Raw genomic sequence first — 112,128 nt, forward strand, 5'->3', positions numbered from 1 at the left:
AGACCTGGTGGTCGGTGAAGCCGTCGGCCTGCGGATGGACGCCGAGGTTCTCGTCGTACGGGATGAACATCGCGGCGGCGGCGTCCCGCCAGGCGGCGGTCTCCTCGGTGTCGACGCCGAGCAGCGCGGCCTCCCGCGGGTGCCGGGCGGCGGACTCGGCGGCGGCGCGCAGGTTCGACTGCGCCATGAGGTTGGTGTAGACGTTGTTGTCCGCGACGGCGCTGTACTCGTCCGGACCGGTGACGCCCTCGATGCGGAACCGGCCGGTGGCGTCGTGGTGCCCCAGCGAGCGCCACATCCGGGCGGTCTCGACCAGCAGCTCCAGGCCGTACTCGCGCTCGAACTCGGCGTCCCCGGTGGCCCGGACGTAGCGGGCGGCGGCGGCCGCGATGTCCGCGCCGATGTGGAAGGCGGCGGTGCCGGCCGGCCAGTAGCCGGAGCACTCCTCGCCGCGGATCGTGCGCCAGGGGAACACCGCGCCGGCCAGGCCGAGTTGGACCGCCCGGTCGCGGGCCAGCGGGAGGGTGGTGTGCCGCCAGCGCAGCGCCTGGTTGACGGCGGCCGGCAGGCAGTAGGTGAGCACCGGCAGCACGAAGGTCTCGGTGTCCCAGAAGCTGTGCCCGTCGTAGCCGGGTCCGGTCAACCCCTTGGCGGGGATGGCGCGTTCCTCGCTGCGGGCGCCCGCCTGGAGCACGTGGAAGACGGCGAACCGGACGGCCTGCTGGAGTTCGACGTCGCCCTCGATCTCGATGTCGCTGGTCTCCCAGAACTCCTTGAGGAAGTCCAGCTGTTCGGCGATCAGGCCGTCCCAGCCGGTGTACCGGGCGGCGGTCAGCGCGGCCTCCACCTGGTCCCGGACGGCCGGCAGCGAGCGGGTCGCCGACCAGCCGTAGGCGATGAACTTCACCAGCCGCAGCCGCTCGCCGGGGTGCAGCACCGTGGTGACGGTGATCCGGCAGTGGTCGGCCTCCGACTCGGCGACGGTGTCCAGCCGCTCCGGGCCCTCGATCACGTGGTCCATCCCGGCCGCGACCCGGATGCCGCTGTAGCGGGTGCGGTGGACCAGCACGCCCTTCGTCCCGCCCGCGTGGTGCGCCTCGGCGAGCAGCGGGGCCTCCAGCACGGCGGCGGCCCGCGGGTCGCCCTCGGGGCCGCCGGGCAGCTGCTCGTTGGCGACCAGCTCGCTCTGCAGCACGATCCGTACCGGGCCGTCCACCGCCTCGACGGTGTACTCGACGGCGGCGACGGCCCGTTGGGTGAGCGAGACCAGCCGGGTGGAGTCGACCTTGATGGTCCGCCCGGCCGGGGAGGTCCACTCGGCGGAGCGCCGCAGCAGGCCCTCGCGGAAGTCCAGCCAGCGGCGGTGGCCGATCAGTTCGCCGTAGCGCAGGTCGAAGGGCTCGTCGTCCACCAGCAGCCGGATGATCTTGCCGTTGGTCACGTTGATGACGCTCTGGCTGGACTCCGGGTAGCCGTAGCCGCCCTCGCCGTAGGGCAGCGGGCGCAGTTCGAAGACGCCGTTGAGGTAGGTGCCGGGCAGGCCGTGCGGCTCGCCCTCGTCGAGGTTGGCGCGCAGGCCGATGTGGCCGTTGGAGAGCGCGAAGACGGACTCGGCGCGGGCCATCGAGGTGAGGTCCAGGCCGTTCTCGGCGACCTGCCACGGGTCGACGACGAAGGGCTGTTCCTGGCCGGTCATGCCGACGCCTCCTCGGGCCGGTCGGGGTGATCGGGGTGGTCGGGGATCAGCTCGGCGAGGTCGCGGACGACCACGGTGGCCCCGTCGCGGCGCAGTTCGGCCCCCTGGCCGGTGCGGTCCACGCCGACCACCGCGCCGAAGCCGCCCGCCCGGCCGGAGGCGACCCCGGCCAGCGCGTCCTCGAACACGGCCGCGTGCGCGGGCTCGACGCCCAGCGCCCGGGCGGCGGCCAGGTAGGTGTCCGGCGCCGGCTTGCCCGGCAGCCCCTCGCGCTTGGCCACCACGCCGTCCACGATCACGTCGAAGAAGCCCTCGATGCCCGCCGCGCGCAGCACGTCCCGGCAGTTGGCGCTGGACGAGACGACGGCGGTGGGCAGGCCGAGCGCCCGCAGCCGGCGCACGTAGGCGACCGAGCCGTCGTACGGGGCGACGCCCTGCTCGCGGATCATCCGCAGCACGGTGTCGTTCTTGGCGCGGCTGACGCCGTGCACGGTGCGGGCGCCCGGCGGGTCGGCGTCGGTGCCCTCGGGCAGGTCGATGCCCCGGCTGTGCAGGAAGGCGCGGGTGCCGTCGAGTCTCGGCCGCCCGTCCACGTGGGCGTCGTAGTCGGCGACGGCGTCGAACGGGGTGAACGGCCCGCCGGTGCGGGCGGCTTCGGCCCGCAGGAAGGCGTCGAAGGTGTCCTTCCAGGCCGCGGCGTGCACCGTGGCGGTCTGGGTGAGCACCCCGTCGAGGTCGAAGAGGAAAGCGCGGATGTCGTCCGGTAGCCCCAGCATGGGTGCAGTCTCTCCCCTCCGCGCGCGCCGTGCCGCCCATTCCCGGCGGCGCGTCGCGGGAACGGGCGGCTCGTCGCGGGAGGACGGACCCTACGGGGAGTCCGGGGTGGAGGTGACCGCGAAGACCGCGCCCTGCGGGTCGCGCACCACCGCCATCCGCCCGGCCTGCATGTCGAACGGCGGCTGGATCACCGAGCCGCCCGCCTTGACCAGGGCGTCCACGGTGGAGTCGGTGTCGTCGACGGAGAAGTAGGCCATCCAGTGCGAGGGCGTGCCGGGCGCCAGGTACTCGGCGACCGGCTGCATGCCGCCCACCGTGTGGTCGCCGACGTTGAGCGAGTAGAACCCGTCCATGCCCTGGATGGTCCCCGGGCGCAGGCCGAAGGCCTGCTGGTAGAACCGGCCGGCCGCGGCGGTGTCGGTGGTGTTGAGCTCGTTCCAGACCAGCGCGCCGGGCTCGTTGACGATGCCCGCGCCGTTGAAGTCCAGCTTCTGCCAGACGCCGAACACCGCGCCGGTCGGGTCCGCGGCGACCAGCATCCGGCCGGTCTGCCCGACCTCCATCACCGGGTAGACGATCGTGCCGCCGGCATCGGTGACGGCCCGCGCGGAGGCGTCGGCGTCGTCCGTGGCGAGGTAGGTGGTCCAGGTGACCGGGGGCAGCGGCTGCCCACCCGGGGCGGAGCGTGCCATGATCCCGGCGACCGGCTTGCCGTTCAGCGAGCACACGGCGTAGCCGCCGAACTCGGGCGGGCCGACCTCGCCCTGCCAGCCGAACAGGTCGCGGTAGAAGTCGAGCGCGGCCTGCTGGTCGCTCGCCATCAGGTCCACCCAGCAGGGCGTGCCGGGCTTGTACGGTGCGGTGACTACGGGCATTTCCTGGGCCTCCAAGCGATGGTCCTCCGCCGGGTGGGCGGCCGGGTGCGCGGACCGTCCGGCGCGCGGCCGACGGCCGTACACCTCCACCGCCCACGATCGCCGCGCCCCCGCGATCCCGCCACCGGACGGCGTCCCGGCGGGTCGCCGTCCGCCGGGCGGTCACCGGCCGCCGCGCGGGCGGTCACGGCGCGTGGTGGTGGCCGCCCCGGGTGAAGAGCGGCTGCGCCTTGCCGCTCTGCGCGTAGTCCTTGAGCCGGACGAGCAGCTGCGCCCAGGTGCCGGCCACCAGCGGCACCCCCTCCTCGCTGCCGGGCTGCCAGCCGCCGTGCCGCAGCAGCAGCCGGGTGCGGTGGCCGGGCCCGGCGTGGTCCTCGGGCGGGTCGGCGAGGTCCCAGCTGATCCAGGTGCCGGCCCAGTGCGGGGGGAAGGCCCCGGCGTTCGTCCACACCACCCGGTCCGGGCCGGCGGAGCCGGGCCGCAGCCGGTACGGCTCGGGGGCGCCGGGGACGTCGAACAGCAGCACGTCGTCCTCCCGTTCCACCCCGGTGGTCCACCAGGAGGTCAGCCCGTCGTGGGTGGTCAGCGCGGCCAGCACGACGGCGCGCGGGGCGGCGATGTCGAGCTCCAGGGCGATCTCGGCCATGGTTCCGCCTTTCGGGCCTGCCCCCCGGGCTGTCCGACAGGCCCACCATGGCACGGGCCCGGGAGCGGCGCGCCCCGGGAAGCCCGGCCCTCAGCCCCCGGAACCGTAGGTGGTGTTGTCGCAGATGTTGTCGTCGGCCGAACGGGCGTCGGCGGTGACCGTGGTGGGCAGCGGGGCGGGCGTGGCCGGGGTGGACGGGGCCGCCGAGGCGCTGCCGGCGGCGCCCGCCGCGCCGTTGGCCGCCGCGAAGTCCTTGCCGACGATCACCGTGACGCCCGGCGAGGTGCCGGGCTCGACGATCGCGCCGGGGAACACCGCGGCGACCTTCTCGGCGTTCGCCTTCTGCCCCGAGCCGTACTGGACCATCGTGGTCGTGTACTTGGTGTTGTCCGCCCGGCCCACCGCGGTGGCGGTGAACTTGGCCGCCTTGAGCTGCTCGGCCGCCTTGCCGGCCATGCCGACAGCCGTGGTGCCGGTGTAGACGGACACCCTGATGCTCTTGTTGGCGGTGTCGGTCGCGAACGGGGAGGCGGGCGTCGTCGCGGCGGTGGTGGTGGCCGGCGCGGCCGGACCGGTCGGCGCGGCGGTCTCCGGGGGCTGCTCACCGGTGGCGTTCTGGCCGTCGATGGTGCGATCGGCCTTGAGGGTGTCGAAGAGCTTCTGGGCGTCTGCCTGGACGATGTCGAGGTCCTTGTCCTGGGTGCGGAAACGCCAGGGCAGGGTGATGAACTTGAGGTCGTGCAGGTCGATGTTGCGCAGCGACAGGCCGAAGGACATCAGCTTGTCGGCGCTGTCGAGGCCGGGGTCGACGGTCAGCGACTTGGTCGCGGCATCGGCCAGCGGCAGCAGGTTGGTCGGGCTGAGGCCCTGCTTCTTGATCTTGGAGGCCAGCGAGCTGATGAAGGCCTGCTGGCGCTTCATCCGTCCGATGTCGGAGCCGTCGCCGATGCCGTGCCGCAGCCGGACGTAGTCCAGCGCCTGCTGGCCCTGCACCTTCTGCGGGCCCTTCTTCAGCACCACCGCGCCCTTCGCGGGCAGCTTGTCGTTGAGGTCCTTCTCGTGGATGTCCTCCGGCAGGCAGATGTCGACGCCGTCGACCGCCTTGGTCATCGCCGCGAAGCCCTGGAAGTCGATCACGATGGTGTGGTCGACCCGGATGCCGGTGAGCTTCTCCACGGTGTTCTGGGTGCAGGCGGGGTTGCCGTCATCGCTCCCGCCGGTGGAGAAGGCCGCGTTGAAGAGCTGACTGGCCTCCCCCTTGGTCCACTTGCCGCTGGGCAGCTTGCACGGCGGGATGGCCACCTTCGCGTTGCGCGGGATGGAGATGCCGACGGCGTGCTTGTGGTCGGCGTAGACGTGCAGCAGGATCGTGGTGTCCGAGCGGGCGCCGCCGTCCTCGCCACCGCCGAGGTCGGAGTTGTTCTTGCCCCGGCTGTCGGAGCCGATCAGCAGCACGTTGACCGGCTTGTTGCCGTCCGCGTCGGCCTGCGCCTCCGGCGGGCGGTCGGTGGCTATCGCGTCCGGGTCGAAGGACTTGATGTTGCCGTTCAGCTTGTAGTAGATAAGCCCGCCGGTACCCGCCAGCAGGACCAGCACACCGGCGGCGGACCAGGCGACGATCTTCTTGGCGCCCCACTTGGGCTTGCGCGCCGCCGCCCTGGCCGCGGCCCGGCCGACGGGCGCCGCCGGGGGCGGCGGGCCCTGGGTACCGCCCGCCCTGCCCTGGGCGGCCCGGCGGGCCTCGGCCCGGCCGCCCGGCCGCGGTGGGGGCACCGCGGCGGTGTTCGCGCCGTCGGCCGCGGGCGCACCGGGCGCGTCGTCACCGCGGGACGGACCCTCGCTCCGCCGCTGACCTGACATGCGTGTACCTTTCACCGCCGGACCCCGCGCCCCCCTACGTCCGGACGCGTTGCACACAGAGAGACGGCCGAGGCCTGCCCGGGGTTGCACGTACGACGGTCGCAATAACCGACGAACGCCCCCGGAACACCCTCCCCCACGGCCCTCGCAGTGGACCCGTCGTCCCCCAACAGATCCGCTTCGGATCATACAAACCGATGATCCAGCTGAATCGTTCCGCGCCGAACGGGCGTTCCGGGAACGGCGAAGGCCCGGGGCGGAGGTGGTCCGGCCCGGGCCTTCGTGTCGGTGGGGCGCCAGGGGCTCGAACCCTGAACCTACGGATTAAAAGTCCGCTGCTCTACCCATTGAGCTAGCACCCCGACACCGTGGACATCATGCCAGACCGGGCCGTCCGGTGCGGCCGAATACGGACCGGCGGACAAGGCCGCGGACGGGCCGGCGGGCCGGTTCGCGGGGCGCCGCGGGCGGGTGTGACCCGGGCCACTTTTCCGGGGGGCTTGGCCCGCCGCCGGACACGTGTCACTATTCCTGCACGCCCACCCTGCCCAAAACCCGTTCCGGGAGCGGGGGTTGAGTGTCGAAGCCGCCGGTCCGCGCAGGTCGGACCAGGTCCGCGGCCGACACGCGTACCGGTTCCCCCTTCGGTAGCCCGTCACCCGCCCGAGCCGCGGCGTGCACGGGGGAACGACCGCGCACGCGCCGCGCCCCGCACATCCGCTCCCGCGCACGACCCGCGACGCGCCGCGCCATCCGCACACGCACGCCACGACCGGACAGCTGGAGGAAGAATGTCGGAGAACGCCTTCCTGGAGAAGTTCTACGCGGCCATCGAGGGCACCGCCCGCGTGGTGGACGTGCCCTTCGAACGCGGGACGGTCCAGCCGGTCCTGACCGCCTACCAGGACGTGCTGGAGGAGGCGGTGATCTCCTTCCGGGTGCAGAACAGCCCGCGCGGCGCCGATGACCTCGACTGCCGCTTCACCATGCTCCCCCGGGGCCTCGACCCGTACGCCGTCGCGCTGGCGAACGGCCTGACCGAGCCGACCGACCACCCCGTCGGCCGGCTGCTGGCCGAGGTGCACGGCGAGCTGCCGATCGACAGCTGCGGCGTGGACTTCGGGGTCCGCGCCGGGTTCACCAAGGCCTGGTCCTTCCCCACCGTCGAGCGGCTGCTGACGGTCCGCGAGGTGATGGCGCTGCCCTCCGCGCCGCCGAGCATCGCCGCCCACCTCGACGTCTTCGACCGCTACGGACTGTCCGGCATCGTCAGCACGGTCGGCATCGACTACGGCAGCCGGACGGTCAACCTCTACTTCGGCGGCGGCGCCTCCGGCCGGGTGCCGCGGGAGACCTTCGCTCCCGAGGGCGTGCGCGCGATGCTCGGCGACCTCGGCCTGCCCGCGCCCAGCGACGAGCTGCTGGCCTTCAACGAGAAGGCGTTCGTCATGTACGCCACCCTGAGCTGGGACGCCCCGGAGGTCTCCCGGATCACCTACTCGGTGATGACGCCCGAGCCGCTGACGCTGCCGGTCACCGTCGCCCCGCAGATCGTGCGGCTGGTGAAGGACGCCCCGTACAGCACCGAGGGCCGCAACTTCGTCTACGGCGTCACGGTCACGCCCAAGGGCGAGTACCACAAGATCCAGTCGTACTACCAGTGGCGCCGGCCGGTCGAGAAGATGCTGGTCGCCGAGAAGTAGGACGCGCCGGCGGTGGCGGGCCCGCGCCGGGACGGCGAAGGGCCCGCCACCGGACCCCTTCCTTCCGCGAACCCTGGATGAGCGATCTCCATGCAGAAACGACACGGGGAGCTGAGTTCGTTGTCCCCACCCGCCGCAGCCGGGGGGCTGCCGGAGCGGCGCGGCAGCCGGCCGGTCGGCACCGGCCGGGCCCGGGCCAAGGCCATCGTGCTGGGCGAGCACGCGGTGGTCTACGGGGCCCCGGCGCTCGCCCTCCCGCTCCCGCAGCTGACCGTCACGGCCACCGCCGGGTTCTCCGCGCGGTCGCCCGCCGGCCCCGACGGCTTCTCCCTCACCGTCACCGGCGACGGGGAACGGCCGAAGGCCGCCCGGGCCTCCGACGGACTGCGCCGGCTGACCGCCGGGTTCCGGGCCGTCATGGGCCTGCCCGACACCCCGCGCCTCGACGTGATCATCGACTGCGCGATCCCGCTCGGCCGCGGGCTCGGCTCCAGCGCGGCCTGCGCGCGGGCCGTGGTCCACGCGCTGGCCGACCTCTTCGGGCGCGAGGTGACGCCGCAGCTGGCCTTCGACCTGGTGCAGACGGCCGAGAAGGTGGCACACGGACGGGCCAGCGGCGTCGACGCGGCGGCCGTCGGCGCGACGGCCCCGCTGCTGTTCCGGGCCGGCCGGGCCGAGGAGCCGGCGATCGGCTGCGAGGGCCTGTTCATCGTCGCGGACAGCGGCGTCGCGGGCCGCACCAGGGACGCCGTCGAGCTGCTGCGCCGCGGCTTCGAGGAGCGCCCGGGCAGCCGGGAGGCCTTCGTGTCCCGGGCCACCGAACTGACCGGCACGGCCCGGCTGGCGCTCGCCGAGGGCCGGCCGGAGGAGCTCGGCGCGCAGCTCACCGAGTACCACGGACTGCTGCGCGCGGGCGGCCTGAGCACCGACCGGATCGACGCGATGGTCGGGGCCGCGCTCGCCGGCGGCGCCCTCGGCGCCAAGATCACCGGCGGCGGGATGGGCGGCTGCGTGATCGCGCTGGCCCGCGCGGAGCGGGCGGCCGGGGTCACCGCCCGGCTGCTGGCGGCCGGCGCCGTGCGGACCTGGTCCGTGCCGCTGGGGAAGCAGGCCGGCCATGGACGCTGAGCAGCCGGTCACCGTGCCCGGCCACCCGCCCGCCGCCGGGGACGCCACCGCCGTCGCGCACCCGAACATCGCGCTGGTCAAGTACTGGGGCAAGCGGGACGAGCGGCTGGTGCTGCCGTGGACCGACAGCCTCTCGCTGACCCTGGACGTCTTCCCGACCACCACCCGGGTCCGGCTCGCCCCCGACGCCGGGCAGGACACGGTCACCCTCGACGGGGTGCCCCTGACGGGCGAGCCGCGGCGCCGGGTGACCGCCTTCCTGGACCTGGTCCGCGAGCGCGCCGCGCTGCCGCTGCGGGCCGTCGTGGAGACCAGGAACACCGTGCCCACCGGCGCCGGACTGGCCTCCTCCGCCAGCGGGTTCGCCGCGCTGGCCACCGCCGCCGGCGCCGCGTACGGGCTGGGCCTGGACGCCACCGGGCTGTCCCGGCTGGCCCGGCGCGGCTCCGGCTCGGCCGCGCGGTCGGTCTTCGGCGGCTTCGCGCTCTGGTACGCGGGGCGGCCCGGCCACGGCCCGGACCCCGACCTCGGCTCCTACGCCGAGCCGCTGCCGGTACCGGTGCGCGCGCTGGACCCGGCGCTGGTGGTGGCGGTGGTCGACGCCGGGCCCAAGGCGGTGTCCAGCCGGGAGGCGATGCGCCGCACCGTCGAGACCTCGCCGCTGTACCGGCCCTGGGCCGCCTCCAGCCAGGCCGACCTGACCGAGATGCGGGAGGCGCTGCGCCGGGCCGACCTCGACGCGGTGGGCGAGATCGCCGAGCGCAACGCGCTCGGGATGCACGCCACGATGCTGGCGGCCCGGCCCGCGGTGCGCTACCTGTCGGCGGCCACGCTGACCGTGCTGGACGCCGTACTGGAGCTGCGCCGCGCCGGGGTGACGGCGTACGCGACGATGGACGCCGGGCCGAACGTCAAGGTGCTCTGCCGGGGCGCGGACGCCGGGCGGGTGGCCGCGCTGGTGCGCGGGGCGGTCGGCACCGGCGCGGTGCACGTCGCCGGCCCGGGGCCGGGCGCCCGGCTGCTGGGCCCGGACGCGCGCACGGGCACCGGCACCTGGCCGGACGCATGACCGGCGGCCGCCCGCCGGTGGTGCGCAGCGCGCCGGGCAAGCTGTTCGTCGCGGGCGAGTACGCGGTGGTGGAGCCGGGCGGCCCGGCGATCCTGGTCGCGGTGGACCGCCGGCTCACCGTCACCGTCACCGAACCCGCCGCCGGCCCCGAGGTGGTGCTCTCCTCCGACCTCACCGCCGCACCGGTGCGCTGGCGGTGGCGCGGCGGCCGGCTCGACCCGGTCGGCGCGGCGGACCCGGCGCGGGCCCGCCGCGAGCTGGCCCGTGTCGTCGCCGCGGTCGAGACGGTCGCCCGGCTGCTGGCCGAACACGGCCGCCCGGCCCCCGAGGTGGACGTCTCGGTCGGCAGCCGGCTGCACGAGAACGGCGTCAAGCTCGGCCTCGGGTCGAGCGGCGCGGTGACCGTGGCCACCGTCGCCGCGGTGGCCGCGTACGCCGGCCTGTCGCTCCCGGCCGAACAGCGGTACCGGCTGGCCCTGTTGGCCTCGGCCGGGCTCGACCCCGGGGGCTCCGGCGGCGACCTCGCCGCGGCCACCTGGGGCGGCTGGATCGCCTACCGGTCGCCCGACCGGACCGCCGTGCTCGAACTCGCCCGCCGCCGAGGCGTGGCCGAGGCGCTGGCGGCGCCCTGGCCGGGCTTCGCGGTGCGCCGGCTGCCGCCGGTCCCCGGCCTGGCCCTGGAGGTCGGCTGGACCGGCACCCCGGCCTCCACCGCCGACCTGGTGGCCGGGCTGCGGCGGCGCGGCCCTCACGGCACCCCCGCCCACCGGCGGTACTCGGCCGCCGCCGGGGAGTGCGTCCGGGCCGCCGCCGAGGCGATCGAACACGGCGACCGGCCGGGCCTGCTGGAGCAGATCCGGCGCGCCCGGCGGGAGCTGGCCCGGCTCGACGACGCGCTCGGGCTCGGCGTCTTCACCCCCGCCCTGACGGCCCTGTGCGACGCCGCCGAGGCCGTGGGCGGCGCGGCCAAGCCCTCGGGCGCGGGCGGCGGCGACTGCGGCATCGCCCTGTTGGACACCGCGGGCCACGGGCCCGCCTCGGCACCGCCGTCCATCGACCAGCTACGGGAGCGGTGGGCCGCGGCCGGGGTGCGACCCCTGGGCCTGCGACCCGCCCCGGAAGGGAACGAGGAATGATCTCTCAGCGCAAGGACGACCACGTCCGGCTCGCGGTCGAGCAGCAGCACGGCCACATCGGGCGCAACCAGTTCGACGAGGTGACGTTCGTCCACCACGCCCTGGCCGGGATCGACCGGCCCCAGGTGTCCCTGGCCACCGGCTTCGCCGGCCTCTCCTGGCCGGTCCCGCTGTACGTCAACGCGATGACCGGCGGCAGCGAGATGACCGGCCGGATCAACCGCGACCTCGCGATCGCGGCCCGGCAGACCGGCGTGCCGATCGCCTCCGGCTCGATGAGCGCGTACTTCAAGGACGAGTCCTGCGCCGGCACCTTCAGCGTGCTGCGCGAGGAGAACCCGGACGGCTTCGTGCTGGCCAACATCAACGCCACCGCCTCGGTGGAGAACGCCCGGCGCGCCGTCGACCTGCTGCGGGCCGACGCCCTGCAGATCCACGTCAACACCGTCCAGGAGACGGTCATGCCGGAGGGCGACCGCTCGTTCTCCGCCTGGGTGCCGCGGATCGGCGAGATCGCGGCCGGCGTGGACGTCCCGGTCATCGTCAAGGAGGTCGGCTTCGGACTCAGCCGGGAGAGCGTCCTGACGCTGCGCGAGCTGGGCGTGCGGGTGGCCGACCTCGGCGGCCGCGGCGGCACCGACTTCGCCCGGATCGAGAACGGCCGGCGCGACCTGCGCGACTACACCTTCCTGGAGGGCTGGGGCCTGTCCACCGCCGCCTGCCTGCTGGACGCGCAGGGCGTGGACCTGCCCGTGCTGGCCTCCGGCGGCGTGCGCCACCCGCTCGACGTGGCCCGCGCGCTGGCGCTCGGCGCCCGGGCCGTCGGGGCGTCCGGCACCTTCCTGCGCACCCTGATGGACGAGGGCGTGGACGCGCTGATCGCCCGGATCGCCACCTGGCTCGACCAGTTGGCGGCGCTGATGACCATGCTCGGCGCGGCCACGCCGGCCGACCTCACCCGCCGCGACCTGCTGATCCAGGGCTCCCTGCGCGAGTTCTGCGCCGACCGCGGCATCGACACCGCGCGGTTCGCCCGGCGCTCCGCCGCCACGGCCGACGACCTCACCGGAGGCACCCGATGACCGACCAGCACGCCGTCGCCGGCGTCCCGATGCGCTGGGTGGGACCGGTGCGCATCTCGGGCAACGTCGCCACCACCGAGACGCACGTCCCGCTGGCCACCTACGAGTCCCCGCTGTGGCCCTCGGTGGGCCGGGGCGCGAAGGTCTCCATGCTCGCCGAGCGCGGCATCGTCGCGACCCTGGTGGACGAGCGGATGACCCGCTCGGTGCTGGTCGAGGCGACCGACGCGCAGACCGCGCTGGCCGCCGCCCGCAGCATCGGGGCACGCTTCGAGGAGCTGAAGGAGGTGGTGCGCGGCTGCAGCCGGTTCGCCGAACTCGTCGGCGTGCGGCACGAGATCAACGCCGACCTGCTGTTCGTCCGGTTCGAGTTCACCACCGGCGACGCCTCCGGGCACAACATGGCGACGCTCGCCTCCGACGCGCTGCTGCAGCACCTGCTGCGGACCGTCCCGGGGATCTCCTACGGCTCGATCTCGGGCAACTACTGCACGGACAAGAAGGCGACCGCCGTCAACGGCATCCTGGGGCGCGGCAAGAACGTCGTCACCGAGCTGCTGGTGCCGCGCGAGGTGGTCACCGGGGTGCTGCGCACCACGGCGGCGCGGGTGGCCCGGCTGAACGTCCGCAAGAACCTGCTGGGCACCCTGCTGGCCGGCGGCATCCGCTCGGCCAACGCCCACTTCGCGAACATGCTGCTCGGCTTCTACCTGGCCACCGGCCAGGACGCGGCCAACATCGTCGAGGGCTCGCAGGGCGTGGTGATGGCCGAGGACCGCGACGGGGACCTGTACTTCGCCTGCACCCTGCCGAACCTGATCGTCGGCACGGTGGGCAACGGCAAGGGGCTCGCCTTCGTGGAGAGCAACCTGGAGCGGCTCGGCTGCCGGGCCGAGCGCGAACCCGGCGAGAACGCCCGCCGGCTGGCCGTCATCGCGGCGGCGACCGTGCTGTGCGGCGAGCTCTCGCTGCTCGCGGCGCAGACCAACCCGGGCGAGCTGATGCGCGCCCACGTCCACCTGGAACGCGGCGACGCGACGGAGAAGGTCGGGGTCTAGTCTCCGCACGGAGCACCCGCGGATCCGTTGACGGGCGGTGTTGCCGCCCGCCCGGCAGCGGATCCGCGGGGTCGTCGGTCAGCGGCCGGCGGCCGCCTCAGGCCTGCCGGCGCAGGGCGATCGCGGTGAGTTCCTCGATGTCGAACTCCGAGCGGCCCGGCGTGCCGTAGCGGGTGATCTTCCCCCGGCTGACCCACTTGCGGATGGTCGCCTCCGAGACGCCCGCGGCAAGCGCGGCGACGTTCGTCGGCACCAGCCGGTGGCGGGGCGGGCGGCTCAGACCGCCGCCCTGCGCCGCTGGTCCATGAGATGCCGGAGCGTGAGCCATTCGCGTATCCCCCATGAGTGTCCGGACGAGCAGCCGATACTGGTCCGTCCTCCGGTGTGGTGCTGCGGTGAGGCGTCGATCGTGCCCGGGCAGCCGTCCACCACGCAGTCCCGGGCGGGTGCGGGGCGGACGGCCTCCTCGGGGTCGATCGCGTCGAGCAGTCCGACCCGCAGGTCCTCGATCTCGTCGGCGAACTCGGCGGCCGGCGGCTGCGCGGCGAGCCAGTCCAGGTGGCGGCCGAGGAACCTCGCCAGGTGCGGCACGGAGCGAACCACCGCGGCGGTGCCGAGCCGTTCGGCGGCGAAGCGCGACCAGGACTCCAGGATCGCCACGATGTCGTTGCGGGCGTCGATCGCCGCCGGGTTCAGCCGGTCCCGGCGGCGGCTGCCCGACACCTTGGTCGGGTTGCGCCGCCGGGGCTGCGACTGGATGTGGTGCAGGCACTCCCGGTGCAGCTCCGGAAGCGCCCGCAGGGTGCGTTCCAGCTGTCCGATGCACGGGGCGCAGAGGACGGAACCGGCGGCGGCGGGGACCGCCCCTGCGTGGTTCCGGGGACACGGGTGGAACTCCATCGAATCTCCTTGGTGCGTGCGTGCGACACCCGGATTCCCTTGGCCGGCCGGTCAGTCGGTGGGAATCCAGTCCCGCCGGATGTGCGGGGTCTCGATGCCGAGCGACTTCATGTGCTCGATCGGGTTGGTGTACTCGCGGCTGGCGGCGATGAGGCCGTCGCGCAGTGTGAAGCCGTGGATGAAGTGGTTGCGGTAGCGGCCCTCGGGATAGCCGGGGAAGCGGATGGTGCCCTCGCCGTCGCACTCGACCATGATCAGGTCCGGGTCCTGGGTCTCGTAGAGGCGGACGCCGGACCACTGCCAGTCGGGCAGGACCTGGAGCGAGAGCTCGTTGTGGCGCTTCAGCTTCTCGCGGCCGGTGACCACGATGGGCCGGCCGATGTCGGTGTAGAAGAGGGCGGCGGTGCCGTCCTCGGTGTAGAGGGTGTAGCGGCGCAGCCGGGCCTGCGGTCCGGTCTCCAGGTACCGCTCGACGGCCCGGCGGTTGCGGGCGCGCAGGTCGTGGTGGTCGGTGAAGATCTGTGGCGAGGTCATGACATCTCCGGGAGCGTGGGGCGGGTCGGCGCGGCCGGCGGCCGCGCGGGGATCAGGGCTGGAGCCGGCTGATCGCCCAGCCGTCGGCGGTGCGGTCGTAGCACAGCCGCTCGTGCAGCCGGTCGGTGCCGTCGGCCCAGAACTCCAGGACGTCCGGCACCAGTTCGAAGGCGGTGTAGGAGGCGGGCCGGGGCAGCGGCTGCCCCGGGCGGCCGAGCTCCAGGGCCTTGGCGCGGATCTCCTCGAAGTGGTCGAGGTCCTCCACCGGCGCGCTCTGCCGGGAGACCGTGGTCATCGGGTGGGTGAACACCGCCCGGGCGGCCCACAGCTCCTCGGCGGTGGCGTCCGGCAGCCGCCGCACCGGCCCGGCCAGGACGATCTGCTGGCTGGTCTCCCGCCAGTACAGGACGCCGGACGCCCAGGGGTTCTCCGCCAGCTCCCGGCCCTTGCGGCTGCCGGCGTGGGTGGCGAAGACGATCCCCCGCTCGGTGATCCGGTTGATCACCAGGATCCGGGACGAACTGCGGCCCCGGGCGTCGGCGGTGGCGAGGGCGAGCGCGCGCGGCTCCCGCACCCCGTGCCCGGCCGCGGCGGCCAGCCAGGAGTTCAGCAGGCCCATCGGCTCGGCCGGCGGGGTGCGGAACTCCGGGAAGTCGATCGCGACCGTCCCGGTCAGCGACTCGGAACGCCTCGGCCGGTCAGACATGCAGGACTCCTTCGATGGTGACGACCCCGTGGCCCGAGACCTCGACGCTGTCGACGCGGTCGCCCTCGCCGTGCACCAGGGCGCCCATCGGCGAGGGACGGCCGATCTCGACGCCCTGGGTGATCTCGATGCGCTGCCCGTAGGCACCGAGACCGTGGCGGGCCACGTGGATGGCGATCGGGCCGGCGGCGGAGCCGGTCGCGGCGTCCTCCACCACCCCGTAGGCGGGCGAGAACATCCGGTTGCGCCAGACCGTCCCGGAACCGGCGATGCAGTTGGTCGCCATGTCCGGGAACCGGGCCAGCGCGCGGTGGTCCGGGTCCACCTTGGACAGCGCCTCGACGCTCTCGAAGCCGACCAGGACGTGCCGCGGACCGTTGCGGTAGATCTCCACCGGGAGCGTGGACCCGCTGACGCCCAGCGCCCACAGCAGCTCCTCGGTCCGGTCGAAGGGCTCCCAGACCGGCACCGGCTGGCGCATGCTGGTCGCGACGGTCCGCCCGCCCTCCCGCTCCAGCTCGAACGGGATGACGCCCATCGCGGTCTCGATCCGCAGCGCGGCGGCCTCGGTGCGCTCGCCCAGGGCGATCGCCGTGCCGAGCAACGGGTGCCCCGCGAAGGGCAGTTCGTTCACCGGGGTGAAGATCCGCACAAGGTGGTCCCCGCCCTGCCGGGGGGTGAGGACGAAGGTGGTCTCCGAGAGGTTCATCTCCCGGGCGATGCGCTGCATCTGGTCGGCCGACAGGTCGTCGGCCCCGAAGAAAACCGCCACCGGGTTGCCGGTGAGCGGCCGGCGCGCGAAGGCGTCGACGACGACGTACTGGTGCATGGGTCCTCCCACTCGTCGTTGGGAATGCGGGTGCGGCGCCGCGCCGGCCGGGCACGGCACGGCGCGCGGCGGGCAGGGGGGAGCCGGGCCGGCGCGTACGGGGGGGGGAAGCGCCGGCCCGGCGGTCTCGCGGGCGGGTCAGGCCGGGTCGGGGACCCGCGCCGGGCCGAGCAGTCCGGACAGGGCGGTGGCCACGATCCGCGGCCCCTCCCGGGTCAGGACCGACTCGGGGTGGAACTGGAGCGAGGCGAAGCCGGGCCCGCGCAGCGCGTGCACCTCGCCGGTGGCCGCCTCCCGGCTGACCCGGACCGGCCCGAGGCCGTCCGCGGCGAACTCGTCCGCCGGGCTCACCAGGGCGAAGGTGTTGTAGAAGCCGACCCGTTCGGGCGAGCCGAAGAGGTCGATCTCCTTCTGCACGCCCTGGTTGGGCACCGTCCGGCGGCGGATCGGCAGCCCGAGCCGCAGCCCGAGCACCTGGTGGCTGAGGCAGACCGCGAGGAACGGCCGGCGCTCCGCCAGCAGCGTGTCGACCGCGCCGCGCAGGTGGCGCATCCTGGGGTGCGCGGCCTCCCGCGGGTCGCCCGGCCCGGGGCCCAGCACCACCAGGTCGTGGCCCTCGAAGGCGTACTCCTCGTCGAACCGGCGGACCGTGACGCGCAGGCCCAGGGAGCGCAGTTCCTGGTCGATCATCGAGGTGAAGGTGTCCTCCGCGTCGACCACCAGGACGCTGCGCCCGGCGAGTCCGGGCGGGGCCGAGGCACGGGCCTCGGTGTCGGCGAGCCAGAAGCCGGCGATCGAGTCGTTGCGCGACTCCAGGGCGCGGAGCACGCTCGGATGGTCGGCGAAACGATTCCGTACGTCCCCGTCGAGTGCGGCGACCAGCCCGGCCGCCTTGGCCCTGGTCTCGGCCGCCTCCGAGGCCGGGTCGGAGTGCCGCACGATGGTGGCGCCCACCCCGATGCCGATCCGCCCCCGCGGGGTGATGTCCGCGGTGCGGATGAGGATCGCGGAGTCCATCACCCGCTCCCCCGCCGCGTCCCGGCCGATCAGCGCGGCGACGCCGCTGTAGTAGCCGCGGCCGCCCGGCTCGTACCGGTGGATGATCCGGCAGGCGCTCTCCACCGGGCTGCCCGTCACGGTGGGGGCGAACATCGTCTCCCGCAGGATGTCCCGCACGTCGCGGTCGGTGCGGCCCTCGATGAGGTACTCGGTGTGCGCGACCCGGGCCATCTCCTTGAGGTACGGGCCGACCACCCGGCCGCCCGTCCCGCAGATCCGGCCCATCATCTTGAGCTCCTCGTCGAGCACCATGTACAGCTCGTCGGTCTCCTTGCGGTCGCCGAGGAACTCCAGCACCCCCGACAGGGTCGGCCCGGACGGCGGGTAGCGGTAGGTGCCGCTGATCGGGTTCATCACCGCCGTGCCGCCCCGGAGGCTGACGTGCCGTTCCGGCGAGGCGCCGACCAGGGTGCGGCCGCCGGTGTGGACCAGGAAGGTCCAGTAGGCGCCGGTCTCCCGCTCCAGCAGCCGGCGGAACAGCGCGGGCGCGCTGAGCGGCCCGTAGTCGGTGATGTCGGCGACGAAGGTGCGGCGGATGACGAAGTTCGCCCCCTCGCCGGTGCCGATCGTCTCCTCGACGATCCGGCGCACCACCTCGCCGTACGCCTCGTCGCCGACGTCGAACGCGCCGCCGGCCAGCGGCGTCGGCACGTCCGGCAGCCGGACCAGCGCCTGGGCGAGCGGCACCCGCTGCTGGCCGGTGACGGTCATCGCCACCAGCGGCGTCCCGTCGTCGGCGGCCTCGAAACCGCGCTCGGCGAGCTGCCGGTAGGGCACCACCACGAGCACCTCGTGCCGCTCTCCGCTGCCCGGCCGCGGGGCCGGGGGCAGCGGGATGTCCGCCAGCGCGGCGGGCAGGGCGACCGAGCCGGTCAGCACCTCCACCACCGGGCCGCCGCCGTCGGCGCCGGCGGCAGCGGTGCCCGGCCGGTGCAGCAGGGCGAAGGCCTCCGCACGGCCCGCCAGCACCTCGTGGAGCAGGTCGGGGCCGCTCTCGTGACCGGGGGCCCCGGACAGGCCGACCGTCATGCGAACAGCCCCTCGACGGTGGTGACCCGGGCGCAGCGCTCGGCGGCGTAGGTGAGCGCCGAGCGGTGGTACTCCGGCGAGAAGTCGGCGGTGGCGTCCGCGACGAAGAACACCTGGATGTCGTTGGTGAAGGCCTCGACGGCGGTGGCCAGCACGCCCACGTGGGCGTAGACGCCGCAGAGCACGAGCTGGTCGCGGCCGGCGTCGCGCATCCGCCGCAGCAGGTCGGTGCGGAAGAACGCGCTGTAGCGCCACTTGGTGAGCAGCCAGTCCTGCTCGGCGGGCGCCAGGGCGTCCACCACCTGGCGGTCCTCCGGGGCGGGGCGCATGCCCGGGCCCCAGAAGTCCTTGAGGAGCCCGCGCTGTTCGTCGGTCATGCCGCCCGGCTGGGCGGTGTAGGCGACCGGGATGCCCCGGGCGGCGCAGCGGTCGCGCAGCCGCGCCGCGTTGCGCACCAGCTGGTCGCGGGTGCTCTCCGGGATCGGGGCGAGGAAGTAGCGCTGCATGTCGTGGACGAGCAGGACCGCGCGGTGCGGCTCGGCGGTCCAGGACACGACGGCCGGCGGCAGGTCGCCCTCGGCCGGTAACGGGTACGACGGGATGGGGGGTATGCCGGTCATGGCTCCGGTTCTCTGCCTGGTGCGAGGGTGGGTGTGGGGCGCGGAGCGGGGCGGCGTGGTGCCGCGGTGATGGGGGGCCGTGGTGCGGCGGACCGGGTCAGGCGGTCCAGGAGGACACCACGGCGACGGCCTGGCCCGGGTTGAGGCGGGGGTCGCAGCGGGAGGTGTAGCGCTCGCCGACGGAGCCGAGGTCGGCCTCGGTGGACGCGCACTCGGTGACGTCGTCCGGGGTGGTCTCCAGGTGCAGTCCGCCGGCCACGCCGCCGGCGCCGCGCACCGCCTCGACGAACCGGGCGACCTCCAGCGCGACGGTCTCCACCAGGCGGGTCTTGAGTCCCCCGGGGGCCGCGAAGGTGTTGCCGTGCACGGGGTCGCTGAGCCAGACCACGGGGTGGCCGGCGCCGCGGACGGCGTCGACGAGTTTCGGCAGGCGGTCCGCGACGGCCTCGGCGCCCATCCGGGCGATCAGGGTGAGGCGGCCGGGGTCGCGCCAGGGGTCGAGCTTCTCACAGAGGGCGAGCAGCTCGTCCGGTTCCACGGTGGGGCCGACCTTGCAGGCCACCGGGTTGGCGACCTGGGCGAGCAGGGCCACGTGGGCGCCCTCGACCTGGCGGGTGCGCTCGCCGATCCACGGCCAGTGGGTCGAGCCGAGGAACAGCCGGCCCTTGTCGTCGACGCGCAGCATCGGCGTCTCGTAGTCGAGCAGCAGCGCCTCGTGGCTGGTCCACACCAGGGGCTCGACCACGTCGCGGCCGGCCGCGCGGTCGCGCCAGCCGAGGTGCTCGACGATGTCACCGGCCGCCATGTAGCCGGTGAGGATGCGCAGCGGGTCGGGCCGGCGGGCCTCCGGGTCCGGCTCCGGCCCGTTCACCATGTGCCCCCGGAAGACCGGGAGTTCGATCCCGTCGACGACTTCGGTGGGCCTGGAGCGGGGCTTGGCGAACTGTCCCGCGATACGGCCCGCGCGGATGACGGGCTGACCGGTTCGCAGACCGAGCGTCCCGGCGAGCAGGTCGAGCAGCGCGGTCTTTCGCGCCACATGTTGACGTGTACATTCCTGAGGATCCTCGGCACAGTCCCCCGACTGGAGCACCAGCGCTTCGCCGGCCGCCACTTTTCCCAGCAGGGTGCGCAAGGTCGCCAGCTCGTCCGGCTGGACCAGGGCGGGACGCGAGGCCAGCGCCTCGCCCACCCGGCTGACCTGGAGGAGGTCGCTCCATTCGGGTTGATGCAAAGCCCCGCGGATGCGAATCTCCCGTATGACGTCTTCCACGACGCACTCCGATCCGGCGGTGGTTCTCTGGAATTGTCAGGTGGGTATTCCGGTGCGCTTGATCTCCGGCACCGGAATCCCGAGCGCGCGCAGCTGCCGGAACGGGTTCATGAACTCCCGCTGCAGCTTTATCAGCCCGTTCTCCATTTCGAAGGAATGGATGAAGTGGTTCTCGTACCAACCGTCCGGGTAGTCGCCGAAGAGGATCTTCCCGCGGCCGTCGCACTCCACCCAGAAACGGTTCGGGTCCTGGGTCTCGAAGATCTCGATGTTGTACCACTCCCAGTCCGGGAAGCACTTCAGCGACCAGACGGCGTGCTCGCCCAGGCGGTCCCGGCCGCGGGTGGCCACCGGGGAGCCGGTGTCGGTGGTCCACAGGCCGCCGACGCCGTCCTCGGTGAACAGCTCGTGCCGGCGCAGCCGGTCCTGGCCGAGGGTGTGCATGTACCGCTCGACGGTGGCCCGGTTGAGGCGGCGCAGCGCGGCCTCGCCGGTGAATCCCTGCGGGCTGGCGGATTCGGGCACGGTGGTATCCCCTGTTTGTTATTCGGGTGAGTGAATGAGCAAGCAAGCGATCTTGTTGAATCCTGCCTCACCGGCAGATGCTTCCGCAACAGCCACCTATGAACTAACTGTGAAGGTTCGATCGCCGGAACACCGGCCCGGGGGTGGCCGAAAACCGTCCGGCATTAAATGACGTTTGTTCTTCTGCTTCACCTTTGAAAGGCGTGGGGCCGGTGGTGTTCGGAATCCGGTATTCCCGTTGTCCGGCGCCCGCCCCGCGGTGCGGCGGGGCGGGCGCCGGCCTGCGGGCAAGGTCCTGGCCGGTCAGCCCACCGGTACCTCGGTGCCGCCGCGGTGGCTCGCCAGGTGGCCGCGGAGGGTGAAACCGGGGGCGGTGGCATCGACCGGATCCAGCACCACGCCTCGGTCAAGGAGCCGCCGGGCCGCCAGGTGGTCGGCCGGCCGGTTCACCGACTCCACCGCCTGCAGTTCACCGGCGCGGAACAGCAGCACCGAGAAGGCGTCCGGGTCGTCGCCGAGCACCACCTCGGTGTCGTGGCCCTCGTTCAGGCCGGCGATCTGCACGGTGGTGGCGAACTGGTCGCTCCAGAACCACGGCAGTTCGCGGTAGCCGCCGGCCGTGCCGGTCAGCCGGGCGGCCACCGCCTCGGCGTGGCCGACGGCGTTCTGCACCGACTCCAGCCGCAGCAGGTTGCCCGAGCGCACCTGGGGGAACGCCGCGCAGTCGCCGATCGCCGAGATGTGCGGGTCACCGGTCAGCAGCCGGGAGTCGACGACGATGCCGCCGCTCACCCGCAGCCCGGCCTCGGCCGCGAGACCGGTGCGCGGGACCACGCCGATGCCGGCCAGCACCAGGTCGGCCTCCAGGCTGTCGCCGTCGGCCAGTTCCACCACCGCGACCCGGCCGTACTCGTCGCCGTGCAGGGCGGCGACCCTCCGGCCGAACAGCAGCCGGGTGCCCTCACGGCGGTGCAGCCGGGTGAAGTGCTCGGCGGTACGGGCCGAGACCGCCCGGGCGAGCGGGCGGTCCAGGGCCTCGACCACCGTCACCTCGCAGCCGGCCCGCCGCGCGGCGGCGGCGAACTCCAGGCCGATGAACCCGGCGCCCACCACCACCGCGTGCCGGGCGGCGCCGAGCGAGGACCGCAGGGCGGCGGCGTCCCGGGCGGTGCGCAGCGTGTGCACGCCGTCCAGCCCGGCCCCCGGCACGGCGAGCGTGCGCGGGGTGGCCCCGGTGGCCAGCACCAGGTGGTCGTAGCCGTACACCGAGCCGTCGGCGAGCCGGACCGTGCGGGCGTCCGGGTCGAGCGCCGTCACCGAGCCCGCGACCAGCTCGATCGACCGGCGCGCGTAGTAGCTCACCGGCCGCAGCCACAGCTGGGTCTCGTCCGCCTCCCCGTGCAGGTAGGCCTTGGACAACGGAGGTCTCTCGTAGGGGAGTTCGTCCTCGTCGTCGATCAGCACCAGCCTTCCCCGGTAGCCGCGTTCGCGCAGCGAGGCGGCCGTCTGGTAGCCGCCCTGGCCGGCTCCGACGACGACCACCGACGCGGGGTGGCCGGGCCCGGGACGCTCCGACGCGGGGCCGGTGGCGTAGGCCATCACCTCTGCCGCTCGGGGAGGTGGACGATCAGGCCGTCCAGGGCCTCGGTCACCGTGAGCTGGCAGCTGAGCCGGCTGTTGGGCCGGCGCTCGCAGGCGGTGAAGTCCAGCATGTCGTCCTCGTCCTCCCGGATCGGCTCCGGCTTGTCGAGCGTCGACTCGTCGACGTAGACGTGGCAGGTGGCGCACTGGAGGTTGCCGCCGCACTGGGCGACGATGCCGTCCACGTCGTTGAAGACGGCACCGCGCATGACGCTGGTGCCGACCGGGACGTCGATGGTGCGCTCCGTCGTGTCGACGGCGACGTAGGTGATCTTGGGCATGACGGGACTCCTCGATGGTGCCCGGGCGTGCGCGAGGCGCGCCGGAAACGCGGGCACCGGTCACGTGACGAAGGGGTGGCAGGACGGCTGCCGGTGGGTGGCTCAGAGGGCGTCTCCCCCGCCAACCCGCCTTCTCCTACCGACCGTTCGGACACGCGACGCCCTCGGTCGGGAACACGGCAGCGCGTTCGAGCGTAGCAAAGGACCCAGGGGCGCGCCAGGATCGATCATCCGCGCCCCGGGCACGCTCAGGCCCGCCCGCGGAACACCCTGGGATCAGGCCGACGGTGCGTCATCAGCGGCCTGCTGATGGTGAATTCCCGGAACCGGCGGGCCGCCTCGGAGTGGTAGGAGGCCCGGTTCCAGACCAGGGTGAGCACCCGGTAGCAGTTCGCGGCCTCCACGTGCACCCAGGCCACCGGGACATGGGTGTCGGTGCCGGCCAGCCGGGACATCGCCGGGATGAGGCCGATACCGAGCCCGCTGCTGATCATGTCCTGACTGGCGCCCGGCTCGTCCCCCTCGCAGGACAGCCGCGGGGTGAGCCCCTCGGTCGCGAACAGCCGGTCCAGCAGGGCGCGTTGCCAGTGGCCGCGGCGGGTGGTGACGAACGGTTCGTCGGCGATCTCGGCGATGGTCACGCTCTCCCGGCCGTCCAGCCAGTGCCCGCGCGGCACGGCCAGCAGCACCTCCTCGCGGAGCAGTTCGACGGCCTCCAGGTCCGGTCCGGCCAGCGGCTGCGAGGCGACGCAGAAGTCGACCTCCCCGGCGCGCAGCTGGCGGTCCATCTCCTCGACGTTGGACTGGAACAGCCGCACCTCGGCGCCCGGGAAGGCGGTCCGGAAGCCGCCCATCAGATGGGTGACGGTCAGCAGCGTCTCGGAGGCCACGCCGACCCGGCCGAGGCCGGTCTCCCGGGCCTCCCGCAGCGCCCGTCGCCCGTCGTCGAGCTCGCTCAGCGCGCGGTCGACGTGGCGCAGGAACACCGCGCCGTACTGGTTGAGCCGGATCCGCCGGCCCAGCCGGTCGAAGAGCGGGGTGCCCAGCTCGGCCTCCAGCCGGGCGATGGTGCGGCTGAGCGAGGGCTGGGCGACGTTCAGCTCCTCGGCGGCGCGGCTGATGTGCTCGAAACGGGCGACGGCCTGGAAGTGGCGCAGTTGCAGCAAATCCACGGTTCACCTCTGCTGATGCCTGACGGGTTATCCGCACATAGCAAAACCGGTCTTGGAACGCATAAGCAATCCTCGCCTAACGTCCTCGGTGGGGTTCGTCGCCGCGGGTGGCGGGCAGCGCCGCTGCCCGCCACCCGCACACGCGAGGCGGGGACCCCCGTCCCCCTCCTCCGCTTCCCGTCCTCCTCATCCGTCCGCCGACCCGGAGGCCCACCGCCCCCCAGGAAGGTCGCATCATGAGCGCTGCGGATCTGGCCCGACTCCAGTTCGCGGCCACCACCAGCGTGCACTGGCTCTTCGTCATCCTCACCATGGGGCTGGTCCCCCTGGTCGCGTTCATGCACACCCGGGCCGCGTACACCCGGGACCCGGCCACCCGGGCGGTGCGCGAGCGGATGACCCGCTTCTGGGGCCAGCTCTACGTCATCAACTACGCGGTCGGCATCGTCACCGGCCTCGTCATGGAGTTCCAGTTCGGCCTCAGCTGGAGCGGACTGAGCAAGTTCGCCGGCAACGTCTTCGGCGCCCCGCTGGCGCTGGAGACCCTGATCGCCTTCTTCGCCGAGTCCACCTTCCTCGGCATGTGGATCTTCGGCTGGGGCCGGATGCGCCGCGGCGTGCACGTCGCGCTGATCTGGCTGGTCGCGCTCACCGCGTACGCCTCGGCGTTCTGGATCCTGATCGCCAACGGCTTCCTCCAGCACCCGGTCGGCTACGAGGTGCGCGACGGCGCCGCCTACCTGACCGACTTCGGCGCGCTGCTGACCAACGCCAACGCCCTGGTGGCCCTCGGCCACGTCGCGCTGGCCGCGCTCACCACCGGCGGCATCTTCGTCGCCGGCATCAGCGCCTGGCACTTCGCCAAGGGCACCCGGGAGACCGCGCTGTTCCGCGGCTCGCTGCGGCTGGGCGTCTGGGTGAGCATGCTGTCCTCGTTCTTCGTCATCATCGTCGGCAACCTGCAGGTCCCGGTGATCGAGCGGACCCAGCCGATGAAGGCCGCCCTCCTCGACGGCGGCGGCGTCGCCGAGGAGCAGGCGCGGCTGGTCGCCCAGTACGGGCCCGGGGACTACGTGCCCTGGCAGGGCTGGGTGAAGAACTCGATGGACCTGATGACGATCCTCGGCAACACCGTCTCGACCATCACGTTCATCGCCGTCTTCCTGCTGCTGAAGGACCTGCTGGTGCGCCGGCGCTGGCTCGCCTACCTGATGACCGCGATCATCCCGCTGCCCTTCATCGCCTCCGTCGGCGGCTGGGTGGTGCGCGAGATCGGCCGCCAGCCGTGGCTGGTCTACGGCGAGCTGACCGTCGACGACGCGCTCTCCCACGTCGGCCGGGGATCCCTGGCGGTGTCCTGCGCGGTGTTCACCGCCGTCTTCGTCGCCCTCGCGGTGACCAACTGGACGCTGATCACCCGCTTCGCCCGGCGCGGCCCGGACGGCGCCCAACTCGGCGCCGGCGATCCGCTCGGCGACGACCTGCCCGGTGCGGGCGGCGCCGACGAGAAGCAGCCGGTCCCGGTCTTCTGAGCCCGGCGACGGATCCCGTACCGAGATGAACTCCCCTGATGTGACGGAAGGTTGGGCGACATGAGCCTGGAGACCCTCTGGCTGGCCCTGCTCGGCCTGCTGCTCGCCGGCTACTTCGTGCTCGGCGGCTACGACTACGGCGCGCAGATGCTCTCCCCGTTCCTCGGCTCCACCGCCCCGGCACCGGAACAGGACCGGGGCCCGGGAGGGCGCAACGCCGCGCTGGACGCGATCGCCCCGTTCTTCCTCGGCAACGAGGTGTGGCTGGTCGCCTTCGCCGGCGTGATGTTCGGCGCCTTCCCGCATCTGGAGGGCAGCCTGCTCTCCGGCCTCTACCCGCTGATCGTGGCGATCCTGGCCGGCCTGGTGGTCGGCAACGCCGCGGTCCAGCTGCGCGGCCGCTCCCGCGGCGCCCGGGCACTGCGCGTCTGGAACGCCCTGGTGGTGTTCGGCGGCGCGCTGCCCGCCGTCGGCTGGGGCCTCGTGGTCGGCCTGCTGCTGCACGGCGTGCCCCGCCGCGCGGACGGCTCCTTCCACCTCGGGATCGGGGACGTCCTCGCGCCGTTCCCGCTGACCTGCGGCGTGGCCACCGCTCTGCTCTTCGCCGGGCACGGCGCGGCCTTCATCGCGATCCGATCCGAACCCGAACTCGCCGCCGCCGCACGGCGGGTGGGCGCCACCCTGATCGCCGCGGCGGGCGCCGCGAGCGCCCTCGCCCTGGTGCTCTCGCTGTTCGGGGCGGGCGCCTCGATGACCAGGACGGCCACCTCGGCGGTGCTGTTCGCGCTCGTCGCCGCCGCCCTCGGCGCCGGCTGGTGGTTCCTCACCCGCGGCCGCGGCGCCCCGGCGTTCGCCGCCACCTGCGCCGCGACCGCGCTGCCGGTGCCGCTGATCGGGGCCGGCCAGTACCCGTACCTGCTGACCGCGGACTCCGGGGCCGGGATCACCGTCGACGAGGCCGTCGCCGACGAGGCCACCCTGAAGCTGCTGATCGGCTTCGGCGTGCTGGTCGTCCCGCTGATCCTGATCTACCAGGCCTGGAGCTGGTGGGCGTTCCGCGGCCGCACCGGCCGGCGCCACCCCAGCTACTTCTGACCGCCCGCCGTCGGCCGGCCGCCCCCCGGCGCCACCGGCCGACGGCCTCAGCCGGCTTCCGCGGCCCGACGGCCACCCGACCGGCCCGACCCGGGTCGCGGAAGCCGTCCGCACCGGGCCGCGGAAGCGATCCGCCCCGCACGCCGGGGACGACCCGGGAGGGAGCACGGGATGAAGCCGGCCGAACGCCGCCTGCGGCGCGAACTCCCGGTAGTGCGACACCACCTGACCACCGCGACCGCGCTCGCCCTGCTGGGCGCCGGGCTCGTCGTCGGCCAGGCCGGCCTGCTGGCCGGCCTGCTCGCGGACGGCTTCGCCGGGCGGAGCCCGGGGGCCGGCGCCCTCGCCGCCCTCGCCACCGTCCTCGCCCTGCGCGCCCTGCTCGCCTGGGCCCGCGGCGCCCTCGCCCAGCGCGCCGCCGCCGAGGCCAAGCGCGCCCTGCGCGAGCGCCTCACCGCCCGCCTCCGGCACACCGGCCCGCGCCGGCTGGCCGCCCGGCGGCACGGCGAGACGGCCACCCTGCTCACCCGCGGCCTGGACGCCCTCGACCCGTACCTCACCGGCTACCTGCCCACCATGGCCGCCACCGCCGCCGTCCCGCCCGTGGTCGTCGGGTGGCTGTGGTGGACCGACTGGACCTCCGCGCTGATCATCGTGATCACGCTCCCGCTGATCCCGGTGTTCGGCGCGCTCGTCGGGATGCACACCGCCCGCCGCACCGCCCGGCAGTGGCGGCTGCTCGCCCGGCTCGGCGGCCACTTCCTGGACGTCCTCGCCGGACTGCCCACGCTGCGCGCCTTCGGCCGCGAGCACCACCAGAGCGGCGTGGTGCGGGAGATGGCCGACGCCCACCGGCGGGCCACCATGCGGACCCTGCGGGTGGCCTTCCTCTCCTCCCTCGTCCTGGAGACCGTCGCCACCCTGTCGGTGGCGCTGGTCGCCGTCCCGGTCGGGCTGCGGCTGCTGGCCGGCGAACTGGACCTGCGCACCGCCCTGGTGGTGCTCTTCCTCGCCCCCGAGGCCTACCTGCCGCTGCGCGCGGCGGGCGCGGCCTTTCACGACAGCGCCGAGGGCCTCGCGGTGGCCGAGCGGGTCTTCGCCGTCCTGGACGAGGAGGAGCCCGCCGCCGCGCGCCCCGCGCCGTCCCCCGTCCCCGGCCTCGGGACCGCGCGGCTTCGCCTGGACGGCGTGAGCGTCCACCACCCCGACCGCGCCGCACCGGCCCTCGACGGCGTCTCGCTCACCGTCCACCCCGGCGAGCACCTCGCCCTGGTGGGCCCGAGCGGCGCCGGCAAGTCCACCCTCCTCGCGCTGTTCCTCGGCTTCACCGCGCCCGGCGCGGGCCGGGTCCTGGTCGACGGCACCGACCTCGCCGCGCTCGATCCCGACGCCTGGCTCGCCCAGGTCGCCTGGGTGCCGCAGCGCCCGCACCTGTTCGCCGCGACCGTCGCCGACAACATCCGCCTCGGGCGCCCCGACGCGACCGACGCCGAGGTCCGCGCCGCCGCCCGGGCCGCCTGCGCCGACGGCTTCACCGAGGCGCTCCCGCAGGGCTACGACACCCCGCTCGGCGAGCACGGCGCCGGGCTGTCGGCCGGGCAGCGCCAGCGCATAGCCCTGGCCCGCGCCTTCCTCAAGGACGCCCCCGTCCTGCTGCTCGACGAACCGACCGCCCACCTCGACCCGGAGAGCGAGGCCGCCGTGACCAGGGCCACCGCCGACCTCATGCGCGGACGCACCGCGATCGTGGTCGCCCACCGCCGGAGCCTGCTGCCGCACGCCGACCGGATCGTCACCGTCCGGGCCGGCGTCCTCGACCCGGCCGGGCCCGCCCCGATCGCTCCGGCCGGCCCCGGCCCGGCCGCCGAAGGGCTGGTGCGCTCATGACCGCCGCACCGGCCTCCCGCCCCACCGTCCGCCTGCTGCGCCACCTCCTGCCGTACTGGCGCCGGCTGCTGCCCGCCGTCCTCGCCGCCGCCGGCAGCGAGCTCAGCGGCGCCGCCCTGATGGCCACCGCCGCCTGGCTGATCACCCGCGCCGCCGAACAGCCGCCGATCTCCGCCGTCGCCGTCGCGATCGTCGCCGTGCGCGCCCTCGCCCTCGGCCGCGGCACCCTGCGCTACGCCGACCGCCTGCTCGGCCACGACGGCGTGCTGCGCGCCGTCGCCGGCTTCCGCGCCCGGGTCTACGAGGCGCTCGTCCCGCTCGCCCCGGCCGGCACCCCGGCGCTGCGCGGCGGCGACCTGCTGATCCGCCTGGTCGACGACGTCGACGCCGCCCAGGACCTGCTGCTGCGCGTCCTCTTCCCGGTCACCGCGGCGGCCCTGGTCGCGGCGGCCGCCACCGGAACCGCCCTGGCGCTGCTGCCCGCCGCCGGGCTGCTGATCGGCGTGCTGCTCGCCGCGGCCGGCCTGCTGGTGCCCGCCCTGGTGCTCGCGCTGTCCCGGCGCACCGGGCACGCGGAGAAGGCCGCGCGCGCCGAACTCGCGGCGCTCACCGTCGACCTGACCGAGGGCGCGGCCGACCTCGCCGCGTACGGCGCCCGCGACCGCGCCCACCGGCGGGCCGCGGACGCCACCGCCCGGATCGCCGCCCTGGAGCGCCGCGCGGCGCTGACCACCTCGCTCGCCTCCGGCGTGGTCCTGCTGTTCCAGGCCGCCGCCACGGTCGGCACCACCTGGCTCGGCCTGCGCGCCCACGCCGACGGCCGGCTGCCCGCCGTCCTGCTCACCGTCCTCGCGGTGCTCGCCCTGGTCTCCTTCGACGCCCTGGCCGGCCTGCCCGCCGCCGCCCGCCGGCTCGCCGGCGTCTGGGCCCGCGCCCGCCGGCTCGCCGACCTCATGGACACCCCGCCCCCGGTCACCGACCCGGCCGACCCGCTCCCGCTCCCCGCCGCCGGCCCGCTGGGCGTCGAGATCACCGACCTGCGGGTGCGTCACCGCCCCGACGGCCCCGCCGCCCTCGACGGCGTCAGCCTGCGCCTGCCGCCCGGCCGCCGGGTCGCCCTGGTCGGCGCCAGCGGCTCCGGCAAGTCCACGCTGATCGCGGCGCTGATGCGGTTCGTCCCGTACGAGAGCGGCAGCATCCGGGTCGGCGGCCGCGAACTGCGCGACTGCGCGGGCGCCGACGTCCGCCGGGTGATCACCGGCGTGACCCAGGACGCCCACGTCTTCCACACCACGATCCGGGCCAACCTGCGCCTGGCCCGCCCCGACGCCGCCGACGAGGACCTGCGCGAGGCCGCCCGCCGGGCCCGGCTGCTGGACTGGATCGAGTCGCTCCCCGACGGCTGGGAGACCATGCTCGGCGGGGACGGCGCCACCATGTCCGGCGGCCAGCGCCGGCGCCTGCTGCTGGCCCGCGCCCTGCTCGCCGACCCGCCGGTGCTCGTCCTCGACGAACCCACCGAGGGCCTCGACCCGGACACCGCCGCCGCCGTCCTCGCCGACGTCCTGGACGCCACCCGCGGCCGCACCACCCTCCTGGTCACCCACGACCACGCCGCCCTCGCCGCCGTCGACGACGTCCTCACCCTCACCGCCGGCCGCCTCGCCCCCGCCCTCTGACCACCCCCGCCCGCCGGGGGGCGGGTGGGGGCACCACCCGCGCGTCCCTGATCGGAAGCGGGCCGGATCGGAAGCGGGCCGGAAGCCCCGGCGCCTTTCCCCGGAAGCGGCCGGACTGGTGTGCTGTCCTCCGGGAGCGGACGGCCCCGTGCGGGGGACGGCGCGGTCCGCTCCCGCCCGCCACCACCACGGGAGGGACGCATGCGGAGGCGCCGGCCACGACCCGCCGGAAGCCGCCCGGCCGGTCCGTCACCCGCACCCGTACGGTGCCTCCTGGAGGAAGCGCTCCAGCTCCAGCAGGTCGGTGCGGCGCAGGTCGTCCGGGTGCACCACGATCCGCAGCTCGGGCGCGACCGGAGTGCCGCCCAGACAGGCCCGGACGAAGGACTCCACGATCAGCTTGGCGAGCCGCCCGCGGTCCAGGTCCACGATCCGCGCGAGGCCGGAGCCGAGCATCGGCACCGCGACCGGACGGTACCGCCCGTGCAGGGCCACCGCCTCCCAGAGCCGTTCGAGGGCCAGCGCGAGGTACTCCGGACGCGACCTGGCCACCATGTCGTTGCCCAGCCGCGAGTACGCGGTGGCGAAGACCTGCCGGCGCCCGTGCGGCACCGCCACCGTCGTCCCGATCGGATACCGCAGCCGGCGCCCGTGGGGCTTGTCCCGGCTGCGCTCGCGCTCGACCACCGGCACGGACCGCAGGGCCCGCTCCAGCTCGGCGTCCAGCAGCTCGCCGCGGCCGCCGAAGAGCCGCTCCACGAGCTGCCCCTGGATGCTGGAGCGGCTGATCACCACGTCCTGGTCGATCTCGGTGTCGAAGGTGTCGGTGAAGCCCGCCACCAGATTGGCGTCCTCCTGCTCGAACAGGTCCCCGCACACCACCACGACCTCGACCGCCCGGTCGGGCAGCGCGATGCGCAGCAGCTCGTCGTCCCAGCGGCCCCGCAGCCTGGTGCGCAGCAGGCCGAGCTCGGAGGCCCAGGACGGGTCGTCCGGACGCTCCCGCACCGCCGCCTCGGCGACCGGCAGCGCGAGTTCGGGCCGGCCGAGCCTGACCCGGCAGGAGATCAGCTCCCGGCGGGCGGTGTCCTGCAGACCGGTCAGCCGGCGGATCAGCGGTTCGGCGAAGTCCTCGCCGGAGGCCTCGGCCAGCGGCCGGCCGCGGACCATGCCCAGCGCCTCCTCCAGCCGCCACGCGGCCATCGCCGGTCCGACCTGGAAGGACTCGTTGACCAGCTCGGTGAACCGGGCGCAGTCCAGCTCCGCCGCCGAGAGGCTCAGCCGGTAGGCGGTCTCCGACCCCCTGGGCGTCGAGAGCTGCTCGGTGCGCAGGACCCGTGCGCCGGCGAGCTGGTCGCCCCCGCCGATCGCGCGCCGCAGTTCGAACACCCGCTTCTGCACCTCGTTGCGGCCCCGCGCGCCCTGGCCCGGGAGGTCGGCCTGCCGGCCCCAGACGTCCCGGCGCAGTTGGCGGACCGGCACCGCCTCACCGTCCGCGGCCACCAGCCGGACCAGCAATCGCCTGGTCAGCGGCGTCAGGCGCACCGGAACCCCGTCGGACTCCACCCGCACAGGCCCCAGCACGCTCACGCGGACACCAGCCATCGGACCCCCCACCCGCCTCGTCCCCGGCCAGGAGCCGCCTCGCTCAAGGCACCGAGCAGGATAGCAACCAGTGTGCCGCGCAGGAACGTTGATGAAGGACGTGTCGGATGAGCGGTCGGTTTCCGGGCCGTTGGCCGGTGTGCCGGCGAACGGCGGCCGCCTTCCTGCGGAACACCGCGGCCGCCTTCGGTGGCGTGGCGGTGGCGGGCCAGCTCGCCGGGCCGCTCTTCCCGCACGGACTGCCCGCGCCCGGCTGGGTGACCGCCGGCGCGGCCGGGGCCTGCGTGCTCTGGGGCGCGGTGCGGGCGCGTCCGGTCCCGGTGGTGCGCCAGGAGTTCCGGCGGCCCGACATGACCGTGGTGGTGGAGGGCGGCGACCTCTTCACCGCCCCAGGTCACCTCGTCGTCGGCTTCTGCGACACCTTCGACACCGCCCCGGCGGACGGGCGCCTGATCGACGGGGGCAGTGTGCAGGCCCAGCTGCTGCGGCGGCGCTACGACGGGGACCCGGACCGGCTGGACGCCGAACTCGCCGACGCCCTGGCCGCGGTGGCCCCGCAGTCCCGTGAGCTCCGGGCGGACAAGCCGCTCGGCAAGCTCGACCGGTACCCGCTCGGCACCGTGGCCGTTCTCGGCCCCCCGTCGCGGCTGGTCTTCGCCACCGCCTACAGCCGGCTCGGCCGCGACCTGGTGGCGTCCTCCGGCGTCGAGGACCTCTGGTTCAGCCTCAACCGGCTCTGGGACGCCGTCGACCGGCGGGCCAGGACGGGCTCCGTGGCGATGCCGCTGGTGGGGTCGGGGCTCGCGCGGATGGACTACCTGGACCAGGACAGCCTGCTGCGGCTGATCCTGATGTCGTTCATCGCCCGCTCCCGGGAGGGCGCGGTCTGCCGGGAGCTGCGGGTCGTGCTGCGCCCGGCGGACCTCGCGAACGTCTCCATGCCGGAGGTCCGGGCGTTCCTGCGGAGCATGGCCGCGGGTCTGAGCGAGCGGTGACGGCGGCGGCCCGGCCGCGGTGTGCCACCGAGGCCGGGCCGTTGGCCCGTTGGCCCGTTGGCCCGTTGGGTCCGTTGGGTCCGTTGGTCCGTTCGTCCCAGGGTCAGCCCCGGCGGCGGTAGGCCCCGAGGTCCCGGAACGGCTCGGTGTCCAGCCAGTCGTGGCCGCTGTCGTCCACCGGGCAGCCCGCCACCCTGAGCCGCTGCGCGACCTTCCGCAGCACGATGTTGAGGTCCGCCTCCGCGCTGAACCGGATCACGTTGCGGCCCGCCAGGTCGGAGGCCGGCCGGATGTCCCCGAACTCGAGGATCACCGTCCGATCGGGAAAGGCCATCAGCACCATGCCCAGCTCGATCAGCACGTTCTGGCGCGGCTGCCCGGCGGCCTCCCGCTCGTGCAGCGGCTCGGCCGGCCCCTTCAGGTCGTCGTGCAGCCGGGCGACGTCGTCCGGGGTGAGCAGGACGAGGGCGGCGCCGGCCACCGACGGCGCGTGGGCCACCACCTCGCCGATGAACGGGGAGGCCGTCCCGGTCGTCCCGACCAGGTGCTCCCACTCCAGGGGGTTCAGTCCCAGGCCGCGCAGCAGCCCGAACGCCTTGCGCCGCACCTGCTCGTCGCGGCCGTGGACCACGAAGACGTTGCGGCCGCGCTCGGCCGCGCTCGGCGGCGCCGTGTCCGCGCGCCGCCCGGCGGCCGGCCCGCCGTCCCCGCGGTTGACGGTCTTGCCGGTGGAGAAGTCGATGTTCCCGTTGCCGAAGTGGTTGCCGAAGACGGCTCCGCCGCGGCCCGCTTCATGGTCCGTCATGGGTCGGATGTCCTTGTCCGTGGTCCGGGGGATCAGTTGTTGACCTGCTTGTTCTGCGAGAAGTCGACGTCACCGGTGCCGAAGTGGTTGCCGGCCAGGACGGTGGTCTGGTTGCGCCGGTGGTCGGCCAGGTCGACCTGGTGCTCGCGCAGGAAGCGCTCGACGAGGTGCAGCAGCCGGCGCTCCACGATCCGGGTGTACTTCTCGGCGTCCGACTGCTGGAAGTAGTGGTGGTAGGTGTCGCTGCAGGCCAGCTCCCGGATGCTGGTGCGCGCGCCGCGGTTCACCGCGAGCGTCGCGTAGCGGCCGAGGCCGAACTCGCTGCGGTCCGCGACCCCGACGAGCTCGACCTCGTAGCGCCGGCCCTCCTGGTAGTGCCGCCGCATGCGCGCGAGGCCCCGCGACAGGAGGCCCAGGGGCAGCAGGATCCTCCAGGCCCGGCCCGCCACGTGCCGCAGGGAGTCCCAGGCGGCCTGCCGCAGCAGCCGTCCGTCCAGCCGCTCCGGCAGCCGGTCGACCAGGTGGAACTCGGAGACCACCGGGGTGAGCACATGGCTGTGGAACTCGGTGTGCAGGGTGTTCCCGCGGACGTCGAAGCCCACGAACACCGAGGTGACCACCTCCTCCTCCCAGGAGCCGATCCGGGCGCACAGGTACTCGCGCGCCGCGCCGTAGCCCTCCGCCCAGTGCTCGTCCCCGTCGTCGCCGATCGCGGGCAGCGGGCTCCAGCCCTCCCCCGCCGACCGGTCGTGCACGGTGACCGCCCGGGCGTACCGGTGGCGTTCGACGGTGAGCGTCGCGATGCGCTCGGACTCCCGTGCGGCGTCGCGCAGTTCGGCGGTGATGTGGTGCTGGACGAACGCGGCCAGCTCCGCGGCGTCGAAGGGGATGACGGGCCGGCGCCTGGTCACCACCGGGGCGGACGGCCCGTCGGCCGCGTCCGGAGCCGCCCGGCCGGTGAGCCGGGCGATGAGGTCCGCCGCGTCGTCGCCCTCCTCCGGGGCCCCGAGCAGCAGTTGCGCGTTCGACCACCGGTGCAGCCGGGACCCCGCTCCGACGAACGGCCGGTAGCCCCCGAAGTAGGCGACGCCGTCCCGGGCCGACTGCTCGCGGTCGATCTTCTCGACGAGGTCGTCGTCGAGGAGGCCGACCGCCGGGCGACCGCCGTCGAAGCCCCCGCCCGGCCCGGCCTTCTTGAGCCGGGTGACCAGGGTGTGCAGGGTGGCCACCCGGCGCAGGTAGTCGGCCGACCAGAACAGCCAGAAGCCGAGCACCAGCAGGGAGAGGGCCCCGAGCACACCGGTGAAGGCGAGCACGGCCAGGAGGGCGGCTCCGACCCCGATGTACACCCAGGAGTTGCGCTGCAGCGCGCGTGCCGCGAGGGCGTGCGCGAGCACCGGCACGGCGTCGTAGCCGAACGAGGGGGCCACCGCCCGGGCCCGGTTGGTCAGCAGTTCCCTGATGACCGCGCTGCGGTAGTCCGGATCGAGGTAGGTGCCCGCCGCGAGCAGCCGGGTGGCCCGGCTGCGGGAGTCCACCCCCGGGGGAGCGGTGGGCCCGGCCGGCCCCGGCGGCGCTGAGAGGGAGGCGCCATGGATCGTCATCTGTCCTTCAGAGCTCCTGTCGTGGAGGGTCCTGCCGTCGTCGGCCGTCGTCGGCCGTCGTCATCCCGTCCGGATGACGGTGGCGCTGGTGATGGCACCGTCGGCGACGGTGTAGCTGCCGCGGAAGTGGCGGACCGTCCCGTCCGTCTGGTGGGCCTCCAGCGCGGCGGTGACCTCGTCGCCGTCGACGGCGAGCACGGACACCGTGGTGGAGGCGGTCGCGGAGAAGCCCTCGACGAAGCTGTCGTAGTCGGCGGCGAGGTTGCTCCCGCCGAGCTGCCAGGCGGTCCGGAACGCACCGGTGTTGACCGCCCTGAAGTAGTCGCGCAGCACCGCGTCGGGCCGGGTGGTCGTCGCACTCGCCGTCGCGCTCGCGGTCGCCGTCGCGCTCGCGGTCGCGGTCGCGGTCGCGGTCGCCGTCGCGGAGCCGGACGGCAGCGAGCCGAACCAGGACGAGGACGGCGAGGTCGTGGCCGCGGCCGTCGACAGGCGCGAAACGGACGGCGAGGGCGACGGCGTCCGGGTGGGTGAGGCGCTGCGGGTGGTGGGCGTGGCAACCGTCCGCGAGGCCGTCACCGGCTGCGGCTCCTCCCATCCGCCGCGGTACCCGCCACCGGCGCCCGTGACATAGGGGTCGTCGTAGTCGTCGAAACCCCCGTCGTCCGACCCGAAGGAGATGCCGCCGTTCAGCCCGAGCAGCAGCAGGAGCACCGCCAGCGAACCCCCCGCGACGGCGAGCACCCACGTGCGGACGTCCCCGGCCGCGGGGAGCAGCGACGGCGGCGGATGGACGGGCCGGGTGGCGCCCCGGGCCCGGACCTGCGCCTCCACCGGGACCGGCGGCCCCGGGATCTTGTCGTTCAACGCGGACCTCCTGTGCGGTCACCGGCGGACTCGGGCGCGATCGCCGGCCGTCCCGCCGCCGGTCACCGCCCCCAGGATCGATCCGACCAGCCGCCCTGCTTCCGCGGCGACAACCGGAACTCTTCCGATCCGCTTCCGATGCGGTCCCGGCCCCCGCCCGACCCGCTCCGGGGCCCGCTCCGACCTCCCGCCCCGACCCCGCACCGGCCCGAACAGGCCCGGCCCGCAACGGAAAGGGCCCGGGCCGGTCTGTGCCGGTCCGGGCCCTCGTCCGTGGGCCGCCAGGGGCTCGAACCCTGAACCTACGGATTAAAAGTCCGCAGCTCTGCCGATTGAGCTAGCGGCCCGTGGCCCGGCCGGGGTGGTGGCGGCGGGCCGCCGCGATCCTACCCGCTGGGGTCGGGCTCACGCGGCCGGTGTCCAGTGGGCGGTGCGCACGCGGCGGAGCCAGGCGTCGGCGGGGCGCTCGTCGGGGCGGTCGGGCAGGACGCCGGGGCGGTCGAGGCGGTCGGCGGCGGCGGTGAGGGAGCGTTCGGCGCGGTCGGGGTCGTCGGCGATGCGCTCGCCGAGCTCGCGGACGCGCTCCGGGTCGGGCAGCCGGACCAGGTTGTGGCCGGCCTCGTGCAGGCGGACGGCCTGGTCGAGCAGCCGGACCAGGTGGCGGGCGTGCTTGGCCGCCCTCGCCCGGGAGGCCGGGTCGGAGGTGTCGCGGGTCCGCAGCTTGCGGAACTGCTGGGTGGCGTAGCCGAGGTAGGCGTTGCGCACGGCCCGGGCGCTGAGGAAGGAGCGGCGGATGCCGATCAGCTCCTCGCCGAGCGGGGTGCGGACCTCGTAGAGGTCGTCGGGCAGCCAGACCAGCTCGGAGGCGGTGGGGTTGCAGCCGAGCGCCAGCCGGCACCACTTGGCGGCCTCGTGCAGGGTGCGGTCCGGGGCGGTGGTGACCTGCGACTCGGCGGGGCGGTGCAGGCCGTGGAAGCGTTCGGTCGGGGCGGCGAACAGGCCGAGCCGGTCGACGTCGGAGCCGGCGTGGGCCAGTCCGTACGCGGTCGAGCCGACGATGCCGGAGAGCAGGACGGTGCCGGGCGGGACGGACACGGATGGGACGGACACGGGCCGGGCGGACATGGGCCGGGCTCCTCTCCTCGGACGCTCCCGGGGAGTCTGCCCGGCGGGGCGGCGCGGGGCGAACGGATTTCCGGCGGCCGGGGTACGGCGGGCGGGTAGGGTGCGGAGCATGTCGACCGCGAACGGTTCCGAACAGCCCGGCGTCGTCCTGATCACCGGTGCCGGCCGCGGCATCGGCGCCGCCACCGCCCTGCTGGCCGGGCGGCGCGGGTACCGGGTGTGCGTCAACTACCGGGCGGACGAGGCCGCCGCCGCCTCGGTGGTGGAGGCGATCCGGGGCGGCGGCGGCACCGCGCTCGCCGTCCGCGCGGACGTCACCCGCAGCGCCGAGGTGGCCCGGCTGTTCGACACCGTCGACGCCGAACTCGGGCCGCTCACCGCCCTGGTGAACAACGCGGGCACGCTGGAGCGGCAGGGCCGGCTGGAGGACATCGACGAGGAGCGGCTGAACCGGATCTGGGCCGCCAACATCACCGGCCCGTTCCTGTGCGCCGCGCAGGCCGTGCGCCGGATGTCCACCCGGCACGGCGGGCGCGGCGGCGCCATCGTCAACGTCTCCTCGGCGGCCTCCCGGCTCGGCTCGCCCAACGAGTACGTGGACTACGCGGCGGCCAAGGGGGCCGTCGACTCGATGACCCGCGGGCTGGCCCTGGAGGTCGCGGCCGAGGGCGTCCGGGTCAACGCCGTGCGCCCCGGCCTGATCCACACCGGCATCCACGCCCTGGGCGGCGAGCCCGGCCGGGTCGACCGGGTCGCGCCGGACCTGCCGATGCGCCGCGGCGGGCAGCCCGAGGAGGTCGCGGAGGCGATCCTCTTCCTGCTGTCGCCGGCCTCCTCGTACACCACGGGCGCCTTCCTGGACGTCTCCGGCGGACGGTGACGGGCAGGCCGTCCGGCGCCTGGAGGTGAAGTCGGCTTCAGGTCAAGATCGGAAAGGCGGATCCTCTCCTTCCCCTGGCGCGGTCCGCGCCCATACCGTGGTGGCCATGACCGACGACGTGCAGTCCGCCTTCATCGACATCCCCGGGGTGCGCAACTTCCGTGACGCCGGGGGCGTCGGCGCGCTCCGCCGGGGCGTCCTGTTCCGCTCCGGCTCCCTCCACGAGCTCGCCCCCGAGGGTGCCCTGCGCCTCAAGGCCCTCGGCCTGCGCACCGTGATCGACCTGCGCAGCCGGTTCGAGCTGGACGTCTGGCCGGACCTGCGGCACGACCTCGACCACGAGACGTTCAGCCTCCCCACCCTGCCCGCGAACCGGGAGGACTCCGAGCACCCCTGGCCGGAGGACCAGGCCACGCTCTACCCGTTCATGGCCGCCACCGCCGGCCCGTCGCTGGTCGCCGCGATCCGCCGTCTCGGCGCCCCCGGCACCCTGTCGGCCGTCGTCCACTGCGCCGTCGGCAAGGACCGCACCGGCCTCACCATCGCCGTCGTCCAGTCCCTGCTGGGCGCCTCCGAGGCCGACATCACCGCCGACTACCTGCTCTCCAACACCGGCCTGGGCCTGCTGGACGGCCCCACCCCGTACACCGACGAAACCGGCGCCGAGCGGATCTCCCGGCCGGTCTCGGCGGAACTGCTCGCCTCCTCCTTCGCCTGGATCCACGACCGTCACGGCTCCCTCCCCGCCTACCTGCACGCCCACGGCGCCACCGACGCCGACCTCGACGCCCTCCGGGCCAACCTGTCGGCCTAGGGCGGAGGACGCGGCGATGAGACGGGGGGAACTGCTCGCCGCCCTGGGCCGGCTCCGGCAGGCGAACACCGGCGGGGTGCGGGCCCCGCACAAGCCGCTGCTGCTGCTCTGGCTGCTGGGCCGGCACGCCCGGCTGGGCACCAGCGCCGTCCCGTACCCGGAGGCCGAGGAGCCGGTCAGCCGGCTGATCAACGACTTCGGGCCGGCCGTCGGCCCGGCGACGGCCGCGCAGCGGGCGGCGATGCCGTTCGTCCACCTGGAGCGGAGCCTCTGGTCGCTGTGCGACGCCGCCGGGCGCGAGCTCGGCACGGCGGACGTCCAGGGAAGCGGCGCGGCGCTGCGCCGGGTGGGCGCGGTGGGGCGGCTGCGGCCCGAGGTCGAGCGGCTGCTCACCGAGGACCCGTCGGCCGGGCCGGTGGCCGTCCGGCTGCTGCTCGACCGGCACTTCACGCCCAGTCTGGAGGCGGCGATCTGCGAGGAGGCGGACGTCGCCCTGCCGGACCTGGACGTCGGCGATCTGGACGTCCCCGGGCCGGACAGCGGAGCAGCCGACGACGGAGCATCGGACACCGCCGCGGCGGACGGCGCGGCGCGGGAGCCGGCCTTCCGGCTGGTCCGCCGGCGGGTGCGGGCCGCCGGGTTCGCCGCCGACGTGCTGCGGGCGTTCGACCACGCCTGCGCGTTCTGCGGGTACGACGGCCGGCTCGGCCGCCACCCGGTCGGCGTCGAGGCCGCGCACATCCAGTGGCACAGCCAGGGCGGCCCCGACGTCCTCGCCAACGCCTTCGCGCTCTGCTCGCTGCACCACGCCCTGTTCGACTTCGGCGTGCTCGGCGTGACGGAGGACCGCACCGTGCGGATCTCCCCGCACTTCCGGACCGACTCCCCCGCCGGCCGGGCCGTCCGGGCGCTGCGCGACCGCCCGGTGCCGCTCCCGCACGGCCGGCCGGCCGCGCCGCGCGCCCACGCCTTCCTGCGCTGGCACGACCGGTCGGTGTTCAAGCACGAGGGGCACCCGCTGGGCTGAGCGGCGGCCCGGGACTACTGCCGTTCCAGGTGCCACCACTGGGTCGGGGAGTCGGTGTCCTCCCACTGGTGGACCGGGGCGGTGGGGTCGGCGGGGGCGGTGAGCGGCTTGCCGCTGACGAAGCTGGTGAGGGTGCAGGTGCCGGGGGCGTCGACGTGGTGCTCGACCAGCCACTCCTGGGCGCCGAAGGCGTTGGCGGACCACTGCTGGACGGGCACGCCGTCGTCGGTCGCGGCGCCGGTGACGTCCAGGCGCTTGCCGCCGGCGACGTTCTCGACGTGGAACAGCGCGCCGCCCGGGTGGACGGCGGTCAGCCGCCAGAGCTGGGCGTCCGAGCCGTCCTCGGCTCCGAGCAGCACCTTCACGCCGCTGCGGCGGCTGCCGCCGGGGACCTCCAGCAGCAGGCCGGTGGCGACGTTGCGGATCCGGTAGAGGCCGTCGGTGATCTCGTGGTCGGTCACCGGGCGAGTCTCCCACCCGGGACCGACAGCCCGGGACCGACCGCCGGGGACCGAGCGCCAGGGGCCGCGCACCACGGACCGCTCGCCGGGGACCGGCAGCCGCCCCCCGGACGGCGGGCGCCTATGCTGCGGCGAATGGTGTTCGACCCTCACTCCACGCAGGACGGCCGCCCCGGCGGGCCGTCGGACAGTCAGCAGTCCGCCCTCACCGGGGCGGTGGGCGCCCTGGAGCACGCCGTGGCCGGCCTGGCGGACGGCGGGGACGGCGCCGGCGAGCGCTTCGACGCGGCGCTGCGCCGGCTGGGCGGGCACCTCGGGCCCGCCGGGGAGGCGGAGTCGGCGGCGGTCGGCCCCTGGCTGGCGGCGCTGCTGCCGGACACCCCGCTGTTCCCCCGCGCCCATCTGGCGATGATGACCGGCGCCTGCGTGGAGCGCGGCGCCGACCCGGAGGCCTGCGCCGACGGGGTGCTCGCCGGCCTGCGCGAGGCCCTGACCGGCGCGCTGCTGCTGCTCGACCGGTGGGCGGAGAGCGGCGGGGACGCCCTGCCGGACCCCGACGGGGACGACCCCGGCGCGGCCCACGCCCGGCTCGTCGAAGACGGGCGCACGGACCCCTGGCACGCCCACCGGGCGGTGGCCGGCTGGTGGACGCTCGGCCTGTGGCAGCGCGCCGCGTTCGCGCTCTGCACGCACGCCGCGGTGCGCCGGGCGGCCCGCGCCGACGGGGTGGCGGACGTCCTCACCGAGCTGATCGACCGCTACCGCGAACGCTCCGAACTGCACGACCTCAAGGGCCTGCGGTACCTGGCCGCGACCCTCGACGACGAGCCGCTGCTCGTCCTGCACCGCCCGAGCGGCACCGGCTACCTGCTCCGGATGGACGGCCTGACCGACAACTTCCAGCTGCACACGCTGCTCGCCGAGGCACTGATCGGCGGCGGCCACCTGCCCGGCACCCGCCCCGACCCGGAGGTGGTCGCGCTCAGCCGCACCCGGTGGCTGGACGGGCGCCGGTTCATCGCGACCGGCGCCTTCAACCTGGTCGCGCCGGACGGCGGCTGGATCTGGAACGAGGGCATGCCGGAGTCCATCCCGGTGGTGGACGGCGTGCGGACACTCGTGCTGGACCCGCAGCCGTACGAGCGGAGCTGGGCGGCCGGACGGTTCGTCGAGCAGGTCCCCGGCGACCTGCGGCTGGAGCGGGTCCTGGCGCCGGAGGAGGCCTCGGCCCGGCTCGCGGCCGTCGCGCCGGCGCTGCCCTTCGAGCAGGCGACGCGGTAGGGCGGGCGACGCGGTAGGGCGGGCGACGCGGTAGGGCGGACGGCGGTTCCGGGGCCGTGGAGGCGGCGGGTTATCGTCGGGAGTCCGAGGAGTCCCGAGAACCTGCCGCGGATCCGCACCGGATCCGCCGAGGAGTGGAGTCGACGATGGCGAGGATCCCGAACGCGCTCGCGAGCACCGCACCGGCCGCGCTGACCGCGGCGGGCGGTCTGGTCGGCGGCTACGGCGTCGCCCGGTGGACCGGGAAGCGGCAGCTCGGCGGCGCGGTGCTGGCCGTGGCCGGCGCCGGCGCCGCCGCGCAGTGGCACCGGCGTTCGGGCGCGCCCGCGGCGGCCGCGCTGACCGGCCTGTACGTGGCGGCCTTCGGCGGCTCGCACCCGCTGGCGAAGAAGATCGGCGCCTGGCCGTCGGTCTTCGCCGTCACCGGGGTGGTGACGGCCGCCTCGGCGCTCACCTCGGTGCTGGTCACCCGCAAGGGCTGAGCCCCGCGCACAGGGCGCACAGGGCCCTGTGCGCCGGCCCCGCGCACAGGCCCCCCGTGCACAGGCTCCGCGCGCGCCGGGCGGTGGCCCTACCCGCCGAACCGGGCCTCGAAGGCGGCCCGGTTCGGCGAGACCGGCGTCCGGTCCCAGACCGCGAAGACCACCCGGTCGAAGGCCGCGCCGTGGCGGGCCAGCGCGTACTCGAAGGCCTCCGCGACCTCGGCCGGGTCGTTGCGGAACACCCCGCAGCCCCACGCCCCGAGCACCAGCGCGCGCACCCCGTGCCGGGCCGCCGTCGCGAGCACCCGCTCGGCCCGCTCGGCGAGCACGCCCCGGACGTCCACGCCCCCGGGGGTGCGCAGGGTCAGCTGGCCCGCGTTCGGCGCGGGCGAGGTCAGGAACGTCACGCCGTAGGGCCGCGCCAGCAGCCCGCCGTCCTCGCCCCGGACCACCGGCACCCCGGGCGAGACGATCACCCGGTGGCCGTACCGGAGGTCGGTGGAGGCCCGGTGCGCCTCGTAGTAGTCCGGTGCCTCCAGCAGGCAGGTGTACAGCAGGGCGCTGCGGCAGAGGTCCTCCTCCTGGGCGCGGGCGCCGCGCAGGTAGCCGCCGCCGGGGTTGCGCGCGGAGGCGAAGTTGAGCACCCCGACCGTCCCGGCGCCCGCCTCGACCAGCCGGCGGGCTGCCTGAATGCTCCCCTCGGCCGTCACCTCGACGGGGCCCGCCGTCGGACCGGGCCCGCCCGCCGCGACCAGGGCGTCCAGCGCGGCCGGGCCGTAGGACACCGTGCCGGCCCGCGCCGCCGCCAGCTGTTCGGCCACCTCGACGAGTTCGCCCCCGGTCGCGCGATAGCTCCCCCGTTCGGCGATGCCCTCGTTCACCGTCGCCACATCACGCAGTCTGCTGCTCATGCCGCCGACCGTAGGCGACGGCGGGCGCGCCGCGCCACTGGTTATTCTCGGTTGTAGAACAACAGCGTCGGCGCCAACGGCGACGGGCCCGCCCCACCGAAGTGGAACGGGCCCGTCGCGGGTGCGTCAGGTGCTAAGCGGCGTCAGTTCTTCCAACGCGGCTTGCGGTCGTCGCGGTTGAAGCCGGAGTTGAAGCCACCGGAGCGGCCACCGCGGTCGTCACGGTCCCGGTTGAAGCCACCGGACTGCGGACGGCCGCCGGAGCGGTGGTCGTCGCGGCGGGCGAACGGACGGTTGTTGCTGCCGCCGCGCTCGTCACGGTCCCGGCCGAAGGAACGGTCGCGGTCGCCGAAGGAACGGGCCGGACGGTCGCCGAAGGAACGGCCGCCGCGGTCGTCACGGTCCCGGTTGAAGCCACCGCGGTCACGGTCACCGAAGGAACGGCCACCACGGTCGTCACGGTCCCGGTTGAAACCACCGCGGTCACGGTCACCGAAGGAACGGCCACCACGGTCGTCACGGTCCCGGTTGAAACCACCGCGGTCACGGTCACCGAAGGAACGGCCGCCGCGGTCGTCACGGTCCCGGTTGAAACCACCGCGGTCACGGTCACCGAACGAGCGGCCACCACGGTCGTCACGGTCCCGGTTGAAACCACCGCGGTCACGGTCACCGAACGAGCGGCCACCACGGTCGTCACGGTCCCGGCCGAAGGAACGGCCACCGCGGTCGTCACGGTCCCGGTTGAAGGAGCGGCCACCGCGGTCGTCACGGTCGCGGTTGAACGACGGGCGCTCGGTGCGCGCCTCGCGGTACGACGGCGCGCGCTCCTCGGCCACCGGGGCGGCCGGCTCGGCGGCGGCCACCGGGGCGGCGGCCTCGTCGGCGGCGGCACCCTCGGTCTCGGCCTCGGCGGCCGGGGCCTCGTCCTCGATGCCCAGCTCGGCCCGCTCGCGCGCGGCACGCGCGGTCAGGCGGTCGGCCTCGTCGCGCAGTTCGGCGGCGCGGCGCTGGGCGCGCTCCAGCTGGCGGGTCATGTCGGCGACCTCGCGCTCGGCGGCGCCGGCGATGTTGGCCGCGCTCTCCGCCTGGACCTCGACCAGCGAGCGGGCGCCGGTGATCCGGGCCACCTCGGCGTCGAAGGCGTGGTCCAGGATGTGGCGGCTGGCCTCGACGCCCGCGTCCTCCATCAGGCGGAAGACGCCGCGGCGCTGGTGCGGCAGCACCAGGGTGACGACGGTGCCGGAGCGGCCGGCGCGGGCGGTACGGCCCGAGCGGTGCAGGTAGTCCTTGTGATCGCCGGCCGGGTCGACGTTGAGCACCAGGTCGATACCGTCGACGTGGATGCCGCGCGCGGCGACGTCGGTGGCGACGACGACGTTGACGTAGCCGTCCTTGAAGTCGCCGAGCACCCGGGTGCGGGCGCCCTGGGTCATGCCGCCGTGCAGCGCGTCGGCCTTCACACCGGCCTCGACCAGCTGCTCGGCGACGCGGTCGGCGCCCATCTGGGTGCGGACGAAGATGATCGTGCGGCCCTTGCGGGCGGCGATCGCGTTGGTGATCGGCGCCTTGTCCTTGGGCTTCACCACGAGGATGTGGTGGGTCATGGTGGTGACGGCGCCGGCCGACGGGTCGACCTCGTGGGTGACCGGGCTGTTCAGGTAGCGCTTCACCAGGGTGTCGATCTCGTTCTCCAGGGTGGCGGAGAACAGCAGGCGCTGGCCGCCGGCCGGCACCTGGTCGAGGATCTCGGTGACCTCGGGCAGGAAGCCCATGTCGGCCATCTGGTCGGCCTCGTCGAGGACGGCGACCTGGACGTCGTCCAGCTTGGCCGAGCCGCGGTTGATCAGGTCGCGCAGGCGGCCCGGGGTGGCGACCAGGACGTCGACGCCGCGCTCCAGCGCGTAGATCTGGTTCGACATCGAGGTGCCGCCGCAGACCACCTTGAGGCGCTGGCCGAGGACCGAGCCGAACGGCTCCAGGGCGTCGGCGACCTGCATGGCCAGCTCGCGGGTCGGGACCAGGATCAGGCCGCGCGGGTGCTTGGCGCGGGTGCGCTCGCCGTCGGCGAGGCGGGTCAGCAGCGGCAGGCCGAAGCTGAGGGTCTTGCCGGAGCCGGTGCGGCCGCGGCCCAGCACGTCCTTGCCGGCCAGGGCGTCCGGGATGGTCGCGGCCTGGATCGGGAACGGGGTGGTGACGCCGCGCTTGGCGAGGGCGCGGACGACCTCGTCCGGCAGGCCCAGGTCGCCGAACGTGATGGTCGGCTCGGCGTCGGCGGCCTCGTCGGCGTCGGTGGAGTCCTCGACGGACTCGGCCGACTCGACGGTGTCGGTGTCGGTGTCGGTGTCCTCGACGGCGTCGACGGCGGCGATCAGCTCGGCGTCGGCCTCGGCGGGAACGGTGGTGGTGGCATCGGCGGCGGACTCGCTCGCGGGCATGGCGAAGCGGGCGTCGTCAACGAGAGACATGCAAAACCTTCCGGAAGTGGCACGCGCCAAAGTCCGGGGTTCTGTTTCACAACCGCCTCTATGCGGTCAGCCACGGATCGCCGGAACGCGCCAAGGGCGCCAGATGGGAGTAGGGCGCCAGTCAAATGGATCAAACGAACGATCTACCACCATAGACGACCCTCGGGATCGGAGGCAAACGCGCTGGCCAGGCTGGGGATCGGCGCTCAGTGGCCACTCGGCGCCCCCGGGCTGGAGGGCACCGTGGCGCTCGGGGCGGGGGTCGGCTCCGGCGCCGTGGTGGCGGTCGGGGCGGGCGTGGTGTGGCCGGGCTCCGAGGAGGGGCGCCCGGTGGGGCTGGCCGCCGGGGCGGCCGTCGTCGTGCCGCCGGAACCCGTACCGCCGCCCCCGGTGGACCCGGCACCGCCCGAGGGGCCGCCGGGGCCGCCCGTACCGCCGCCGCCCGCCGCACCCCCGCCCGGGCCGCCCGAGCCGCCCGTGGCGGCGCCCCCGGTGCCCGGACGGGGCGCGGGGCTGGCGTTCGCGCCCCCCGCACTGCCGGGCGCGCCGGGCGCGGCCTCGCCGGGGGCCTCCGCCGCCACGGGCTCCGCGCCGGTGGGCGCGCCGTTCACCCCGCCCGCCCCGTTGCCGCCGCCCGCGCCCGCCGCGCCGTTCGCGCCACCGGCCGCCTCACCGCGGGCCGCGTTCAGCCCGCCGGTCGACGCGCCCTGGGCCTGCACGCCCGCCGCCCGGGGCTCCGAGCGCCCGGCCGCACCCCCCTGGTGCGCCCCGCCGCTCGGCGAGGCCGACGCGGTCGCCCCCGGCCTGGTCGGCGTCCCGGCCTGGCCGACCGGCACCGTGCCGTGCTTCTCGTCCGCACCCGGCCCGACCGACATGCAGCCGGTCAGCCCCAGCCCCGCCACCGCCAGAACCGCCGCGCCGCGCAGCACCGCGCTGCGGACCACCGCCGTTTCGCGCTCCGTCACCGCACGCACCACCCGCACCGCACGCATCGCCGCCACCGAGTCCCTCTCCTGCACCCGCCCCGCCCGGGCCGCCCACCCACCGCGCACGGCCACCCTTGCGGGTGTCCAACGGCCGCCGGGGGCGCGCGGACACGGGTGGGGCACCGGAAGCACCCGGACGGGCACCGGACCGCCGCGCCCGGCCCGGCCGCGCTCAGCCCCAGAGCGCCGCGGCCAGCTCCGCGCCCGCGTACACCGCCGCCAGGCCCGCCGCGACGCTGCCGGCCGCGTTCGCCACCGCGTACCGCCCGGCCCCGCCCTGCGCCAGCCGCAGCGTCTCGTACGAGAAGGTCGAGTACGTGGTCAGCGCCCCGCACAGCCCGGTCCCGAGCAGCAGCTGGACCTGCGAGGACGCGGCCCCGGCCGCCACCGCCCCGGTCACCAGCCCGAGGACCAGGCAGCCGGACACGTTCACCACGAAGGTCCCCCACGGGAACACCGAGTCGTGCCGGAACTGCACCGCCCGGTCGGTCAGGTACCGCAACGGCGCGCCGACCACCGCGCCGGCCACCACCAGCAGCCAGTTCACGCCCCGCCCTCCCCCGCCGCCGCGCCGCCGCCGGCCGGGCGCCCGGCGTACCGGACCACCTCGCACCGCTCCAGGGTCACCAGCCCCTCCACCGCCAGCTCCTCCAGCTCGGGCAGGAACGCCCGCACCCGCTCCTCGGTGTCCACGACCACCACCGCCACCGGCAGGTCCTCGCTCAGCGACAGCAGCCGCGCCGTGTGCACCATCGAGGACGCGCCGAACCCCTCGACCCCCCGGAACACGCTCGCCCCGGCCAGCCCGGCCGCCCGCGCCCGGTGCACGATCTCGCTGTACAGCGGGCGGTGGCGGCAGCGGTCGTTCTCGCCGACCAGCACGGTCAGCCGCAGCGCCGGACCGCCCGGCCGGGGCTCCGCCGCACCCGTCACACCGGCCTCCCGGCCCCGCGCACCAGCAGACGGCGCGTCACCGCGGCCGCCGCCCAGACCGCCGCCATCGCCGCCACCAGGGTGAGCCCCAGGTACGCCACGGCCGGCCCCGGCCGCCCCTCCACCAGCAGCCGGCGGACGTCCACCGCGTACGTCGAGAAGGTCGTGAAGCCGCCCAGCACGCCGGTGCCGAAGAACGGCCGCAGCAGCGGACGGGCCGGCCGGCCCTCGGTGACCACCACCAGGAAGACCCCGATCACGGCGCACCCCACCACGTTCACCAGCAGCGTCGTCCACGGGAACGCCGACGGCCCGGTCGTCCAGACCAGGCCCGCGCCGTACCGGGCGGTCGCCCCCAGCGCCCCGCCCGCGGCCACCACCGCCACCGCCGGCCCCTGCCCGCGCAGCACCGGCGGCCGTCGCCGCCGCCGCGCGCCGGCCGCCGCGCCGTCCGCCACAAGGTCCTCCGAGGTCGCCACAGACCCATGAAACACCGCCCCCGACCGCCTGGCACGCCGTCACCGCAGACCCGACAATGAACCGGTGGAGATGACCCGGGAAGAATTCGAGGTACTGGTCGCGGACGCGCTCGACCGGATCCCGCCGCAGCTCGCGGCGATGATGGACAACGTCGCCGTCTTCGTCGAGGACGAGCCCGACCCCGCCGACCCCGAGCTGCTCGGCCTCTACGAGGGCACCCCGCTCACCGAGCGCGGCGAGTGGTACGCGGGCGTCCTGCCGGACCGGATCATCGTCTACCGCGGCCCGACCCTGCGCCTGTGCGAGGACCGCGAGCAGGTCGTCGAGGAGGTCCGCACCACGGTCATCCACGAGGTCGCCCACCACTTCGGCTTCGACGACCACGAGCTCGACGAACTGGGCTGGTCCTGACCCCCGCCGCCCGCCCGGCCGAAACCCGTTTTGGCGTTCGGCCCCGCATCCCATATGCTTCTCGACGTCCCCGAACGCTGGAAACAGCCGGACAGGCCGCAAGCCCTCATCGTCTAGTGGCCCAGGACGCCGCCCTTTCAAGGCGGTAGCACGGGTTCGAATCCCGTTGGGGGCACGCAGTACCGTAGTAAAGTGCATGACCGAAAGACCCTGAAGTGGTTCGCCACTCCGAGGTCCCGTGGAGCAGTTGGTTAGCTCGCCACCCTGTCAAGGTGGAGGTCGCGGGTTCAAGTCCCGTCGGGATCGCTCGTCTCGCAAGAGACGGTGCAGTACGGCCAGGTAGCTCAGTTGGTACGAGCGTCCGCCTGAAAAGCGGAAGGTCGCCGGTTCGACCCCGGCCCTGGCCACAGGAGCCCGAAAAGGCACGATGCCCTCGAAGCAGTTCGCTTCGGGGGCTTTTTCGTGTCCGCCGACGCCAACGGCACGGCGGACGGCCGGCTGCCGGTCCCGGCCGGTCCCGGCCGGGCTCGCCGCGGGTCGCCGTCGGGCCGGTCTCCCCCGCGAACCCGGAGACCGCACCGGAGAAGGCCCCGGAGAGCGAACTCTCCGGGGCCTTCTCCGTGTCACCGGGCCGGTGGGGGTCAGCTGTCCAGCCACTTCCCGTCGGTGGCGATCAGCGAGCCGTCGGCGGCGTAGAGGCGCAGCTCGGCCGGGATGCCGCGCTTGGCGACGGCGATCCAGCGCGCCTCGGAGTCGCCCAGGGCGAGGACGGCGGGCTCGGCGGTGACGCCGTCGGTCCACCGCACCTCGGCGCGGGCGACGTCCGGCTGCACCAGTCCGGCCTGGGCCTTGGGGACGTGGAACAGCGGGTCGGCCTCGCCGTTCTTGGCCTGGCGGCCCAGCCAGACCTTGCCGAAGCGGTCCCCCGACCCGCCGTAGGTGAGGCCCACCGGGGCGCCCGGCGGGGCGATCAGGGCCTCCGCGGGCGTCGCCAGCCGCTTGCCGTCCAGGACGTAGTAGAAGACCACGTGGTCCGCGTCCGGCGTCCCGTACTGGTTGACGTACTCCTCGGTCGGCGCGGGCCAGGGGTAGCCCGCGGCGGCGTCCTCCGCCCAGATCAGCCGGGCCTGCTCGTGGATCCGCTCCTTGCCCGGGGCGGGCCACAGGGCCGCCCAGACGCTCCACGGCTTGCCGTCCTCGGTGCCCGTGAGCACCTGGATCCGGGTCGGCACGAGCGGGTCGCGGGGGCCCTGGGCCCCGGCCGGGGCGGCGCCCGGGACCAGGACGGCCGAGACGTCGGCGGAGGAGACCGCCACCGCCGCGCCGCCGGCCGCCGGACCGCCGGGCCCCACCCCGCCGTTCACCGCCGCGACGCCGCCCGCCACGGCGACCAGGGCCAGCGCCAGCGCGCCGCCCAGGGAGGCCCGCCGCCGGACCACCCGCCGCCGGCCGCCGGCCAGCACCGCCGCGTACGGCGCCGGTCCCGTCTCCACCGTTCCCGCCAGCCCGGACAGCGCCCGGGTCACCTCCTCCTCGCCCTCGACCGCCGCTTCCACGGATGTCCCGTCGTGGTTCATGCCGCATCTCCGATGCTCGTCCTGGTGATGAGTGAGGAGAGCTCGCGCAGCTTGGCGATGCCCTTCGACGCCTGGCTCTTGACCGTGCCCACCGAGCAGCCCATCGCGGCGGCGGCCTGGCTCTCGCTCAGGTCCTCCCAGTAGCGCAGCACCACCGCCTGGCGCTGCCCGGGCGGCAGCGTGCCGAGTGCCTCCAGCAGGGCGGCCCGGTCGTCCAGCCGCGCGAAGCCGTCCGGGCCGGACCGCTCCGGCACGGCGGTGACCAGCTGTTCCGGCACCCGGCGGCGCCGGAAGCGGCGGGCGTGCTCGTTGACCACGATCCGGCGCACGTAGGCGTACGGGTCGTCGGCCCGGGTGACCCGCCCCCAGGCGGCGTAGGTCCGTTCCAGCGCGGTCTGCACCACGTCCTCCGCCAGGTAGCGGTCCCCGGTCAGCAGGAACGCCGTGCGGATCAGCCGTGGCCAGGCACCGGTCACGAACGCGTTGAACTCCGCGTCCCGCTCAGCCTTCTTGGCTCCCATGAGTACCTCCTCGCCCCACCAGAGCCCGCGTCGGCCGCGAACCGTTGCCGGGAACGCCGGCGGCCGGCCCCGGAGGACCGGCCGAACGGGCAGGGCCGCAGGTCAGGAGGCCATGCAATCAGGAGGCGGGCGGGATGTTGAAGTTGAGCCGGAACAGGTTCCCCGGGTCGTACACCGCCTTGAGCTCCGCCAGCCGCCGGTGCACCGGCTCCGGGTAGGCGGTGCGCACGGTGGCCGGGCCGGCGTCGTCCAGGCCGAAGAAGTTGGCCAGCGCCCCTCCGGTGGACCACGGCCGCAGGCGCTCGTGCAGGGCGGCGTGCGCGGCGCGCAGCTCCTCCAGCCCGACCGGGCCGATCATCGCGGTGGAGAAGGCGAGGTACTCGGCGTCCCGGCCGCCGACCGCGTTCGGCACGGCCGGCTCGCGCGAGTACGCGCCGCCCTGCAGCCGGAACTCGACGATCAGCGGGCTGCCGGCGTCCGGCCCGGCGAGCTCCAGGACGGCGTCCGCGGTGGCCGGGGTGAACTCCCGCAGCGCGCTGTTGCGGTCGTACGCGGGGTGCGCGAACGGCGGCTCGTGGTGGATCGTGCCGGCCTCGGTGAAGGGCAGCTCCCGGACGGTGTCCAGCAGCGGGGTGCCGAGCGCGCGCAGCGGCCGCACCCACTCCTCGCCCTCCCCCGCCGCACCGCTCCAGGCGACCCGCAGGACGGCGGCGTACCGGCCGCGGATCGGCTCGGGGACGGCGTCCAGGTCGGGGTAGCGGATCAGCTGGGCGGAGGTGGCCAGCGCCTCGGGGACGGTCCGGCTCCACGCCGCCCAGCCGTGCAGCGCGGCGGCCGCGGAACCGGCGGGGAAGTAGAGGCCGCCGCCGTACAGGCCGGTGCAGGGGACGAGGTCGATCTCCATCTCGGTGACGATCCCGAAGTTGTCCTTGCCGCCGCGCAGCGCCCAGAACAGCTCGGGCTCGGTGTCCGGCGTCGCGGTGCGGTGCCGGCCGTCGGCGGTGACCACCTCCAGACGGCGCACGTGGTCGGCGGCGAAGCCGTGCCGGCGGCCGAGCAGGCCGATGCCGCCGCCGAGGGTGTAGCCGACCGCGCCGACGTCCGGGTTGGAGCCGCTGAGCGGGGCGAGGCCGTGCGCGGCGGCGGCGGCGATCACCTCGCGCCAGCGGACGCCGGCCCGGACGGTGGCGGTGCGGGCGGCCGGGTCGACGGTGACGCCGTCCAGGCCGGAGGTGTCGACCACCAGCTGGCCGTCGGTGGGCACGGAGATGCCGTGGCCGGTGGCCCGGACGGCGACGGCGAGGCCCTGCGCGGCGGCGTACCGGACGGCCGCGGAGACGTCCCCCGGGTCGGCGGCGGACACCACCAGGGCCGGGTGGTGGTCCAGCGCGAGGTTGTAGCCGGTCCGTCGGGCGTCGTAGTCGGCGTCTCCCGGCCGGTGCACCGGCCCCTTGGTCTCGATCATGCCGGGAGGCTAACCCGCTCGGGGGCGGAGCAATCCCGTCCGCATCCGGTCTCTGTCAGGTTCCCCGTCAAGGGAGTTGACTTTCCGTCAGTCCGGCTCACCGGCTGTCGGCGGAGGCGCGGGTCATGATCTCCAGGTTGTGGCCGCTCGGGTCCTCGAAGTAGGCGCCGCGTCCGCCGAACCAGTCGTTGACCCGGCCGGGGTGACGGTGGAACGGGTCGGCCCAGTAGGTGAGCCCGCGCTCCTCGACGCGGCCGAGGATGGCGTCGAACTCCTCGTCGCCGACCAGGAAGGCGTAGTGCCCGGTGGGGACCGGTCCGCCGACTCGCATGACGTCCAGGGCGACGTCGTTGGAGAGCCGGACGACCAGGAAGGGCTCGCTGCGCACCGGGGCGGCGAGGCCCAGGACCTCGGTGAGGAAGCGGGCGGTCTCCTCGTCGTCCCGCGCCGGGACGATCGTGTGGTTCAGCTGAACGGCCATGGAACGCTTCCCTCCTGGGGCTTCCGGACGTCTGTCGAGCGTAGGACTTCAAGTCCGCTTCACGTCAACTGTGTCGTAAACTACACGATGTAGTGCACTGCAAGGAGGGCTTTCCCGTGACCGACCAGACCACCCCGCCGGCCACGGCCGCCCCCGCCTCCCCGGCCCCCGACCCCGTCTCCGGCGCCGGATCCACCCCCGCCCCCGCCTCCGGCGCCGCCCAGCGCGGCATGCCGGAGAAGCGGGTGGCGATCACCCGCGCCGCGCGCACCGTGTTCGGCCGCGAGGGCTTCACCCGCACCAGCGTGGACGCCATCGCCGCCGAGGCAGGCGTCTCCAAGCGGACCATCTACAACCACTTCGCCGACAAGGAACAGCTGTTCCAGTCGGTGGTCCTGGAGGGCGCCACCGCCGTGGCCGCCACCCAGGCCAGGATCGCCGACCGCCATCTGCGCAAGATCGTCGACCTGCGCACCGACCTCGTCGACTTCGGCCTGGAGCGCGTCGACTCGCTCACCACCTTCGCCGAGCACTGGGCACTGGTGCGCACCATCGAGGCCGAGGCGCTGCACATCCGCCCGGCGCTGCTGGAGGCCTGGCAGGAGGCCGGCCCGCGGGAGACCCACCGGGTGCTGACCCACTGGATGACCGAGTTCGCCGAGCGCGGGCTGCTGGTGGTGCCGGACCCGGCGGAGGCCGCCCGGATGCTCAACCTGCTGACCTTCCTCGCCGTCGCCCAGCCCACCTTCTACGGCGCGCTCCCGATGCCCACCGAGCGGATCGCCGAGGTCGTGGGCAACGGTGTGACCGCCTTCCTCGCGGTGTACGGCGCCGAGCGGTAGCCTTCGCCCTCGCGTCACCACGACCGCCAGGGGGAACGGGACATGGAGCTGACCGTCGTCGACGTCGGGCCGGACGAACCCGCGCTGCACCGGGACGTCGCCCCGCTGATCCGGGCGCTTCGCCCGGCGCTCGGGACGGAGGGATTCGCCGCCTTCGCCGCCGAGGCGCACGCCCAGGGGCTGGTGTTCACCGCCGCGTACGACGAGCGGGGCCGCTGCCTGGCGGTGGCCACCCACCGGGTGCTGACCACCAGCCGGGGGCGGCTGTTCTTCGTCGAGGACCTGGTGACCGCGCCGCCGGCCCGCTCGGCGGGGATCGGCGGGCGCCTCCTCGGCGTGCTCCGGGAGCGGGCCCGGGCGGCGGGCTGCGTGCGGATCGAGCTGGACTCGGGGACGGCCAACCACGGCGCGCACCGCTTCTACCACGCGCACCGGATGGCGGTCACCGCCCTGCACTTCGGCCTGGAACTGAAGTAGGTCCTCGCTCTTCCGTCAGGTCCGCGGCCGGACTTGACGGACCCGGCGGCCGGGCTTTGACCCTCCCGCGCGCCGCCGCCCAGGATTCCGACCATGGGAGACATCGGAGAAAGCCCCGCAGAAACCGCGCCCCTTTTCCGTTCCCGGGCCGAGGTCCGGATTTCCGCCGCCCCGGCCGAGGTCTATTCCGTGGTCAGCGACCTCACCCGCAGCGGCGAGTGGAGCCCGGAGTGCCAGGGCGGCACCTGGGTGTCCGGCGAACCGTCCGCGGTCGGCTCGGTGTTCCGCGGCGAGAACCTGCGCAGCCCGGACGTGGTCGCCTGGGCGCCGGTGGTCCGCGGCACCTGGTTCACCCACGCCGAGGTGGTCGCGGCCGAGCCGGGACGCACCTTCCGCTGGGCCATGCGGGACAGCGGGGGGCGGGCCCAGGAGAGCGTCTGGGCCTTCGACGTCACGGCCGCGGACGACGGCGGCAGCGTGCTGGTGCACCACTTCCGGATGGACGCCGCCACCGAGGGCATCCGCGGCATCACCGCCGGGATGGACCCGGACGCGAAGCGCCGGTTCTTCGCCGAGTGGGGCGAGAAGGTCGCGGCCGACCTCGCCGTCACCCTGGAGCGGATCAAGCGGGTCGTCGAGAAGGGCTGAGGAACCACGAGCCCCCCCTGCGAAGAAATCCCGGAAAACCCCTGAGAACCCTTGCACCCCCCTGAAAGCACAGCGACCCCCAACCCCACCGAGAGGGCGGAACGGTGCTCCTTCAGCGCATAGCCAACCGGGGAATCCGACTGGGCACGCTCTTCGAGCGGGCCGCCGTCCGGAACGGCGCGAACGTGGTGATCCTCGACCACGACCTCGACATCGCCCCCGAGCTGGGCCGGCGGGCCACCGTCGCCGAGCTCGCCGACCTGGTCGACGACCACGCCTCCCGGCTCTGGGCGGCCGGGGTCCGCCCGGGCCGCCGGGTGGTGGTCCACAAGTCGAACAGCTTCGACATCACCCTGCTCGCCTGCGCCGCCGCCCGGATCGGCGCCGTCCCGGTGCTGCTCTCGCCCCAGCTGGACGGCGCGACCGTCGCCGAGCTGGTGCGCCGCACCGGCGAGCCGTTCCTGGTCACCGACGCCGCCAAGCTCGCCAAGGAGCTGCCGCCGGAGGTCTTCGACCTCGCGGGCGGCGTCCTGCTGGCCTCCGGCGAACACCCCGGCGCCGTCGCCCTGGCCTCGCTGGCCGGCACGCCGCGGGTCACCCCGGTCACCGCGGCCCCCGACCACCCGACCCTGATCACCCACACCTCCGGCACCACCGGCACGCCCAAGCTCGCGGTGCACACCGGCCGCACCCTGGAGGCCCGTTACCGCCCGCAGGCGACCGTGCTGCGCCCGCTCGTCCCCGGGCGGGAGACCATCGCGATCCACGTCTCCTTCGTGCACTCCCGGCTGGTGACCGCCCTGGCCATCTCGCTGTTCCGCGGCTTCCCGATCCTGGTGCTGGCGCACTCCGGGCCCGCGCACGTCGCCGCGCTGTTCGCCCGGCTGCGCCCCGGGATCCTGGAGGCGCACCCCAACTCCTTCATGGAGTGGGAGGAGTTGGCGAAGGACCCGCGCCGCCCGCTGGCCAACGTCAAGCTGTTCTCCTCCACCTTCGACGCGATCCACCCGCGCACCGTGCGGACCATGCTGGGCGCCTCCGCGCGGCGCGCCCCGGTCTTCGGCCAGCTGTACGGGCAGAGCGAGGTCGGCCCGGCGGTGGTGCGGTCGTTCTCCCGGCGGCGCGGAGAGGACGCCGACGGCCGCTGCGTCGGCATGCCGTTCCCCGGCTTCACCGACGTCCGGGTGGTGAGCCGCAACGGCGAGCCCCCGTCGGCGGCCAACCCGGGGTACATCGAGGTCCGCAGCGACGGCCGGATCGTCACCTACCTCGGCGAACAGCACCGCTACGACCGGCAGGTCCAGGACGGCTGGTGGCGGATGGGCGACGTCGGCTACCGCACCCGGTGGGGCTGTGTGCACCTGCTGGACCGGGAGGTCGACCTCATCGAGGGCTTCGGCTCCACGCTGGCCGCCGAGGACACCCTGTTCGCCCGCCTCGCCGAACTCGCCGAGGTGGTGATCGTGCCCGGCCCGGACGGGCGGCCGGTCCCGGTCGTCTGCACCAAGGACGACCGCCCGCTCGACCCGGCCGCCTGGCGGGCCGCCGCGGCGGGCCTGCCGCCGATGGCCGACCCGGTGCAGTGGCGGCTGGGCGAACTCCCGGCCACCGCCACCACCAAGATCAAACGGCTGGAGCTGGCCCGCCGGCTGGCGTCCGCCGGGGACGACGGGCCGCTGCGGTGAGCGGGCGCCGCGACGCACCCGCGACCGTGCTGGTGGCCGGCGGCGGGATCGGCGGACTGGCCGCCGCGCTGGCCCTGGCCCGGGCCGGCCACCGGGCGGTGGTCCTGGAGCGGGCCCCGGAGTTCGCCGAGATCGGCGCGGGCATCCAGATCGCGCCGAACGGCATCCTCGCCCTGGAGCGGCTCGGCCTCGGCGACGCGGTCCGGGCCGCCGGGGTGCACATGGCCGAACTGCGCTTCATGGACGGCGTCACCGGCGAGCACGTCACCAGCCTGACGCTCACCGAGCGCTACCGGCAGCGGTTCGGCAACCCCTACGTGGTGGTGCACCGGGCCGAGCTGCACGGGCTGCTGCTGCGCGCCTGCCGGGCCGAGCGGCGGATCGAGCTGCGCGCCGCCACCGCCGTCACCGGCTACCGGCAGGACGCCGCGGGCGTCACCGCGCTGCTCGCGGACGGCGGGGCGGTGACCGGTGACGCGCTGGTCGGCGCGGACGGCATCCACTCGGCGGTCCGCGCGCAGCTGCTCGGCGACGGCGCGCCGCGGATCTCCGGCATCACCGTCTACCGGGCGGTGATCCCGATGGACCTCGTCCCCGAGGAGCTGCGGCCGACCACCTCGGTGACCTGGTGGACCGGCCCGCACTGCCACTTCGTCCACTACCCGATCGCCGGCGGGGCCCACCTCAACCTGGCCGCCTCCCGGGACAACGGTGCCACCGAGGCGCTCGCCAACGTCCCGGTCACCGGGGAGACCGTCGCGGAGCAGCTGGCGGGCCTGACCGCGCCGGCCGCCCGGCGGCTGCTGGCGCTCGGCGAGGGGTGGCGCTCCTGGGTGCTGGTGGACCGCGACCCGGTCCGGCGGTGGACCGACGACCGGGTGGTGCTGCTCGGCGACGCCGCGCACCCGATGCTGCACTACGCGGCGCAGGGAGCCTGCCAGGCGCTGGAGGACGCCGTGCTGCTCGGCGAGCTGACCGACGGCACCGGCGCGCTCGCCGGGGCGTTCGCCTCGTTCGCCGCCGAACGGCGCGCCCGCACCGCGGCCGTGCAGCGCGCGGCCCGGGAATCGATCAGGCTCTGGCACCCGGCGGGCGAGGCCGCCGAGGCCCGCAACCGGATGCTGCGCGGGCTCTCCGAGGGCGAGCTGCACGAGCGAGTGGCCTGGATGCACGGGGTCAAGACCTTTTCATCATCAGATCACCACAACTACGATAACGAGCCGTGGGCATGATCGATCGTCATCTCCAGATCTGCGTCATCGGCGCGGGTCCGCGCGGCCTCTCGGTACTGGAACGACTCTGCGCCAACGAACGAACCAGGCCCGCCGGGGCCACCGTCACCGTGCACGTGGTGGACCCGGCGGCCCCCGGCGCGGGCCGGGTCTGGCGCACCGACCAGTCCCGGCACCTCCTGATGAACACGGTGGCCTCCCAGATCACCGTGTACACCGACGACAGCGTACGGATCGAGGGCCCGGTGGAACCCGGCCCGAGCCTGTACGAATGGGCCACGTCCCTTGCCCGTGAGGGCAGTTCTCCGGACCGTCCGGACCGCCACGACGACCAGACCCTGGCCGAGGCCGCCGACCTGGGCCCGAACACCTATCCGACCCGCGCCTTCTACGGGCAGTACCTGCACGACGCCTTCCGGGCCGTGGTCGCCGCCGCCCCGCCCACCGTGACCGTCCGGGTGCACCGCTCCCGGGCGGTCGCGATGGCCGACGCGCACGGCTTCCCCGGCGGCCCGCAGGGCGTCCGGCTGGAGAACGGCACCCGGCTGAACCGGCTGGACGCCATCGTGCTCGCCCAGGGCCACGTCCCCGCCCGGCTCACCCCGCGCGAGGCGCGCACCGCCAGCCTGGCCCGGATCCACCACCTCGACTACGTCACCCCCGCCAACCCCGCCGACGTGCACGTCACCACCAGACCGGGCCAGGCCGTCCTGCTGCGCGGCCTGGGCCTCAACTTCTTCGACCACATGGCGCTGTTCACGCTCGGCCGGGGCGGCCACTTCGCGAGGGTGGACGGCGCCCTGGTCTACCACCCCTCCGGCACCGAGCCGAAGCTCTACGCCACCTCCCGGCGCGGCATCCCGTACCACGCGCGCGGCGAGAACGAGAAGGGCGCGTACGGGCGCCACCTGCCGCGGCTGCTCACCGCCGAGGTGGTCGCCGCGCTGCGCGAACGCGCCCGCCGGGGCGAGCCGGTGCGCTTCGCCACCGACCTCTGGCCGCTGGTCTCCCGCGAGGTGGAGGCCGTCTACTACGGCGCGCTGCTGGCCGCCAAGGCCCGCGGCGCCGAGCGGGCGGACTTCACCGACCGGTTCCTGACCGCCGAGGACCCGCAGGCGGTGCTCGACGCGTACGGCCTCCCGCAGGACGAGCGGTGGAGCTGGGAGCGGCTCTCCCGCCCGTACGCCGGGCGGGAGTTCACCGACCGCGCGGACTTCCGCGGCTGGCTGCTCGACCACCTGCGCCGGGACGTCGCCGAGGCCCGGGCCGGCAACCTCAGCGGCCCGCTGAAGGCCGCCCTGGACGTGCTGCGCGACCTGCGCAACGAGATCCGGCTGGCGGTCGACCACGGCGGCATCGACGGCGCCTCCTACCGGGACGACCTGGACGGCTGGTACACCCCGCTGAACGCCTTCCTGTCCATCGGCCCGCCGGTCGAGCGGATCGAGCAGCTGATCGCGCTGATCGAGGCCGGCGTGCTCGAACTCCTCGGTCCCGGCACCGAGATCCGGATCGACCCGGTCGACCCGGCGTTCACCGCGCACTCCACCGCCGTGCCCGGCCCGCCGGTCCGGGCCTCGGTCCTGGTCGAGGCCCGGTTGCCCGAGCCCGACCTGCGCCGCACCGAGGACCCGCTGCTGCGCCACCTGCTGGACACCGAGCAGTGCGCCCCCTACCGGATCCCCGGCGGGCACGGCGGCGGCTACCAGACCGGCGGCCTGGCCGTCACCGAGCGGCCCTACCGGCTGCTGGACGCGCGCGGCCGGGCCCACCCGCGCCGCTTCGCGTACGGCGTGCCGACCGAGTCCGTGCACTGGGTGACCGCCGCCGGCATCCGCCCCGGCGTCGACTCGGTCACCCTGGGCGACTCCGACGCCATCGCCCGCGCGGTGCTGGCGCTCTCCCCGGCCCCCGAGTGGCCGGCGGCCCCCCTGGCGCCGCGCGCCGGCACCGCCGGGACGGCCGGGACGTTCCCGGTGGGAGGGACGGACGGAACCGACCGGACCGACGAGACCGAACCGAGAGGCGTCGTCGTATGACCGACCAGCACCCCGCAGCGGCCGGGGCGGACACCGACTCCGGGCTGCTCTCGCCCGTACGGGCCGGCACCCCGGTCGAGGCGGCCGTGGCCGACCGCGCCTGGCTGCAGGCCATGCTGGACGCCGAGGCCGCGCTGGCCCGCGCCCAGGCCGGGCTCGGCACGGTGCCCCCCGCCGCGGCCGCCGCGATCACCCGGGCCGCCCGCGCCGAGCACTTCGACGCCCGCGCCCTCGCACTGGCCTCCCGGGAGACCGCCAACCCGGTGGTCGGTCTGGTCCAGGCGCTGGCCGCGGTGGTGGCCGCCGAGGACCCGGCCGCCGCCGAGTACGTGCACCGCGGCTCGACCAGCCAGGACATCCTCGACACCGGCGCGATGCTGGTCGCCGCCCGGGCGCTGCGGCTGGTCCGCGCCGACCTGGAACGCACCGCCCGCGCGCTCGCCGCCCTGGCCGCCGATCACCGGGACACCGTGCTGCCCGGCCGCACCCTGGCCCTCCAGGCGGTGCCCACCACCTTCGGCCTCAAGGCGGCCGGCTGGCGGCAGCTGGTGCTGGACGCCGACCGCCGGCTCGCCGCCGTGCTCGCGGACGGGCTGCCGGTCTCGCTCGGCGGCGCCGCCGGCACCCTGGCCGGCTACCTGGAGTACGCCCGGCTGGACGGGCCCGACCCGCGGGCCGACGCCGGCGCCTACCTGGACCGGCTGGTGGACGCCTTCGCGGCGGAGACCGGACTGGCCCGCCCGGCGCTGCCCTGGCACGCGCTGCGCACCCCGATGGCCGACCTGGCCGCCGCGCTGGCCTTCACCGCCGGCGCGCTCGGCAAGATCGCGGTGGACGTGCAGGCGCTGACCCGCACCGAGGTCGGCGAGGTGGTCGAGCCGGCCGCCGCCGGGCGCGGCGCCTCCTCCGCGATGCCGCACAAGCGCAACCCGGTGCTGTCCACCCTGCTGCGCAGCGCCGCGCTCCAGGTGCCGGTGCTCGCGGCCGGGCTGACCCAGTGCCTGGTCACCGAGGACGAGCGCTCCGGCGGCGCCTGGCACGCCGAGTGGCTGCTGCTGCGCGAGTGCCTGCGGCTGGCCGGCGGCGCCGCGCACACCTCGGTGGAGCTGGCCGAGGGCCTACTGGTCCGCCCGGAGCGGATGCGGGCCAACCTGGAGCTGACCGGCGGGCAGCTGGTCTCCGAGCGGATCGCCGCCCGGCTGGCGCCCGAGCTCGGCAAGGCGGTGGCCAAGCAGCTGCTGACCGAGGTCTCGCTGACCGCCGACCGGGAGGGCCGGCCGCTGGCCGAGGTGCTCGGCGAACAGCCGGAGCTGGCCGGGCACTTCACCCCGCAGGAGGTCGCCGGCCTGTGCGACCCGGCCGGGTACACCGGCGCGGCCGGCGCCCTGGTGGACCGGGCGCTGCGGGCCTGATCCGGGGCTTCCGGGTCCCGGGGGCTCGCCGCCTCCGGGACCCGGATCCGCTCAGCGGATGACGGTCTTGGTCCGCATCAGGAACTCCCCGAGGTAGCCGTCGTGCGGCACCCCCGGCCGGATCCAGTACGTCGGGTGGTCGCCCCGGTAGACGTTGGCGATGCTCGGCTCCCGCAGCAGCCGGTCGAACAGCTCGTCGTCCCCGGTGAGCGCGGTCAGCACCAGCGAGCCGCGCAGCGGGGCGGTCCCGGCCTCCGGGCTCCACGGCGCCACCCAGACGCAGGGGAAGGCGAGTTCGATCCCGGCCTGCTCGGCGTCCGGCCGGTCCAGCTGGTGCACGGCCGGGCGCAGCACCGCGCTGCCGTCGCCGAGTTCGGCCACCACGCCGTCCCCGCCGAGCCAGGCCCGGGTGCCGGCCGCGCGGCGCAGCAGGTACGCCTCGATCGCCCGGGCCTCGGCGACCGGCTGGACGGCGAGCACCGCCTTCTCGTCCTCCGGCGGGAGGGTGGGCAGCGCGGCGAGCCGTTCGGCGATCGCCCGGGCGAGCGGCGCCGGGTCGCCCTCGACCAGGACGGCGGTGGCGTTGATGCAGGCCACGCCGCCCTGGTGGGCGATCGAGTCGACGATGGTGTCCAGGTGCGCGCGCCAGTCGGTGTCCCGGGTGATCAGGATCTTGGAGCGGCCGGGGCCCTGCGGCAGCACGGTGCTGCCGGCGTACTTGCGCACCACCTCGTCGCCGCCGTAGACCATGCCGAGGTCGGCGCCGGCCAGCAGTTCGTCGGCGGCGTCGTGGTCGGTGGGCAGCAGTACCACCTGGTCGTGGCCGAAGCCGGCCAGCCGCAGCGCGGTGACCAGCCGGTGCGGGGTGAGCGGCTCCCGGCGGGAGGGCCGGACGGCGACCCGGTAGCCGAGCGCCAGCGCCTCCAGCCAGAGCCCGTGCGGGCCGGGGTGGTTGCCGGCCGCGTGGACGGCGAACACCTCGCCGCGCCGGGTCCACACCGCGCTGCCGCCGCGCGTCGCGTCGTCCCGCCAGTCGGCCACCGCCCCGGCCGGGCGGGCCTGCCGGGCGGCCCAGCCGGCCTTCTCGGCGGAGTCGGCGATGGACCGCACGGCCTCCCGGACCACCCCGATCGGCACCCCGGAGACCCGGGCGACGGCCCGCTGGTAGCCGGGCAGGTCCAGGCCGTCGATGCGCTCGGTGAGGAAGATCCGCCCGGCCCGGGCCAGCGCGGCGGCCCGCCGATCGGCCGGCAGCGGCTCGGCGGCGTGCAGGGCGCGCATCGCCCGGCTGACGAACAGCCTTGGCACCAGGCTGAGTTCGGCGAACGGAGCGCCGGTGACGTCCCCCACCACGGTGCGCCGGCGGGCCCGGTAGGGCTCCCCGGGGCCGAGCGCGTCCAGCTGCAGCAGGGCGAACCGCGGCTGCTCCGTCATCAGTACACCCCCTCGATCACCGTCTCGTCCTCGAACTCCCGGACCGGCGCGATGTCCGCGACCGAGTCGCCGGGCTGCCCGGGCGGCGCGGCGATCCGGGTGGCGAGGTCGCGCTCCAGGTTGTTGGGCACCAGCAGACCCTTGGAGACGTGGTGCATCACCACCTGGCCGCGCTCGCCGTACTCGACCGTCCGCCCGGTCTCCGGGTCGACCACGCCGAAGCTCATGTACGGCGCGTAGGGGTCGTAGACGCAGGGGTCGTCGTCGGTCAGCCCGGGGCGCTCGCTGGCGTTGCCGAGGATCATGGTCGAGCCGTAGCCGCTGTAGAGGACGGCCCGGGGGAAGACCTCGGTGCGGTAGAGGTGGCGGGTGTCCGGGTCCAGCTGGGTGCCGACCCAGTTGATCGCCCGGACCTTCTCGTCCACCAGCTTCGCCAGGGCGTCCCGGCGGGCGATCCGCTCCAGCACCGGCGGGGTGCAGAGCAGCACGCCCACGTCCTGGGTCTCCAGCACGAAGGCGACCTGGTCGACGATGTGCTCGGCGTAGGCGGCGGCCTCCTCGCCCCGGCCCGCGGAGATCAGCTTCTTGACCCAGCGGGGGTCGAGGTCGACGGTGAAGGCGAGGCCGCCGCGGTGGGCGGTCTGCGCCTTGATGACGTCGCCGACCATGTGCGGGCCGGTCGGGCCGACGACCAGCCAGTTGACGCCCTGCGGCACGCCGTGCAGGTCGAGCTGGGCGCTGGACCAGCCGAGCAGCCGGTCCAGCCAGTCGCGCAGCAGCAGGACGCGCTTGGGCGCGCCGGTGGTGCCGCCGCTCTCGTAGACGCCGACCACCTCGGCGCTCCCGCCGTAGCCGCGCGGCAGCAGGTCCTCGACCCGGGCGGTGCGCAGCTCGTTGGCGAGGTTGGGGAACTTCGCGAGGTCGGCGTGGGTGGTGACCTCGGTGAGCGGGTCGAAGCCGAGCGAGCCGGCCCGGGAGAGCCAGAACGGGGAGCCGGTCTCCGGGGAGAAGTGCCAGCGCATCGCGGCGCGCAGGTAGGCGTCCGGGTCGGGGTCGGCGTCGAACGGCAGGTCGAGCAGCGGATCGGGGGTCACTGCGGTCCCTCCTCGGGGAGGCGGTCGGTGCCGGGCGGGTTGTCGATGACGTAGCGCCAGCGGCCGTCGGCGCCGCGCCGGGCGACGTCGGTGGCGGTGCCCTCGTCGTGGACCGGCCCGTCCGGGCCCTCGCCCGCGATCAGGTAGTCGCCGATCAGCAGGGCGAGGTCGCCGGCCACGTAGCAGTGCCGGACCTCGATCCGGATGGGCAGGCCGAAGGCGAGGAACCGGGCGACGGCGGCGCGCCGCTCGTCGCCGGTCACCACGTCGCCGGGGGTGTTGACGAAGACCGCGCCGGGTTCGAAGAGCCGCTCCACGGCCCGGGCGTCGCCGGCGTTGAAGGCCTCCGCGAAGACCAGGGGCAGCCGGGCCGGGTCGGTGGGGGGCGCCGAGGGATCGGCGCCCGGGCGGGGGTCGGTGGCGGTCACGGCGGTCATCCGGTCTGGACGCCGGCGGTGACGCCGCCCTCGGGCCGGGCGGGCAGCCGGTCGAGGCTGAAGCCGAAGTGGGTCTTGTAGGCCTCCAGCACGGCCGCGTCGCCGGCGAACTCCTCGGTGCTGCGCTCGCCGCCGGCCAGCGTGGCGAGCTGGTTGCCCTTGAGGGTGATCCGGCCGTCCTCGGTGCGCAGCGTGCAGAACACGTCCTGGAGGAAGGGCGACTCGGGCGCGGTGCGGTACCACCACAGGGTCGGGCGGAAGTCCTCGATCCGCACCGGGCGGTCGTCCAGCCGGTACAGCGGCTTGCCGTCCAGGATCACGTCGAAGCCGCCGCCCTCGACGTCGGCCAGCCGGTACTCGCCGTCCGGGTCGTGCTGGACCTCGCGGGAGGCCAGCCGCAGCGGGTGCCGGCTGTTGCGGCCGAAGCCGGTGTCGACCAGCCACTGCTCGCCGTCCGCGGTGACCCGCAGGGCGAGGTGGCACAGGGCGGCGCCGAGCGTGCCGCCGGGGCGGTGGACCCGGCCGGGGAGGATCTCCACCGGGTAGCCGAGGGCGGTGAGCAGGAACGAGAAGGCCGGGTTCACCTCGTAGCAGCCGCCGCCCCGGTGCTGCCGGACGATCTTGTCGAGGACCTGCTCGTCCATGTGGACGGGCTCGTCGAGGTGGTAGCCGAGGTTCTCGAACGGCACGGACAGCACGTGCCGCTCCTGGAGGCGGGTGAGCGCGGCGAGGTCGGCCCGCTCGGGCCGTTCGGCGCCGATCCGGGCGAGATAAGCGTCCACCATGGCGTCGTCCAGCACGGTGATCTCCTTGTCGGTCGTTCCGGTGGTTCCGGTGGTTCCAGGGGTTCCGCCGGGGTTTTCCGGCTCCGGTAATGCTTTTCCAAGTGGAACGGGCGGGGGACGTGTACGACCCGTCAGGGGAATTCCGGCCGCTCCGGCGCTTTCCGCCCGCCCCGCGGTAATGCCAGCGCATGGGCGATCAGATCACCGGTGATCCGCACCCCGTCGCGGGTGAGCACCGACTCGGCGTGGAACTGCACCGAGGCGAAGCCCGGGCCGCGCAGCGCGTGCACCTCGCCGGTCGCGGCGTCCCGGGCGATCCGCACCGGGCCGACCCCGGGCGCCTCGAACCGCGCCGGGCCGTCGGCGCCGGCCGGCCAGGCGGCGGCGAAGGTGTTGTAGAAGCCGACCCGCTCGGCGGTGCCGAACAGGTCGATCGCGCGCTGCACGCCCTGGTTGGGCACCGCCCGGCGGACCAGCGGCAGGCCCAGCTCGGCGCTCAGCACCTGGTGGCTCAGGCAGACCGCCAGGAACGGGCGCCGCTCGGCCAGCAACTCCCGTACGGCTGAACGGAGATGGGCGATCTTCGGGTGCGCGGTGTCGCGCGGGTCGCCGGGCCCGGGCCCGAGCACCACCAGGTCCGCCCCGCCGAGGGTGTACGGCTCGTCGAACCGGCGGACGGCGACCTCCAGACCGAGCGCCCGCAGCTGGTGGCCGATCATCGCGGTGAAGGTGTCCTCGGCGTCCACCACCAGCACCCGGCGCCCGGCCAGCCCGGCGCGCGGCCGGGCCTGTTCGGCCTCCCCGGCGAGCCAGAAGTCCGCCAGGCCCCGGTTGCGCCCGGCCAGCGCCGCCCGCACGTCCGGGTGCGCGGCGAACCGGCCCCGGCCGCCGTCGGCCAGGGCGGCGAGCAGCCCGGCCGCCTTGGCCCGGGTCTCGGCCACCTCGGACCACGGGTCGGAGTGCCGCACCAGGGTCGCCCCGACGCCGATCCGCAGCCGGCCGCCGGCCGCGATGTCGGCGGTGCGGATGAGGATGCCGGAGTCCAGGGTCCGCCCGCCGGCCGCGTCCCGGCCGATCAGCGCGGCCACCCCGCTGTAGTAACCCCGGCCGCCGGGCTCGTACTTGGCGATCACCCTGGCGGCGGACTCCAGCGGGCTGCCGGTCACCGTCGGGGCGAACAGCGTCTCCCGCAGCACCTCGCGCGGATCCCGGCCGGTGCGGCCCTCGATGAAGTACTCGGTGTGCGCGAGCCGGGCCATCTCCCTGAGGTAGGGGCCGACCACCCGGCCGCCGCCCGGGCAGATCCGGGCCATCATCTTGAGCTCCTCGTCGAGCACCATGGAGAGCTCCTCGGCCTCCTTGCGGTCGGCCAGGAACTCCATCAGCCCCGCCAGGTCCGGGCCGCGCTCCGGGTAGCGGTAGGTGCCGCTGATCGGGTTCATCACCGCCCGCCCGCCGTGCACGCTGATGTGCCGCTCGGGGGTGGCGCCGACCAGCGTCCGCTCCCCGGTGTGCACCAGGAAGGTCCAGTAGGCGCCGCTCTCGCGCTGGAGCAGCCGGCCGAACAGGGTGAGCGCGGCGGCGGCGGTGTCCCCCTCGACCGTGGCGACGTAGGAGCGCTTGAGCACGAAGTTGGCGCCGGTGCCCTCGCCGATCTCCTCGGCGACCACCCGGCGGACGGTCTGCGCGTACTCCTCGTCGCCGAGGTCGAAGCCGCCGCCGGTCAGCTCGATCGGACCGTCCGGGAGGCGGGCCAGCAGCTCGGCGAGCGGCAGCACCGCCTGCTCGGTGACGCTCAGCGCGAGCAGCGGGGCGCCGTCGTCCGGCGCCTCGAAGCCGCGCTCGGCGATCTGCCGGTACGGGACGAGGGCGAGCAGCTCGTGCCGCTCGCCGGCCGGCTCCCCGGACGGTGACTCCTCGGACAGCGGCAGCCCGGCCAGCGCCGCCGGGGCGGACACCTCGCCGAGCAGCAGCTCGACCAGGCCGGGGCCGGTGGCCTCCGGCCGGTGCAGCAGCGCGAACGCGGGCGGACGCTCGGCCAGCACCCGGTCCAGGAGGGACGCCGGGGTGGGGGGTCTGCTACGCACCGAGCCCCGCACCCCCGTCCACCGTGAGCGCGTGCAGGGTGATGTGGCCGGCCTCGTCGGACAGCAGGAAGGCCACCGCGTGCGCGACGTCCTCCGGGCGGGCCAGCTTGCCGAGCGGGATGCCGATCTTGTAGGCGTCCGGCAGCCCGGCGACGGTGGCGGCCCGCCCGGCCTCGGCGTCCGACCACATCGCGCTGAGCATCGGGGTGTCGGTGGAACCGGGGGCGACCACGTTGCAGCGGATGCCGTGCCGGGCGACCTCCAGGCCGAGGCTGCGGGTGAAGTGGGTGGCCGCCGCCTTGGAGGCCGCGTAGGCGGCCATCTCGGTGCGCGGGACGAGGCCGGCGTTGGAGGCGACGGTGACGATCGCACCGCGCCCGCGCGGGATCATCCGCCGGACCACCGCCCGGGAGACCCGGAAGACACCCTCGGCGTTGATCGCGAAGGTGGTCCGCCAGTCCTCGTCGCTGAGGTCGCGGATCTCGCCGAGCCGCAGCACCCCGGCGTTGTTGACCAGGTGGTCGAGCGGGCCGAGCCGCTGCTCGGCGGCGTCGACGGCGGCCTCGACGGAGGCGCTGTCGGTGACGTCGGCGGGGACCGCGGCGACCGTGAGGCCCTCGGCGGTCAGCTTGCCGGCGAGTTCGGCGAGGCGGTCGGCGTCCCGGTCCACGGCGGCGACCAGCGCGCCGCGCTCGGCCAGCAGCCGGACCACGGCGGCGCCGATGCCGCCGGCCGCGCCGGTGACGAATGCCACCTTGTTTCGCATGTGCGGACCTCCCTGTGGGGCGCGGCCCGGGGGCGTGGGCCGCGGGTGGGTTGGGGTGGTGCACGGGACGGGTCGGGGTCGTACGGGGCGGTACGAGGAGGTGCCGGGCGGGACGAGGAGGTGCGGGGACGTGCGGGGAGGCGCGCGGCCCGGCTCAGGCGCGCCAGGCGGAGACCACGGCGAGGGCCTGGCCCGGGTTGAGCCGTGGGTCGCACAGGCTGGTGTACTTGTCGCCGACCCTGGCCAGCCCGGCCCCGTCGTCGGCGCACTCGGTGACGTCGTCCGGGGTGGTCTCCAGGTGCAGGCCCCCGTCGACGCCGCCCTCGGCGCGGACGGCCCGCTGGAACGCCTCCACCTCCCGCACCAGCGCCGGCACCAGGCGGGTCTTCAGCCCGTCCGGCCCGGGCACGGTGTTGCCATGCATCGGGTCGCTGAGCCAGACCACCGGGTGCCCGGCCGTGCGGACGGCGCGGACCAGCCCGGGGAGGACCCCGGCGACCCGGTCGGCGCCGAGCCGGGCGATCAGGGTGAGCCGGCCGGGCTCGCGGCCCGGGTCGAGCAGGGCGCACAGCCGGACCAGCTCCTCGGCGGTGGTGGCCGGGCCGACCTTGCAGCCGACCGGGTTCACCACCCGGGCGAGCAGGGCGACATGGGCGCCGTCCGGGTGCCGGGTGCGCTCGCCGATCCACGGGAAGTGCGTGGAGGCGAGCAGCGGCCGGCCCGACCGGTCCCGGCGCAGCAGCGGCAGCTCGTAGTCCAGCAGCAGCGCCTCGTGGCTGGTCCACAGCGGCGGCCCGACGCCGGCCGGTTCGCCGGGGGCGAGCCGGCCGAGGTGGTCCATGACCCGCCGGGCCGCCTCGTAGCCGGCCGTCAGCCGGCGCGGGTCAGGGGTGCGCCGGACCGGGTCCGGCTCCGGGCCGTTGACCAGGTGGCCCCGGTAGACCGGGAGTTCGACGCCGTCGCAGCGCTCGGTGGGGTTCGAACGGGGCTTGGCGAACTGGCCGGCGATCCGGCCGATCCGCACCACCGGGCGGTGCGTGGTGAGCTTCAGCCGGCCGGCCAGCAGGCCGAGCAGCCCGGCCTTGCGGGCGACGTCCCCGGCGGTGCACTCCTGCGGGTCCTCGGCGCAGTCGCCGGCCTGCAGGACGTGCGCGCGGCCCTCGGCGACCCGGGCGAGCAGGGCCCGCAGCCGGTGCACCTCGGCGGCCGCCACCAGGGCCGGACGTTCGGCCAACTCCTCGCGGACGGCGGCGAGTTCCACCTGATCCGGCCAGTCGGGCTGCTGCCCGGCGGGGCGGCCGGCGAGGGCGGCCGTGAGCGGGTCGTGCACTGTCCTCTCCCTCCCTGGTCGGCGGACGACGCGGACCACGCGAACCACTCAGGCCACGCGGGCCGCCGGGCCCGCGGGCCGCTACTCGGCGAGGCCGCCGACCAGGGCGGCCACCCGGACCACCCGGCGGGCCTGGAACTCGACGGCGGCGATGTTCTCCTCGTGCACCTGGCCCGGCACGTTGCGGGACACCGCGCTGGCCCCGTACGGGTTACCGTTGTTCGGACGGAACAGCACCGGGTCGGTGGAGCCGGTGGCCAGGATCAGCGAGCCCCAGTGGCAGAACGCGTTGTGCAGCGCCAGGATCGCCGTCTCGTGGCCGCCGTGCGGCGCCGAGCCCGAGGTGAACGCGGAGACCGCCTTGTCGGCCAGCCCGCCGGGGATCGACAGCGGCGCCGTCGAGTCGACGAACCGCAGCACCGGCGCGGCCGGCAGGCCGAACCGCACCGGGGTGCCGATCAGGATGCCGTCCGCCCAGGCCAGGTCGGACAGGGTGGCCTCGGGGACGTCCGCGGTGCGCGCCCGCAGCGCGCGGGCGGCCTCCTCGGTGCCCGGGACGTAGGTGTCGTCCGGCAGGTCGGCGATCCGGCGCAGCCGCACCTCGGCGCCCGCCTTCCCGGCGGCGTCGGCCGCCGCCTCGGCCAGCCTGGCGACATTTCCGGTCGACGAGTAATAGATGACGGCAATCGTGGTCACGGCGGCGAACTCCTCGGGGACGGCGGCGCGTTCCCCTGATCGTTGACCGTGGACGGCCGAGCGGCCAACGGAGTTCCCGGCACTTCGTCAGGTGGCGGCGGACTCCATCAAATACTCGCCGATCCCCGTGCCGGCCCGACCTGACATTGACCGGAGGGCTCGCTTTTCCGGGCACGAATTGCTCTCTATCCTCGGTGCACGGCCCGTTTGCGGACCGTCGCAGAGCCGAGGAGCAGTGATCCCGCAGTGAAGAAGCCGCCGGCCGCCGCGCCCCGCACCGGGGACCTGCGGCCGCTGATCGCCGAAGGCGTCTCCCCCTGGCTGGACGGGATCAACCGCGGTCTGGCCACCTCGGGCCTGCTCGGCCGGCTGATCGAGCGCACCGGCCTGCGCGGCGCCACCACCAACCCCGCCCTGCTGGCCGGACCGCTGCGGCACGACCCGGTCTACGACGACCAGTTGGCCCGGCTGGCCGGCCACCACGTCTCCCCCGAGGGCTCGGTCTGGGCCACCACCGTGCACGACCTGCGGCTGGTCTGCGAGGAGTTCCTCGGGGTCTTCCGCACCACCCACGGCCACGACGGCCTGGTCTCGGCCGACCTGGACCCGCGGCTGGCCCACGATCCGGCCGCGACCGTCACGGAGGCCGTCGAACTGGCCCGCGCGGTGGACCGGCCCAACCTGCTGGTGAAGATTCCGGCCACCCCCGCCGGACTGACCGCGATCCGCGACTGCGTGGGCCTCGGGCTCGGCGTGCACGCCACCGGCCTCTACTCGGTGCGGCGCTACGGACAGGTGGTGGACGCCTACTTCGACGGCCTGGAGCAGGCGCTGGCGGCCGGCCGGCCGCTGGCCGCGATCGCCTCGGTGGCCTCGCTCCCGGTCGGCCGGGTCGACCGGGAGATCGACCGGCTGCTCACCGCGATCCCCGGACCGGACGCCGCGGCGCTGCGCGGCCTCACCGCCCAGGCGGCGGCCCGGCTGATGTACCGGTCGTACGAGGACCGGCTCGGCGACGGCCGCTGGCGCACCCTGCGCGCCTCGGGGGCCCGCCCGCAGCGGCTGCTGTGGACCGACTCGGCGCTGGGCGGGGCCGCCGCGCAGGCCCGGTACGTGGCCGGGCTGGTGTCCTGGGGCACCGCGCACGCGATGACCCGCCCGGTGCTGGAGGAGGCGGTGCGCAAGCTCCGGCTGGAGGGCGACACCCTGCTGGGCCGGTACGAGGCGGCCCGGGCGGTGCTCGACCGGCTGGGCCGCCTCGGCATCGACTACGACGCGGTGGCGCGGCGGCTGGAGGAGGAGAGCGTTCCCGGACTGGTCGAGCACTGGCGGCGCCTGCACGCCGCCGTCGGGAGCCGCCCGGCCGGCCGCTCCGGGGACCAGCAACCCGTCCGGTTGAGCTGACCGCATCGCCCCGCTGACACCCCGTCACCGCCTTGGCATGAGCGGCTGGTAAGGGCCCGGACCCGTTCTTGACGGGACCAACCGCCCCCGCATACCTTCCGATCAGCAGGCCGTCACGCACTCCTTCGTCCAGGAGGGCCTGGGGGGAGGGAAGGTCATGACGCGACGGTCGGCCGACTCAATCGCGTTCAACGTCCTGGAACTGCTGGCCAGCGAGGCGCCGGCCGCCGAGGTGGCGGAGCTGGTCGAGCAGGCCCGGCGGGGCTGCGAGTCCGCCCGGGAGCGGGAGGCGCTCTGCCGGATCGAGCAGCTCGGCCTGTCCATCCGCTCCCAGTCCCAGCGCCGCCGCCGGCGCGAGGCGGGGCTCACCGCGCTCGCCGACACCGCCCGCGATCTGGCCCTGCCGTACGAACTGGACAGCCTGCTGCGGGTGATCACCCGGCGGGCCCGGCTGCTGCTCGGCGCCGACGTGTCCTGCCTGACCACCGCCGAGCAGACCGGCGCCGGGCCGGAGCGGGTGCGGATCCGCACCACCGACGGCCCGAGCGGCTCGCTGCGGGCCGGCCTGGCCGTGCCCGAGGGCTTCGGCCTGGGCGGCGGCGTCCCCGCCGACCCGGGGCCGTTCTGGACCCCGGACTACCTCGCCGACGAGCGGATCCGGCGCAGCCCGGTGGTCGACGCGACGATCCGCGCCGAGGGGCTGCGCGCCGTGATGGCCGTCCCGCTCGGCCACCGCGCCCGCCCGTTCGGCACCCTGTACGTCGCCGAGCGCGCGGTGCGCTACTTCACCACCGAAGAGATCTCGCTGATGACCGCGCTCGGCGACCTCGCCGGAGTGGCGATCGAGAAGGCCCGGCTGCTGGAGCGGGCCGCCCGGCCGCCCGCCGGTCCACCGGCCCGCGCCGGTGACGGGGCGGGTGCCCCGGCGGACCCGGCCGGCGACCTCGCCGAGGTGCAGCGCGCCCTGGTCGACCTCGCGCTCTCCGGCAGCGACCCGCACGCCCTGGTCCGGGACGCCGGCCGCCGGCTCGGCCTGGGCCTGCGGGTGTACGCCAGCGACGGCACCGTGGTCGCCTCCGCCGGTGAGCTGCCCGAGCTGGACGAGCCGACCGTGGTGGCCACCGCCGTCGACACCCACGCGGCCGGCCGCCCGGTCCGGCTGGCCGGACCGCTCTGGGCCGCGCCGGTGCGCGCCGGCTCCACCGACCTGGGCACCCTGCTCGCCCGCCCGTCCGGCCGGCGCGCCGACCTGGCCGCGGAGTTCTGCCAGAGCGTCGCGCAGGCGCTCGCGGTCGCCCTGCTGCTGGAGGGCGGGCGGTCCGCCGCCCCGGCGCGCCCGGTCCGCGACGAACTGCTCGACGAACTGCTCAGCAACCCCCAGCGCCCGCCCCAGCAACTGGCCGACCGGGCCCGCCGGGTGGGCATCGACCTGTCCGCCGAGCACGTCCTGGTGGTCGCCCGGCCCGAGGGCGAGGCGCAGGGGCGCACCGCGACCTGGGCCGGTCTGTACGCGCACCGGATGGGCGGCCTCAAGCGGGTGCACAACGGCCGGGCGGTGCTGCTGCTGCCCGGCACCGACCCGGGCCGGGCCGCCCGGGCGGTCGCCGAGGAGCTGACCCCGCTGCTCGGCCTGCCGGTGACGGTCGGCGCCGCCGGGCCGGTCTGCGACCCGACCTCGGTGCTGCACGGCTACCGGGAGGCGCTGCGCTGCCTGGACGCGATGACCTCGCTGGGCGCCGTCGGGCGCGCCGCCTCGGCCCGCGAACTCGGCTTCGTGGGCGTCCTGCTGGCCGACAACCACGACATCGACGGCTTCATCGAGTCGGCCGTCGGGCCGGTCCTGGACTACGACCGGCAGCGGCTCACCGAGCTGACCCGCACCCTGCAGGCCTGGTTCGAGACCGGCAACAGCCCGACCCACGCGGCGCAGCGCCTGCACGTCCACCCCAACACGGTGGCGCGGCGGCTGGAGCGGATCGGCGAACTGCTCGGCGCGGACTGGCTGAAGCCCGAGCGCTCCTTCGAGATCCAGCTGGCGCTGCGGCTCTGCCGGGTGCGCCGCGTCCTGCTCGACCGGGACGCCCGGGACCAGGGCGACACCGGCCACGGCCGCACCGGCCCGGCGCTCTGACGTCACGTCACCTTCCGGGTCGGGGCGCCGCGGCCGGCCGTCACAGCCGGTCGTCGCCGCGGGCCAGCACCGCCACCGCGTGCGCCGCCGAGGCCAGCGTGATGTGCCGGTGCCAGCCGCCGAACGAGCGCCCGGCGAAGTCCCGCACCCCGACCCGGTCGGCGGTCCGGGTGAAGTCCCGGTCCACCCGGTCGGCCAGCCGGGCCAGCCGGACCAGCCCGGCCGTCGGCAGGTCGACCAGGTCGGTGAGCCACAGCTCGGCCGGCCAGCGCCCGCCGGCCGCGCCCACCCCGAGCAGCAGCAGGTCCCCGCCGCCGCGCCGCCCCCGGTTCTCCCGGGCCGGCCCCGGCCAGGCCGGACGCACCCGCACCGCGGCGACCAGCCCGGCCCGCAGCGCGCCCGCCGCATCCGACCAGACCACCGGCCGGCGCAGCTCCCGGGCGGCGGTGAGCAGGTGGCAGGCCGGCCCCGGCCCGGCCGGGTGGCCGGGCAGCGGCGCCACCGGCCGCAGCGGGAACGAACCGCTCACCCGGACCAGCATCGGCAGCCGCTCGGCCCGCATCCGGCGCACCAGCCGCAGCCCGTCGGCGTCCCGGGCGTCCGCGACCACCGGGCGGGCCGGCAGCCCCCAGCGGGCGGGCAGGCCGAGCACCGCCTCCAGCGCGCAGTCCCCCAGGGTCTCGGCGTCCACCTCGTCGGGGATCAGCGCCTGGCTGCGCCGCGGCGCGTCCTCCAGCCAGGTCCGCGGCAGGTGCAGCCGCCAGTTGACCGGCGCGCTGAAGCTCTCCGAGGCGGCCCAGACGCCCACCGCCTGCTGGGCGTTGAGCACCTGGCCGAGGGCCGGGATGAAGCGGCGGTCCACGCCGACCGAGTGGTCGCCGGCCTTCGGGACGACCATCGGCCGCAGCACGTACGCCTGCGGCGGGGCGATCCGGGCCAGGTGCTGGGCCAGTGCCTGGCGCACCGGCCGCCAGTCCCAGGTGGAGCTGGTGATGAAGTGGTGCAGGCTCTGCTCGGCGGCCGGTCCGCCGACCACGGTGGCGATGTTGCGGATCGACTTGCGCCCGCGCGCGCCGAGCAGCCCGTGCAGGTACTGGCCGCCCTTGCGCCGCTGGTCGCTGCGCGGGAGCGAGGCGAACAGCACCGCGCACAGCTCCTTGAGCAGCACCTCGTGCGAGGCGTCGAGCACCCGGCCGTCCTCCGGCGGGGCCTGCGGCTCCACCGGCAGGAATCGGGTCATGACGGGACCGCTCATCGTTCCCCCTCGAATGGCGGTTGGCTGCGCCGTGCTCACGCTAGGGTCCGCGCCGCGCCCCGCTAAGGTGCGCGGCCCACCGCTCCGGCACGGTCGGTGGTGGCCCGGCCACCGGGCTCCCGCCGACCGGTGCGGCGCATCCGCATTCCGGTACGGCGGGAGCGGCGGCGCCGACGGCGCCCGGGCGGGTGCTCAGGCGGTGAAGTCCGCGGCGTGGTCGCGGGCCCACTCGGCGAAGGTGCGGGCCGGACGGCCGGTGAGCCGCTCGACCGTGTCGGACACCTCGGCCGGGACGCCGTCGGAGCCGGCCCAGTAGCCGACCACCGCGTCCATCACCCAGACCGGAACGATCGGGGCGAGCGCCTCGCGCGCCTCGGCCTCGGTCAGCTCCTCGAACTCCAGCGGCCGCCCGAGCGCCCCGGACAGCGCCGCCAGCTGCTCGCGCTGGGTGATCGAGACCGGGCCGCTGATGAAGTACGCCTGCCCCTCGTGGCCGCCGCCGGTGAGCGCGACCACCGCGACGGCGGCGATGTCCTTCTCGTGGATCGCGTCGCTGTGCGACTCCGGGTACGGGAAGCGGATCCGCCCCTCGGCCCGGATCGACTCCGGCCAGCCCCACATCAGGATGTTGGTGGCGAAGTTGTGCGGCCGCAGGAGGGTGTACGGGATCCCGGAGGCGAGCACCGCCTCCTCGACCGCGCGGTGCATCTCGACGATCGGCTTCTGCACCGGGAGGGCGTCCACCACGGTCTGCGAGGAGAGCACCACCACGTGCCGCACGCCCGCCTCCTTCGCCGCGGCGAGGAAGCCGGCCGTGCCCTGCGGGACGGCGTAGAGGAACACCTTCTCGACGCCGGCCAGCGCCGGACCCCAGGTGCCGGGGTCGGTGAGGTCGAGCACGACGGTCTCGACGGGGGCCGGCGGCGCCAGCCTCTCCGGGGTCCGGGCGCCGGCCCGGACGTCGGCGCCGGCCGCCAGCAGTTGTGCCAGCACCTCGGCGCCGACCTGGCCGGTCGCCCCGGTGACGAGGATCTTGCCCATGGGTACGGCTCGCTTTCTCGACGTCGGTCAGGAAGGCCGGGACGCGGTCGTCCCGGCCGGCTTGCGGCGCGGGGAGGAGAACCGCCGGGTGATCGGCGCCTCGACCAGCCGGTACAGCACCCAGGAGAGCAGCACGGTCACCGCGACGGCGAGCAGCAGCAGGCCGACACCCTCGACCGTGGAGTACATCCGGGTGCCGAGCAGGTCGCGCAGCTCGGTCAGCACGATGAAGTGCAGCAGGTAGAAGGCGAAGGAGATCTCGCCGAGCCAGGTCATCACCCGGTTGCGGAACGGGGTGAACCGGCCGTCCCGGTCGGCGATCGCGGCGGAGGCGACGAGCAGCGCGATCGGCACCACGGTGGCGGCCCGCTGGGCGTAGAGGTAGGGCACCCAGCGGGTGACGGCGTAGCCGGCCACCAGCAGCACGCCGGACCAGACCATGCCGATGTCGCGCCAGCGGCCGGAGCGCACCGCGAGGGCGACCAGGATGCCGAGCGCGAAGTCGACCATCCGCACCGGCGGGAGCACGTAGGCGAACCAGTACTGGGAGACCGAGGCCTGGTAGCCGCCGGGGACGCCCGGGGTGTCGGGCAGCACCAGGTAGGCGAGGGCGGGGGTCGCGACGACGGCGGCCACCGCCCCGGCTATCCAGTACTTCAGCCGCTCCGGGCGGATGGTGCGCAGCGCCCGGTGCAGCAGCGGGAAGGAGAGGTAGAAGAGCAGCTCGGCGCCGAGCGACCAGCTCGGCGGGTCGACGCTGAAGTAGGTGTTGAAGTCGGGGATCCAGACCTGCAGCATCAGCAGGTTGAGGACCGCGGTGCGGGCCGGGGTGTAGGTGCTCGCGAACAGCACCATGGCCAGTGCCCAGGCGACCACGTAGTTGGGGACGATCTTCACCAGGCGCCGCCGCCAGAACCCGGTGGCGGTGTCGCCGGGGCGGGCCGACCAGGTCAGCACGAAGCCGCTGAGCACGAAGAAGAACGCCACGCCGAGACCGCCGGCCTGGTCGGCGAGGTCGGTGAAGCGGTACTCGGTGCTGTCGTCGGCGAAGAACCGCAGGGTGGGGATCGGCAGCGCCGCGTGGTAGGCGAAGACCGCGAGGGCGGCCGGGAAGCGCAGGCCGGTGAGGGACGGCAGGCGGACGGCGGCCGGGCGCGCCGTGCCGGGTCCGCTCCCGCCGGCGGGTCTCGGTCCCGGCTGGGCGAGGAGTCGGTCGGTGGCCATGGTTCCCGTCCTTGGTGTCGAGCCGGTGGGCGGGGACGAAGGCAGGCCGGCCCCACCCGCAGGCCAAGTAAACTACTCCGTGCAGATGAGAGATTGCACCGATCGGTGTAGCATCTATGTCAGGTCGGGGGACACCCCGTCCCCATCCGGCTTCCCGTTCGAGGCAAGGGAGTTGACGTACGATGCCGCGATCCGCCGCTACCCGTCCGCCGCTCCCGCAGGATCGGCCCCATGCGTGCAGCGTTCATCCCGCGGCTCGGACCGGCCACGACCATCTGTCACGGCGAGGTGCCCGAGCCGGTCCCCGGCCCCACCGATGTCCTGGTCCGGGTGGCCGCGGTGTCGGTCAACCCGGTCGACACCTTCGTCCGCTCGGGGCTCTACCGGACCCCACTGCCCTTCCCGTTCGTGATCGGGCGGGACCTCGTGGGCACGGTGGTCCGGGCCGGCCCCGGCGCCCCCGGCTTCGGCCCCGGTGACCGGGTCTGGTGCAACAGCCTCGGCCACGGCGGCCGGCAGGGCGCGGCGGCCGAACGGGCGGCCGTCCCCGCCGACCGGCTCTACCACCTGCCGCCGGGCGTCGACCCGGCCGAGGCCGTCGCCGTGGTCCACCCCGCGGCCACCGCGCACCTCGCCCTGTTCACCCACGGCGGGCTGCGCACCGGCGAGACCGTGCTGGTCGGCGGCGGAGGCGGCAACGTCGGCGGCGCCCTGATCGTCCTGGCCGCCGAGGCCGGCGCCCGGGTGGTCGCCACCGCGAGCCCCGCCGACGCCGAACACTGCCGGGCCCTCGGCGCCACCGAGGTGCTCGACTACCGCGCCCCCGACCTGCCCGAACGGCTCCGCGCCGCCTGCCCCGGCGGCATCGACGTCCACCTCGACACCTCGGGCGCCAACGACCTCGCCACCGCCGTCGACCTGCTCGCCCCGCGCGGCCGGATCGTGCTGCTCGCAGGCGCCCGCTCCCGCCCCGAACTGCCCGCCGGCGCCCTGTACATGAAGGACGGCTCGATCCGCGGGTTCGTCATCTCGCACGCCACCACCGCCGAACTGGCCGGCGCCGCGGTCGCCGTCAACCGGCTGCTCGCGGCCGGGCGGCTGCGCCCGCGGGCCCTGGAGATACGCCCGCTGAGCGACGCCGCCGAGACCCACCAGCGCCTGGAGAAAGGCGAGTTGAACGGCCGCCGGGTGGTCCTGACCCCCGGGCCGTGACGGCTCGCGACCCGTCCCCCGCACGCCCCGTCCCGCGCTCCCCGACCGCCTCCGAAAGGCTCCCCATGTCCCCGTCCGCCGGCGCCGAGCAGGCCGCCGGGCCGCGCCGCTCGGGCCTCCTGCTGGCCCTGCTGGCGTTCGCCCAGTTGATCGTCTCGATCGACTACAACATCGTCTACGTGGCGCTCCCGGAGATCGGCAGCGGCCTCGGCTTCTCCGCGCAGACCCTGCAGTGGGTGGTCAGCGCCTACGCGGTGGCCTTCGGCGGTTTCCTGCTCTTCGGCGGCCGGGCCTCCGACCTGTTCGGCCGCCGCCGGATGTTCGTCCTCGGCCTGCTGCTGTACGCCGGTTCCTCGCTGCTCGGCGGCCTGGCCACCGCCCCCGGCCTGCTGGTCGCGGCCCGCGCCCTGCAGGGCCTCGGCGGCGCCTTCCTGTTCCCCGCCACCCTCGCCCTGGTGGTCACCGGCTTCGCCGAGGGCCGCGAGCGCAACCGGGCCCTGTCGGTCTGGGCGGCGGCCGGTGCCAGCGGCATGATCATCGGCTCGCTGGCCGGCGGGGTGCTCACCGAGGCCTTCGGCTGGCAGGCGGTCTTCTACGTCAACGTGCCGCTGGCCGGCGGCGCCGCCCTGCTCGCGCCCCGGCTGATCCGCGCCGACGGGCCGCGCGAGGGCGGGCGCTCCTTCGACCTGCCCGGCGCGCTGACCTCCACCGCCGGCGCCACCCTGGTGGTCTTCACCCTGGTCCAGGCACCCGCCTCCGGCTGGACCTCGCCGCTGGTGCTGATCACCGCCGTGCTCGGCCTCGGCCTGCTCGCCGCCTTCGTGGCGATCGAGTCCCGGGCCGGCGACCCGCTGATGCCGCTGCGGCTCTTCCGCAACCGCAACCTCTCCACCGGCGCGGTCACCACCTTCCTGTTCATGGCGAGCTTCGGCACCCTGCTGTACTTCCTGACCGTCTACTTCCAGACCGTGCACGGGTACAGCGCGCTGCGCACCGGCATGGCCTTCCTGATCCCGATGGCCTGCGGCTTCCTCGGCTCGATGCTGGGCGGCCGGCTCGCCACCCGCTTCGGCGCCCGCAACACCCTGATCGCCTCCTACCTGATCGGCGCGCTCGGCACCGCCGCGACGGCGCTGACCATGGAGCCGGACGGCGGCTACGTCGCCCTGCTGCCCGGCCTGGTGGTGCTCAGCGTCTGCCAGGGCGTCATCTTCACCACGATGTTCGCCGCCTCCGCGACCGGGGTGCACCCCTACGAGCAGGGCATCGCCTCCGGCATCGTCTCCACCGGCCAGCAGGTCGGCAGCGCGGTCGGCCTCGGCGCCCTGGTCGCGATCGCCAACGCCGGCACCGAGGGCCTGACCGGCGAGGCGCTGCGCTCGGCCACCACCGACGGCCTGCGCACCGCCGTGCTGGTCGCCACCGGCGGCATCGTCGCGCTGGTCCTGGTCGCGCTCGGCTTCGAACGCGCCCCGCGCCCGGACGCGGCCGCCGTCGACGACGACAGCGCCGCCAAGAGCCTCGCCTGACCCGTCCGTCCCGTTTCCGTCCGCATCTTCGAGGAGAACCTCCGCCATGCCCTTCGTCACCAGCCCCAGCGCCCGCGTCTCCTACGCCGTCGAGGGCTCCGGCCACCCGCCCCTGGTCTTCGTGCACGGCACCGGCTTCGGCGCCGCGGGCACCTTCGGCCACCTCACCGGCAACTTCACCGACGTCCGCACCGTCCTGCTGCCGGACTTCGCCGGCTGCGGCGACACCGAGGACGACGGCCGCGAGCTGACCCCGGAGCTGCTCGCCGAGCAGATCGCCGCCGTGATCGAGGCGGCCGGCGGCGGCCCGGCCGACCTGGTCGGCTTCTCGCTCGGCTCGCTGGTCGCCGCCACCCTCGCCGCCCTGCGCCCCGAGCTGGTGCGCAGCCTGGTGCTCACCTCCGGCTGGACCCGCCCGGACGACACCTACCTGCGCAACCACATGACCACCTGGCGCGCCATCAGCGGCGACGCCGATGCCTTCGGCCGGTTCGGCACCCTGACCGCGTTCAGCCGCGACCACCTGAACTCCCTCCCGGCCGAGGTGGTCGACGCCATCGTCAAGGGCAACCAGCCCACCGAGGGCGCGCTGCGCCACATCGAGCTCAACCTGACCGCCGACATCCGCCCGCTGCTGCCCCGGATCACCGCGCGCACCCTGGTGATCGGCTGCACCCAGGACGGCACCGCCCCGGTCGGGCTCTCCCGCGAGCTCGCCGAGGCCATCACCGGCAGCACCTACGCGGAGTTCGACAGCGGCCACGTGGTCGTCTACGAGCAGGGCGACGCGTGGTCCCGCCTGGTGCGTGACTTCGTCCTCCAGGAGGACTGATCCCGCGGGTCGAACGGCTGTCGCTCCCCGGGTGATGACGTCACATCACCCGGGGAGTAGCGTGTCCACCGTGGACGAACTGACCTTCCGCGCGAAGGACCGCCACCGCCGGTCCTGGCTCCACCTCGCCCAGGTCGGGGCCCTGCTGGCGCTCGCGGGCACCCGGATCGCGATCGACCTCGGCATCCAGGTCCTGCTCTGGACGACCGGCGGCCTCGCCGCGCTCATCGGCCTGCACCACCTGGCCGCGAGCGAGCCGTGGAGCACGGTCGGGCCCGCCGGGGTCACCATCCGCGGGACCTACCGCCGCCGCGCCCGCGCCCACCCCTGGCGCGACATCCGGTGGATCGACGTGTACGAGGCGAAGAGCCCGTTCGGAACGTACCGCGCACCGCGGATCCACCTCGCCGACGGACGGCGCCAGGTCCTGGCGGGACTCTCCCAGGACCCCACCCACCCCTCTCCCGACTTCGACGAGCAGGTGCGGCGCGTCCGCGGCCTGTGGGAGCTGAACACCGACCCCGCCGCCCGGGTACGGCCGGCGGAGCGGCGCCGCGACCGGCTGACCCCCGGGCGGGTCGGCTTCCTCACCGCCGTCCCCGTCCTCATCGTGGCCTTCCTCCTGTGGAGATGACGGCGGACGGGCCAACGTTCGGTCCTGCCACAGCTGATGACATCGCGTCACCCCGCGCGTAGGGTTTCGAACGTGAACGAACTGGTGCTCCGGGGGCGGGACCGCTACCGCCCGTCCTGGTCGCTGCTCGCCGTGTCGCTCGTCGTGCTGGCCGTCGAGGGCGCCGCCGCCGCCCGCGGTCTCGGCCTCACCGGATTCCTGTGGCTCGCCGGCGGAAGCCTCGCCCTCCTCGGCCTCTGCCTGGCGCTCGCCCTCCGGGGCTTCAGCGCGGTCGGACCCGAGGGCATCACCATCTGCTGGGGCTTCGGGCACGGCCGTACCCACCCCTGGCACGAGATCCGCTGGATCGATGTGCGGACCGGCAGGACCGAGGGCGGGACCGGCTCCCAGGTCCGGATATTCCTCGCCGACGGCCGGCGCCGCGCGCTCCCCGGGCTGGTGGACAGCCCCCTGTACCCCTCGCCGGACTTCGAGGAGCAGTACCGCCGCATCGTCGCCCGGTGGGAGCTGAACACCGAGGAGTCCGGCCGCGTCCGGCCCCGGAAGCGGCTCCGGGACCGGATCACCCCCACGGTGGCCGGCCTCCTCGCCGGGCTCGCCCTCATCCCCGCCGGCCTGCTGGTCCTCGTTCTGATGAGGTGATCCCGGCCGCCCCTCACGCACGGCGACCGCGCCGCCGCGGACGGTGCCGGAGACGCCCCGGGCCGCCATTGGCAGCGCACCGCCGTCCCCTGTGACACTGGAGTCGCTCGAAAACCGAGGTGCGCTCCGCCGCATCTCCTTGCGAACCTAGAGGGATGCCCGCCGTGAGTTCTCCCGCAGTCCAGTCCGCCGCCGAGTCCGCCCGGAGCGAGGAACCCGGCATCGGCGAGCTGGCCGCGCGCCTGCCCGAGCTGACCCTGCGCGACCAGGTGCGGATCGGCCGCCGGCTGGACGGCGCGCGCCGGGTCCGCAAACCCGAGGCGCGCGCGAAGATCGCCGCCGAGATCGCCGCCGACATCGGGAAGGCCGAGCTGCTGGTCGAGCGGCGCCGCGCCGCCGTGCCGGCCATCGAGTACCCCGCCGAGCTGCCGGTCAGCCAGAAGAAGGACGCGATCCTCGAAGCCGTCCGCGACCACCAGGTGGTGATCGTGGCGGGCGAGACCGGCTCCGGCAAGACCACCCAGATCCCCAAGATCTGCCTGGAGCTGGGCCGCGGCGTGCGCGGCCTGGTCGGCCACACCCAGCCCCGCCGGATCGCCGCCCGCACGGTGGCCGAGCGGGTCGCCGAGGAACTGCACAGCCCGCTCGGCGAGGCGGTCGGCTGGAAGGTCCGGTTCACCGACCAGGTCGGCCCCGACACCCTGGTCAAGCTGATGACCGACGGCATCCTGCTCGCCGAGATCCAGACCGACCGCGAGCTGCGCCAGTACGACACCCTGATCATCGACGAGGCGCACGAGCGCAGCCTCAACATCGACTTCCTGCTCGGCTACCTCAAGCAGCTGCTGCCCCGCCGCCCCGACCTCAAGGTGATCATCACCTCGGCGACCATCGACCCGGAGCGGTTCGCCCGGCACTTCGAGGACGCCCCGATCGTCGAGGTCTCCGGCCGCACCTACCCGGTCGAGGTCCGCTACCGCCCGATCGCGCAGGACGCCGACGAGGACGGCGACACCGACGAGGCGGACCGCGACCGCGACCAGATCCAGGCGATCTGCGACGCCGCCGAGGAGCTCCAGGCCGAGGGCCCGGGCGACATCCTGGTCTTCCTCTCCGGCGAGCGCGAGATCCGCGACACCGCCGACGCGCTCGGCAAGCTGAAGCTCAAGAGCACCGAGATCCTCCCGCTCTACGCCCGGCTCAGCTCCGCCGAGCAGCACAAGGTCTTCCAGCGCTCCTCCTCCCGCCGGATCGTGCTGGCCACCAACGTCGCCGAGACCAGCCTGACCGTCCCCGGCATCAAGTACGTGATCGACCCGGGCACCGCCCGGATCTCCCGCTACAGCCACCGCACCAAGGTCCAGCGGCTGCCGATCGAGGCGATCAGCCAGGCCAGCGCCAACCAGCGCAAGGGCCGCTGCGGCCGTACCTCGGACGGCATCTGCATCCGGCTCTACTCGGAGGAGGACTTCCTCTCCCGCCCCGAGTTCACCGACGCCGAGATCCTGCGCACCAACCTCGCCTCGGTCATCCTCCAGATGACCGCCGCCGGCCTCGGCGACATCGCCGCCTTCCCGTTCCTGGACCCGCCGGACTCCCGCAACATCAAGGACGGCATCAGCCTCCTGCACGAGCTGGGCGCGCTCGACCCGGAGGAGAAGGACGTCCGCAAGCGGCTCACCCCGCTCGGCCGCAAGCTGGCCCAGCTCCCGGTGGACCCCCGGATGGCCCGGATGGTCCTGGAGGCGGACCGCAACGGCTGCGTGCGCGACGTCATGGTGATCGCCGCCGCGCTCTCCATCCAGGACCCGCGCGAGCGCCCCGCCGAGAAGCGCCAGGCCGCCGACGACCGGCACCGCCGGTTCACCTCGGAGACCTCCGACTTCCTCTCCTTCCTGTCGATGTGGCGCTACGTGCGCGAGCAGCAGCGCGAGCTGTCCTCCTCCGCGTTCCGCCGGATGTGCAAGGCCGAGTTCCTCAACTACCTGCGGATACGGGAGTGGCAGGACATCTACTCCCAGCTGCGCACGGTCGCCAAGCAGCTCGGCGTCACCATCGAGGAGGCGCACGACGACGCCGAACCGGACGCCGACCGGATCCACCAGTCGCTGCTGGCCGGCCTGCTCTCCCACATCGGCCTGTACGACGTGGAGAAGCGCGAGTACGGCGGCGCGCGCGGCGCCCGGTTCGCGGTCTTCCCCGGCTCCGGCCTGTTCAAGAAGCCGCCGCGCTGGGTGATGTCCGCCGAGCTGGTGGAGACCTCCCGGCTCTGGGCCCGGATCAACGCGAAGATCGAGCCGGAGTGGGTCGAGCCGCTGGCCGGCCACCTGGTGAAGCGCACCTACAGCGAGCCGCACTGGGAGAAGAAGGCCGGGGCCGTCCTGGCGTACGAGAAGGTCACCCTCTACGGGGTGCCGGTGGTCGCCCAGCGGAAGGTCAACTACGGCCGGATCGACCCGGAGCTCTGCCGCGAGCTGTTCATCCGCAACGCCCTGGTCGAGGGCGACTGGGAGACCCACCACCGCTTCTTCGCCGAGAACCGCAAGCTGCTCAGCGAGGTCGAGGAGCTGGAGAACCGGGCCCGCCGCCGGGACATCCTGGTCGACGACCAGACGCTGTTCGAGTTCTACGACGGCCGGCTGCCCGACGACGTCGTCTCCACCCGGCACTTCGACTCCTGGTGGAAGCAGGCCCGCCGGGACCAGCCCGACCTGCTCAACTTCGAGAAGTCGATGCTGATCAACGACGCCGCCGACGGCGTCACCGAGGCCGACTACCCGGACCACTGGCAGCAGGGCCGGCTCCGCTTCAGGCTCACCTACCAGTTCGAGCCGGGCAGTGACGCGGACGGCGTGACCGCGCACATCCCGCTGCCGGTGCTCAACCAGGTCACCGCGGAGGGCTTCGACTGGCAGATCCCGGGCCTGCGCGAGGAGCTGGTCACCGCCTGGATCAAGTCGCTGCCGAAGGCGGTGCGGCGCAACTTCGTGCCCGCTCCGGACTTCGCCCGCGCCGCGCTGCGCGAGCTGAGGAACCACCAGGAGCGCCAGGAGCCGCTGCTGCCGGCCCTGGAGCACGCCCTGAAGCGCCTGACGGCCGTCACCGTGCCCCCGGAGGCCTGGGACGAGGAACGGGTCCCGGAGCACCTCAAGGTGACCTTCCGGGTGGTGGACGGCCGCAAGAAGCTCGCCGAGTCCAAGGACTTGGAGGAGCTGCGGCTGCGCCTCAACCCGAAGCTGAAGGAGACGCTCTCCTCGGCCGCCTCCGGCCGGGGCATCGAGCGCTCCGGGCTGACCGCCTGGCCCGAGGACCTGCCGGTGCTGCAGCGCACCTTCGAGCAGCGCTCCCGCGGCCACTCGCTGCGCGCCTACCCGGCGCTGGTCGACGAGGGGGAGACGGTCGGCATCCGGCTGTTCGACACCCCGCAGGCCCAGGAGAAGGCGATGTGGGCGGGCACCCGGCGGCTGCTGATGCTCTCCACCACCTCGCCCGCCAAGTCGATCCAGGGCCGGCTGGGCAACCAGGCCAAGCTCGCCCTGTCGTACAACCCGCACGGCTCGATCCCGGCGCTGTTCGAGGACGTGGTGGCCTGCGCGGCGGACCGGCTGATGACCCTGGCCGGCGGTCCGGCCTGGGACGAGGCGGCGTTCGGCGTGCTGCGCGACAAGGTCCGGGCCGATCTGTACGACCTCTCGGCGGACACCACGCTGAAGACGGCCACCGCGCTGATCGCCTTCCACAAGGCGTCGACCCGGCTGAAGTCGGTGAGCAGCCCGGTGCTGCTGACCGCGGTGAACGACATCCGGCTGCACCTGGCCTCGCTGGTGCACCCGGGCTTCGTCACCGAGACCGGCTGGCAGCGGCTGCCGGACCTCAAGCGCTACCTGCTGGCGGTGGACCGCCGGCTGGAGGCGCTGCCCAACCACCCCCAGCGGGACGCCCAGCAGCTGACGAAGGTCCAGCAGGTCCAGCAGGCCTACGGGGAGCTCCTGGCGGCCGTACCGGCCGGCCGGGAGCCCTCTCCCGAGGTGCGCGCGGTCCGCTGGATGATCGAGGAGCTGCGGGTCAGCTTCTTCGCCCAGTCCCTGGGCACGCCGACGCCGGTCTCGGAGAAGCGGATCGCCAAGGCGATGGAGGCGGCCAGGGCCACGCTCTGAGCTGCGCCGGGGGCCCTCGGGAGCCGGTTCGACCTGGGGGCCCCACATGGGCTACGATCTGTCTTGTTCGCAGCGAGGGCCGGAAGGCAAGCGAGGCGGACGGATCAGGTAACACTCTGGTCCCGTGGAGCAGTTGGTTAGCTCGCCACCCTGTCAAGGTGGAGGTCGCGGGTTCAAGTCCCGTCGGGATCGCCGTAGTCGAGAGGCCCGGAACCGTTTGGTTCCGGGCCTCTCGCGTTTGTCCGGCCGACTCTTTTACCCGGACTAGGTCTAGACCACAAGTGACTTTGCGTGTGATAGTCGTCACCCGCATTTTCGGGGAACCGACCGTTCGGACACCCTTCCCACACGCCACTAATTTAATATGTAAAATTGTACTGCTATTCACAGTAAATCCCCCCCACCTCTTCCCCCTCAAATCGTTATCCGGAGTTCAACATTCCGGATGGATCGCACGAGTACGACAGCTCTGTAGAAGAACTCCGCGAGAGCCGGCCGGAACAAACAAAGGGGCTGCTTACCGGACCCGGCGGAGTCCGGTAAGCAGCCCCTTCGAAAGAGCCTTGAGCGATCGGCCCGTCAGGCCTCGGTGCGCTGGGCCGGAATACCGGCCAGCAGGGCGCGCACCTCCGCCTCACGGTAACGGCGGTGGCCACCCAGTGTGCGGATCGACGTGAGCTTGCCGGCCTTGGCCCAGCGCGTCACGGTCTTCGGGTCCACACGGAACATGGTGGCGACCTCTGCCGGAGTCAGCAGGGGCTCGGCATCGGGGGTACGAGCGGTCATGAGCGGCCTCCTCGGGAGAACCGAACCAGGGCGGTTCTATCCTTCAAATTCTGCACCTTGGCCCGCGATGCCCGAAATGGCATAGACGGGCCGAGTCGGTTATAGGACGAACGGCTTGTCCTGGTGTCTACAACTACACCATCCGTCCAGCCCTATCGACCAAACCGCCAAAATTGACCCCTCACGGGTTCAAGGCCGACGGATGGCGATGGACCACCCCATAACGGGCGGTCACCTTATAGTGACATTAGGTTACGAGGGGACCAGACCGCCCGTTTCCCCGCAAAGCACGCATCGACTGCAGAACCACCCAAAAGTGGGCACGCTCACGTGAAGTTGGGCCGGTTGTCCCATTTTTGCACATAGGGGTGAGTTCGCGTCAACAGTGAGTAGTGTCACGTTCGACAGGTATTGACCCGAACCAGGACCTTGGTCATATGGATCGGGCCGTAGGACTCTTACCCCCTCGACACGCACCATCGACACCCGCCCCGGGCGGCGGTGACGCCTCCTCAGCCCGGCCCGGGGGCGCCCGCGGGCGCCGGCCCAGCTCAGTTCGCGTGGCGCAGCGCCAGCACCTGCCGCCAGCGCCCGGTCAGCGCCTCGTACGCGCGCAGCGCCTCCGCCGCGTCCCCCGCCCGCAGCGCCCGCAGCCCGTCCTCCAGCTCCCCCGCCGAACGGTCCGCCAACAGCCGCTCCGCCCCCAGCAGATGCACCAGCCCCCCGTAGTCCAGTTCCACCAGCGACCGCGGATGGAACTCCTCCAGCCACCGCCCGACCTGCTCCGCCCCCCGCACCAGCTCCCCTTCCGGCACCGCCTCGCGCAGCGCCCGGTACGCCCGGGCCACCCGGCGGCGCGCCTGCGCCATCGGCGTCAGATAGAACAGCGACGCCTGGTCCCCCCGGACCCCTTCCCCTCCTTTCTCCCCCGCCCCTGCGGGAACGAAGCATCGATCCTCGTCCCCGAACGGAAGGAACCACCGCACCGGCACCTCCCAGCGGCTGGTGAGGATCCACGGCCGGGCGTCCGGGTGCTCCGCCCGCCAGCGCTCCCGGTCCGCCTCCGCCTCGGCCCGGGTGGCCGGCGGCAGCGCGGTGTCCAGCAGCGCCACCGGCGCCCCGGCCCGCAGCTCCTCCAGCGCCTGCCAGTTGCGCAGCCTGGTCGCCCACGGACAGATGTACAGCACCCCGTCCACCAGCCGGACGAAGGCCCGCTCGCTCTCCCGCTCGGGCAGCGCCCGCGGGGTGCGGCCGACCAGTTCGGCCAGCGCCGTGCGCTGCTCCGCGAGCGCCGACGCGGCCACCGAGCGGCCCGCCTCCGGCGCGTCCGGGCCGTGCTGCGCCGCGTAGGCCTGCCAGTGCGCCCGGTCGGGTTCCGGGTAGGCGGCCAGCGGCTCGTAGACCCGCAGGTGCGCGGCGTAGGGCGGCAGCACGGAGGTACGGACGACGGTCACGTCCTGCATCGTCGCACGCACCCCCCGTTGCCCGGGAGGGTCCGGGCGCCCGCCACCGGGCGGGCGGCCGGGCGGCGGCCCGTTCGCGGACGCACCCGCGGGACACGAACGGGCTGCTGGCACCCGTTCCCGTCTCACCCCTCGGACAACCGGCCCGAGCTTCGCCAAGGGGGCGGACCCGCGGCGCCCTCGGGGCTACGCTTCGCCCTAGGCGCCCGCATCACAGCAGCGGGCCTCGAGTTACTGGAGTCACCACAGTGACCGACGTACAGACCGCCGCCCCCACGCACTCCGCACCCGGCGTGCTCGGCAGGATTTTCGGCAACTCCCAGGACGGCGCCACCGGCGACGGCCACGAGCAGGTCGTGCTCTGCCACGACCGCTCCTCCGGGCTGAAGGCGATCATCGCCATCCACTCCACCGCGCTGGGCCCCGCCCTCGGCGGCACCCGGTTCTTCCCGTACGCCTCCGAGGAGGCGGCGCTGGAGGACGCGCTCAACCTCTCCCGCGGCATGTCCTACAAGAACGCGCTGGCCGGTCTCGACCTCGGCGGCGGCAAGGCCGTCATCATCGGCGACCCGACCAAGGACAAGAACGAGGCGATGCTCCGTGCCTACGGCCGCTTCGTCGAGTCGCTGCGCGGCCGCTACATCACCGCCTGCGACGTGGGCACCTACGTCCAGGACATGGACGTGATCGCGCGCGAGACCGAGTTCGTCACCGGCCGCTCGCCCGAGCACGGCGGCGCCGGCGACTCGTCCATCCTGACCGCCTTCGGCGTCTTCCAGGGCATGCGCGCCTCCGCCCAGGCCCGCTGGGGCCAGCCCACCCTGCGCGGCAAGCGGGTCGGTGTGGCCGGCGTCGGCAAGGTCGGCCACTACCTGGTCGGCCACCTGGTCGCGGACGGCGCCACCGTCGTGATCACCGACGTCTCCGAGGCCGCCGTCAACCGCGTGCGGGCCGCCCACCCGGAGGTGGAGGTCGTCGCCGACACCGCCGCGCTGCTCCAGGCCAAGCTGGACGTCTACGCCCCCTGCGCGCTCGGCGGCGCCCTCACCGACGACTCGGTGGCCGCGCTGGGCGAGTTCGGCACCGTGATCGTCTGCGGCGCCGCCAACAACCAGCTGGCCCACCCGGGCGTCGAGAAGGACCTGGCCGACCGCGGCATCCTCTACGCCCCGGACTACCTGGTGAACTCCGGCGGCGTCATCCAGGTCGCCGACGAGATCGACGGCTTCAACTTCGAGCGCGCCAAGAACAAGGCGACGAAGATCTTCGACACCACGCTGGAGATCTTCACCCGGGCCGCCTCCGACGGCGTGCCGCCGGCCGTCGCCGCCGACCGCCTCGCCGAGAAGCGGATGCGCGAGATCAGCGCGCTGCGCTCGGTGCTGCTGCCGGGCGCCCGCCGGGGCTGATCCCGGTCCGGCCGGGCCGGGCCCGACCGGTGACGCGCGGGGGGCATCCACATCCGCCCCCCGCGCATCACAATGTGGAACCGGATTCTCGATTCTGCGCCCGATCGGGTGATCCGACGTCCCCCTTCGGGGGATAATCGGTGAGGAAACAACGGACCTGAGACACCTCCGGACAGCGCGCAGAAAGCCGCAAAACCTCCCCTGACCTGGGACGACCTGGTCGCGGGTGCGGCTGGTGCGCGCCACGTCACACTGACGACGTACCGTCCAGCGGCAGAAACAGGTACCGTTGATGCTCCAAGGGACGGTTCTCCCCATTCGGGCAGGCCGCTCCTGATCATGAACACGTGTCAGACTCGGGGCCGTGAGCCCCATCGTTGAGGGGGTCGACCCATGGGGCGCGGCCGGGCCAAGGCCAAGCAGACGAAGGTCGCCCGCGAGCTGAAGTACAACAGCGGCGGGTTCGACGCCAATCGTCTCTCCAGCGAGCTGGGCGTATCGCCCTCCACCTCCCCGATCGAGCCGGAGCCGATCGAAGAGGACGAGGACGACGACCCTTACGCGGAGTACGCGGCTCGTTACGCCGATGACGGCGAGGACGACGACACCGAGTCGGGTACCGGGTCTTCCCAGACCCGCCGTCGCGCGTAGTCTCACAGTCTGACCAGACCGGCCTCGGCGCCCAGTGCGCCGGGCCGGTTTTCGGCGTTCCCGCACGCCCGGCGGCGCGCACCCGGGCAGGACGGCCAAGGCCCCTCCGGCGGCGCCGGAGGGGCCTTGGCGACCCAGCGGGCCGGGCTCAGGCCGTGAAGCCCTCGTAGGCGTTGTAGAGGGCCGCGCCGCCCTCGTGCTCACCCGTGCGCTCGACGATGTCGCCCAGCACCCAGGACTCCACGCCGCGGTCCTCCAGGACCGCCAGCACGGCGTCCACCGAGTGCGGCGGGACGACCGCGACCATGCCGACGCCCATGTTGAGCGTCTTCTCGATCTCCAGGGTGGCCACCTTGCCGACCTCGGCGACGGTCCGGAAGACCGGCAGCGGGGTCCAGGTGCCGCGGTCCAGGCGGGCGTGCAGGCCGTCCGGGATCACCCGGGCCAGGTTGGCCGCCAGGCCGCCGCCGGTGACGTGCGAGAAGGCGTGCACCTCGGTGGCCCGGATCAGCGCCAGGCAGTCCAGCGAGTAGATCCGGGTCGGCTCCAGCAGCTCCTCGCCGAGGGTGCGGCCGAACTCCTCGACCTTGCGGTCCAGCTTCCAGCCGGCCTGGTTCAGCAGCACGTGGCGGACCAGCGAGTAGCCGTTGGAGTGCAGGCCGGAGGCGGCCATCGCGATCACCACGTCGCCGGCCCGGACGCGCTCGGCGCCCAGCAGCGCGTCCGCCTCGACCACGCCGGTGCCGGCGCCCGCGACGTCGTACTCGTCCGGACCGAGCAGGCCCGGGTGCTCGGCGGTCTCGCCGCCGACCAGGGCGCAGCCGGCCAGCGCGCAGCCCTCGGCGATGCCCTTGACGATCGCGGCGACCCGCTCCGGGACGACCTTGCCGACGCAGATGTAGTCGGTCATGAACAGCGGCTCGGCGCCGCAGACCACGATGTCGTCGACGACCATGCCGACCAGGTCGTGGCCGATGGTGTCGTGCTTGTCCATGGCGGCCGCGATGGCCACCTTGGTCCCCACGCCGTCGGTGGCCGAGGCCAGCAGCGGCCGCTCGTAGTCCTTGAAGGCGGAGACGTCGAAGAGGCCGGCGAAACCGCCGAGACCGCCGACCACCTCGGGGCGGTTGGCCTTCTTCACCCACTGCTTCATGAGCTCGACGGCGCGGTCGCCCGCCTCGATGTCGACGCCGGCGGCGGCGTAGGTGGCGCCGTTCTGGTTCGTGGTCACTGCGGTGCGGCCCTTTCGGGTCAGGTGGGGGTTGGAACAGCGGTGGGGCCCCGGTTCGCGGGACCCCACCGTGGGTTCTTACGGGCGGCGCAGCGCGTCGGCCGCGCCCGCCCCGCCGAGCAGCGACTGGACGCCGTCCAGGTCGCTGCCGCTGGTCGGCTTGCCTCGGACGGCGGGGGCCTGCTGACCGCCCTTGATCTCGGCCTCCAGCAGGAGCTTGCCGAGCAGCGCCGGGTCCGGCAGCTCCATCGGGTACTCGCCGTCGAAGCAGGCCCGGCAGAGGCGGTCCTTGGGCTGCTTGGTGGCCTCGATCATGCCGTCGATCGAGATGTAGGAGAGCGAGTCCGCGCCGAGCGTGCGGCCGATCTCCTCGATGGTCATGCCGTTGGCGATCAGCTCCGCACGGGTGGCGAAGTCGATGCCGAAGAAGCACGGCCACTTCACCGGCGGCGAGGAGATCCGGATGTGGACCTCGGCGGCGCCGGCCTCGCGCAGCATCTTCACCAGCGCCCGCTGGGTGTTGCCGCGCACGATCGAGTCGTCGACCACGACCAGGCGCTTGCCCGCGATGACCTCGCGCAGCGGGTTGAGCTTGAGCCGGATGCCGAGCTGGCGGATGGTCTGGCTGGGCTGGATGAAGGTGCGGCCCACGTAGGCGTTCTTCACCAGGCCGGAGCCGTACGGGATGCCGCTGGCCTCGGCGTAGCCGATGGCGGCCGGGGTGCCGGACTCGGGCGTCGCTATGACCAGGTCGGCCTCGACCGGGGCCTCCTTCGCCAGCCGGCGGCCCATCTCCACGCGGGAGAGGTGCACGTTGCGGCCGGCGATGCTGGTGTCCGGACGGGCCAGGTAGACGTACTCGAAGACGCAGCCCTTGGGCTTCGCCTCGGCGAACCGGGAGGTGCGGAGGCCGTTCTCGTCGATGGCGATGAGTTCGCCCGGCTCGACCTCGCGGATGAAGGAGGCGCCGCAGATGTCCAGCGCCGCCGTCTCGGAGGCGACCACCCAGCCGCGCTCCAGCCGGCCCAGCACCAGCGGGCGGATGCCCTGCGGGTCACGGGCGGCGTAGAGCGTGTTCTCGTCCATGAAGACGAGCGAGAAGGCGCCCTTGACCTTGGGCAGGACGACCTTGGCCGTCTCCTCGATGGAGAGGTCCGGGTGGCCGGCGAGCAGCGCCGTCACCAGGTCGGTGTCGTTGGTCGCGGCCGTCCGCCCGGAGCGGGAGACGTGCTCCTCACCGGGCAGTTCGGCGACCATGGCCGCCAGTTCGGCGGTGTTCACCAGGTTTCCGTTGTGACCGAGGGCCAGCGAGCCGTGCACGGTCGCCCGGAAGGTCGGCTGGGCGTTCTCCCAGACCGAGGAACCGGTGGTCGAGTAGCGGGCGTGTCCGACGGCGATATGCCCGTGCAACGACCCCAGCGAGGCCTCGTCGAAGACCTGGGAGACGAGTCCCATGTCCTTGAAGACGAGAATCTGGGAGCCGTTGCTCACTGCGATGCCCGCGGATTCCTGACCGCGGTGCTGCAGGGCGTAAAGGCCGAAGAACGTGAGCTTGGCGACCTCCTCGCCGGGAGCCCAGACACCGAAGACGCCGCAAGCGTCCTGGGGGCCTTTCTCACCGGGAAGAAGATCGTGGTTGAGTCTTCCGTCACCACGTGGCACGCCTTCGAGTCTAGGACAGCCGACCCGCCTCCCCGGCACCCGGGCGGCCGGAGCCGACCGGGTGCGGATCGGTAACGCGCGTAGACAAAACCCCTTACCAGAGGCGGTTTTCGGCTTCCGGGAGCGGCCGGCGAACGCGCCCGGCCTTGCGGTTCGCGCCCGTTGGCGCGTTCCGGGCGCCCACGGCGCTTCGCCGCGGGTTCGCCCGCCGTTCGCCCAACGTGAGCCTGCTCACCCGGCGGCGCCGCCGGCGCGGGGCGGGCGGCCGGCGGGCAGCAGCAGGCCCCAGCAGCCCGGGTGGACCGTCCAGGTGCGGGCCCGGACCGGGCCGACCGGGTGGCCGTCCGCCTCGTAGCCGAAGCCGCGGCCGGCCACCGAGACACTGGCCGCCCGGGCCCTGAGCAGGGCGCCGGGGGCGCGGACCACGATCTCCATCACGCCCTCGCCGGCCGCGTCGCCGGCCGGGAGGGTCACCTGGACCACCCGGACCGGGCGGTGCACGTCGGCGAGCAGCCGGCCGTCCGCCTCGACCCGCAGCCGCGAGTTCCCTCCGGCCGGGCCGGGCTCGCCGCGGCCGGCGCGGCCGTGCGCTCCGGCGGGTGCGGTCCGGCCGGCCGGAGCGGCCCGCGCCGGGGTGAGTACGGTCCCCTGCTCGGCCGCAGCCAGTTTCGCCCATAGCGAACGCCAGCCGCTGGGGCGGCCGGCCGCCCGCCGCGCCCCGCTCGCCGAGATCCGCACCCCGCCGAGCGCCACCCCTCCGCCGTCGTCCACCAGCAGGTCGAGCTTGCGCGCCGTCCCGGTCAGCACCGCCCGCGCGGCCGCCACCGGGGCCACCGGCACGCCCAGGGCGCGGGCCGCCGCCACCTCCTCCGGCCGGCCGACCGGCACCAGGCCCACCGGGTCCGTCCCCAGCTCACGTTGGCGGTAGAGCGCCTGGAGCACCCGCTGGAGCGCGAGGTCGGAACCGATCACCACCGGTCGCCTCCGGCCACGATGCGAAAGCACCCGGTCGAGCTCGGAGGGTGTCTCCGGATAGGCCACCTTGACGTCCGTCCCACCGGAGAGAACGTCCTTCGCGATCCGCACCGACTCGCCGTCCGACTGCCGGGCCGCCGGGTCGAGGAGCAGGAGAAGCGGCTCCGGGCCGCCGGTTGCAGGCGTGGACAGGGACGACACAACCGGTCCTTCCTCAGGTAATCTCTCGGTGCAAGAGCCCCTTGCGCTATTGCGCCAGGGGCTTCGTCTATCTCGGGGCAGACTGCGGCCTACGCAGGATGCCCCAACCGGAAGGGGTGTACGCCTGTGCCGGCACTCGTGCTCGTTGGCGCTCAGTGGGGAGACGAGGGCAAGGGGAAGGCGACCGACCTCCTCGGCGGCTCCGTCGACTACGTCGTCCGCTACCAGGGCGGCAACAACGCCGGTCACACGGTGGTCATCGGCGACCAGAAGTACGCGCTGCACCTGCTTCCTTCCGGCATCCTCAGCCCGAACGTGACGCCGGTGATCGGCAACGGCGTCGTCATCGACCCGGGCGTGCTGCTCTCCGAGCTCAACGGCCTGAACGAGCGCGGCATCGACACCTCCAAGCTGCTGATCTCGGGCAACGCCCACCTGATCACGCCGTACCACCGCACCCTGGACAAGGTCACCGAGCGCTTCCTCGGCAAGCGCCGGATCGGCACCACCGGCCGCGGCATCGGCCCGACCTACGCGGACAAGATCAACCGCGTCGGCATCCGGGTCCAGGACCTCTTCGACGAGTCGATCCTGCGCCAGAAGATCGAGGCGGCGCTGCACGACAAGAACCAGCTGCTGGTCAAGCTGTACAACCGCCGCGCCATCCCCGCCGACCTGGTGCTGGAGGAGTACCTGGGCTACGCGGACAAGATCAAGCCGTTCCTGGCCGACACCACCCTGGTACTCGACGAGGCGCTGAAGGCCGGCAAGGTCGTCCTGCTGGAGGGCGGCCAGGGCACCCTGCTCGACGTCGACCACGGCACGTACCCGTTCGTCACCTCCAGCAACCCCACCTCGGGCGGCGCCTGCACCGGCTCCGGCATCGGTCCCACCAAGATCGACCGCGTGATCGGCATCCTGAAGGCCTACACCACCCGCGTCGGCTCCGGCCCGTTCCCGACCGAGCTGCTCGACGAGGACGGCGAGGCGCTGCGCCGCATCGGCGGCGAGCGCGGCGTGACCACCGGCCGCGACCGCCGCTGCGGCTGGTTCGACGCGGTGATCGCGCGCTACGCGACCCGGGTCAACGGCCTGACCGACTTCTTCCTCACCAAGCTCGACGTGCTCACCGGCTGGGAGCAGATCCCGGTCTGCGTGGCGTACGAGATCGACGGGCAGCGGGTCGAGGAGCTGCCGTACAACCAGTCCGACTTCCACCACGCCAAGCCGATCTACGAGACGCTGCCGGGCTGGAGCGAGGACATCAGCGGGGCGAAGACCTTCGGCGACCTGCCGAAGAACGCCCAGGCGTACGTGAAGGCGCTGGAGGAGATGTCGGGCGCCCCGATCTCCGCCATCGGCGTCGGCCCGGGCCGAACCGAGACGATCCAGATCAACTCGTTCCTGTAGGCCGCTGTCGTGGGGCCCCGCGGACCGTCCGGTCCGCGGGGCCTCCCTTTCGCCCTCCTTCTTTTGAACTAGCACAAAACTCCATTGCCTCTAGTGCATTCACGGGCTACCGTTCCTGATCATGACCGCGAACCTGCCCGTCCCCGTCACCCTCACCGGCCGCCACGTCCGCCTGGAACCGCTGGACCGCCGCCACCTGTCCGAACTGTGGGCCGCCGTCGGGGCGGACCCCGAGGTGTGGCGGTGGATCCCGTTCGGCGCGCCGGCCTCGGAGGAGGAGCTGGGGGCGATCCTCGACCGCCGGCTCGCCGAGGTGGCGGCCGGGAGCGCCGTGAAGTTCGCCGTGATCGACCTCGCCTCAGGCCGGGCCGTCGGCATCACCGGCTACTACGCGTTCGACGCGGAGGACGAGCTCGTCGAGATCGGCGGCACCTGGTACGCCCGGTCGGTGTGGCGCACCGCGGTCAACACCGAGTCCAAGCTCCTGCTGCTGACTCACGCGTTCGAGGTGTTGGGCATGGGTCGGGTGTTCTGGAAGACCGACGCGCTCAACGACCGCTCGCGCAGCGCGATCCTGCGGCTGGGCGCGCGGTTCGAGGGCGTCCACCGCCGGGAGAAGCGGCGCGCCAACGGCGTCTGGCGGGACACCGCGTACTTCTCGATGCTGCGCGAGGAGTGGCCGGACGCGCGCGCCCGACTGGAGCGGCGACCGGCCGCCGGCTGACCGCTACTTGTCGTTGCGGGGCGCCAAGTCCCGTTTGCCGGACCGCCGTTCCCGGGGCTGACGGGTCGCGATGATCTGCGCCACCACGCCGACGAAGACCACCGATACCAGCAGGCCCGTCAGCAACACCACGGCCATCAGCGATCGACCGCCGCCACGGCCGGCACCGCCTCGCCGCACACCCCGATGAGTTCCACACCCCAGTCATCGGCCAAAGCGGCGGCGAGGTCAAGCCCCCGAGCACGAGTTCGATCCGCTCCCGGTTCAAGCAACATCGACTGCCTCCAGTCCAGTTGAGGCGTGGAGTCGACTGCCGACGCGGGTCGGCCCCATGCCGACGACGCTAGGGTTCCAGGGGTAACAGTTGCTACCGCAGCTGGTGCACTTCACCCCATCGAGCTACTCGGTGGACCCGGTGTCCACGGGGCGGCAGACTGCACCGAAGGCACCGACCGAGGAGAGACGCGCATGCCACCACGCCTGTCGCCCAGCGTGCGCCAGCAGCGGCTCGGCTCGGAACTGCGCAGGCTGCGCGAGCATGCCGGCATGACGCCCAAGGCCATGGCGGCGGCACTGGGCACGGACGTCCCCAAGATCTCCCAGATGGAGAACGGGAAGTCCGGCATCAGCGCCGACCGCCTCCGCTCCTGGGCCGCCGCCTGCCGCTGCGCGAACCTCCCGCTCATCGAGGCCCTGACCCTGATGACCCAGGACCGCGGCAGGCACTGGTGGCACCACTTCCGCGGCCGGGTCCCGGCCGGCATGCTCGACATCGCCGAACTCGAACACCACGCCGAGTCGCTGCTCGTCCTGAACACGACCTCGATCCCCGGCCTGCTGCAGACCAGCCGGTACGCCGCCGCGATGTTCGCCCGGCTGCGTCCGCCGCTGCCGCGCCACGACGCCGACGTCCGGACCGCCTTCCGCACCGAACGCCAGCAGGTGCTCTCCGCCGGACGGCCGTTCACCGCGTTCATACACGAGGCCGCGCTACGGATGCAGTTCGGCGGCCCCGCCGTCCTCCGGGAACAGCTGGCCAGCCTGCTCGACGACGCCGAACGGCCCGGGGTCACCCTCCGCGCGATCCCCTTCAGCGTCGACACCTACCCGGGCTCGGGCGAGGACCTCTTCCTCGCCCACGGCCCGGTCCCCGAACTCGACACGGTGCAGATCGACCTCACCCAGGGGCCGCAGTTCATCGACTCGGAGGCGGACCTGGCGTCCTACCGCACCATCGTCGGCGAGTCCGACTCGCTCGCCCTCGGCCCTGAGGAGTCCCACGACTTCATCCGGCAGATCATGACGGACCTGGAAGGGCGGCAATCCCGATGACCGACTGGCAGAAGTCCTCGATGAGCGGCAACAGCAACCAGTGCGTCGAAGTACGGACCGCCGGCGGCCGCATCGAGATCCGCGAGTCCGACACCCCCGACTCCGTCGTCGTCACCACCCGCAAGACCTTCGCCCGGTGGCTCGAACGCGTCAAGCGCGGCGAGTTCGACCACCCCACCACCCCCTGAAGGAGCCCCTCCCATGGACACCTGGCAGAAGGCCGCCCCCGGCGGCGAGGGCGACGACGCCCTCGAAATCCGCACCGTCGACGGCATGGTCGAGATCCGCGACCCCAGGAACGACGCCGTCATCGTCCGCACCACCCCCCGCAAGTGGGCCGCCTTCGTCCTCGGCGTGAAGGCCGGCGAGTTCGACCACTTCGTCGAGCGCTGACCCGTCGCGCACGGCGCCGGGCCCGCGACCGGCCCGCCGGATCCCGGCGGGCCCCGCGGAAGGTGCCCGGCGGCGGGGAAATGGGCGCGAGGGGGCGGGGTGGGCTTCGATAGGATTGGCGGGCCCACAGTGGAACGTCGCTCTGGCCGGCAGCCCGGGAGGCGGCATGTGTGGCCGGTTCCCCTCGCCGCCCCAGACCCTGCGCCCGCGCGGCACTCCGGGACAGGGGTGCGAGCGGGAGAAATCGGAGCATCCGAGGATGGCTCGGCACCTGATCACCAGCGCCCTTCCCTACATCAACGGGATCAAGCACCTGGGCAACATGGTCGGGTCCATGCTGCCGGCGGACGTCTACTCCCGGTACCTGCGCCGGCGGGGCCACGAGGTGCTGTACATCTGCGCGACCGACGAGCACGGGACGCCGGCCGAGCTGGCCGCGCAGGAGGCCGGGCTGCCGGTGGCGGAGTTCTGCGCGCGGGCGCACGAGCAGCAGAAGGCGGTGTACGACGGCTTCCGGCTGTCGTTCGACTACTTCGGCCGCAGCTCCTCGCCGCAGAACCGGGAGATCACCCAGGAGATCGCGCGCGAGCTGCACGCCAACGGGTTCATCGAGGAGCGGGCGATCCGCCAGGTGTACTCGAACGCGGACGGCCGCTTCCTGCCGGACCGGTACATCGTCGGCACCTGCCCGCACTGCGGCTACGACAAGGCGCGCGGCGACCAGTGCGAGAACTGCACCCGCGTCCTGGACCCGACGGACCTGCTGGAGCCGCGCTCGGCGATCAGCGGCAGCGCGGACCTGGAGGTGCGGGAGACCACGCACCTGTTCCTGCTCCAGTCGAAGCTCACCGGGCAGGTGGAGGACTGGGTCGCCGCGCACGCCGACGAGTGGCCGGTGCTGGCCTCCTCGATCGCCCGCAAGTGGCTGACCGAGGGCCTGCAGGACCGCGCGATCACCCGTGACCTGGAGTGGGGCGTGCCGGTGCCGGCCGACGTCTGGCCGGAGCTGGCGGCCGCCGGCAAGGTCTTCTACGTCTGGTTCGACGCGCCGATCGAGTACATCGGCGCGACCAAGGAGTGGGCGGACGCGGCGCCGGCGGGCGAGCTGCGGGACTGGAAGTCCTGGTGGTACGAGGCCGACGAGACGGTCCGCTACACCGAGTTCATGGCCAAGGACAACGTCCCGTTCCACACCGTGATGTTCCCGGCGACGATCCTCGGCTCGCGCAAGCCCTGGAAGAAGGTCGACTACGTCAAGGCCTTCAACTGGCTGACGTACTACGGCGGGAAGTTCTCCACCAGCCAGAAGCGGGGCATCTTCACCGACGTCGCGCTGGAGCTGCTGCCGGCCGACTACTGGCGCTACTTCCTGATGGCGCACGCGCCCGAGTCGGACGACTCCAGCTTCACCTGGGACCTCTTCGCCTCGGTGGTCAACAAGGACCTCGCCGACACCCTCGGCAACTTCGTCAACCGGGTGCTGTCGTTCAGCCGCAAGCGGTTCGGTGACGACGTGCCGGCCGGGCACGGGGCGGGCGAGGCGGAGGAGCGGCTGGGCGCGCAGATCGCCGAACTGCTGGCCGACTACGAGGCGCAGCTGGACGCGCTCAACTTCCGCAAGGCGGCGCAGAGCCTGCGCACCCTGTGGAGCGCGGGCAACGCCTACCTGGACGAGAAGGCGCCCTGGCTGCAGGTGAAGACCGACCCGGAGGCGGCGGCGCTGACGCTGCGCACGGCGATGAACCTGATCCACCTGTACGCGGTGGTCTCCGAACCGTTCATCCCGACGGCGGCGCAGGCGATGCGCGAGGCCTTCGCGCTGCCGGCCGACGCCCCGGCGCGCACCCGCGCCTGGGTGGACGCGGACGCCGCGCGGGCGCTGGACGCGGTGCCGGCCGGGACGCCGTTCACGGTGCCGCCGGTGCTGTTCGCGAAGATCACGGACGAGGACCTGGCCACCTGGTCCGAGCGCTTCGGCGGCGGCGAGTAGCGACCGGACGCAGCCCCGCTCGGCCGTCTCCCCACCGGGGAGGCGGCCGAGCGGCGTTCGGGGGCGGTCGGCCGAGCCGCGTCCGGAAGGCCGCCGAGCCGGCCGTCCATCGGCTTTTCACCCGATCGTGGAATCGCGGTGCCCGGGCCGGATCGGCAAGACTGACCGTCCCCGACCGACACCCGAGGGAGGTGCCGACGATGGCCGCCGAGGACGACCCGTGGGCCGAAGAGCCCCTGGACGACGAGCCGTTGGCCGACTGGTACGCCCGGCGGGCGCGCCGCCGCCGGGCCCCGGGGACACGGGACGCGATCACCCTCGCCCCCGGGCCGCGGCGCGGGACGCACCTCTTCCAGGACGTGCCCCGGCTGGTGGTCGAGTGGGACGGCCACACCTGGCAGCCCGTCGCGGTGGCCGAGAACTACGCCGAGGCCTATCCGCTGATCGTCCGCACCGGACCGGCGCCCGGGCCGCGGGCACCGTTCCCGCAGGAGGACACGCCCGTCCCGCTGCTGCGCCGGGGAACCGGCCGGCACCGCAAGCCGGACCGCTGACGCCCGGCCGCACCACCGCGTCCCCCACCTGTCGGGTCGGAACGGCTAGCGCGACCCGGCCGCGCGGGCGGTGTGCACGGTGAGGGCGGTGAGGTAGAAGGCGTCCGGTCGGGACAGGATGCCGGTGGGGGCGTCGCGGTCCAGCAGGGCGTCCAGGGCGGCGAGGTCGGCCTCGTCCAGCAGGTCGGCCAACTGCTCGCGGCGGCGGGCGAGCTGGACGTGCAGGAAGTCGCGGGCCGGGGCGTCCAGCGGCGCCGGGCGGTCGACCAGGAAGGTCCGGGTGCCGCTGGGGACCAGGCCGGCGGCGGCCAGCATGGCCGGCCAGTCCTCGACCACCGCCACCGTGTCCGGGACGGACTCGCGCATCGCGGTGAAGGCGTCCTCGTGCGCCGCGTCCAGGCGGGCCTGGAGGCCGGGGCGGCCGAGGCCGAGGTCGCGCGGGAGGTAGCGGGCCGGCAGGCCGCGTTCGGCGACGGCCAGCAGGCCGCCCGGGCGCAGGGTGGCGGCCAGCGCGGTCAACGCGGCCTGCTGGTCGCCGAGATGGTGGATCGCGTTGCCGGACCAGACCAGGTCGGCGCTGCCGAGCGTGCCGAAGTCGGCGGGCAGGTCGGCGCGGTGGGTGCCGACGCGGCCGGCCGAACGGGTGCGGGCGCGCTCCAGCAGGGCCGCGGACTGGTCGACGGCGACCACCTCGGCGGCCGGGAAGGCGTCCGCGAGCAGCCCGGCGATCACGCCGGGGCCGCTGCCCACGTCCAGCACCCGGCGCACGGGGGTGCCGTCGAGCAGCCCGCCCAGCCACCGGGCGGCCCCGGTGACGGCCGGGGCCTGGAGTTCGGCCTCGCGCTCCAGGTGGACGGCGAGGGCGTCCCAGTCGAACTCGGCGTCCTGGCCGTGGTGGTGGGCGTGGTCGTGGGTGTGGTGGGCGTGCGCGGGGCTGTGGGTGTGGGTGTGCCGGGTCATCGGGACTCCGTCCTCTCAGTGGGTCGGCTCAGGCCGCGGCGGCGAGGGCGTGCTCGACGTCCTCGTCCACCAGGTCGTGGTTCAGGGCGAACGCCGCCGCGGCGCCCGCGCCGGCGGCGGTGACCACCTGGGCGCGCGGGTCGGCGACGTTGCCCACCGCCCAGACCCCGGGCACGCTGGTGCGGCCGACGCGGTCGGTGGTCACCCAGCCCTGGGTGTCCCGTGCGCAGTCCAGGCCGAACAGCAGGGCGTCCCGGGGCACCAGGTGCGGGAACAGGAAGACCGCCTCGCGCGGCACGGCCGTTCCGTCCGCCAGCTCGACGCCGCGCAGCCGGTCGCCGGCGACGACCACCCGCTTGACCTCGCCCTCGACGACCCGCACGCCCCGGGCGGCGAGCCGGACGCGGTCCTCGGCGGACGGCTCCAGGGTGTGCGCGAGGAGCACCACGTCCGCCGACCACTGGCGCAGCAGCAGTGCCTGCTGCACCGCTCCGGGGTGGGTGCCGAGCACGCCGAGCGGACGGTCACGGACCTCGTAGCCGTGGCAGTACGGGCAGTGCAGCACGTCGCGGCCCCAGCGCTCGGCCAGGCCGGGCAGCTCCGGCAGGCCGTCGCGCAGTCCGGTGGCGACGACCACCCTGCGGGCCCGCAGGGCCGGGCCGCCGGCCAGGTGGACGTCGAAGGCGGGGTCCGGCCCGGGCACCGGCTCGACGTGGTCCACCCGGGCGTCGAGCAGGTCGACCCCGTAGCCCGCCAGTTCGGCGCGGCCGGTCTCCAGCAGCGCGCCCGGGGCCATGCCGTCCCGGGAGAGGAAGCCCCCCATCCGCTCGGCCGGGGCGTTGCGCGGCTGTCCGGCGTCCACCACGGCCACCCGGCGGCGGGCCCGGGCCAGCACCAGGGCCGCGTTCAGACCTGCGGCGCCGCCGCCGACCACCACGACGTCATGGCCGGCGGCGGGGATCTCGGGAACGGTCCCGTTGCGTGTGTCGCTCACGGCGATCACCTCCGCCGCCAGGCTGCGCCGACCACCGGACCTCGGGCAACTTTCGTTGCTGTTTCGGCAACGGCCGCCGGAGCGGCCCGCGGTGCGCCGCCGAACGCCTTGCGCTGGAGTCCACTCCAACTCCTAGGGTCGGCGACCGAATCACCGAACCGCACGCTCCGCGCACCGCACACCGCACACCGCACACCGCACACACCCAAGGGGACACCACCATGCGCTACCGCACCCTCGGCGGCACCGGCATCGAGGTCAGCGCCTACTGCCTCGGCACGATGATGTTCGGCGCGGTCGGCAACCCCGACCACGACGACTGCGCCCGGATCATCCACGCCGCGCTCGACGCGGGCGTCAACTTCGTCGACACCGCGGACATGTACTCGGCCGGCGAGTCCGAGGAGATCGTCGGCAAGGCCCTGCAGGCCCGCGGCGACCGCGACGACGTCGTGCTCGCCACCAAGGTGCACTTCCCGATGGGCGAGGGCCGCAACCGCAGCGGCAACTCCCGCCGCTGGATCGTGCGCGAGGTCGAGGAGAGCCTGCGCCGGCTGCGCACCGACCGGATCGACCTCTACCAGGTGCACCGGCCCGACCCGGCCACCGACATCGAGGAGACCCTCGCCGTCCTCGGCGACCTGGTGCGGACCGGCAAGATCCTCGCCTTCGGCTGCTCGACCTTCCCGGCGCACGAGCTCGTCGAGGCCCACCACGTCGCCGAGCGGCGCGGCCTGCCCCGGTTCCGCACCGAGCAGCCGCCGTACTCGCTGCTCGCCCGGGGTATCGAGCGCGACCTCCTGCCGACCGTGCGGCGGCTCGGCATGGGGGCGCTGACCTGGTCGCCGCTCGCCTCCGGCTTCCTCACCGGCCGCTACCGCAAGAACCGGCCGATCGACCTGGGCAGCGGGCGCGCCGCCCTGATGCCGGCCCGCTTCGACCCGGCGCTGCCGGTCAACCAGGCCAAGCTGGACGCCGTCGAGGAGCTGACCGCCGTCGCCGAGGACCTCGGCCGCACCCTGCCCGAGCTGGCCCTCGCCTTCCCCCTCGCGCACCCGGCGGTCACCTCGGTGATCATCGGACCGCGCACCCTCGGCCAGCTGGAGGCCGCCCTCAAGGGCGCCGACCTCGTCCTCGACGACGCCACCCTGGACCGCATCGACGCGATCGTCCCGCCCGGCACCGACGTCTACCCCCCGGACGGCGTCTGGCTGCCCCGCTCCCTCACCGACCCCGCCCTGCGCCGCCGCCTCCCCGCCGACCGCCCGGCGGCCGGCTGACCGGCGGCGGGCCGGAGCGGCGGCGGGCCGGAGCGGACCGAACCGGCGGCGGCCCGAACCGGACCGACCGGCCGCCGCCCGGCGGCTACGCCCGCAGGAGGTCGATCACACCGGTGAGGTCCTCCGCGCCGTGGCGGGCCGGGTCGGCGGCGAGGCGGCGCTGCATCAGCTCGAAGTAGGGCGTGAGCAGTTCCGCGCTCACGCCCTGCTCCTCGGCGGTGCGCAGGAACGTCGGCACGCCGGCGACCTGCATCGCCAGGTCGGAGACGACGCCCCCGGTGTAGTCGCCGGCCGCCAGCCGCCCGGCGGTGGCCTCGACCGAGCCGGTCATCGCGGTGAGCCAGGAGGAGAGCAGCGGGGCCAGCGCGCGCGGGTCGACGGACTCGCCGCGGACCAGCGCGAAGGCGTGCGCGACGCCCGCGAACATGCCGTACATCGCGCTCAGCAGCGCCACGTCGTGCAGCGCGGCGAAGCCGGCGTCCTCGCCCACGTAGCGGGTGCCGGCCGGGGCCGCGAGGGTCGCCCGGTGCTCCTCGAAGAGCTCCCGCGAGCCGCTGTAGAAGACGTACGGACCGGCCTGCGGGACGCCGATCATCGGCGGGACGGCCATGACGCCGCCGTCCAGGTAGCGGGCGCCGCGCGCGGTCACCCGGGCGGCGCGGGCGCGGGCCGTGCCGGGGGTGCTGGTGACCAGGTTGACGACGTCCCGGCCGGTGAGGTCGACGCCGTCCAGCGCCTCCTCCACCGAGGCGTCGTCGAGCAGGCAGACCACCACCAGCCGGTTGGCGGCCACCGCCTCGGCCGCGCTGGCGGCGACGGCGGCGCCCCGGGCGGCGAGCGGTCCGGACCGGGCTGCGGTGCGGTTCCAGACGGTCAGCGGATGCCCGGCGGCGAGCCAGGCACCGGCCAGCGCGGTGCCCATCGCACCGAGGCCGAGCAGGGTGAGCGGGGTCTTCACGAGGGAGTCGGCCGAAAGGGCGTCAGCGGTGTTCCGTGTCATGCCGATCAGCCTCGTTCCGGTCTCCGGAAACGATCAAGTACGCACTTCGGAGTGGGTGGTTACCCTGGGGTGAGCGAGCAGGCCGGCGAAGGGCGGGGCGGGGACATGGCGGCGAGCGTGCCGAGGCCGGGGGCGTACGTGTGCGGGATCGACGCCGCGATGGACGTGATCGGCGGCAAGTGGAAGGTGCTGATCCTCTGGGCGCTGGCCGAGCGGCCGAGCCTGCGCTTCGGCGCGCTGCGCCGGGAGGTGCCCGGGATCACCGAGAAGGTGCTCGCCGCCCACCTGCGCGAACTGGAGGCGGACGGCATCGTGCACCGCGCGTCGTACGAGGAGGTGCCGCCGCGGGTCGAGTACTCGCTCACGGCGGCCGGGCTCCGGCTCAACGAGGCGCTCGCCCCGCTGGGCGCCTGGGGGCGCGAGCACGTGCTGGACGGCGCCCGGCACCCTGACCGGGCCGGGCGCCCGGGCGGGAACGGGTCAGGCGATCGAGGCGGGGGTCAGGCGATCGAGGCGGACACGATCGCCGCCACCGCGAGGTTGCAGCTGGCGGTCACCCAGACCGCCGGGTGCGGCTCCCGGTCGACCAGGATCGCGCCCAGCTTGCCCGGCGTCAGCACGTCCACCACCCAGAACGCGACGGCCATCAGCACCAGGCCGAGCACCCCGAAGGAGACGGTGGAGGCCAGGCCCTTCCCGAAGTCCTCGTAGGTGTAGAGGATCGCGGTGAAGACGATGCCGCCGATGCCGAGCAGCGCCGAGCTGAGCACCACGGCCGCGTTGCGGTTGCGCTCCACCCAGATCTGGTGGCCGAGCTTGCCGGGCGTCAGGACGTCCACCAGGACGATGCCGAGCAGCAGCAGGACCACGCCGACGCCGCCGAAGGCAGCCGCCGCACCGAGACCGTGCAGGATGTCGTTCATGGGTGTCTGGCCCCCGGGTTCCGTGTCGCAGGTCGCGCACCGTGGGCGGGCCGGCCGCGCGCAGGCCCCGGTCCACGGTCAAGGATCGGCAAAAGATAACCCATCACGGCCGGATTCCGAGGGGGAACCGACTCTCCCGCACCATCGGGGCACACGCGTACCATCGGACGCCATGACCCTGCCGTCGCCCACCACTTCCGCCCGGATACCGGCCGTCCCCGGCCCGGACTCCCCGGCACGCTCCGCCGCGGGCCCGGGCACCGCGGCCCCCGGTGCCTCCGGCGCCCCCGGCCGCCGCCGTTCCGGCTTCGTCACCCTGGGCATGGTCGGCACCCTCGCGCTCGCCCTCTCCGGTTGTTCGTCCTCCTCCAGCAAGCCACCGAGCCGCTGCGTCGACCCCTCCACCCTCAAGGTGCTCGACAGCCACTCCTGCACCTCCAAGGGCACCACCACGACCGCCGGCCGCTGGTACTACTGCGGATCGGGCGCCACCACCGCCACCGGCGGCACCTTCGACAAGGCCGCCACCAAGCGCGGCGGCTTCGGCTGCCCGTCCGGTTCCAGCGGCTCGGGCGGGGGCTGATCCGCCGTGCGCCGCCGCACCGTCGAACCCCGCCCCGACTGGCTGGCCACCGTCGAGGGCCAGGGCCTCATCTACGCGATGTGCTCGGACCCCTGCAACCAGGGCGGCCCGCACGCCTACTGGGACGAGTCCGCCTACTACGAGTTCTCGCTGCCCGAGGTGGAGGCGCTGGAGGAGGTGGTCGAGGAGCTGCACGAGCTGTCGCTGGCCGCCGCCGACCACGTCGTGCGCACCGGCCGGTTCGCCGACTACGGCATCACCGACCCGCGGCTCGCCGCCGCCGTCGCCGAGTCCTGGCGCCGCCGCGACGAACAGCCCAGCCTCTACGGGCGCTTCGACCTCGCCTACGACGGCACCGGCCCGGCGAAGCTCTTCGAGTACAACGCCGACACCCCGACCTCGCTGATCGAGGCGGCCGGCCCGCAGTGGTTCTGGATGGAGGAGCGGTTCCCGCACGCCGACCAGTGGAACTCGCTGCACGAGCGGCTGGTCGCCTCCTGGGCCCGGCAGAAGCACCTGCTGCCGCCCGGCCCGGTGCACTTCGCGCACTCGCGCGGCGACACCGAGGGCGAGGACTGGATGACCACCCTCTACCTCCAGGAGTGCGCCGAGCAGGCGGGCATCGAGACGGTCGGCATCGCCGTGGAGGACATCGGCTGGGACGGCCTGTCCGGCCGCTTCGTCGACCTGGAGCACCGCTTCGTCCGCTCCGCGTTCAAGCTCTACCCGTGGGAGTGGCTGGCCTCCGACGAGTTCGGCGAGCAGCTGCTGGAGGTCCTCGACCACGGCGGCTCCACCGGCTCCACGCTGTGGATCGAGCCGGCCTGGAAGATGCTGCTCTCCAACAAGGCCCTGCTGGCCGTCCTCTGGGAGCTCAACCCGGGCCACCCCAACCTGCTGCCCGCCTACCTGGACGGCCCGCGCGAGCTCGCCGGCCCGGACGGCCCGGGCTACGCCGCCAAGCCGCTGCTCGGCCGCGAGGGCGCGGGCGTGCGGATCGTCGAGCCGGGCGGCCGCGAGACCCGGCTCGCCGACTGGGCCGGCGACCCGGACCGCTACGGCGCCGAGGGCCACTGCTACCAGCAGCTCCACCCGCTGCCCGACTTCGACGGCAACCGCCCCGTCCTCGGCACCTGGGTCGTCGACGGCGAGGCCGCGGGCCTGGGCATCCGCGAGACCGACGACAGCCCCATCACCCACCAGGGCGCCCGCTTCCTCCCCCACCTCATCGTCTGACCCGCCCGCCCGGACCACCCGCACCGGCCCCGCCCCCGGAATGCCGGCCGGCCCGGTGCTGTTTGATTGGCCCATGGCATCTCGTGCACGTGTACGCGCCCCCGAGCTGGTCGGGGCAGGCGGTTGGCTGAACACCGGGGGCAGGGAGCTGACGCTCGCCGACTTCCGGGGCAAGATCACCATTCTGGACTTCTGGACGTTCTGCTGCATCAACTGCCTGCACGTCCTCGACGAGCTGCGGGAGCTGGAGGAGAAGCACCGGGACACCGTGGTGATCGTCGGGGTGCACTCGCCCAAGTTCGTGCACGAGGCCGACCACCGGGCCGTGGTGGACGCGGTGGACCGGTACGAGGTGCACCACCCGGTGCTGGACGACCCGGCGCTCGCGACCTGGAAGCAGTACGCGGTGCGGGCCTGGCCGACGCTGGTGGTGATCGACCCGGAGGGGTACGTGGTCGCCCAGCACGCCGGCGAGGGGCACGCGCACGCGATCGCCCGGCTGGTCGAGGAGCTGGAGGCGGAGCACGCCGCGAAGGGCACCCTGCGGCGCGGCGACGGCCCGTACGTGGCACCCGAGCCGACCGCCGGGGACCTCAAGTTCCCCGGCAAGGCCGTCCGGCTGCCGAACGGCCACTTCCTGGTGGCCGACTCCGGCCACCACTCGCTGGTCGAGCTGGAGGCCGACGGCGAGAGCGTGGTGCGCCGGATCGGCGACGGGACGCGCGGCCTGGTGGACGGCGCCGCCCCCCGGTTCAGCGAGCCGCAGGGCCTGGTGCTGCTGCCGGAGGGCACCGCCGGGTACGACGTGGTCGTCGCCGACACCGTCAACCACGCGCTGCGCGGCGTCCGGCTCGCGGACGGCAGCGTGACCACCCTGGCCGGCACCGGCCGGCAGTGGTGGCAGGGCTCGCCCACCGAGGGGCCGGCCCGCGAGGTGGACCTCTCCTCGCCGTGGGACGTCGCCTGGTTCGACGGCCGGGTGTGGATCGCGATGGCCGGCGTCCACCAGCTGTGGGCGTACGACCCGGCCGCCGGCACGGTCGGCGTCGCGGCCGGCACCACCAACGAGGGGCTGGTCGACGGCCCCGCCGCCGAGGCCTGGTTCGCCCAGCCGTCCGGCCTGGCCGTCTCGGCGGACGGCGAGCGGCTCTGGGTCGCCGACTCCGAGACCTCGGCGCTGCGCTGGGTTTCACGTGAAACCAAGGCCGTGCACAGCGCCGTCGGCACCGGCCTGTTCGACTTCGGGCACCGGGACGGCGCGGCCGGGCAAGCGCTGCTCCAGCACCCGCTGGGCGTCACCGTGCTGCCGGACGGCTCGGTGGCCGTCAGCGACACCTACAACCACGCGCTGCGCCGCTACGACCCGGCGAGCGGCGAGGTCAGCACGCTGGCCACCGACCTGCGCGAGCCGTCCGGCGCGGTGCTGGCCGACGGCGACATCGTGGTGGTCGAGTCCGCCCGGCACCGGCTGACCCGGCTGCGGCTGCCCGAGGAGGCCGTCCGGGTGGACGCGGTCGCCCACCGCACCCGGCGGGCCGCCACCGAGGTCGCCCCGGGCGCCCTGCGGCTGGACGTGGTCTTCCGGGCACCCACCGGCCAGAAGCTGGACGAGCGCTACGGCCCGTCCACCCGGCTGCTGGTCAGCGCCACCCCGCCCGAGCTGCTGGTCTCCGGCGCGGGCGCGGACACCGCGCTCTCCCGCGAGCTGGTGCTCTCCGACACGGTGACCGAGGGCGTGCTGCACGTCTCCGCGATGGCGGCGTCCTGCGACGACGACCCGGAGATCGAGTACCCGGCCTGCCACGTCCACCAGCAGGACTGGGGCGTGCCGGTGAAGCTCACCGCCGACGGCGCGCGCCGGCTGCCGCTGGTGCTGGCCGGCCTGGAGTAGCCGGGGACGGCACAAAGGGCGAGGGGCCCGGCGAGTGGAAGAACTCGCCGGGCCCCTCGGGCTGCCGCAGTCGGGCTCAGCCCTCCAGGAACGCCTTGATCGCGCTCGCCAGCAGGTACGGGTCCTCCGCCCCGCACAGCTCGCGCGCCGAGTGCATGGAGAGCGCCGCGATGCCGCAGTCCACCGTCTGGATGCCGAGGCGGGCCGCGGTGATCGGGCCGATCGTCGTCCCGCAGGGCATGGCGTTGTTGGAGACGAAGGTCTGCCACGGCACGCCGGCCTTCTCGCAGGCCGCCGCGAACACCGCCCGGCCGACGCCGTCGGTGGCGTACCGGTTGTTGACGTTCACCTTGAGGATCGGACCGGCGTTGGGCATCGGGTGGTGGCCCGGCTCGTGCCGCTCGCTGTAGTTCGGGTGCACGGCGTGACCCATGTCGGAGGAGAGGCAGACGGTGCCGGCCAGCGCCCGGGCCCGGTCCTCCAGACCGCCGCCGCGCGCGTACACGCTGCGCTCCAGGACGTTGCCGAGCAGCGGGCTCTGCGCGCCGGTGTCCGACTCGCTGCCGGTCTCCTCGTGGTCGAAGGCGGCCAGCACGGGGATGTACGGCAGCGCCGCGCCGTCCGTCTCGGCGGCGGTGGCCACCGCGGCCAGCGCGGCGGTGGCGGCGTGCACCGAGAGCAGGTTGTCCAGCCGCGGGCCGGCCAGCAGCTCACGGTCCCGGCCCAGGTAGGAGGCGGGCTGGACGTCGTGGGTCATGAGGTCCCAGCCGGTCACGTCGGCCGCGTCGACCCCCGCCCGCTGGGCGACGTAGCCGATCAGCGAGCCCTCGTCGACCGGGCCGAGGCCCCAGATCGGCGTGAGGTGGCGCTGCTTGTCCAGCTTCATGCCGTCGTTGACCTGGCGGTCCAGGTGGATGGCCAGCTGCGGCACGCGCAGCAGCGGCTCGTCCAGCTGGACCAGCCGCCGGCCGCCGTCGCGCAGGGTGAGCCGGCCGGAGAGGCCGAGGTCCCGGTCGAGCCAGGTGTTGAGCGGCACCCCTCCGTAGATCTCCACCGCGACCTGCCGCCAGCCCGCCGACCCGGTGTCGGGAATCGGCTTGACCCGCAGGTTGGGTGAGTCGGTATGGGTGCCCACCACGCGGAACGGCGTTTCCGGTCCCGCGCCGGCCGGCACGTACCAGGCGATCAGCGCGCCGCCGCGGACGACGTACCGGCCGCCGGCCACGCCGTCCCAGGAGTCCGTTTCCAGCACCTGCCGGAACCCGGCTTTCTCCAGACGCTCGGCCGCGCTCGCGACCGCGTGGTAGGGCGACGGCGAGGTGCCGAGGAAGGCGATCAGGTCATCGGTGTGCGTCCGGTCGAAGAAGGCCTGGCGGGCGGCGGTCGACATGCTGCTCCTGGGTCGAGGGAGGGCCGAGGCCGAAATGGGGGATCGGCTTCGCACCTTGAGCATATGCCCGTACACGGACATGACACTCGGAGCATCCCAACGGATGCACAACGCAGACAGAAACGTGAACTGACGGCCCGTCTCGGGGCGTCCGGCGGTGAGCGGGCGTCCGCGGACACACCGAAGGGCCCGGTCGGCGGGACCGGGCCCTTCGGTGTGAGGGTGGGGTCAGGCGGTCAGAGAGGTGTCACGCGCGGCGTGCCCGGGGACGGGCGGCGGCGGGAGACGGGTGGCGTCAGAACGCCTCCTCCGCCAGCTCCATGATCTCGTTGTCGATGCCCTCGGCGATCAGGCGCTGCGGGGCGACGGTCGGCAGCACGTTGCGGGCGAAGAAGCGGGCGGCCGCGACCTTGCCCTGGTAGAACGGCACGTCCTTCTCGGAGGCGCCGGCCTCCAGCTTGGCCAGGGCCACCGCGGCCTGGCGCAGCAGCAGCCAGCCGACCACGACGTCGCCGGAGACCATCAGCAGGCGGGTGGTGTTCAGGCCCACCTTGTACATGTTCTTGACGTCCTGCTCGACCGAGGAGAGGTCGGCGAGCAGCTTGCCGACGATGGCCTCCAGGTCGCCGGCGGCCTTGGCGAGCAGCTCGCGCTCGGCGGCCAGGGCGTCGCCGCCCGCGGCGGAGCCGAGGAACTTCTGGATCTGCTCGGACAGGGCGGTGAGCGCCTGGCCGCCGTCCTTGACGATCTTGCGGAAGAAGAAGTCCTGGCCCTGGATGGCCGTGGTGCCCTCGTAGAGGGTGTCGATCTTGGCGTCCCGGATGTACTGCTCGATCGGGTACTCCTGCAGGTAGCCGGAGCCACCGAAGGTCTGCAGGGACTGGGCGAGCTGCTCGTAGGACTTCTCCGAGCCGTAGCCCTTGACGATCGGCAGGAGCAGGTCGTTGAGGCGCTCGGCGGCCTCGTCGTGCTCGCCGCGCAGCTTGGCGGCCGTCATGTCGTCCTGGACGGAGGCGGTGAACAGCACCAGGGCGCGCATGCCCTCGGCGTACGCCTTCTGGGTCAGCAGCGAGCGGCGCACGTCCGGGTGGTGGGTGATGGTGACGCGCGGGGCGGTCTTGTCCAGGAACTGCGAGATGTCGGCGCCCTGCACGCGCTCCTTGGCGTACTCCAGCGCGTTCAGGTAGCCGGTGGAGAGGGTGGCGATGGCCTTCGTGCCGACCATCATCCGGGCGAACTCGATGATCTTGAACATCTGACGGATGCCGTCGACCTTCTCGCCGAGCAGCCAGCCCTTGGCCGGGTGCTTGGCGCCGAAGGTCATCTCGCAGGTGTTCGAGGCCTTCAGGCCCATCTTGTGCTCGACGTTGGTGGCGTAGACGCCGTTGCGCTCGCCCAGCTCGCCGGTCTCCCAGTCGAAGTCGAACTTGGGGACGACGAACAGGCCCAGGCCCTTGGTGCCCGGCTTGCCGCCCTCGGGGCGGGCCAGCACCAGGTGGATGATGTTCTCGGACATGTCGTGCTCGCCCGAGGTGATGAAGCGCTTGACGCCCTCGATGTGCCAGGAGCCGTCCTCCTGCCGGATGGCCTTGGTGCGGCCGGCGCCGACGTCCGAACCGGCGTCCGGCTCGGTGAGGACCATGGTGGAGCCCCACAGGCGGTCGGTCATCCGCTTGGCGATCTCGAGCTGCTCCTCGGTGCCCTCCTCGGCGATGACGCCGGCGAAGGCCGGGCCGGAGGAGTACATCCAGATGGCCGGGTTGGAGCCGAGGATCTGCTCCGCGAAGGCCCAGATCAGCGAGTTCGGGGTGACCTGGCCACCGATCGACTCCGGGATGCCCAGGCGCCACCACTCGGCGTCCATGAAGGTCTGGTAGCTCTTCTTGAAGGTCGCCGGGATCGGCGCGGTGTTGGTCTCCGGGTCGAAGACCGGGGGGTTGCGGTCGGTGTCGGTGAAGGACGCGGCGAGGTCGTTCTCGGCGAGGCGTGCGATCTCGCTCAGGATGTTCTTCGCGGTCTCGACGTCCATCTCCGCGAACGGTCCGGTGCCGTACACCTGCTCGCGACCGAACACCTCGAAGAGGTTGAACTCCACGT

At 74.3% G+C, this 112,128-nt stretch carries 101 protein-coding genes, 6 tRNA genes and 1 pseudogene (2 of these 108 only partly in view); 50 read left to right on the forward strand and 58 right to left on the reverse strand.

Annotated elements, in window-relative coordinates:
- The 6 genes from ABT093_RS04180 to ABT093_RS04205 all read right to left on the reverse strand — a co-directional run.
- Positions 1-1,696, reverse strand: partial view of a glycoside hydrolase family 65 protein gene (locus ABT093_RS04180; RefSeq protein WP_350560171.1) — the 5' portion only. It extends 716 nt beyond the left edge of the window; 1,696 of the gene's 2,412 nt are visible here — the first part of the coding sequence; the start codon lies at positions 1,694-1,696; its stop codon lies beyond the left edge, outside the window.
- A complete protein-coding gene (locus tag ABT093_RS04185) occupies positions 1,693-2,472 on the reverse strand; it encodes an HAD family hydrolase (RefSeq protein WP_350560173.1) in 780 nt (259 codons plus the stop codon). The genes ABT093_RS04180 and ABT093_RS04185 overlap by 4 nt, the downstream gene beginning before the upstream one ends.
- A 90-nt stretch (positions 2,473-2,562) precedes the next feature.
- Positions 2,563-3,348 (reverse strand): VOC family protein, encoded by a 786-nt coding sequence (locus ABT093_RS04190; protein WP_350560175.1) that lies wholly within the window; start codon positions 3,346-3,348, stop codon positions 2,563-2,565.
- A 184-nt stretch (positions 3,349-3,532) separates the two neighbouring features.
- A complete protein-coding gene (locus tag ABT093_RS04195; protein WP_350560177.1) occupies positions 3,533-3,994 on the reverse strand; it encodes an SRPBCC family protein in 462 nt (153 codons plus the stop codon).
- Positions 3,995-4,084: 90 nt separating this feature from the next.
- On the reverse strand, positions 4,085-5,854 hold the full coding sequence (locus ABT093_RS04200; protein ID WP_350560179.1) for an LCP family protein: 1,770 nt from the start codon (positions 5,852-5,854) through the stop codon (positions 4,085-4,087).
- A 289-nt stretch (positions 5,855-6,143) separates the two neighbouring features.
- Positions 6,144-6,216: transfer RNA gene (locus ABT093_RS04205), tRNA-Lys, on the reverse strand.
- Positions 6,217-6,645: 429 nt separating this feature from the next.
- On the opposite strand from ABT093_RS04205, the gene ABT093_RS04210 reads away from it, so the two are divergent.
- From ABT093_RS04210 to ABT093_RS04235, 6 genes are all read left to right on the forward strand, one after another.
- Positions 6,646-7,557: an aromatic prenyltransferase gene (locus tag ABT093_RS04210; protein WP_350560181.1), complete on the forward strand. Its 912-nt coding sequence runs from the start codon at positions 6,646-6,648 to the stop codon at positions 7,555-7,557.
- A gap of 90 nt (positions 7,558-7,647) precedes the next feature.
- Positions 7,648-8,685: a mevalonate kinase gene (gene mvk, locus ABT093_RS04215; protein WP_350560183.1), complete on the forward strand. Its 1,038-nt coding sequence runs from the start codon at positions 7,648-7,650 to the stop codon at positions 8,683-8,685.
- On the forward strand, positions 8,675-9,754 hold the full coding sequence (gene mvaD / locus ABT093_RS04220; RefSeq protein WP_350560185.1) for a diphosphomevalonate decarboxylase: 1,080 nt from the start codon (positions 8,675-8,677) through the stop codon (positions 9,752-9,754). The genes mvk and mvaD overlap by 11 nt, the downstream gene beginning before the upstream one ends.
- Positions 9,751-10,890: a phosphomevalonate kinase gene (locus ABT093_RS04225; protein ID WP_350560187.1), complete on the forward strand. Its 1,140-nt coding sequence runs from the start codon at positions 9,751-9,753 to the stop codon at positions 10,888-10,890. The genes mvaD and ABT093_RS04225 overlap by 4 nt, the downstream gene beginning before the upstream one ends.
- The gene (gene fni, locus ABT093_RS04230; RefSeq protein ID WP_350560189.1) at positions 10,887-11,972 is read left to right on the forward strand and encodes a type 2 isopentenyl-diphosphate Delta-isomerase; all 1,086 of its coding nucleotides are present in this window, start codon (positions 10,887-10,889) and stop codon (positions 11,970-11,972) included. The genes ABT093_RS04225 and fni overlap by 4 nt, the downstream gene beginning before the upstream one ends.
- Positions 11,969-13,030, forward strand: coding sequence for a hydroxymethylglutaryl-coenzyme A reductase family protein (locus ABT093_RS04235; RefSeq protein WP_350560191.1), 1,062 nt, complete (start codon positions 11,969-11,971; stop codon positions 13,028-13,030). Before fni ends, ABT093_RS04235 begins: the two co-directional genes overlap by 4 nt.
- Positions 13,031-13,127: 97 nt before the next feature.
- Here ABT093_RS04235 and ABT093_RS04240 read toward each other — a convergent pair whose 3' ends face one another.
- The 12 genes from ABT093_RS04240 to ABT093_RS04295 form a co-directional block, all read right to left on the reverse strand.
- Positions 13,128-13,283, reverse strand: coding sequence for a hypothetical protein (locus ABT093_RS04240; RefSeq protein WP_350560193.1), 156 nt, complete (start codon positions 13,281-13,283; stop codon positions 13,128-13,130).
- A gap of 23 nt (positions 13,284-13,306) precedes the next feature.
- Entirely contained in the window at positions 13,307-13,930 is a 624-nt protein-coding gene (locus tag ABT093_RS04245; protein ID WP_350560195.1) for a hypothetical protein, read from the reverse strand.
- A 51-nt stretch (positions 13,931-13,981) separates the two neighbouring features.
- Positions 13,982-14,464, reverse strand: coding sequence for a PhzA/PhzB family protein (locus ABT093_RS04250; RefSeq protein ID WP_350560197.1), 483 nt, complete (start codon positions 14,462-14,464; stop codon positions 13,982-13,984).
- Positions 14,465-14,516: 52 nt separating this feature from the next.
- Positions 14,517-15,170 carry a phenazine biosynthesis FMN-dependent oxidase PhzG gene (phzG, locus tag ABT093_RS04255; protein ID WP_350560199.1) on the reverse strand — a complete coding sequence of 218 codons (654 nt, stop codon included), beginning with the start codon at positions 15,168-15,170 and terminating at the stop codon, positions 14,517-14,519.
- The gene (locus tag ABT093_RS04260; protein WP_350560201.1) at positions 15,163-15,999 is read right to left on the reverse strand and encodes a PhzF family phenazine biosynthesis isomerase; all 837 of its coding nucleotides are present in this window, start codon (positions 15,997-15,999) and stop codon (positions 15,163-15,165) included. The genes phzG and ABT093_RS04260 overlap by 8 nt, the downstream gene beginning before the upstream one ends.
- A 138-nt stretch (positions 16,000-16,137) precedes the next feature.
- A complete protein-coding gene (locus tag ABT093_RS04265) occupies positions 16,138-18,087 on the reverse strand; it encodes an anthranilate synthase family protein (protein ID WP_350560203.1) in 1,950 nt (649 codons plus the stop codon).
- Positions 18,084-18,707, reverse strand: coding sequence for an isochorismatase family protein (locus tag ABT093_RS04270; RefSeq protein WP_350560205.1), 624 nt, complete (start codon positions 18,705-18,707; stop codon positions 18,084-18,086). The genes ABT093_RS04265 and ABT093_RS04270 overlap by 4 nt, the downstream gene beginning before the upstream one ends.
- A 97-nt stretch (positions 18,708-18,804) precedes the next feature.
- On the reverse strand, positions 18,805-19,980 hold the full coding sequence (locus ABT093_RS04275) for a 3-deoxy-7-phosphoheptulonate synthase (RefSeq protein WP_350560207.1): 1,176 nt from the start codon (positions 19,978-19,980) through the stop codon (positions 18,805-18,807).
- Positions 19,981-20,016: 36 nt separating this feature from the next.
- Positions 20,017-20,505 carry a PhzA/PhzB family protein gene (locus ABT093_RS04280; RefSeq protein WP_350560209.1) on the reverse strand — a complete coding sequence of 163 codons (489 nt, stop codon included), beginning with the start codon at positions 20,503-20,505 and terminating at the stop codon, positions 20,017-20,019.
- Between the two features lie 303 nt (positions 20,506-20,808).
- Complete coding sequence (locus ABT093_RS04285) at positions 20,809-22,104, reverse strand: NAD(P)/FAD-dependent oxidoreductase (RefSeq protein ID WP_350560211.1); 1,296 nt, start codon at positions 22,102-22,104, stop codon at positions 20,809-20,811.
- Positions 22,104-22,427 (reverse strand): 2Fe-2S iron-sulfur cluster-binding protein, encoded by a 324-nt coding sequence (locus ABT093_RS04290; RefSeq protein ID WP_350560213.1) that lies wholly within the window; start codon positions 22,425-22,427, stop codon positions 22,104-22,106. The genes ABT093_RS04285 and ABT093_RS04290 overlap by 1 nt, the downstream gene beginning before the upstream one ends.
- Before the next feature lie 248 nt (positions 22,428-22,675).
- Positions 22,676-23,599 (reverse strand): LysR family transcriptional regulator, encoded by a 924-nt coding sequence (locus ABT093_RS04295; protein ID WP_350560215.1) that lies wholly within the window; start codon positions 23,597-23,599, stop codon positions 22,676-22,678.
- Between the two features lie 236 nt (positions 23,600-23,835).
- Between ABT093_RS04295 and ABT093_RS04300 the strand changes: the two genes are divergently transcribed.
- The 4 genes from ABT093_RS04300 to cydC all read left to right on the forward strand — a co-directional run bounded on the left by ABT093_RS04300 (position 23,836) and on the right by cydC (position 29,792).
- Positions 23,836-25,131, forward strand: a complete 1,296-nt coding sequence (locus ABT093_RS04300) for a cytochrome ubiquinol oxidase subunit I (RefSeq protein ID WP_350560217.1) — start codon at positions 23,836-23,838, stop codon at positions 25,129-25,131.
- A gap of 60 nt (positions 25,132-25,191) precedes the next feature.
- Complete coding sequence (gene cydB, locus ABT093_RS04305) at positions 25,192-26,226, forward strand: cytochrome d ubiquinol oxidase subunit II (RefSeq protein WP_350560219.1); 1,035 nt, start codon at positions 25,192-25,194, stop codon at positions 26,224-26,226.
- 171 nt (positions 26,227-26,397) lie between these two features.
- Positions 26,398-28,113 carry a thiol reductant ABC exporter subunit CydD gene (gene cydD / locus ABT093_RS04310; RefSeq protein WP_350560221.1) on the forward strand — a complete coding sequence of 572 codons (1,716 nt, stop codon included), beginning with the start codon at positions 26,398-26,400 and terminating at the stop codon, positions 28,111-28,113.
- A complete protein-coding gene (gene cydC, locus ABT093_RS04315; RefSeq protein ID WP_350560223.1) occupies positions 28,110-29,792 on the forward strand; it encodes a thiol reductant ABC exporter subunit CydC in 1,683 nt (560 codons plus the stop codon). Before cydD ends, cydC begins: the two co-directional genes overlap by 4 nt.
- 249 nt (positions 29,793-30,041) lie before the next feature.
- On the opposite strand, the gene ABT093_RS04320 is transcribed toward cydC, so the two are convergent.
- The gene (locus tag ABT093_RS04320; RefSeq protein ID WP_350560225.1) at positions 30,042-31,397 is read right to left on the reverse strand and encodes an AfsR/SARP family transcriptional regulator; all 1,356 of its coding nucleotides are present in this window, start codon (positions 31,395-31,397) and stop codon (positions 30,042-30,044) included.
- 107 nt (positions 31,398-31,504) lie between these two features.
- Here ABT093_RS04320 and ABT093_RS04325 point away from each other — a divergent pair, with 107 nt between their 5' ends.
- On the forward strand, positions 31,505-32,392 hold the full coding sequence (locus ABT093_RS04325) for a macro domain-containing protein (RefSeq protein WP_350560227.1): 888 nt from the start codon (positions 31,505-31,507) through the stop codon (positions 32,390-32,392).
- A gap of 103 nt (positions 32,393-32,495) precedes the next feature.
- Here the strand turns inward: ABT093_RS04325 and ABT093_RS04330 are convergent, their stop codons facing one another.
- From ABT093_RS04330 to ABT093_RS04350, 5 genes are all read right to left on the reverse strand, one after another.
- A complete protein-coding gene (locus ABT093_RS04330; protein ID WP_350560229.1) occupies positions 32,496-33,197 on the reverse strand; it encodes a TIR domain-containing protein in 702 nt (233 codons plus the stop codon).
- Positions 33,198-33,229: 32 nt separating this feature from the next.
- The gene (locus ABT093_RS04335) at positions 33,230-34,801 is read right to left on the reverse strand and encodes an AbeC-like domain-containing protein (protein ID WP_350560231.1); all 1,572 of its coding nucleotides are present in this window, start codon (positions 34,799-34,801) and stop codon (positions 33,230-33,232) included.
- 60 nt (positions 34,802-34,861) lie between these two features.
- Entirely contained in the window at positions 34,862-35,665 is an 804-nt protein-coding gene (locus ABT093_RS04340) for a hypothetical protein (protein WP_350560233.1), read from the reverse strand.
- Positions 35,666-35,939: 274 nt separating this feature from the next.
- Positions 35,940-36,012, reverse strand: a tRNA-Lys gene (locus tag ABT093_RS04345).
- A gap of 58 nt (positions 36,013-36,070) precedes the next feature.
- Positions 36,071-36,790 (reverse strand): nucleotidyltransferase domain-containing protein, encoded by a 720-nt coding sequence (locus ABT093_RS04350; RefSeq protein ID WP_350560235.1) that lies wholly within the window; start codon positions 36,788-36,790, stop codon positions 36,071-36,073.
- A gap of 109 nt (positions 36,791-36,899) precedes the next feature.
- On the opposite strand from ABT093_RS04350, the gene ABT093_RS04355 reads away from it, so the two are divergent.
- From ABT093_RS04355 to ABT093_RS04365, 3 genes are all read left to right on the forward strand, one after another.
- A complete protein-coding gene (locus tag ABT093_RS04355) occupies positions 36,900-37,670 on the forward strand; it encodes an SDR family oxidoreductase (protein WP_350560237.1) in 771 nt (256 codons plus the stop codon).
- Positions 37,671-37,776: 106 nt separating this feature from the next.
- Complete coding sequence (locus tag ABT093_RS04360; RefSeq protein WP_350560239.1) at positions 37,777-38,484, forward strand: tyrosine-protein phosphatase; 708 nt, start codon at positions 37,777-37,779, stop codon at positions 38,482-38,484.
- 16 nt (positions 38,485-38,500) lie between these two features.
- Complete coding sequence (locus ABT093_RS04365; protein ID WP_350560241.1) at positions 38,501-39,511, forward strand: phosphorothioated DNA-binding restriction endonuclease; 1,011 nt, start codon at positions 38,501-38,503, stop codon at positions 39,509-39,511.
- A gap of 14 nt (positions 39,512-39,525) precedes the next feature.
- On the opposite strand, the gene ABT093_RS04370 is transcribed toward ABT093_RS04365, so the two are convergent.
- Positions 39,526-39,972, reverse strand: a complete 447-nt coding sequence (locus ABT093_RS04370; RefSeq protein ID WP_350560243.1) for an RICIN domain-containing protein — start codon at positions 39,970-39,972, stop codon at positions 39,526-39,528.
- A gap of 135 nt (positions 39,973-40,107) precedes the next feature.
- Here ABT093_RS04370 and ABT093_RS04375 point away from each other — a divergent pair, with 135 nt between their 5' ends.
- Both ABT093_RS04375 and ABT093_RS04380 read left to right on the forward strand, forming a co-directional pair.
- A complete protein-coding gene (locus ABT093_RS04375) occupies positions 40,108-41,253 on the forward strand; it encodes a hypothetical protein (protein WP_350560245.1) in 1,146 nt (381 codons plus the stop codon).
- Between the two features lie 146 nt (positions 41,254-41,399).
- Positions 41,400-41,735, forward strand: coding sequence for a hypothetical protein (locus ABT093_RS04380; protein ID WP_350560247.1), 336 nt, complete (start codon positions 41,400-41,402; stop codon positions 41,733-41,735).
- Positions 41,736-41,824: 89 nt separating this feature from the next.
- On the opposite strand, the gene ABT093_RS04385 is transcribed toward ABT093_RS04380, so the two are convergent.
- The 6 genes from ABT093_RS04385 to crcB (ABT093_RS04410) all read right to left on the reverse strand — a co-directional run bounded on the left by ABT093_RS04385 (position 41,825) and on the right by crcB (ABT093_RS04410) (position 47,512).
- Positions 41,825-42,646, reverse strand: coding sequence for a TIGR02452 family protein (locus ABT093_RS04385; RefSeq protein WP_350560249.1), 822 nt, complete (start codon positions 42,644-42,646; stop codon positions 41,825-41,827).
- Positions 42,647-42,789: 143 nt separating this feature from the next.
- Positions 42,790-45,114: a DEAD/DEAH box helicase gene (locus ABT093_RS04390; RefSeq protein WP_350560251.1), complete on the reverse strand. Its 2,325-nt coding sequence runs from the start codon at positions 45,112-45,114 to the stop codon at positions 42,790-42,792.
- A gap of 206 nt (positions 45,115-45,320) precedes the next feature.
- Positions 45,321-46,115 carry a hypothetical protein gene (locus ABT093_RS04395; RefSeq protein ID WP_350560253.1) on the reverse strand — a complete coding sequence of 265 codons (795 nt, stop codon included), beginning with the start codon at positions 46,113-46,115 and terminating at the stop codon, positions 45,321-45,323.
- Between the two features lie 157 nt (positions 46,116-46,272).
- The gene (gene crcB, locus ABT093_RS04400) at positions 46,273-46,647 is read right to left on the reverse strand and encodes a fluoride efflux transporter CrcB (protein WP_350560255.1); all 375 of its coding nucleotides are present in this window, start codon (positions 46,645-46,647) and stop codon (positions 46,273-46,275) included.
- The gene (locus tag ABT093_RS04405; RefSeq protein ID WP_350560257.1) at positions 46,644-47,033 is read right to left on the reverse strand and encodes a DUF190 domain-containing protein; all 390 of its coding nucleotides are present in this window, start codon (positions 47,031-47,033) and stop codon (positions 46,644-46,646) included. Before ABT093_RS04405 ends, crcB (ABT093_RS04400) begins: the two co-directional genes overlap by 4 nt.
- The gene (gene crcB / locus ABT093_RS04410; RefSeq protein WP_502884118.1) at positions 47,030-47,512 is read right to left on the reverse strand and encodes a fluoride efflux transporter CrcB; all 483 of its coding nucleotides are present in this window, start codon (positions 47,510-47,512) and stop codon (positions 47,030-47,032) included. Before crcB (ABT093_RS04410) ends, ABT093_RS04405 begins: the two co-directional genes overlap by 4 nt.
- Positions 47,513-47,582: 70 nt before the next feature.
- Between crcB (ABT093_RS04410) and ABT093_RS04415 the strand changes: the two genes are divergently transcribed.
- The 4 genes from ABT093_RS04415 (at position 47,583) to ABT093_RS04430 (ending at position 48,331) form a co-directional block, all read left to right on the forward strand.
- Positions 47,583-47,924 carry a metallopeptidase family protein gene (locus ABT093_RS04415; RefSeq protein WP_350547852.1) on the forward strand — a complete coding sequence of 114 codons (342 nt, stop codon included), beginning with the start codon at positions 47,583-47,585 and terminating at the stop codon, positions 47,922-47,924.
- Positions 47,925-48,026: 102 nt separating this feature from the next.
- Positions 48,027-48,099: transfer RNA gene (locus ABT093_RS04420), tRNA-Glu, on the forward strand.
- Between the two features lie 57 nt (positions 48,100-48,156).
- Positions 48,157-48,230, forward strand: a tRNA-Asp gene (locus ABT093_RS04425).
- Between the two features lie 27 nt (positions 48,231-48,257).
- Positions 48,258-48,331, forward strand: a tRNA-Phe gene (locus ABT093_RS04430).
- Between the two features lie 234 nt (positions 48,332-48,565).
- Here the strand turns inward: ABT093_RS04430 and ABT093_RS04435 are convergent.
- The 4 genes from ABT093_RS04435 to ABT093_RS04450 all read right to left on the reverse strand — a co-directional run bounded on the left by ABT093_RS04435 (position 48,566) and on the right by ABT093_RS04450 (position 51,968).
- Entirely contained in the window at positions 48,566-49,501 is a 936-nt protein-coding gene (locus ABT093_RS04435; protein WP_350560259.1) for a hypothetical protein, read from the reverse strand.
- Positions 49,498-50,022 carry a SigE family RNA polymerase sigma factor gene (locus tag ABT093_RS04440; protein WP_350560261.1) on the reverse strand — a complete coding sequence of 175 codons (525 nt, stop codon included), beginning with the start codon at positions 50,020-50,022 and terminating at the stop codon, positions 49,498-49,500. The genes ABT093_RS04435 and ABT093_RS04440 overlap by 4 nt, the downstream gene beginning before the upstream one ends.
- Before the next feature lie 118 nt (positions 50,023-50,140).
- Positions 50,141-51,487: an FAD-binding oxidoreductase gene (locus ABT093_RS04445; protein ID WP_350560263.1), complete on the reverse strand. Its 1,347-nt coding sequence runs from the start codon at positions 51,485-51,487 to the stop codon at positions 50,141-50,143.
- Between the two features lie 97 nt (positions 51,488-51,584).
- A complete protein-coding gene (locus tag ABT093_RS04450) occupies positions 51,585-51,968 on the reverse strand; it encodes a VOC family protein (RefSeq protein WP_350560265.1) in 384 nt (127 codons plus the stop codon).
- 116 nt (positions 51,969-52,084) lie between these two features.
- On the opposite strand from ABT093_RS04450, the gene ABT093_RS04455 reads away from it, so the two are divergent.
- From ABT093_RS04455 to ABT093_RS04485, 7 genes are all read left to right on the forward strand, one after another.
- On the forward strand, positions 52,085-52,810 hold the full coding sequence (locus ABT093_RS04455; RefSeq protein WP_350560267.1) for a TetR/AcrR family transcriptional regulator: 726 nt from the start codon (positions 52,085-52,087) through the stop codon (positions 52,808-52,810).
- Positions 52,811-52,852: 42 nt separating this feature from the next.
- A complete protein-coding gene (locus ABT093_RS04460) occupies positions 52,853-53,287 on the forward strand; it encodes a GNAT family N-acetyltransferase (RefSeq protein WP_350560269.1) in 435 nt (144 codons plus the stop codon).
- Positions 53,288-53,380: 93 nt separating this feature from the next.
- Positions 53,381-53,935, forward strand: coding sequence for an SRPBCC family protein (locus ABT093_RS04465; protein ID WP_350560271.1), 555 nt, complete (start codon positions 53,381-53,383; stop codon positions 53,933-53,935).
- A 104-nt stretch (positions 53,936-54,039) separates the two neighbouring features.
- Positions 54,040-55,620, forward strand: coding sequence for a class I adenylate-forming enzyme family protein (locus tag ABT093_RS04470; protein WP_350560273.1), 1,581 nt, complete (start codon positions 54,040-54,042; stop codon positions 55,618-55,620).
- On the forward strand, positions 55,617-56,852 hold the full coding sequence (locus ABT093_RS04475) for an FAD-dependent monooxygenase (protein WP_350560275.1): 1,236 nt from the start codon (positions 55,617-55,619) through the stop codon (positions 56,850-56,852). Before ABT093_RS04470 ends, ABT093_RS04475 begins: the two co-directional genes overlap by 4 nt.
- Positions 56,849-58,891, forward strand: coding sequence for an FAD/NAD(P)-binding protein (locus tag ABT093_RS04480; RefSeq protein ID WP_350560277.1), 2,043 nt, complete (start codon positions 56,849-56,851; stop codon positions 58,889-58,891). The genes ABT093_RS04475 and ABT093_RS04480 overlap by 4 nt, the downstream gene beginning before the upstream one ends.
- Positions 58,888-60,303, forward strand: a complete 1,416-nt coding sequence (locus ABT093_RS04485) for a nitrosuccinate lyase (RefSeq protein WP_350560279.1) — start codon at positions 58,888-58,890, stop codon at positions 60,301-60,303. The genes ABT093_RS04480 and ABT093_RS04485 overlap by 4 nt, the downstream gene beginning before the upstream one ends.
- 51 nt (positions 60,304-60,354) lie before the next feature.
- Here ABT093_RS04485 and ABT093_RS04490 read toward each other — a convergent pair whose 3' ends face one another.
- The 8 genes from ABT093_RS04490 to ABT093_RS04525 form a co-directional block, all read right to left on the reverse strand.
- Positions 60,355-61,737, reverse strand: coding sequence for an aldehyde dehydrogenase family protein (locus ABT093_RS04490; protein ID WP_350560281.1), 1,383 nt, complete (start codon positions 61,735-61,737; stop codon positions 60,355-60,357).
- Complete coding sequence (locus tag ABT093_RS04495) at positions 61,737-62,831, reverse strand: AMP-binding protein (protein ID WP_350560283.1); 1,095 nt, start codon at positions 62,829-62,831, stop codon at positions 61,737-61,739. The genes ABT093_RS04490 and ABT093_RS04495 overlap by 1 nt, the downstream gene beginning before the upstream one ends.
- Positions 62,828-63,268: a YybH family protein gene (locus ABT093_RS04500; protein WP_502884119.1), complete on the reverse strand. Its 441-nt coding sequence runs from the start codon at positions 63,266-63,268 to the stop codon at positions 62,828-62,830. Before ABT093_RS04500 ends, ABT093_RS04495 begins: the two co-directional genes overlap by 4 nt.
- Positions 63,265-64,068 (reverse strand): arylamine N-acetyltransferase family protein, encoded by an 804-nt coding sequence (locus ABT093_RS04505; RefSeq protein ID WP_350560287.1) that lies wholly within the window; start codon positions 64,066-64,068, stop codon positions 63,265-63,267. The genes ABT093_RS04500 and ABT093_RS04505 overlap by 4 nt, the downstream gene beginning before the upstream one ends.
- Before the next feature lie 116 nt (positions 64,069-64,184).
- The gene (locus tag ABT093_RS04510; protein WP_350560289.1) at positions 64,185-66,140 is read right to left on the reverse strand and encodes an anthranilate synthase family protein; all 1,956 of its coding nucleotides are present in this window, start codon (positions 66,138-66,140) and stop codon (positions 64,185-64,187) included.
- Positions 66,133-66,906 carry a 2,3-dihydro-2,3-dihydroxybenzoate dehydrogenase gene (locus tag ABT093_RS04515; RefSeq protein ID WP_350560291.1) on the reverse strand — a complete coding sequence of 258 codons (774 nt, stop codon included), beginning with the start codon at positions 66,904-66,906 and terminating at the stop codon, positions 66,133-66,135. Before ABT093_RS04515 ends, ABT093_RS04510 begins: the two co-directional genes overlap by 8 nt.
- Before the next feature lie 154 nt (positions 66,907-67,060).
- Entirely contained in the window at positions 67,061-68,236 is a 1,176-nt protein-coding gene (locus ABT093_RS04520; protein WP_350560293.1) for a 3-deoxy-7-phosphoheptulonate synthase, read from the reverse strand.
- An 81-nt stretch (positions 68,237-68,317) separates the two neighbouring features.
- On the reverse strand, positions 68,318-68,932 hold the full coding sequence (locus tag ABT093_RS04525) for a flavodoxin family protein (RefSeq protein WP_350560295.1): 615 nt from the start codon (positions 68,930-68,932) through the stop codon (positions 68,318-68,320).
- Between the two features lie 246 nt (positions 68,933-69,178).
- Here ABT093_RS04525 and ABT093_RS04530 point away from each other — a divergent pair, with 246 nt between their 5' ends.
- A complete protein-coding gene (locus tag ABT093_RS04530; protein WP_350560297.1) occupies positions 69,179-70,336 on the forward strand; it encodes a transaldolase family protein in 1,158 nt (385 codons plus the stop codon).
- 157 nt (positions 70,337-70,493) lie between these two features.
- On the forward strand, positions 70,494-72,467 hold the full coding sequence (locus tag ABT093_RS04535) for a helix-turn-helix domain-containing protein (RefSeq protein WP_350560299.1): 1,974 nt from the start codon (positions 70,494-70,496) through the stop codon (positions 72,465-72,467).
- 40 nt (positions 72,468-72,507) lie between these two features.
- On the opposite strand, the gene ABT093_RS04540 is transcribed toward ABT093_RS04535, so the two are convergent.
- The 3 genes from ABT093_RS04540 to ABT093_RS04550 all read right to left on the reverse strand — a co-directional run bounded on the left by ABT093_RS04540 (position 72,508) and on the right by ABT093_RS04550 (position 75,987).
- Positions 72,508-73,707: an IS701 family transposase gene (locus ABT093_RS04540; RefSeq protein ID WP_350560301.1), complete on the reverse strand. Its 1,200-nt coding sequence runs from the start codon at positions 73,705-73,707 to the stop codon at positions 72,508-72,510.
- 207 nt (positions 73,708-73,914) lie between these two features.
- Positions 73,915-74,763 (reverse strand): NAD(P)H-binding protein, encoded by an 849-nt coding sequence (locus tag ABT093_RS04545; protein WP_350560303.1) that lies wholly within the window; start codon positions 74,761-74,763, stop codon positions 73,915-73,917.
- 27 nt (positions 74,764-74,790) lie between these two features.
- On the reverse strand, positions 74,791-75,987 hold the full coding sequence (locus ABT093_RS04550) for an acyltransferase family protein (RefSeq protein ID WP_350560304.1): 1,197 nt from the start codon (positions 75,985-75,987) through the stop codon (positions 74,791-74,793).
- A 231-nt stretch (positions 75,988-76,218) separates the two neighbouring features.
- Between ABT093_RS04550 and ABT093_RS04555 the strand changes: the two genes are divergently transcribed.
- The 7 genes from ABT093_RS04555 to ABT093_RS04585 all read left to right on the forward strand — a co-directional run bounded on the left by ABT093_RS04555 (position 76,219) and on the right by ABT093_RS04585 (position 85,185).
- Positions 76,219-77,199: an NADPH:quinone reductase gene (locus ABT093_RS04555; RefSeq protein WP_350560305.1), complete on the forward strand. Its 981-nt coding sequence runs from the start codon at positions 76,219-76,221 to the stop codon at positions 77,197-77,199.
- Between the two features lie 65 nt (positions 77,200-77,264).
- The gene (locus tag ABT093_RS04560; RefSeq protein WP_350560307.1) at positions 77,265-78,728 is read left to right on the forward strand and encodes an MFS transporter; all 1,464 of its coding nucleotides are present in this window, start codon (positions 77,265-77,267) and stop codon (positions 78,726-78,728) included.
- 46 nt (positions 78,729-78,774) lie between these two features.
- Complete coding sequence (locus ABT093_RS04565; protein WP_350560309.1) at positions 78,775-79,560, forward strand: alpha/beta fold hydrolase; 786 nt, start codon at positions 78,775-78,777, stop codon at positions 79,558-79,560.
- A gap of 70 nt (positions 79,561-79,630) precedes the next feature.
- On the forward strand, positions 79,631-80,194 hold the full coding sequence (locus tag ABT093_RS04570) for a hypothetical protein (protein ID WP_350560311.1): 564 nt from the start codon (positions 79,631-79,633) through the stop codon (positions 80,192-80,194).
- Between the two features lie 72 nt (positions 80,195-80,266).
- The gene (locus ABT093_RS04575) at positions 80,267-80,836 is read left to right on the forward strand and encodes a hypothetical protein (RefSeq protein WP_350560313.1); all 570 of its coding nucleotides are present in this window, start codon (positions 80,267-80,269) and stop codon (positions 80,834-80,836) included.
- 155 nt (positions 80,837-80,991) lie between these two features.
- Complete coding sequence (hrpA, locus tag ABT093_RS04580; protein ID WP_502884120.1) at positions 80,992-84,993, forward strand: ATP-dependent RNA helicase HrpA; 4,002 nt, start codon at positions 80,992-80,994, stop codon at positions 84,991-84,993.
- 118 nt (positions 84,994-85,111) lie between these two features.
- Positions 85,112-85,185: transfer RNA gene (locus ABT093_RS04585), tRNA-Asp, on the forward strand.
- A 387-nt stretch (positions 85,186-85,572) separates the two neighbouring features.
- Here ABT093_RS04585 and bldC read toward each other — a convergent pair.
- Together bldC and ABT093_RS04595 are read right to left on the reverse strand one after the other, a co-directional pair.
- Complete coding sequence (gene bldC / locus ABT093_RS04590; RefSeq protein WP_014137253.1) at positions 85,573-85,779, reverse strand: developmental transcriptional regulator BldC; 207 nt, start codon at positions 85,777-85,779, stop codon at positions 85,573-85,575.
- A 551-nt stretch (positions 85,780-86,330) separates the two neighbouring features.
- Positions 86,331-87,233, reverse strand: a complete 903-nt coding sequence (locus ABT093_RS04595; protein ID WP_350560315.1) for a DUF8083 family protein — start codon at positions 87,231-87,233, stop codon at positions 86,331-86,333.
- Positions 87,234-87,490: 257 nt separating this feature from the next.
- Here ABT093_RS04595 and ABT093_RS04600 point away from each other — a divergent pair, with 257 nt between their 5' ends.
- Positions 87,491-88,651, forward strand: coding sequence for a Glu/Leu/Phe/Val dehydrogenase dimerization domain-containing protein (locus ABT093_RS04600; protein WP_502884121.1), 1,161 nt, complete (start codon positions 87,491-87,493; stop codon positions 88,649-88,651).
- Positions 88,652-89,044: 393 nt separating this feature from the next.
- Positions 89,045-89,302: a DUF3073 domain-containing protein gene (locus ABT093_RS04605; RefSeq protein ID WP_344340094.1), complete on the forward strand. Its 258-nt coding sequence runs from the start codon at positions 89,045-89,047 to the stop codon at positions 89,300-89,302.
- Positions 89,303-89,450: 148 nt separating this feature from the next.
- Here the strand turns inward: ABT093_RS04605 and purM are convergent, their stop codons facing one another.
- From purM to ABT093_RS04620, 3 genes are all read right to left on the reverse strand, one after another.
- The gene (gene purM, locus ABT093_RS04610) at positions 89,451-90,533 is read right to left on the reverse strand and encodes a phosphoribosylformylglycinamidine cyclo-ligase (RefSeq protein WP_350560318.1); all 1,083 of its coding nucleotides are present in this window, start codon (positions 90,531-90,533) and stop codon (positions 89,451-89,453) included.
- 78 nt (positions 90,534-90,611) lie between these two features.
- Positions 90,612-92,195 carry an amidophosphoribosyltransferase gene (purF, locus tag ABT093_RS04615; RefSeq protein ID WP_350560320.1) on the reverse strand — a complete coding sequence of 528 codons (1,584 nt, stop codon included), beginning with the start codon at positions 92,193-92,195 and terminating at the stop codon, positions 90,612-90,614.
- A gap of 231 nt (positions 92,196-92,426) precedes the next feature.
- Positions 92,427-93,371, reverse strand: coding sequence for a diacylglycerol kinase (locus ABT093_RS04620; protein ID WP_350560322.1), 945 nt, complete (start codon positions 93,369-93,371; stop codon positions 92,427-92,429).
- 126 nt (positions 93,372-93,497) lie between these two features.
- Between ABT093_RS04620 and ABT093_RS04625 the strand changes: the two genes are divergently transcribed.
- Positions 93,498-94,781, forward strand: coding sequence for an adenylosuccinate synthase (locus tag ABT093_RS04625; protein ID WP_350560324.1), 1,284 nt, complete (start codon positions 93,498-93,500; stop codon positions 94,779-94,781).
- Positions 94,782-94,902: 121 nt separating this feature from the next.
- Positions 94,903-95,505: a GNAT family N-acetyltransferase gene (locus ABT093_RS04630; RefSeq protein ID WP_350560326.1), complete on the forward strand. Its 603-nt coding sequence runs from the start codon at positions 94,903-94,905 to the stop codon at positions 95,503-95,505.
- A gap of 3 nt (positions 95,506-95,508) precedes the next feature.
- On the opposite strand, the gene ABT093_RS04635 is transcribed toward ABT093_RS04630, so the two are convergent.
- Positions 95,509-95,637 carry a hypothetical protein gene (locus ABT093_RS04635; protein WP_350560328.1) on the reverse strand — a complete coding sequence of 43 codons (129 nt, stop codon included), beginning with the start codon at positions 95,635-95,637 and terminating at the stop codon, positions 95,509-95,511.
- A gap of 336 nt (positions 95,638-95,973) precedes the next feature.
- On the opposite strand from ABT093_RS04635, the gene ABT093_RS04640 reads away from it, so the two are divergent.
- The 5 genes from ABT093_RS04640 to ABT093_RS04660 all read left to right on the forward strand — a co-directional run bounded on the left by ABT093_RS04640 (position 95,974) and on the right by ABT093_RS04660 (position 99,774).
- Positions 95,974-96,837, forward strand: a complete 864-nt coding sequence (locus ABT093_RS04640; protein WP_350560330.1) for a helix-turn-helix domain-containing protein — start codon at positions 95,974-95,976, stop codon at positions 96,835-96,837.
- Positions 96,834-97,025: a DUF397 domain-containing protein gene (locus ABT093_RS04645; RefSeq protein WP_350560332.1), complete on the forward strand. Its 192-nt coding sequence runs from the start codon at positions 96,834-96,836 to the stop codon at positions 97,023-97,025. The genes ABT093_RS04640 and ABT093_RS04645 overlap by 4 nt, the downstream gene beginning before the upstream one ends.
- 13 nt (positions 97,026-97,038) lie before the next feature.
- Entirely contained in the window at positions 97,039-97,230 is a 192-nt protein-coding gene (locus ABT093_RS04650; protein WP_350560334.1) for a DUF397 domain-containing protein, read from the forward strand.
- A gap of 259 nt (positions 97,231-97,489) precedes the next feature.
- Positions 97,490-99,220, forward strand: a complete 1,731-nt coding sequence (metG, locus tag ABT093_RS04655) for a methionine--tRNA ligase (RefSeq protein WP_350560336.1) — start codon at positions 97,490-97,492, stop codon at positions 99,218-99,220.
- 200 nt (positions 99,221-99,420) lie between these two features.
- Positions 99,421-99,774 (forward strand): DUF6087 family protein, encoded by a 354-nt coding sequence (locus tag ABT093_RS04660; protein ID WP_350560338.1) that lies wholly within the window; start codon positions 99,421-99,423, stop codon positions 99,772-99,774.
- 45 nt (positions 99,775-99,819) lie between these two features.
- On the opposite strand, the gene ABT093_RS04665 is transcribed toward ABT093_RS04660, so the two are convergent.
- Together ABT093_RS04665 and ABT093_RS04670 are read right to left on the reverse strand one after the other, a co-directional pair.
- Positions 99,820-100,734, reverse strand: a complete 915-nt coding sequence (locus ABT093_RS04665; RefSeq protein WP_350560340.1) for a class I SAM-dependent methyltransferase — start codon at positions 100,732-100,734, stop codon at positions 99,820-99,822.
- Between the two features lie 28 nt (positions 100,735-100,762).
- Positions 100,763-101,737, reverse strand: a complete 975-nt coding sequence (locus ABT093_RS04670; protein WP_350560342.1) for an NAD(P)/FAD-dependent oxidoreductase — start codon at positions 101,735-101,737, stop codon at positions 100,763-100,765.
- A gap of 212 nt (positions 101,738-101,949) precedes the next feature.
- On the opposite strand from ABT093_RS04670, the gene ABT093_RS04675 reads away from it, so the two are divergent.
- Positions 101,950-103,008 carry an aldo/keto reductase gene (locus ABT093_RS04675; RefSeq protein ID WP_350560344.1) on the forward strand — a complete coding sequence of 353 codons (1,059 nt, stop codon included), beginning with the start codon at positions 101,950-101,952 and terminating at the stop codon, positions 103,006-103,008.
- 85 nt (positions 103,009-103,093) lie between these two features.
- Here the strand turns inward: ABT093_RS04675 and ABT093_RS04680 are convergent, their stop codons facing one another.
- The gene (locus ABT093_RS04680) at positions 103,094-104,008 is read right to left on the reverse strand and encodes an imine reductase family protein (protein WP_350560346.1); all 915 of its coding nucleotides are present in this window, start codon (positions 104,006-104,008) and stop codon (positions 103,094-103,096) included.
- 105 nt (positions 104,009-104,113) lie between these two features.
- On the opposite strand from ABT093_RS04680, the pseudogene ABT093_RS04685 reads away from it, so the two are divergent.
- Positions 104,114-104,449 (forward strand): annotated as a pseudogene (locus ABT093_RS04685) (winged helix-turn-helix transcriptional regulator); the annotation flags it as partial.
- Between the two features lie 59 nt (positions 104,450-104,508).
- Here the strand turns inward: ABT093_RS04685 and ABT093_RS04690 are convergent.
- Positions 104,509-104,931, reverse strand: a complete 423-nt coding sequence (locus ABT093_RS04690) for a DUF350 domain-containing protein (protein WP_350560348.1) — start codon at positions 104,929-104,931, stop codon at positions 104,509-104,511.
- Positions 104,932-105,103: 172 nt separating this feature from the next.
- Between ABT093_RS04690 and ABT093_RS04695 the strand changes: the two genes are divergently transcribed.
- The 3 genes from ABT093_RS04695 to ABT093_RS04705 all read left to right on the forward strand — a co-directional run bounded on the left by ABT093_RS04695 (position 105,104) and on the right by ABT093_RS04705 (position 108,641).
- Positions 105,104-105,514: a hypothetical protein gene (locus ABT093_RS04695; RefSeq protein WP_350560350.1), complete on the forward strand. Its 411-nt coding sequence runs from the start codon at positions 105,104-105,106 to the stop codon at positions 105,512-105,514.
- Positions 105,515-105,520: 6 nt separating this feature from the next.
- Positions 105,521-106,750, forward strand: a complete 1,230-nt coding sequence (locus ABT093_RS04700) for a glutathionylspermidine synthase family protein (RefSeq protein ID WP_350560352.1) — start codon at positions 105,521-105,523, stop codon at positions 106,748-106,750.
- 73 nt (positions 106,751-106,823) lie between these two features.
- Positions 106,824-108,641: an NHL domain-containing thioredoxin family protein gene (locus tag ABT093_RS04705; RefSeq protein ID WP_350560354.1), complete on the forward strand. Its 1,818-nt coding sequence runs from the start codon at positions 106,824-106,826 to the stop codon at positions 108,639-108,641.
- A gap of 76 nt (positions 108,642-108,717) precedes the next feature.
- On the opposite strand, the gene ABT093_RS04710 is transcribed toward ABT093_RS04705, so the two are convergent.
- Both ABT093_RS04710 and ABT093_RS04715 read right to left on the reverse strand, forming a co-directional pair.
- Positions 108,718-110,031, reverse strand: coding sequence for a M18 family aminopeptidase (locus ABT093_RS04710; protein WP_350560356.1), 1,314 nt, complete (start codon positions 110,029-110,031; stop codon positions 108,718-108,720).
- Positions 110,032-110,326: 295 nt separating this feature from the next.
- A protein-coding gene (locus ABT093_RS04715; RefSeq protein ID WP_350560358.1) for an acyl-CoA dehydrogenase crosses the window boundary here: on the reverse strand, positions 110,327-112,128 show its 3' portion. Its footprint extends 28 nt past the window's final position; only the last 1,802 of its 1,830 coding nucleotides appear in the window; the start codon falls outside the window, past its right edge — the gene reads right to left on this strand; its stop codon occupies positions 110,327-110,329.

The sequence above is a fragment of the Kitasatospora sp. NPDC002551 genome (assembly GCF_040296005.1).
Lineage (GTDB): Bacteria > Actinomycetota > Actinomycetes > Streptomycetales > Streptomycetaceae > Kitasatospora.

Excerpts from the sequence above, each read along its gene's own strand:
- ABT093_RS04185 (WP_350560173.1), bottom strand. The coding sequence starts at position 2,472 with ATGCTGGGGCTACCGGACGACATCCGCGCTTTCCTCTTCGACCTCGAC.
- ABT093_RS04190 (WP_350560175.1), bottom strand. The coding sequence starts at position 3,348 with ATGCCCGTAGTCACCGCACCGTACAAGCCCGGCACGCCCTGCTGGGTG.
- ABT093_RS04195 (WP_350560177.1), bottom strand. The coding sequence starts at position 3,994 with ATGGCCGAGATCGCCCTGGAGCTCGACATCGCCGCCCCGCGCGCCGTC.
- ABT093_RS04200 (WP_350560179.1), bottom strand. The coding sequence starts at position 5,854 with ATGTCAGGTCAGCGGCGGAGCGAGGGTCCGTCCCGCGGTGACGACGCG.
- ABT093_RS04210 (WP_350560181.1), top strand. The coding sequence starts at position 6,646 with ATGTCGGAGAACGCCTTCCTGGAGAAGTTCTACGCGGCCATCGAGGGC.
- mvk (WP_350560183.1), top strand. The coding sequence starts at position 7,648 with ATGCAGAAACGACACGGGGAGCTGAGTTCGTTGTCCCCACCCGCCGCA.
- mvaD (WP_350560185.1), top strand. The coding sequence starts at position 8,675 with ATGGACGCTGAGCAGCCGGTCACCGTGCCCGGCCACCCGCCCGCCGCC.
- ABT093_RS04225 (WP_350560187.1), top strand. The coding sequence starts at position 9,751 with ATGACCGGCGGCCGCCCGCCGGTGGTGCGCAGCGCGCCGGGCAAGCTG.
- fni (WP_350560189.1), top strand. The coding sequence starts at position 10,887 with ATGATCTCTCAGCGCAAGGACGACCACGTCCGGCTCGCGGTCGAGCAG.
- ABT093_RS04235 (WP_350560191.1), top strand. The coding sequence starts at position 11,969 with ATGACCGACCAGCACGCCGTCGCCGGCGTCCCGATGCGCTGGGTGGGA.
- ABT093_RS04245 (WP_350560195.1), bottom strand. The coding sequence starts at position 13,930 with ATGGAGTTCCACCCGTGTCCCCGGAACCACGCAGGGGCGGTCCCCGCC.
- ABT093_RS04250 (WP_350560197.1), bottom strand. The coding sequence starts at position 14,464 with ATGACCTCGCCACAGATCTTCACCGACCACCACGACCTGCGCGCCCGC.
- phzG (WP_350560199.1), bottom strand. The coding sequence starts at position 15,170 with ATGTCTGACCGGCCGAGGCGTTCCGAGTCGCTGACCGGGACGGTCGCG.
- ABT093_RS04260 (WP_350560201.1), bottom strand. The coding sequence starts at position 15,999 with ATGCACCAGTACGTCGTCGTCGACGCCTTCGCGCGCCGGCCGCTCACC.
- ABT093_RS04265 (WP_350560203.1), bottom strand. The coding sequence starts at position 18,087 with ATGACGGTCGGCCTGTCCGGGGCCCCCGGTCACGAGAGCGGCCCCGAC.
- ABT093_RS04270 (WP_350560205.1), bottom strand. The coding sequence starts at position 18,707 with ATGACCGGCATACCCCCCATCCCGTCGTACCCGTTACCGGCCGAGGGC.
- ABT093_RS04285 (WP_350560211.1), bottom strand. The coding sequence starts at position 22,104 with ATGGCCTACGCCACCGGCCCCGCGTCGGAGCGTCCCGGGCCCGGCCAC.
- ABT093_RS04290 (WP_350560213.1), bottom strand. The coding sequence starts at position 22,427 with ATGCCCAAGATCACCTACGTCGCCGTCGACACGACGGAGCGCACCATC.
- ABT093_RS04300 (WP_350560217.1), top strand. The coding sequence starts at position 23,836 with ATGAGCGCTGCGGATCTGGCCCGACTCCAGTTCGCGGCCACCACCAGC.
- cydB (WP_350560219.1), top strand. The coding sequence starts at position 25,192 with ATGAGCCTGGAGACCCTCTGGCTGGCCCTGCTCGGCCTGCTGCTCGCC.
- cydD (WP_350560221.1), top strand. The coding sequence starts at position 26,398 with ATGAAGCCGGCCGAACGCCGCCTGCGGCGCGAACTCCCGGTAGTGCGA.
- cydC (WP_350560223.1), top strand. The coding sequence starts at position 28,110 with ATGACCGCCGCACCGGCCTCCCGCCCCACCGTCCGCCTGCTGCGCCAC.
- ABT093_RS04320 (WP_350560225.1), bottom strand. The coding sequence starts at position 31,397 with ATGGCTGGTGTCCGCGTGAGCGTGCTGGGGCCTGTGCGGGTGGAGTCC.
- ABT093_RS04325 (WP_350560227.1), top strand. The coding sequence starts at position 31,505 with ATGAGCGGTCGGTTTCCGGGCCGTTGGCCGGTGTGCCGGCGAACGGCG.
- ABT093_RS04330 (WP_350560229.1), bottom strand. The coding sequence starts at position 33,197 with ATGACGGACCATGAAGCGGGCCGCGGCGGAGCCGTCTTCGGCAACCAC.
- ABT093_RS04335 (WP_350560231.1), bottom strand. The coding sequence starts at position 34,801 with ATGACGATCCATGGCGCCTCCCTCTCAGCGCCGCCGGGGCCGGCCGGG.
- ABT093_RS04350 (WP_350560235.1), bottom strand. The coding sequence starts at position 36,790 with ATGTCCGCCCGGCCCGTGTCCGTCCCATCCGTGTCCGTCCCGCCCGGC.
- ABT093_RS04355 (WP_350560237.1), top strand. The coding sequence starts at position 36,900 with ATGTCGACCGCGAACGGTTCCGAACAGCCCGGCGTCGTCCTGATCACC.
- ABT093_RS04360 (WP_350560239.1), top strand. The coding sequence starts at position 37,777 with ATGACCGACGACGTGCAGTCCGCCTTCATCGACATCCCCGGGGTGCGC.
- ABT093_RS04365 (WP_350560241.1), top strand. The coding sequence starts at position 38,501 with ATGAGACGGGGGGAACTGCTCGCCGCCCTGGGCCGGCTCCGGCAGGCG.
- ABT093_RS04375 (WP_350560245.1), top strand. The coding sequence starts at position 40,108 with ATGGTGTTCGACCCTCACTCCACGCAGGACGGCCGCCCCGGCGGGCCG.
- ABT093_RS04380 (WP_350560247.1), top strand. The coding sequence starts at position 41,400 with ATGGCGAGGATCCCGAACGCGCTCGCGAGCACCGCACCGGCCGCGCTG.
- ABT093_RS04385 (WP_350560249.1), bottom strand. The coding sequence starts at position 42,646 with ATGAGCAGCAGACTGCGTGATGTGGCGACGGTGAACGAGGGCATCGCC.
- ABT093_RS04390 (WP_350560251.1), bottom strand. The coding sequence starts at position 45,114 with ATGTCTCTCGTTGACGACGCCCGCTTCGCCATGCCCGCGAGCGAGTCC.
- ABT093_RS04415 (WP_350547852.1), top strand. The coding sequence starts at position 47,583 with ATGACCCGGGAAGAATTCGAGGTACTGGTCGCGGACGCGCTCGACCGG.
- ABT093_RS04435 (WP_350560259.1), bottom strand. The coding sequence starts at position 49,501 with ATGAACCACGACGGGACATCCGTGGAAGCGGCGGTCGAGGGCGAGGAG.
- ABT093_RS04440 (WP_350560261.1), bottom strand. The coding sequence starts at position 50,022 with ATGGGAGCCAAGAAGGCTGAGCGGGACGCGGAGTTCAACGCGTTCGTG.
- ABT093_RS04445 (WP_350560263.1), bottom strand. The coding sequence starts at position 51,487 with ATGATCGAGACCAAGGGGCCGGTGCACCGGCCGGGAGACGCCGACTAC.
- ABT093_RS04450 (WP_350560265.1), bottom strand. The coding sequence starts at position 51,968 with ATGGCCGTTCAGCTGAACCACACGATCGTCCCGGCGCGGGACGACGAG.
- ABT093_RS04460 (WP_350560269.1), top strand. The coding sequence starts at position 52,853 with ATGGAGCTGACCGTCGTCGACGTCGGGCCGGACGAACCCGCGCTGCAC.
- ABT093_RS04465 (WP_350560271.1), top strand. The coding sequence starts at position 53,381 with ATGGGAGACATCGGAGAAAGCCCCGCAGAAACCGCGCCCCTTTTCCGT.
- ABT093_RS04480 (WP_350560277.1), top strand. The coding sequence starts at position 56,849 with ATGATCGATCGTCATCTCCAGATCTGCGTCATCGGCGCGGGTCCGCGC.
- ABT093_RS04485 (WP_350560279.1), top strand. The coding sequence starts at position 58,888 with ATGACCGACCAGCACCCCGCAGCGGCCGGGGCGGACACCGACTCCGGG.
- ABT093_RS04490 (WP_350560281.1), bottom strand. The coding sequence starts at position 61,737 with ATGACGGAGCAGCCGCGGTTCGCCCTGCTGCAGCTGGACGCGCTCGGC.
- ABT093_RS04500 (WP_502884119.1), bottom strand. The coding sequence starts at position 63,268 with ATGACCGCCGTGACCGCCACCGACCCCCGCCCGGGCGCCGATCCCTCG.
- ABT093_RS04515 (WP_350560291.1), bottom strand. The coding sequence starts at position 66,906 with ATGCGAAACAAGGTGGCATTCGTCACCGGCGCGGCCGGCGGCATCGGC.
- ABT093_RS04535 (WP_350560299.1), top strand. The coding sequence starts at position 70,494 with ATGACGCGACGGTCGGCCGACTCAATCGCGTTCAACGTCCTGGAACTG.
- ABT093_RS04540 (WP_350560301.1), bottom strand. The coding sequence starts at position 73,707 with ATGACCCGATTCCTGCCGGTGGAGCCGCAGGCCCCGCCGGAGGACGGC.
- ABT093_RS04545 (WP_350560303.1), bottom strand. The coding sequence starts at position 74,763 with ATGGGCAAGATCCTCGTCACCGGGGCGACCGGCCAGGTCGGCGCCGAG.
- ABT093_RS04550 (WP_350560304.1), bottom strand. The coding sequence starts at position 75,987 with ATGGCCACCGACCGACTCCTCGCCCAGCCGGGACCGAGACCCGCCGGC.
- ABT093_RS04555 (WP_350560305.1), top strand. The coding sequence starts at position 76,219 with ATGCGTGCAGCGTTCATCCCGCGGCTCGGACCGGCCACGACCATCTGT.
- ABT093_RS04560 (WP_350560307.1), top strand. The coding sequence starts at position 77,265 with ATGTCCCCGTCCGCCGGCGCCGAGCAGGCCGCCGGGCCGCGCCGCTCG.
- ABT093_RS04565 (WP_350560309.1), top strand. The coding sequence starts at position 78,775 with ATGCCCTTCGTCACCAGCCCCAGCGCCCGCGTCTCCTACGCCGTCGAG.
- hrpA (WP_502884120.1), top strand. The coding sequence starts at position 80,992 with ATGCCCGCCGTGAGTTCTCCCGCAGTCCAGTCCGCCGCCGAGTCCGCC.
- bldC (WP_014137253.1), bottom strand. The coding sequence starts at position 85,779 with ATGACCGCTCGTACCCCCGATGCCGAGCCCCTGCTGACTCCGGCAGAG.
- ABT093_RS04605 (WP_344340094.1), top strand. The coding sequence starts at position 89,045 with ATGGGGCGCGGCCGGGCCAAGGCCAAGCAGACGAAGGTCGCCCGCGAG.
- ABT093_RS04630 (WP_350560326.1), top strand. The coding sequence starts at position 94,903 with ATGACCGCGAACCTGCCCGTCCCCGTCACCCTCACCGGCCGCCACGTC.
- ABT093_RS04640 (WP_350560330.1), top strand. The coding sequence starts at position 95,974 with ATGCCACCACGCCTGTCGCCCAGCGTGCGCCAGCAGCGGCTCGGCTCG.
- ABT093_RS04645 (WP_350560332.1), top strand. The coding sequence starts at position 96,834 with ATGACCGACTGGCAGAAGTCCTCGATGAGCGGCAACAGCAACCAGTGC.
- ABT093_RS04650 (WP_350560334.1), top strand. The coding sequence starts at position 97,039 with ATGGACACCTGGCAGAAGGCCGCCCCCGGCGGCGAGGGCGACGACGCC.
- metG (WP_350560336.1), top strand. The coding sequence starts at position 97,490 with ATGGCTCGGCACCTGATCACCAGCGCCCTTCCCTACATCAACGGGATC.
- ABT093_RS04660 (WP_350560338.1), top strand. The coding sequence starts at position 99,421 with ATGGCCGCCGAGGACGACCCGTGGGCCGAAGAGCCCCTGGACGACGAG.
- ABT093_RS04665 (WP_350560340.1), bottom strand. The coding sequence starts at position 100,734 with ATGACCCGGCACACCCACACCCACAGCCCCGCGCACGCCCACCACACC.
- ABT093_RS04675 (WP_350560344.1), top strand. The coding sequence starts at position 101,950 with ATGCGCTACCGCACCCTCGGCGGCACCGGCATCGAGGTCAGCGCCTAC.
- ABT093_RS04680 (WP_350560346.1), bottom strand. The coding sequence starts at position 104,008 with ATGACACGGAACACCGCTGACGCCCTTTCGGCCGACTCCCTCGTGAAG.
- ABT093_RS04690 (WP_350560348.1), bottom strand. The coding sequence starts at position 104,931 with ATGAACGACATCCTGCACGGTCTCGGTGCGGCGGCTGCCTTCGGCGGC.
- ABT093_RS04695 (WP_350560350.1), top strand. The coding sequence starts at position 105,104 with ATGACCCTGCCGTCGCCCACCACTTCCGCCCGGATACCGGCCGTCCCC.
- ABT093_RS04705 (WP_350560354.1), top strand. The coding sequence starts at position 106,824 with ATGGCATCTCGTGCACGTGTACGCGCCCCCGAGCTGGTCGGGGCAGGC.
- ABT093_RS04710 (WP_350560356.1), bottom strand. The coding sequence starts at position 110,031 with ATGTCGACCGCCGCCCGCCAGGCCTTCTTCGACCGGACGCACACCGAT.